Below are 107,837 nucleotides of genomic sequence, written 5' to 3'. Positions count from 1 at the left end.
GGGCGGAACGAATGATAAATTCGTTCCGTTCTTTTTTTTATGTTTTTTGACATAACCCTAATCCCGCCCTCATATATTGGTGTAATGGTGATCCCATTCAAAACCGTAAAGAGGGATAGCGTATGAAAATTTCGATAAAAAGTGTAAATGTTGATGCAATAACGATGAAGGGTTCTCTTAACATCGGAAAAACGCTCATCATCAAACGTTATTCCCTGCAAAAGGAAGCGAAGCAAAACAGCCCTAACAACAATGAATCCCAATCACAGAACCCTTCTTCAGCAACGAAAAAGCCAACGCCCACTCCCGTTTCCGTGCAGCAGGACATCGATAAACATAAAAAACAATCGGAAGAAATGGCAGCCGAGCTCATGGCTAACGCTTGCCTTCTTTATTACATGGCGATCATGCTGGCCTACACCCCTTAAAATGGTTTACTTAACAGCCACTACAGCGAAAAAAAGACCCAGAGGGCCATTACACACACGCCTCTGGGTCTTATTCGAAGTAATCATAGATATTTACTTTTTGATTTTCTTTTTCCTGTTTCAAACGCTGGAGGCGGACGTACAGCAATCCGCGGTAATAGCCGGCATCCAGTGGACGGTCTTCTACCGGATGCGGGAGAGGGATTTCCCGTTCGATGGGACCGGAGACAATCTCCTCGGTAACACACGAGAATTTTTTGATGGAAAAATCGATGTTCCCGGTAACCTTCAACGTGCGGTAATGCACGTACAAATTCACATCTTCAACATTTTTTACACCAGGGAGGTTAATTAAGCAGTAAATTTCTTCTTTGTTTTCATATATATTAACTAGAGGCCCTTGGTTTGCTAATCCAAATTCTTTAAAGTCTTCAAAGAAGTCCTTACCGAGTACCTGGTCGGCATACTTTTTCCATTCGTTTCCCTTGCCCCATGAAGGATTCATAAGCTCTCACTCCCTTGCCCTGACAGTATATGCAGCTTTCGCCCAGTAGGTGAAACGTTGGAGAGATGAAGGAGGTTCAATGAGATGGACCAAGACCTGTACCATATTTTACAGCAGCTTCAGCAGCAAATTATTGAACTGCAGCATGAAAATAAGTCTCTGAAAGAAGCGTTAAGCAACATCAAGCCTGTGAATATCGAAAACATTAATTATAAAATTCAGGAACTGCATGTCAAAGAACTCAAGGGGACCCTCAATATTGGACTAACCGGAGAGGCCCATCTGGAGGATATGGAAACCATCATTGATGAAATCCAGCAGGAGGGCGTTCACCAGCAGCATCAAGATCATGATGAACCTGAATAGGGTAAAGCTTAAGGATATCAACCTGTTCCTTAGGCTTTTTTATTTGCCCCCAAAAAAAGAGTGCCGAAGTTCGGCACTCTTAGATCATCGGGAATTCAGCAGAAAGCTGAACTTGGTCGCATGCTTGATTTCGTCTGAGAAAGGGCGGAAGAAGGTATCCCGAATGGTGGGATCCTGTGTCATCAAGTAAGCATTGCGGTATTTTTCATAATCAGCGAGTTCGTCTTCATACGCTTCAAACAGGCCCTGACGGAAGTTCTGGATTTTTACCGGGCGAATCTTATAGTTCGGCTGCTTGCCTGTTATAGATGTGTAAAGACGGGTAAACAACTGTAGATGTGTCTTTTCGTCTTTGGCCGCATCCAATAAAACCTTTCGGCTGTATTCGTTTGGCGCCTCTTTCGCCAGACGTGTATAGAAATCAACAGCGGTGGCTTCACCAATAATGCTCGACATCAGCACATTCAGAAGCTGCTGATACGATTGCTGCTGCTGGCTTTGCTGGGCCTGCTGCTGCTGCCGTTCTGCCTCGTAAGGGTCGTAATAATAATGGGTTTCTTCAAACGGTGGTTGAGGTGGTTGATAATAATAAGGGTACATGATATCAAATCCTTTCCCGAAAAAGCTTTTATAGCCTATGAAGAAACATTGAAATGGTGCCTATCCGACTTGATGCCCATGATAGAATTAGCTGGATAAATATTCATTTTTCAACCTTCGAAAAAAATGGTAAATTACTTTTATGGCATCATAATGGACAGGCAAAAGAAGGAGTGTAATTGATGTTGGATAACGGTCTCGTGATGATTGGGATTATTCTTCTGATTAATGTGGTATATGTCTCATTCTTCACAATTAGAATGATTTTGACGTTAAAAAATCAAAGATACCTCGCCGCATTTATCAGCGTGTTTGAGGTTGTTATTTATGTTATTGGTCTTGGACTCGTGCTGGACAACCTAGATAAGATCCAGAACCTGATTGCCTATGCACTCGGTTACGGTCTTGGTGTACTGGTCGGGATGAAGATTGAAGAAAAGCTGGCACTTGGGTATATTACCGTTAACGTTATCACTACAGATATTACTGCGGGGCTGCCGAATGCCATCCGGTCAAAAGGTTACGGGGTAACGGACTGGATGGCCTCAGGCCGTGAAGGACAGCGGCTGATGATGGAAATCCTGACATCACGAAAATCAGAATCCAACCTTTATGAAACGGTCAAAGCAATGGACCCGAAGGCCTTCATTATTTCACATGAACCGAAAGCCTTCCATGGCGGATTCTGGGTCAAAAGCATACGGAGGTAGGCATGGATAAAAAGCCAAATAAGAAAAAGTTTGAAGTACAGCCCGGTGAAACGATCTCTGATTGTTTGGACCGTATGGCCGGGGAAGGCTATTCCCCCGTACGCCGCATGGAAGAGCCGGTGTTTAAAGAAGTAAAGAAGAACGGAAAATTCGTTCAGGAATATCACGAACAACGTATCGTTTTTGAAGGGAAATTGCAGTAAAAACCGAACAATAAATTGTCAGAATATATTATTGTTCGATTTTTGGTTGACAGAGGCAAAGACCCTTCGTTACAATAAGGGTGACAAAACAATAGTACCTCATATAATCACGGGATTATGGCCCGTAAGTCTCTACCCGATGACCGTTATTCGTCGGACTATGAGGGGAAGCACACTGCTGTTTTTGGCATATCCGCAGTTGATGATTTATGTCCAGCGTAGTAGCTTTCTCTCATAGACGGAGAAAGTGAGTACACTGGACTTTTTTCATGCAAAAAATTCATTTCACATAGCATTTTCGATTGCGGGGAGGATACGATGCAAAACAAAGTTGGCGTAATTATGGGAAGTACATCCGATTGGGAAACAATGAAGCATGCCTGTGATATTCTTGAGGAGCTGGAGGTTCCTTATGAAAAACAGGTGGTATCCGCTCATCGGACGCCTGACCGCATGTTCCAGTATGCTGAAGAGGCAAAAAGCAGAAACATTGGCGTTATTATTGCAGGCGCTGGCGGTGCTGCCCATCTGCCGGGGATGGTAGCTGCTAAAACGGTGCTGCCGGTCATCGGGGTTCCGGTACAATCCAAAGCTCTAAACGGACTGGATTCCCTGCTGTCCATCGTACAGATGCCTGGCGGCGTTCCGGTTGCAACCGTTGCGATCGGGAAGGCGGGAGCGACCAACGCGGGTCTTCTGGCCGCGCAGATTCTTGCCATTACGGATCAGGATTTAAACGATCGTTTAACGAAGCGGCGTGAGAAGATTGAACAAGCCGTCATAGAAAGCAGTGATTCTCTTGGCTAAAAACAAAGCAATTTTGCCGGGCCAAACGATTGGCATCCTGGGCGGAGGCCAATTGGGACGCATGATGGCGATCAGCGCCCGCGAGATGGGCTACGGAATTGTAGTTTTGGATCCGGGTGAAAATTCACCGTGCGGCCAAATCAGCGACCAGCAGATTGTTGCTCCTTATGACGATGTGGCAGGCATTGAAGAACTGGCTCAAAAGAGTGACGTAATCACCTATGAGTTTGAAAACGTCGACAGCGAGAGAGCGCAATGGCTTGAGAACAACGCGTATATGCCTCAGGGCAGCGAGCTTCTCTATCTGACTCAGCATCGCATCCGTGAAAAGCAGGCGATCGAGAAAGCGGGCGTACGCGTTGCTCCCTATCTTCCTGTACAAAGCAAAGAAGAGCTTCAGTCGGCGGTCAGCCAGCTGGGTCTTCCGGCCGTTTTGAAAACGTGTCAGGGCGGCTATGATGGAAAAGGCCAGACGGTCATCCGCACCCAGGAAGATATGAAAAAAGCAGAGGAGCTTTTCGCAGGCGGCAGAGAATGCGTTCTGGAAAGCTGGGTACCCTTTGAAAAAGAAATGTCGGTGATTGTCACCCGAAGCACAAAAGGTGAGATGACCACCTTTCCAATTGCGGAGAATATCCACCTGGAAAACATTCTGCATCAGTCGATCGTACCAGCGAGAGTTTCAGAGAAAACAGCAGATAATGCGTATGAAATGGCGCAGAAAATTGCTCATGAGCTTAACCTGTACGGAACGCTTGCAGTAGAGATGTTCCTTGGAACCAACGGGGAGATTTACGTGAATGAACTCGCACCGCGGCCGCATAATTCCGGCCATTACAGCATCGAAGCCTGCGAGACCTCACAATTTCAGCAGCATGTACGGGCGGTTTGCGGACTTCCGCTTGGCCGAACGTCACTGGTCAGCCCGGTAGTCATGATCAATGTGCTCGGGGAGCATGTAAAGCCTCTCCTTGAAAACTTGGAACTTCTGAAAGACGCCAAGCTCCACCTTTACGGAAAAGAAGAAGCAAAAGTGAAACGAAAAATGGGACACATCACCGTGCTCGGAAACACAGTAAGCGAAGCACTAAATAAAGCAGAATACATTAAAGCTGCTGTACTCAAGATGGAAAAGCTGGAGGTAACGACATGATTGAACGGTATACACGCCCTGAAATGGGAGCGATTTGGACAGATGAAAACCGCTTTAAAGCCTGGCTGGAAGTCGAAATTTTAGCCTGTGAAGCATGGGCAGAGCTTGGCGAGATTCCGAAAGAGGACGTTAGAAAGCTGCGCGAGAATGCATCATTTGATATCAACCGAATTTTTGAAATTGAGCAGGAAACACGCCACGATGTAGTCGCTTTTACCCGCGCAGTATCCGAAACACTGGGCGAAGAGCGCAAATGGGTACACTACGGACTCACTTCCACCGACGTAGTGGATACAGCGTTGTCATACCTGCTGCTGCAGGCGAATGAAATCCTGATCAAAGACATCGAGAAGTTCATCGAGATCATCGGAAACAAAGCGAAAGAACATAAGTACACGGTCATGATGGGCCGTACCCACGGTGTTCACGCAGAACCGACTACCTTTGGTTTGAAGCTGGCACTCTGGTATGAAGAAATGAAGCGTAACCTTGAGCGTTTCAAGCAGGCAGCTGACTCGGTCCGCGTCGGAAAAATCAGCGGAGCGGTTGGTACATATGCCAACATCGATCCATTCGTTGAAAAATATGTTTGTGAAAAGCTGGGGCTAGAAGCATCGCCGATTTCAACCCAAACCCTTCAACGCGACCGCCATGCCCATTATTTGTCTGCATTGGCGCTAGTAGCAGCAAGCATCGAGAAGTTCTCAGTTGAGATCCGCGGGCTGCAAAAGAGTGAAACGCGTGAAGTGGAAGAGTTCTTTGCCAAAGGCCAAAAAGGATCTTCTGCGATGCCTCACAAACGCAACCCGATCGGTTCGGAAAACATGACCGGTATGGCACGCGTGATTCGCGGCTACATGGTGACAGCTTACGAAAACGTGGCACTATGGCATGAACGTGATATTTCCCACTCCTCCGCAGAACGTGTAATTTTGCCGGATGCAACGATTGCATTAAATTACATGCTTAACCGCTTTGGCAACATCGTGAAGAACCTGACGGTGTTCCCGGAAAACATGAAACGCAACATGACAAGAACATACGGATTAATCTATTCTCAGCGCGTGCTGTTGAAGCTCATCGATAAAGGAATGAGCCGTGAAGCCGCTTATGACATCGTTCAGCCCAAAGCAATGCAGGCCTGGGAAGAAGGCATCCAATTCAAGCAGCTCGTTCAGGAAGAGCCGCGCATTACGGAAAAACTTACACCAGAAGACATCGAAGACTGCTTCGACTACTCGTACCACCTGCAGCATGTGGATACGATTTTCGAAAGACTTGGTCTTTAGTAAATACTAAAGACTTGGTCTTTAAGCAAATAGTAATGGGGATTTGAGACGGAAACGCATCGCCGTTCCGTCTCACAAGCCTTAGCACTACTTATAATATTGCCAATATTCGTGATTTTTCTTATGGAATTCGACTTATGTCAGGGGGATTTTGAATGGAAAAGCAAACCTTGCTTTATGAAGGAAAGGCGAAGAGGATTTACAGCACAGAAGATCGAAACACAGTGTGGGTGGAATACAAGGATTCAGCGACAGCGTTCAACGGCGAGAAGAAAGCAACGATCGATGGAAAAGGCCGCCTGAACAATGAGATCACCAGCTTGATGTTTGCGCTTTTGCAGCAAAATAACATTACCACTCATTTTATCTCCAAACAATCTCCAACCGAACAGATTGTCCAGCATGTGGAGATCATTCCACTTGAGGTGGTTGTCCGCAACGTGGTGGCAGGAACACTGGCCAAACGTACGGGACTTCCGGAAGGACACGTTCTGCGTAAGCCGATCGTCGAATTTTATTACAAAAATGACGACCTTGGCGATCCTCTTTTTAACACAGACCATATCGCAGCTTTAGAGCTTGCAGTTCCACAGCAGCTTGAAGAAATGAAGGAGCTTGCGCTTCAGGTCAATACCGTTCTTGTTCAATTTTTTGCAGAGAAAAAAGTTAGATTAATAGATTTTAAGCTGGAGTTCGGCACAAATGGCAAGGGTGAACTGCTGGTGGCTGATGAAATTTCACCGGATACATGCCGTCTTTGGGACAGTGAGACGAATGAAAAACTCGATAAAGACGTATTTCGCCGTGATCTTGGCAGCTTAACAGATGCATATGAAAAAATCTTAGAACGCTTAGGGGGAAATCTTCATGTATAAAGTAAAAGTATTTGTCACGTTAAAAGAAAGCGTATTGGATCCTCAGGGGACAGCGGTTAAAGGCTCATTGCACCGAATGGAATATAACGAGGTGCAGGACGTCCGCATCGGTAAATATCTTGAGCTTACGATTGAAGACAGCGTAAAGGACCTTGATCAGGCTATCAGAGAAATGTGTGAGAAATTGCTTTCAAACCCGGTCATTGAAGATTACCGCTATGAGGTGGAGGAGGTTGTCGCACAGTGAGGTTTGCGGTCATTGTTTTTCCAGGATCCAACTGTGACATTGACATGTTTCACGCCGTAAAGGACGAGCTTGGTGCAGAAGCCGAGTACGTGTGGCATGACGAAGAAAGTCTTGACCGTTTTGACGGAATCCTGCTGCCGGGCGGATTCTCGTATGGCGACTACCTTCGTACAGGCGCCATCGCACAGTTTTCCCATGTAATGGATGGAGTGAAAAAAGCCGCCGAGGCGGGCAAACCCGTGCTTGGCGTCTGCAACGGATTTCAAATCCTTCAGGAAGCTGGATTGCTTCCGGGAGCCATGCGCCGAAATGAATCATTGAAATTCATCTGTAAGCAAGAAGCGCTGAAGGTCGTCAACAATGAAACCATGTTCAGCTCTTCCTACGGGAAGGACGAAGAAATTATTATTCCGATCGCCCACGGCGCAGGAAACTACTATTGTGATGAAGAGACACTGAAACAGCTGGAAGAGGAAAATCGCATCATCTTCCGCTATAAAAATAACCCGAACGGATCGGTTTCGGATATCGCCGGAATCATGAACGCCAAAGGCAACGTACTTGGCATGATGCCGCATCCCGAGCGAGCAGTCAGTGAGCTTTTGGGCAGTGCGGACGGACTGAAATTGTTTCAATCAATCGTAAAAAGCTGGAGGGAAAACCATGTCTTATCTTCATGAGCCGACTGCAGAACAAATTCAGGAGCAAAAATTATACCGTGAAATGGGTTTGAGCGATGAGGAGTTTGCTCTTGTTCAATCCATCATCGGACGCCTTCCGAACTGGACGGAGACCGGATTGTTCTCGGTCATGTGGAGTGAGCATTGTTCGTATAAAAACTCCAAGCCAGTCCTTCGCAAGTTCCCTGTGGATGGAGAACGCGTGCTTCAGGGTCCTGGAGAGGGAGCAGGAGTGGTAGACATTGGGGATGGCCAGGCGGTTGTTTTCAAAATTGAAAGCCACAACCACCCATCTGCCATTGAACCATATCAGGGTGCAGCCACAGGTGTTGGCGGCATCATTCGTGACATCTTTTCCATGGGTGCGCGCCCGGTTGCACTGTTGAACTCGCTTCGTTTTGGCGAATTGACGTCTTCCCGTGTGAAATATTTGTTTGAAGAAGTGGTTGCCGGTATCGCAGGTTACGGCAACTGTATCGGAATTCCGACGGTTGGCGGCGAAGTTCAGTTTGATGCTTCCTACGATGGCAATCCGCTTGTTAACGCAATGTGTGTTGGATTGATCGACCACAAGGACATTCAAAAAGGGCAGGCAAAAGGCGCAGGCAACTCGGTTATGTATGTCGGAGCTCGAACAGGGCGCGACGGAATCCACGGGGCGACTTTCGCTTCCGAGGAATTGACCGAAGCTTCTGAAGAGAAGCGCCCGGCTGTTCAAGTGGGCGACCCGTTCATGGAAAAGCTGCTGCTTGAAGCGTGCCTGGAACTTATCCAGAACTGTGATGCGCTTGTCGGTATTCAGGATATGGGAGCAGCCGGCCTTACGAGCTCATCTGCTGAGATGGCAAGTAAAGCGGGCATGGGAATCGAGATGAACCTTGATCTTGTACCGCAGCGTGAATTGAACATGACGGCATACGAAATGATGCTTTCTGAATCTCAGGAACGCATGCTGATCGTTATGCAAAAAGGCAGAGAGCAGGAAGCCATTGATATTTTTGAAAAATGGGGCCTTGAGGCTGTAGTCGTTGGAACGGTTATTGAAGACAAGCAGCTTCGCCTTCTTCAACACGGAGAAGTTGTCGCCGATGTTCCGGTTGATGCGCTTGCAGAAGAAGCGCCGGTATATCATAAGCCATCCAGAGAGCCTGAAATGTTTTCAAAGTTTCAAAACGAGGAACCTTTCGTTCCAGCAGTAGAAAGCAAAAAGGAAACACTGCTGCAGCTTTTAGCACAGCCAACGATCGCAAGCAAATCGTGGGTGTTTGACCAGTACGACTACATGGTACGCACCAACACAGTCGTGCCTCCGGGATCGGATGCTGCTGTTATCCGCATCCGTGAAACCGATAAGGCGCTTGCGATGACAACCGACTGCAACTCTCGCTATCTCTATCTTGATCCGGAAACGGGCGGACAGATCGCCGTGGCAGAAGCAGCAAGAAACCTCGTTTGTTCCGGTGCAGAACCGCTTGCCATTACCGACTGCCTGAACTACGGAAATCCGGAAAAGCCGGAAATCTTCTGGCAGCTCGAAAAGTCCACGGACGGAATGAGCGAAGCGTGCCGAACGCTGGGCACACCGGTAATCGGCGGTAACGTATCACTTTATAATGAAACAAACGGTGTGGCCGTGTATCCGACTCCTGTAATCGGGATGGTTGGACTCGTTCATCACCTTGACCATATTACAACTCAGTACTTCAAAGCACCGGGAGACCTGATCTATGTAATCGGTGAAACCCTTCAGGAATTTGGCGGAAGCGAGCTGCAAAAAATGCAGCTGGGCAAAATTTCAGGAAAAGCACCGGCGTTGAATCTGGAAACGGAAGTCAAACGCCAGAAGCAATTGCTTGAAGCCATTCAGAACGGACTTGTTGAATCTGCTCATGACGTGGCAGAGGGCGGATTGTCAGTCGCACTTGCCGAAAGCATGATGAACGGCAATACAGGGGCGTCAGTTGAGCTTGAGGGAGACCTTGTTTCTGCCCTTTACAGCGAAACCCAGTCACGCTTCCTAGTTTCAGTAAAACCGGAAAACGCCAAAGCGTTTGAAGCGATGAATGAAGACGCGAAACAGATCGGATTTGTAACGGACAACGCGGTTTTGCGCATCGACCATGAAAATCAAGAGGTGCTGGCCGCAGCGTATGATGAACTTCATTCGGCTTGGAAAGGAGCCATACCATGCTTGCTGACATCAAAGGCTTAAACGAAGAATGTGGGGTATTTGGCATCTGGGGACATCAGGATGCTGCCCAGCTCACGTATTACGGACTGCACAGCCTTCAGCACCGAGGACAGGAAGGTGCAGGAATTGTTGTAACAGACGGTGAAAAGCTGAAAATGCACAAAGGACACGGGCTTGTAACCGAGGTGTTCAGCCGCGGGGAACTTGAAGGCATGACCGGCCATGCTGCCATCGGCCATGTGCGCTATTCCACAGCAGGGGGCAATGAATATGCAAATGTTCAGCCCCTGCTTTTCCGCTCACAGACGTCCAGTCTTGCGGTTGCACACAACGGAAACCTAGTGAATGCGAATGCGCTGAAACACCAGCTTGAAGCACAGGGAAGTATTTTTCAGACAACATCCGATACCGAAGTATTGGCTCACTTGATTAAGCGCAGCGGATATGTGGATTTAAAGGACCAGGTAAGAAATGCCCTTACCATGCTAAAAGGGGCTTATGCTTTTGTGATCATGACGGAGGACAAGCTGATGGTCGCACTGGATCCCAACGGATTGCGTCCGCTTTCCATCGGCATGCTCGGAGATGCCTATGTGGTGGCTTCCGAGACCTGTGCCTTTGACGTAGTGGGTGCAGAGTATCTTCGCGATGTGAAACCGGGAGAACTTTTAATCATCGACAACAATGGAATGACTGCGGACCGTTTTTCTTCACCGACGAACCGCTCGATCTGTTCCATGGAATATATATACTTTTCACGTCCTGACAGCAACATCGACCAGGTGAACGTGCACAGTGCAAGAAAGAATCTAGGAAAAGAGCTGTACCGCGAAGCGCCAATCGAAGCGGATGTGGTTACAGGCGTTCCTGACTCCAGTATTTCAGCCGCGATCGGCTATGCCGAAGCATCAGGCATTCCTTACGAAATCGGCTTGATCAAAAACCGTTATGTAGGCCGTACGTTCATCCAGCCGTCACAGGAATTGCGGGAGCTTGGTGTGAAGATGAAGCTGTCTCCTGTACGGGGAATCGTGGAAGGCAAACGCGTGGTGATGGTTGATGACTCCATCGTCCGCGGAACAACGAGCCGCCGGATTGTGAAAATGCTGCGTGCAGCGGGAGCAACTGAAGTGCATGTGCGGATTACCGCTCCTCCGATTGCTCATCCGTGCTACTACGGCATTGATACATCAGAGCGTGCAGAACTGATCGCCTCCAATCATACAGTGGAGGAAATCAGAGACATTATCGGAGCAGATTCATTGTCTTTCTTATCGCCTGAGGGATTGCTGAGAGGCATCGGGCGCCCGGATGGGGACCCGAACAACGGACAGTGCCTGGCTTGCTTTACAGGGAAGTATCCAACAGAGATCTATCCGGATACCGTGCTTCCGTATGAAAAAGAAATGGTGTAAGCGCAAAAAAGGGAGGAAATACAATGGCAGAGGCATACAGACAGGCCGGAGTGGATATTGAAGCGGGTTACGAGGCGGTAGACAGAATCAAAAAGCACGCATTGCGTACACGCCGTCCCGAAGTCATGGCAGGCCTTGGCGGCTTTGGGGCAATGTTTGACTTGTCCAACCTGCCGTACAAGGAGCCGGTTCTGATTTCCGGTACGGACGGAGTGGGCACAAAGCTTATGGTGGCAATCATGATGGATAAACATGATACCATTGGAGTGGACGCTGTGGCGATGTGCGTGAATGACATCGTGGCACAGGGAGCCGAGCCGCTGTACTTCCTGGATTACATCGCATGCGGAAAGCTGGATCCAGCAAAGATTGAGGATATCGTCAAAGGAGTTGCCGATGGCTGTGAGCAGGCAGGCTGTTCCCTGATCGGCGGAGAAACGGCAGAAATGCCCGGTATGTACAGCAATGGAGATTATGACCTTGCCGGTTTTTCAGTCGGCGCTGCAGAAAAATCCAGACTCATTCACCCGGATCTTGTCAAAGAAGGAGATGTTCTCATCGGACTTGCTTCCAATGGCATCCACAGCAACGGCTATTCGCTCGTGCGCAAAGTCCTTCTTGAAACAGGCCAGCTGGATCTGGAGAGCAGCTTTGGAACGGACGGAAAAACATTGGGCGAAGAGCTGCTGGCTCCAACGCGCATTTATGTAAAACCGCTGCTTAACGCTTTTAAAAACTATCAAGTTCATGGGGCGGCTCATATTACGGGCGGCGGATTTGAGGAAAATATTCCGCGCATGCTTCCGGAAGGACTGGCAGCTGAAGTGGATTACGGCTCATGGCCCATTCCAGCTATCTTTGAAACCATCGAACAAACAGGGGGCATCGGAAGAAAAGAGATGTTCAACACGTTCAACATGGGTATCGGGATGGTGCTTGCTGTTGATTATGAGGAATCCTTTGATGTCATTAAATCGCTTGAAAATGACGGAGAAAAGGCGTTTGTCATCGGCCGCGTGAAAAAGGGCGAAGGTGTCCAGTTCGGCGGCGGTGAGCTTAAATGAAGAAAATCGCCATCTTTGCATCAGGAAGCGGCTCCAATTTCCAGGCGATCATCGATGCTATAAATGAAAAGAAGCTGGAAGCGGACGTTTCGCTTCTGGTTTGCGACAAGCCGGGTGCGCGGGTAGTAGAGCGCGCTGAACAATCGGGAACAGAAACGTTTGCGTTTTATCCAAAAGAGTTTGAATCAAAAACAGCGTTTGAGACGGAGATTTTAAAGCAGCTGAAAGAAAGAAACATTGAATTTATTGTGCTTGCGGGTTACATGCGCCTGATTGGCTCCACTTTGCTTTCTGAATATGAAGGGCGCATCGTCAACATCCATCCATCGCTCCTGCCGGCATTTCCGGGCAAGGATGCGGTCGGACAGGCATTGGACGCAAAAGCAGAAGTAACCGGTGTTACTGTACATTATGTGGACAGCGGAATGGACACAGGCCCGATCATCGCACAGAAAACCGTGCCGATCAATAAAGAGGACACACGGGATACACTGCAGGAGCGGATCCAGCAGGTCGAGCATCAATTGTTTCCAAGTGTGCTGCATCAGCTATTCAACCAAGAGAAAGTAGGAGGCGTATCATTTTGAGCATCAAACGAGCATTAGTATCAGTTTCCAATAAAGAAGGGTTGGTTCCTTTTGTTCAGGCGCTGGCCGAACAAGGCGTGGAAGTGATCTCCACTGGGGGAACAAGCAAAGCATTGCAGGAAGCTGGTGTAAAGGTAACCGGTATATCCGAAGTAACAGGCTTTCCGGAAATCATGGATGGACGCGTAAAAACTCTTCATCCGATGATTCACGGCGGCCTTCTTGCTGTTCGCGGCAATGAGAGCCACGTTCAGCAAATGGAGGAGAACGGCATCTCCCCGATCGATCTTGTTGTGGTTAACCTTTACCCGTTTAAAGAAACCATTGCCAAACCAAATGTAGCCTTTGAAGATGCCATTGAAAATATTGATATCGGCGGACCAAGCATGCTCCGCTCAGCTGCGAAAAACCATGCGTATGTAACGGTTGTCGTTGATCCTGCGGATTACTCCAAAGTGCTTGAAGAAGTTCAGCAAAACAACCAGGTGTCCGATGAAACACGGAAAAAGCTTGCGGCAAAAACATTCCGCCATACAGCGGCTTACGATGCGCTGATCGCAGAATACCTGACCAACATGGTGGAAGAGGAAAATCCGGAATCATACACAGTTACCTACGAAAAGAAACAAGACCTTCGCTATGGAGAGAACCCGCACCAAAAGGCGGCATTTTACAAAGCGCCGCTTGGCACGAAAACATCGATTGCCCAGGCGGAACAGCTTCACGGCAAAGAGCTTTCCTACAACAACATCAATGATGCGGATGCTGCGCTTCAAATCGTACGAGAATTCACCGATCCCGCTGTTGTAGCGGTAAAACACATGAATCCGTGCGGCGTTGGTACAGGAAGCTCTGTAGAAGAAGCGTTCTCTAGAGCATTTGCGGCTGACCCTGTTTCCATTTTTGGCGGCATTATCGCATCCAACGTGGAAATCAACGGTGCGGCAGCCCAAAAAATGAGCGAAATTTTCCTTGAAATCATCATTGCACCATCGTTCAGTGATGAAGCAAAAGAGATTTTAACCAAAAAGAAAAACATCCGTCTCCTTACATTGGAGCTCGGTGAAGATAAAAAGCAGGAGAAAAAGCTGACCACAGTACGCGGCGGTCTTCTCGTTCAGGACGAGGATGCGTACGGGCTTGATCAAGCCAACATCTCCGTTGCAACCAAGCGTGAGCCAACCGAAAAAGAGTGGGAAGACTTGAAGCTTGCGTGGAAAGTGGTTAAGCACATTAAATCCAATGCGATCGTTTTAACAAAGGATCAAATGACCATCGGTGTCGGCGCGGGCCAAATGAACCGTGTGGGCGCGGCAAAAATCGCGATTGAACAGGCCGGAGAAAAAGCGCAGGGAAGCGCTCTTGGATCAGATGCCTTCTTCCCGATGGACGATACCGTGGAAGCGGCAGCCAAAGCAGGAGTCACTGCCATCATCCAGCCGGGCGGATCGGTAAAAGATGAAGATTCCATCAAAAAAGCAGACGAATACGGCATCGCTATGGTCTTCACCGGCGTACGTCACTTCAAACATTAATATCTGTACCAAGGAGGAGACAAGCATGAACGTTTTGGTAATTGGAAAGGGCGGCCGTGAGCATGCCATCGTATGGCGGTTTGCGAATAGCCCGAGCGTAACAAACGTGTACGCCGCACCGGGCAATCCGGGAATGGCGGATATTGCGGAATGCGTGAATATCGAGGAAAGCGATCACGAAGCGCTTATTGCGTTTGCTAAGGAAAATGACATCGCGCTTACCTTCGTTGGTGCTGAAGTTCCTCTTTTAAACGGGATCGTCAATGACTTTCAAGAAGCAGGTCTTGTCGCTTTCGGTCCGTCAAAGGAAGCGGCACTGATCGAGGGAAGCAAATCATTTGCGAAGGATCTCATGGACAAGCATGGCATCCCGACAGCAAAATCAAAAACGTTTACTTCTTATGAAGAAGCAAGAGCATATTTGAAGGAGCAGGGAGCGCCCATCGTTTTAAAAGCGGACGGACTTGCGGCTGGTAAAGGCGTGATCGTGGCCATGACCGAAGAGGAAGCAGAAAATGGCCTTGATGAAATGCTCAACCAGGCCCGTTTTGGGGAAGCAAGTGCTTCTGTCGTGATGGAAGAGTACCTGGAAGGCGAAGAGTTTTCATTCATGGCGTTCGTGAACGAAGAGAAGGTTTATCCGATGGTGATTGCCCAGGACCACAAGCGTGCGTTTACTGACGACAAAGGCCCGAACACTGGAGGAATGGGTGCCTATTCACCGGTTCCGCAGATTCCGCAATCTGTAGTGGAGGAAGCTCGGAAAACCGTTCTTGACCCCGCTGCCCAGGCGATGATGAAGGAAGGCCGTCCGTTTACAGGAATCCTGTATGCCGGTCTTATGCTGACCGCTGACGGTCCGAAGGTGATTGAGTTCAACGCCCGCTTTGGCGACCCGGAAACACAGGTGGTTCTGCCGAGGCTTCAAGGTGATTTTGCAGAGATCCTGCTGGGCATTCTTCGAAAAGAGGAAGTGGAACTGAGCTGGAGTGACGAAGCAGTCATCGGTGTGGTTCTCGCCTCTGGCGGCTATCCTGATCAATACGACAAGGGCATTGCCATCAATGGACTTGAAAGCCTGAAAGAGACGACACTTTTGTTCCATGCCGGAACGAAACTGGCAGGAGACCAGCTTGTAACAGATGGCGGACGGATTCTTCTGGCGGCTGTAAAAGGAACAGACCTGGCCAGCGCCCAGGAAAACGTTTATGCCGAAATGCAGAAAATCAGCTGCAGCCAGTCCTTTTACCGGACGGACATCGGTTCAAAAGCTATTTCACGCGCCGCTTTTTAACCACAGCAAAGAGTATGGCGATGATGCCGCCGATGAGCGTGGCATACACGAAAATGGTATCCATAAGAAATTCTTTCATAGCTGTCCCTCCTTGCAGAAAACTCCCCTTGAGTGGGGAGTTTTTTTGTGCTTTGATTATTAGTTGCTCAGGAAAAGTTGTGCGGTAAATTCTTCATTGATCAGTTGGTTGGAGTGCAAGGTGCGAGACTCCTCGAAAATGAAAATACATTTTCTTCGTGCGATGTATCCCTGCCGAAGCCTTCCTTGTCCTCCAGGATGTGCGTGACAGGTGAGACTACGCAGGCGCTGGCGCCGAGTAGGCTCAGCGCACGCCCTGCGAAAGTAGGCGCTGGCGCCGGTAAAAGTTAGCGACCTGGAACGGAAATCAACTACCCTCAAAAGCAACAGGGATTAACTTAAACGAACTTTTTTAGCTTGGGTTAATCGGGTTGCCTTCTTTGGTGATGTCATTGAGGTCCATGTCCTTCAGCTCGGTGCCTTGTTTGACCATTTCGGTGACGGGGCAATAACGGAGAATCCCTTCAGCTACTTTCATGGCGGCAAGGATCATCATGAATACGTAGGAGCCCTTCCATGGTTTGCGGGTATATTTCGCGGTAAGCATGGCGAGCATGGTTAATCCGCACACGATGCGGATCATGGCGTTAAGGATGCCGATATTCTGTTTCATAGCGTAATTTTCCTTTCTGTAGTGAAATTTAAGTGTTTGGAGTTATGACACACATTCAGCGCAAATGTATGGTATCCTTGAGAAAATGTAACTTACAGAGAAAAAGGTGAAACAAGCACATGTCTAACCAGTTTTTAGTTTGGTCCAAGGTGGAATTGCGCCGCCATCAGGCCGTTATTCTCGGCGAATTGGCTCCCACCATGGTATTGAAGAATGCAACGTATTTAAATACTGCCCGGCATTGCTGGACTAAAGCGAATATATGGATCTACGATAACCGCATTGTATATGTGGGGGACAACATGCCCCAGGAGACTAACGGCACCGAAATGGTGGAGCTCGATGGGAAATACGTCGTACCCGGATACATTGAGCCGCATGCACACCCGTTTCAACTATATAATCCCCAGACGTTGGGCGATTATGCGTCATTTCGCGGTACAACTACATTCATATGCGACAACCTCAAACTTTTTTTATCAACGCCAATTACGAAAGCGCTTTCTCTTATGGAGGACATGAATAAGCTGCCATACACCTACTATTGGTGGTGCCGGTTTGATTCACAGTCCGAGCTGTTAAATGAAGATTCGCTGTTCTCATTAAGCAATGTGAAAAAAATGCTGTCCTCTCCGTATGTCATTCAGGGGGGAGAACTGACGAGCTGGCCAAAAGTGATTCAGGGGGATGATAACCTTCTGCATTACATGCGTGAGACCCGAAGAGCAGGAAAAAGGGTGGAAGGGCATTTGCCGGGAGCTTCTGAGAAAACCCTCACCCAAATGGCTCTTCTTGGGGTCGATTGCGACCATGAAGCAATGACCGGGGAAGAGGCGATGATGAGGCTGAATCTCGGATATACCACGTCACTCAGGTATTCATCCATTCGCCCTGACCTCCGTCAGATCTTAAGGGAAATGAAAGAGATCGGTGCGACTCATTTTGACCGAGTAATTTTTACAACCGATGGCTCCACACCTGCTTTTTATGAAGACGGTGTGACGGATACAATGATTTCCATTGCGCTTGAAGAAGGCATTGACCCGATTGATGCGTATAATATGGCCTCCTATAACATAGCAAGATATTACGGCAAGGAGCATATACTCGGAATGGTCGCGCCTGGAAGAGTGGCTCATCTTAACATTCTGGATTCTGTGCAGCATCCGAGCCCTGATTCCGTGCTCGCAAAAGGACAATGGATCAAGCGAAACGGGAAAGCTGTGAAGGAGAGCACTTCATTTCCATGGAATGATTATGGAATGGGTCCTCTTGATCTGAACTGGGATTTAACATTGAAGGATTTTCAGTTCAGCTCACTGGCCGGAATCGAAATGGTAAACTCCGTCATTACGAAGCCGTACCATATTAGTCTCAATCCAACAGCTGAAAAGCTCGATGAGGATCACGATGAGTGCTTTTTCATGCTGGTCGACAAAAAAGGCAAATGGAGAGTCAACACGCTTCTCAAAGGATTTGCCACCGGTGTATCCGGATTTGCCAGCTCGTACTCCAGCACAGGAGATATCCTTTTAATCGGGAAAAGCAAGCGCGACATGCTGGCCGCGTTTAACCGCATCAAAGAAATGAAAGGCGGCATCGCTCTTGTAGAAAATGGAAGCGTTGTCAGCGCGATCAGGCTTCCAATCTCAGGAGGAATGTCTCCACTTGCGGTCGAAGAACTTATAGAGGAAGAGAAGAAATTAACATCAGAACTCCGAAAACGCGGCTATGCGTTCGAGGACCCGATCTACAGTCTGCTGTTTTTTTCATCCACACATCTGCCGTATATCCGGATTACACAGCTGGGTCTATATGATGTGAAAAAGAAAGTCATACTCTTTCCTTCGATTATGCGTTAAACTAAAGAAGTAAAGTGTTTCAACCACTTCAGGCCGGGGGGCCATAAGGGGGCAGGGGTGCCTTATGAGAAAATGGATGCTTGGTATTTGTGCTGCGTTCTTGATTCTTGGAGGAACCGGGTGCCAAAAGGAAGAAAAACCAACGGCGCAGGAAACGAAGCCTGCGCAGCCGGCAAAAAAGCCGGAGAAAAAGGAAGAAAAAAAGGAACACTTAAATATTTTTCCGCTGACGGGGTTAAAAACAAAGAAACCGAACGATGCCAGAGTGTATTCAGTGATGGTAAACAATCATGAGCGTGCGCGGCCGCAGTCGGGGCTTCATAAGGCGGACCTTGTGTATGAAGTGCTCGCAGAAGGAAATATCACGCGGTTTCTTGCTGTTTTCCAGAGTGAGCAACCGAAAGTGATCGGTCCGGTACGAAGTGCACGTGATTATTTTATTGAGCTCAGCCAGGGATATCATTCGTTTTATGTGCATCATGGCTGGAGCCCTGATGCGAAGAGGATACTGTCTGGAAAGAATAGCAAGGTAGACTCGTTGAACGGACTTTATTATGATGGGACGCTTTTTCACCGGGCAACGTTCCGCCAGGCGCCTCACAATTCATACATCACCTACGAGGACCTGATGACAGGTTTAAAGAAGAAAGGGTATGACGATAAAGATAAAATAAAGCCGCTTCCTTTCTTAAAACCAAAGGAGATTAAAGGGCTTTCCGGTGACAAAGCGGATCAAGTTCTGATAACATACAGTCAAAATGAGACGGTTGGGTTCAACTACAACCCGTCGACGAAACGCTACGCCCGGTCCAGCGACGGAACACCGACAACCGATCTTGAAACAAAGACGCCAATTGAGGTCAATAATGTGTTTATTGTTGAGATGAAGCACAAGATTATCGACAGCTATGGACGCAGAGCCATCGATCTTACATCCGGCGGCAAGGGTCTTCTCATACAGCAGGGAAAAGTGAGGGAAGTTACCTGGAAAAACAAAGACGGCAGAATTATTCCGTCAGGCACCGGGTTTGTTCCCGGGAAAACCTGGATCAATATAATTCCGACGCAGCCAGGAATCAGCAAGAGTGTTTCTATTGAATAGAGCAGAAGGAGTGCTAAATCTATGCAAATTGATAAATTAAGGGGTAAAGCGCTGGATCAGCTGTTTGAAGCGGTCCTTTCGCTGAAAGACCTTGAAGAGTGCTACATGTTCTTTGATGACTTATGCACAATGAACGAAATCCAATCGCTGGCACAGCGTCTTGAAGTAGCTCGCATGCTGCGTGAAGGAAAAACTTATCACAAGATCGAATCCGAAACCGGTGCTAGCACAGCAACCATTTCACGTGTCAAACGCTGCCTCAACTTCGGCAACGATGCCTATCAAATGGCACTTGACCGCGTACACGGTCAGGAAGAAACAAAATAAATTCACAATCACCTTGTGATTGCGGCCCGAGTTATGGACTCCTTGCTAAGTCCGTTATTCGGGTTTTTTTATGTGCTTGTTTTTATTGACGAAAGGTTGGAAGGGTAGTATAGTTTATCTTGTTAAACTGTTTAAGTGGATAAACGAGGTGAAAGTAGTGGAGCAAGGTGATTATATTAAAGAGGCATACGACTTTTTTGATCAGGTGAATGCTCATTTATTGAAGAATTATTTCTCATCGTTAGATTATGAGATTACTCCCAAGCAATTTTTAATTCTGGACCGGGTACATAAGCATCAGCCGGTAAAGGTGCAGACGATCGCCGAACAGCTGAACTTTTCGATGAGCTCCACGAGCCAGCTCGTAAGCAAGCTCGAACAGGAAGGATATGTTGTTCGAAGCATAAACCCTCAAAATCGGAGGGAAATTTTTTTGACGCTTGGAGAAAAGGGAATTCAATATTATGATGAGTATGATCAGATCGATCAGTTTGTGATCGAGAGGTTCTTTTCCCAATTGACAGTAGAAGAAACAAAGCAATTAAGGGACATTGCCGGAAAGCTCCATAGCATTGTAACGGAGGAGAAAAAGGCTGTCACCCATGAATAAAAAGGGTCATGCCCGATGACGGCGTTAAAGGATATCGTCATCGATTGGCTTCTATCATACGGGCAGCTAGCAGTTATGATCAGCATTTTCATGAATGTTGTGATCAGCGTGCTAGGGGTTGTACCGAGTGTGTTTTTGACGGCCGCCAATCTGGCTGTTTTCGGTCTCTGGCCAGGAATGGCTGTATCCTTTATCGGAGAAGCCGTAGGTGCTGTCGTTTCTTTTGTTCTATACAGAAAAGGGTTTCGTAAAGCTGTGGAGTGGAAGGCAATGAATCATCCGAAAATAAAACAACTGCTCGAGGCAAGGGGGAAAGAGGCATTTTTACTGATTCTCGCGCTTCGTATTTTGCCCTTTATGCCATCGGGTGTAGTGACATTTGTGGCGGCTGTCGGTAAAGCCTCTCTATGGCTGTTTGTGCTCGCCAGCTCCATCGGAAAGATCCCGGCGATTTTGATCGAGGGATATTCAGTTTACCAGCTCATCCAATGGTCATGGGAAGGAAAGCTTGTGGCCACCATCATGGCAGTTTTTTTATTGCTTTGGTGCTGGAAAAAGCTAAGAACACCGTGACTGGACGATTTTTCAGTCGTGAAAGGATTGTAAAACAAACATGATAAACTACGTACTAAAGCATGTAATCAGGCTTTTGCCGCAAAATGCAATTTCCCGAACGGCGGGAAAATGGGGGCATTCGTCCTTCAGCCGGCACATCATTAAACCATATAGCGCAATTTATAAAATCAATAAAGATGAAGTCGAAAAACCGCTTGGTGAATATCCAACATTTACGGCGTTTTTTACCCGCAAACTGAAGGAGGAGGCGCGTCCGATTTCATCAGGCACCGATACACTGGTCAGCCCGGTGGATGGAAAAGTGGCCCAATTTGGCACCATTACAAAAGGGGCGCTTATTCAGGCCAAAGGCATCAACTATACGGTGGAGCAGCTTCTCGGATGCACGTCCGAGATTTCAGATCGTTTTGAAGGCGGCACGTTCCTCACCATCTATCTCAGTCCGCGTGATTATCACCGGATCCACATGCCGCTGCCAGGCAAGCTGACCAAGGCGACCTACCTGCCGGGACGGCTGTTTCCGGTAAACCGGATCGGTGTTGAACACGTCCAGGGTCTGTTTACCAAAAACGAGAGGCTGATCACATACGCCGATACACCGGCGGGTGAAATGGCGCTCGTCAAAGTCGGTGCATTTGTGGTTGGAAGCGTGCGTGTGCCGTATGGCGAGCACGCAACCAATGTAAAAAACGGCCGCGCCTACTCCACCGAGCTTCCGTATGTTCCGTTTAAAAAAGGAGAAGAAGTCGGATTGTTCGAATTTGGCTCCACCGTCGTCCTGTTGTTTGAAAAGGATCACATTTTATTAAGTGATAAAATACAGCCAGATGCTCATCTCAAATACGGAGAAGCCATCGGCACGTATCGTTAATAAAAGAACCTGTACTGCCTGAGTGCGGTGCAGGTTTTTATAATGCTATCTTTGGTTAATATTGAGGATAATTTTCCTGGAACGGAAATCAGCCACAATCAAGTGCCACATAAGATTACTAAATAAATCTTTTGTAAGCATCATCTTCGTTTTCGCTAGTGATAATATTTTCCAATCATGGTATCATTTCAATAGCATGTCCGAAAAGGACGTGAGACGGCCGAACACTATAGTCAAGGATTTGCCAGAAGGATTGTCAATCTGGCAGAAGAACGAACCAATTCAAAACGGGAAGTGAAAAACTTGAAGAAAAGTATTGTCGTTTTTGATTTGCTGTTTTATTTGATTATACCTTACCTGATCTGGAACCAGGGGAGAGACATGCTTGGGGATTATTATGCCATTCTTCTTTCGTCAGTTCCAGGTTTTATCTATACCATTTACCGGTTTGTGAAGGAAAAGCAGTTCAATGTCACCGGGATGTTTATCCTGTTTTCCCTGTTTGCCGGAACAACGATTGACCTTTTGTCGGGATCTGCAGGAAGAATGCTCTGGAACCAGGTGTTCTTCGGTGTCTTCATGGCACTGCTTATTTCCTCGACGATCTTCATCAAGCAGCCGCTCGGCATGCATTTTGCCGTGGACATTGCTTACCTTCAGGGAGAGCCGCGTAACGAAACTCAGGCACTGTACCGCAAGCCGGAGTTTTACAAGCTTTTTGTCTGGCTTACCGCCCTGTTCGCGTTTCGCAGTCTGTTCCAGGCCGGGTTGAAATCCTACCTGCTGATGGAATATGGCGTGAAAAAGTATGATTTTATTTTATTCGCAATGAAGATTTCGGGCTGGATTTTTGGCGCCCTGATTACCGCAGGATTTGTTTTCATTTCAGTCAAAATCTACAACTATCATGAGAAGAACAAAGGAACGGAGGAACCGGGCAGCAAGATTCAGACCGAACCCAAGATTTAAGTTTTGGGGAATGCCCAGTCCTCTGCCAGCATGCCGTACAGCGCGACATTCACGAAATGATCGTACAGCCACTCGGCCTGCCGGAGTTCTCCTTCCTGCTTAAAGCCAAGCCGTTCGGCCACCGAGCGGCTTCTTTTGTTTTCTAAGGCAGCCTTTAACTCCAGCCGGTTTAAACCAAGCGTGCCAAACGAATAGTCCACCATGGCGCCGCACGAGCGGGTCATAATTCCCTTCCCTTCAAAATCCTTGCCCAGCCAATATCCAATGTTTGCAGAATAATTATTCCACTTGATATCATACAGAGCCAGGGAACCCGCCGGAATGCCGCGGTACCAGATCATGGTTACAAGATCTGTAGAATCGGCGTATTTTTGATTGGCAAGCTTGATGAAAGCTTTCGTATCCTTGAGCGTTCTTGAATAATCCACCCAGCCCAGCCAGTTTCGAAGGTGATCCCTGGAATGCTCCGTAAGCTGAAAGAGAAGCTGGGCATCCCTTTTTTCGAGCAGCTTTATGGAAATTTCCTCATCGACTTGTAAAAAAAACATACACATTCTCCTGTTCATCACGTGTCGTAGCGAGGCATAAGATTTAATTTTTCGTGTAAGCGTTGTTTCACAGTGTGAAAGATGAGTAGCCCTATAATTTTTGATATAATGGCAAAAGGTATAAAGAGTGAAAACCAGCCCGGGGTGTCCCGGTCGAAAAATAGATAGGTTTTAGGCTTGGCATCATTCAGTTTCAAGAGCGTTTCAGCTTTAGTCATCATCCAGCTTCAACGCTCAAAAGCTCGGCCGTTTCACTCTCTCCCAAAATACAAAAAGCGTATTTGGGGTCGAGAGCTCCAACGTCTGCCGCTTTTAAACGAGCGTTTCAGCTTTAGTCATCATCCAGCTTCAGCAGCCAGTGCCTCGGTCGTTTCACTCTTACACCTCAACACAAAAAGCGTGTTGCTTTGTAAGAGTTCCAACGCCTTTCGGCCCTAAGCGGCTGCTTCAGCTTTAGTTAACTAGGAGGATTTATGAATTTTGATTATCGGGTTTGGAAGCATGTGTTTAAGCTGGATCCCAATAAGGAAATTTCCGATGCGGACCTTGAAGCGGTCTGTGAATCGGGTACTGATGCTATTATTGTGGGTGGGAGTGACGGAGTAACACTTGATAATACTCTTGATCTGATGTCCCGTGTGCGGAAGTATGCCGTTCCCTGTGTGCTGGAGGTGGCCACGATTGATGCCCTCACACCAGGCTTTGATCTGTATTACATTCCGACGGTGCTAAACAGCAAGGATGCGAGCTTTATTGTTGGCCTTCAGCATGAGGCCGTGAAGGAATACGGCGATCTGATGAACTGGGATGAAGTTATAACAGAAGGTTATTGCATTGCCAATCCCGATTGCAAAGCCGCCGAGTTTTCAAAAGCGGATGCAAGTCTTTCATTGGAAGATGTTGTAGCTTATGCGCGCATGGCGGAAAAAATGTTCCGGCTGCCTATCTTTTATCTGGAGTACAGCGGAACATACGGCGATATTGAAGTGGTAAAAGAGGTCAGAAAAGTTCTCGACCGTACGAGGTTTTATTATGGAGGCGGCATTAAGAGCGCCGAGCAGGCCAGGGAAATGGCGATGTTTGCCGACACGGTTGTGGTCGGAAACATCATTTATGAAAATGTACAGGCCGCACTAGAAACAGTAAAAGCTGCAAAAGGATAATTGAATACAGCTTGGGAATCCTTTATGATAGATGTAAGAACAAACGTTTGGGGCAGGTGAATGGTAAATGAGTATGAAACAGATGATTGAACAGTTGCTCACGGGGCTAAACCCTGAGCAAAAGGCAGCGGTAAAGCATACAGAAGGACCGCTTTTGATCATGGCGGGAGCGGGAAGCGGAAAGACGCGGGTGCTGACCCACCGCATCGCTTATTTAATGATGGAAAAAGAGGTGGCGCCATGGAACATCCTGGCGATCACCTTTACGAACAAGGCAGCACGGGAGATGAAGGACCGGGTGGCATCCATTACCGGACCGGTTGCGGAGGACATTTGGATTTCCACATTCCACTCGATGTGTGTGCGGATCTTGCGCCGTGATATCGACCGGATCGGCATCAGCCGGAACTTCTCGATTCTCGATTCTACCGATCAGCTTTCGGTTATCAAGAATATTTTAAAAGACAAGAACATTGATTCCAAAAAATTCGAGCCTCGAAGCATCCTGGGCTCCATCTCATCGCTGAAAAACGAGCTGAATACCAGCAGCGACTTTGCAAAAACGATGAACGGGCCGTATGACACAGTCGTGCATGAGGTATACCAGGAATATGAAAAACGTTTGAAAAAGAACTCTGCGCTCGATTTTGATGATTTAATCATGACAACGATCCATTTGTTTAAACGCGTGCCGGAAGTGCTGCAATTCTATCAGCGCAAGTTCCAGTACATTCATGTGGATGAGTATCAGGATACGAACCGTGCGCAGTATATGCTCGTCAATATGCTGGCGGACCGGTTCCGCAATCTTTGTGTGGTCGGGGACTCTGACCAGTCTATTTACGGCTGGCGCGGGGCAGACATCGCGAACATTCTTTCCTTTGAAAAGGATTATGATGATGCCATGGTGGTTCTTCTTGAACAAAACTACCGTTCGACCAAAACCATTCTTGATGCGGCGAACAAGGTGATCGAAAACAACTTTAACCGCAAGCCGAAAAACCTGTGGACCGACAAAACAGGAGGCCAGAATATCACCTATTACCAGGGGGATAATGAGCACGATGAAGGCCATTATATCGCTGGTAAAATCCGTGAAATGACAGCCGGGGGCCCGCGCAAGTGCTCGGACATTGCCATCCTTTACCGGACGAATGCACAGTCCCGTGTAATTGAGGAAATTTTGATCAAGTCGAACATTCCTTATAATATCGTCGGCGGCATCAAGTTCTATGACAGAAAAGAGATTAAGGATATTCTGGCGTACTTGAGACTGATCGCAAATCCTGACGATGACATCAGCATGATGCGTATTATAAATGTTCCAAAGCGCGGAATTGGCGCGTCCACCGTTGATAAAATTTTGCATTATGGTGCAGATAACGACCTTTCCATGTACCAGGCGCTTCAGGAAGTGGAGCAGATCGGCCTGCCAGCCCGCTTTACCAATGTACTGCGGGAGTTTTCCGAGCTGATCACGAACTGGACCCGGATGCAGGAATTCCTTTCGGTGACTGAACTTGTGGAAGAAGTGATTGATAAAACCGGCTACCGTGACATGCTGAAGGCGGATAAATCGCTTGAAGCAGAAAGCCGCCTGGAGAACATTGATGAATTTCTTTCCGTTACCCAGGACTTTGAAAAGAGCCAGGACGATAAAAGCCTTGTGGCCTTCCTGACGGACCTTGCACTGGTGGCTGACATTGACCGCCTCGATGAAGATGAAGGCGACAAGCCAAAGGAATCTGTCGTTTTAATGACCCTTCACTCTGCCAAAGGGCTTGAGTTTCCGGTTGTGTTCCTCATGGGTCTGGAAGAAGGCGTATTCCCGCACAGCCGCGCGCTGTTTGAAGAAAGTGAAATGGAAGAAGAGCGCCGTCTGGCTTACGTGGGAATCACCCGTGCTGAGGAGGAGCTGTTTATGACCAATGCACGGATGCGCACCCTCTTCGGCCGTACAAACATGAATCCGGTTTCCCGCTTTATCGGTGAAATTCCGGAAGAACTGCTTGAATCCGAGCAAAAGGAAAAAGAAGCGTCTCCAAGCTGGGGCAGAGCTTCACGCTCCAATGCAGCGCCGTCCTTTATGAGACAGCCGGGAGTGAAGAAAACGTCTCCGGTTTATGCATCTTCCGGCGGTGAAAACGCGGACTGGAAAGTCAGTGACAAGGTAAAACACCGTAAATGGGGAACCGGAGTCGTCGTCAGCATGAAGGGCGAAGGCGACTCTGTCGAGCTTGATATCGCATTCCCTCAGCCGGTGGGACTCAAGCGTCTGCTTGCCAAGTTCGCACCGATTGAAAAAATATAGAGTTTAACGCGAAAGATTGAAGGAGTTGAAAGATTTGAACGAAGAGCATGCCAGCCAACGGGTGAATGAATTACGTGAGCTCCTTGAAAAATACAGCTATGAATATTATGTCCTCGACAAGCCGACCGTTCCTGATTCGGAGTACGACACATTGCTGAAGGAACTGATTGAACTTGAAAACAACCATCCGGAACTGCGGGACGAGCATTCCCCGACAGTCCGGGTGGGGGGACAGGTTCTGGACTATTTCAGAAAAGTACAGCACAAGGTGCCGATGCTCAGCCTTGCCAACGCCTTTAATGAAGAAGATTTGCGTGACTTTGACCGAAGAGTGCGCAATGGCGTGGGTGACAATGTGACCTATGTTGCCGAACTGAAAATTGACGGCCTTGCCGTGTCCCTGACGTATGAAGAAGGACGCTTTGTGCTTGGTGCCACCCGCGGCGATGGAACAACCGGCGAAGACATCACGAATAACCTGAAAACCATCCGGTCCATTCCTCTTCGTATCAAGAACAAGGATTTGTCGCTTGAGGTGCGCGGAGAAGCCTATATGCCGAAACGCTCCTTTCAGAATCTGAACGAATCCCGCCAGGAAGAGGGGCAGGAGCTTTTCGCCAATCCGAGGAATGCGGCAGCCGGCTCTCTCCGACAGCTGGATCCCAACATTGCTGGCAAGCGGAATCTGTCCATTTTCGTCTATGGCATTGGCCAGCTTTCGGGCCATTCGGTTGACTCACACAGTGAGAGCCTGAAGTTTTTACAGAACCTTGGCTTCAAAACCAATCCGGAGTGGCATCATTGCCAAAATATCGATGAAGTTGTTGAGTTTGTCAGAGGCTGGGGAGAACGCCGGCCGAATCTAGACTATGAAATTGACGGCATCGTCATAAAGGTAGATTCTCTGCATCAGCAGGAGGAGCTTGGGTTTACGGCGAAAAGCCCCCGCTGGGCGATCGCCTACAAATTCCCGGCAGAAGAAGTGGTCACACAGCTGGAAGGAATCGAGCTGAACGTCGGACGCACAGGGGTGGTTACACCTACCGCTCTTTTAGCTCCCGTAACCGTGGCCGGAACGACCGTCAAACGGGCTTCACTGCATAATGAAGACTTGATCCGTGAGAAGGATATTAAGATCGGCGATTTTGTGGTGTTGAAAAAAGCGGGAGATATCATCCCGGAAGTGGTAAATGTGATTGTGGACCGGCGAACAGGCGAGGAAAAGGATTTTCACATGCCGACCGAATGTCCGGAGTGCGGCAGTGAACTGGAGAGGCTGGACGGAGAGGTGGCGCTTCGCTGTCTGAATCCGCAATGCCCTGCGCAGATTCGTGAAGGGCTGATTCACTTTGTTTCCCGTAATGCCATGAACATTGAGGGGCTTGGTGAGAAAGTGATTGCCCAGCTTTTCAGGGAAAATCTTATCCAGGATGTAGCCGATTTGTATACATTGAAGAAGGAAGAGCTGCTGAAGCTCGAGAGAATGGGTGAAAAGTCGGTTGACAACCTGCTTGAAGCTATAGAAAAATCGAAAGAGAATTCGCTCGAAAAGCTTTTGTTTGGACTTGGTGTCCGCCATGTCGGAGCGAAAGCTGCCAAGACGGTTGCCCAGGTATTTGAAAGTATGGATCGTTTAATGGCGGGCACGAAGGAAGAACTGGTGGCCATTGATGAGGTCGGCGAAAAAATGGCTGATTCGATTGAAACCTATTTTAACAAACCGGAAGTTGCTGAGCTCATCTCCGAGCTTAAGGAATATGGCGTGAATATGGAATACAAAGGGCCAAGGGTCATCCGTGCAGAAGATGTGGATTCTGTTTTCGCAGGAAAAACGATCGTTCTGACCGGAAAGCTTTCTATTTTAAATCGGAACGAAGCAAAAGAAAAACTGGAAGCGCTAGGTGGAAAAGTGACCGGAAGTGTTTCTAAAAGCACCGACCTGCTGATTGCAGGGGAAGATGCAGGCTCCAAATTGGACAAAGCGCAATCCCTGGGTGTAGAGGTTTGGACGGAACAGCAATTTATTGAGGAGCTTGAAAAATAAAGAATAGCTCTGTTCCATCAAGTTATATGGAGGAGTGTTTTACCATGATAAAACGGATCAGTCTGATCCTGTTAAGCTCCCTTTTACTCCTGACCGGCTGTCTGAACAGAGACAAGCTGCAAAAGGAAGAGGAAGTTGTTAAGAAAAAAGGGAAGACCGAAGAAAAAGCCATCATCACTGGGGAAATCAACACCGGGGAGAAGTACTACCGAAGCATCGTGCCTTTTGAGCCTGGCGGCGCCCGCGGCCTGATTAAGTATGGCGTGGACAACCGTCTGGATATCAATGAGTTTGAGCTGGGTCTTATGAGAATCGCCCAGGACGACTTCAGTACAGATAAGTATTACTACCAGGAAGGCCAGTATCTGTCTTCCACAACCGTCAACAACTGGCTGAAGCGTTCAGACGAAAAGGCGGAGAAAAACAGCAAGAGTGACATGGCGCAAAAAGGGCTCAACCCGGCTCTTGGCGTGAAAAAGGATGCTCCGTACAAGCAAGTAATGGATGCCGAAGACAAGCATCCCAAATACTTATCTTATGTTCTTGAACAGAATTACCTGACTCAAAGCGGAAACGACAAAGTGAAGCTTGGCGGCCTTGTGGTAGGTCTTTCGTTTAACTCTACGTACTATTACAAAGCAACCGACAGCGCCGGACTGATTTACAACGGATCCAAGAAACTGCAGGCAAGTGATGTGGCCCAGGAAGCAAGACAGATGGGGCAGCAGGTTGTGAAACGTCTGCGCCAAAATAATTCATTGAAGAATGTGCCGATCACAATCGCTCTTTATCAGGAAGCCGAAAAGGAATCGGTTACACCGGGGCACTTTTTTGCAAAAGCGGAAGCAGGATCAGGCAGCAACCAGCTCGGCAGCTGGGACAAGATTGATGAGAGGTACTACCTGTTTCCATCGAAAGAAGCCACAGCATCCAAAAGGGATGATGCGGAGAAGTTTAATAACTTCAAATCTAAAATCCAGGATTACTTTCCGAACTATGTAGGTGTCATTGGTAAAGCTCATTATCATGATGGCAGCCTCGACCGGATGGATATCGATATTCCGATGCAATTCCAGGGAAAAGCTGAGGTTATTTCGTTTACACAGTATGTAACCTCTTCCGTTATGAAGGAGCTTCCAAACGTGCCGGTTACGATTAACATCCAATCGGCTGTTAATGAACCGGAAGCTTTGATTGTCCGGGATGATGCGAGCGGAGATCCAAACGTGCATATTTATAGATAGCAATTGAGACAGACCTTTGATGCAGCGGGGTCTGCCTTTTTCTATCTGCATACTTATGAAAACCCTTGCAAATAAAGGACTTTTTAAATCTTTCAAACAATTGCGACTATTTACCATAGTTTGAACTGTGGCACGAGTTTAGGGTAGAATAGACATGTTGCATTATGAAAACGCTTAAGGGCATAGGAGGGGACAAAATGATTCGAGATTACAAACACGAACCATTTACGGATTTTTCAGTTAAAGAAAACAAGAAAGCTTTTGAGGAAGCTTTAGATCTTGTTAATTCTCAGCTAGGCAAAGAGTATCCTCTTGTCATTGGCGGAGAGCGCATCACAACAGATGAAAAGATTGTTTCTATCAATCCTGCCAATAAAACAGAAGTTATTGGTACGGTTTCTAAAGCAAATAAAGATTTGGCTGAACAAGCCATGCAAGCTGCGGTTTCCACTTTTGAAACATGGAAAAAGTGGTCTCCAGAATCACGTGCAGGCATTCTTTACCGCGCATCAGCCATCTTGCGCCGCCGCAAGCATGAATTCTCTGCTTATCTTGTAAAAGAAGGCGGAAAGCCATGGAAGGAAGCTGATGCAGATACTGCGGAAGCGATTGACTTCCTTGAATTCTATGCACGCCAGATGGAGCTTTTGAAAAATGGCGTACCGGTAAAAAGCCGTGAAGGCGAGATCAACCAGTTCAACTACATTCCACTGGGTGTGGGGATTGTGATCTCTCCATTCAACTTCCCGCTTGCCATCATGGCAGGTACAACAGTAGCTGCAATCGTAGGAGGAAACACTGTTCTTCTTAAGCCGGCTAACAACACACCGGTTGTTGCAGCGAAATTTGCAGAGGTTATGGAGCAAGCAGGACTTCCTGCAGGTGTCCTGAACTTCATCCCGGGAAGCGGAGCTGAAGTGGGCGACTATCTTGTTGACCATCCGAAAACTCGTTTCGTATCTTTCACAGGTTCTCGTGAAGTCGGCTGCCGCATTTATGAGCGCGCAGCAAAAGTACAGCCTGGCCAAATCTGGCTGAAGCGCGTCATCGCTGAAATGGGCGGAAAAGACACCATGGTCATCGACAACAATGTGGATACAGACATGGCAGCATCAGCAATCGTATACTCTGCATTTGGTTTCTCTGGACAAAAATGTTCTGCAGGTTCACGTGCGGTCGTTCACCAGGACGTATACGATGAAGTTCTTGAAAAAGCAGTTGCCCTGACCAGCAAACTAAGAATGGGTAACCCGGAAGATCTTGGCAACTACATGGGTCCTGTCATCGACCAGGCTGCTTTTGACAAAATCATGAGCTATATTGAAATCGGAAAAACAGAAGGAAGAATTGCAGCAGGCGGAGAAGGCGACGACTCTAAAGGCTTCTTCATTCAACCGACGATTGTAGCAGATGTTGAAGAGAAAGCACGTTTGATGCAGGAAGAAATCTTTGGCCCGGTTGTGGCTTTCTGCAAGGCGCGTGACTTTGACCACATGATGGAAATCGCAAACAACACAGAGTACGGCTTAACAGGCGCACTTGTTACGAATAACCGTGAGCACATTGAGCGTGCGAAGGAAGAGTTCCACGTTGGCAATCTTTACTTCAACCGAGGATGTACAGGCGCGATCGTTGGATACCAGCCGTTTGGCGGATTCAACATGTCTGGTACCGACTCCAAAGCGGGCGGTCCTGACTACCTTCTTCTTCACATGCAAGCTAAGACAACTTCAGAGTTGCTGTAACACAGAAAAATCCCCCTTTTGGCTTTGGCCGAAGGGGGTTTTTGTTTAGCTTTATGGATTACTGTGTACGCCGGCAGCTGACATCACAAAGCCCTTCCGGAGAACCGATTCAATATGCAGCCAGGGTGACAGCTTTTTCCGTACCCGGTAGATCAGAGAATTTAATTCATCCGTCCCTACATCAGGAACGCGGCCGTCAGTCCAGGCTCTTTCGCTCCAGACGTGCCGCTTCATTTCTTCCTTTGAAACAAACTGTCCGATAGAAGCGTAAAGGAGTTGAAAGCATTCAAATTCTTTATGAGAAAAATGAATGTCGGATTCCCTGATTCGCACCTTTTGCAGTATTTCAATCACTTCAATAAAATCAGCAGGAGGACGGCTGACAGGTGTAACAGGGTCATAATCGAGCGTCTCAAAGGAATTGGTCACCATGTACTTCATGGAGATCATACCGTTGACAAGTGTAATCTGGTCCCCGTGATTCAATGGATAGCTTTTGTTCGGACTGAGCGGAATGCCATTCAGGCAGGTTCCATGCTTGCTTCCAAGATCCATCAATTTGGGCGAAGAGCTTTCACATTCAATGACACAATGCTGTCTGGAGACGAGAGGAATATGAAAAGCGATGCCTGGAGCAGGATGTGCCCCGAACCGGCCGATGGATAATTTCCGTTTTAAATAGATAAATTCACTTTCGTAGGGCTGGCCCCGTTCAATCAATAAATGGCGCTTTTCCAAAACGTCCATTTTTTCACCTTCATTTAGTTGAATTTTCTGATTATTATTAGATAATTGTCAGTGTTGTTCCATTGATGAGTAGAGTAAGAAAGAATACCATCATTACCATAGCAGGAAAATTCAAGGAGTGAAAGGTAGGATGGTCATGAATAAAAAGAAAATGGGAAAAGCGTTGGTATGCGGAATGATGGCAGCGGGATTGCTCGCTGCACCAATTGTCACCGGAGCTCACGCTCAGGCTCCAAAAACAGAGTTTAACCATCATCAAAAAACCATTAAGAATGAAAGCGGGACAGTGACTCTCACCCAGATCAAGCCCCATGTGTGGGTACATACAACCATCGGAGAATTTAATGGAGTAGCTGTTCCATCCAATGGACTCCTTGTGGAAACATCAAAGGGTCTGTTGCTTGTGGACTCCTCATGGGATGATCCGAAAACCGCTGAACTGCTGGATACGATTGACCAGCATTTCAAAAAACCGATAAAGAATGCCATCATCACGCATTGGCACTCGGACCGGATGGGCGGGGTCAAAACGCTGAAGGAAAGAGGAATACGTGTCTATAGCACGGAGAAGACAGCGACACTCGGTATGCAAAATGGATATGAAGGTCCGGACCAGCTGCTCAATCCAGTTTTGACGGAATTGAAGTTTGGCAATGTAAAAGTGGAGACGTTCTATCCCGGAAAGGGGCACACCGAGGATAACATCACCGTTTATTTACCTCAGTATAAGCTCCTTGTCGGAGGCTGTCTCATCAAGGAACAGAAAGCGGAAGACCTCGGGAATACAGCGGATGGGGATGTACAGGCATGGCCAGTCTCCGTACAGCGCGTCATTGACCGTTATTCAAAAGCAAAAACCGTTGTACCGGGACATGGAGATGTCGGAGGGAAATCGCTTCTTTACCACACGATTGAGCTGCTCGAGGAAAACCAATAAAAGAAGGCAGGAACCTGTGCGGTTCCTGCCCTTCTTTCTGTATTGAATTAGAACCAAAGCGCATCAAGAGAGTAAGCACCTGCGCCTGTTAATGCCACACCAAGTGCGATGGCGATCAAAACAAGGTTATACTCATACCCGCCTGCAGTAGACCACAATCCGTTGGCACCATGAACTTTCACTATGGCGAACAGCATGGTGACAATAATGGCTGCAGCTCCAAGCCATGTGACAAGCCCTGCTGTGAACAACAGCCCGCCGCCGAATTCTGCAAGTGCGGCAAAAACAGCCATTGTATAGCCGGGTTTAACGCCAATGGACTCGAGCCAGCCGGCTGTTCCTTTCAAACCATGACCCCCAAACCAGCCAAACAATTTTTGTGCTCCGTGGCCGACGAACAACAGACCTACAACAATACGAATAATAAGAAGACCTAAATCTAACATAATGTTCAACACCCCTTATATAAAATTAGTTAATTACTTACTTTATGTTAGTATTATATAATGAGCTCTTACTTTTGTAAAGTACCTTTTAAAATATTTTATTCGGATGGTTTGTACCCTATTCCTGTATCCTGGTTATTTTTCAACATAAAAGCTGCATATCTGGAGAAAGTAGGAGTAAACGGTTTGAATTGGAGGACGTGCATCATGCCGGATAAGAAGAAAGAAGAGAAGCTGGATTCCCCCATTCTCGATGAAACCCTGCCGCATCAGGCAGATTCTCCATCTTTTAAAAATTCAGGTGTAAAAATGGAGGCTCCTTTCGTTAACGAGTATGGCGTTGTCATCGGAGACAGCCTGTACAACTCGGAAAACTCACCGCTCAACAACTGGAGTGAGGACACCGACCCGAGCACCATGGCTGGCGATCAGTGGGTGCATCCCACAAATGACATTGGCTGGAACACCGAGGAAAACCGGGAATTGATTGAAAAGAAGGTTAAGCCCAAGGGCGCTCCTTTTATGCATCCCAGTAAGGATGCAAGCTACAGGAAGGATTAATAGCAGATGACCGGCGATTTTGCCGGTCTTTTTTGCTTTAACGTAAAAAAACCCCCGCTTTGTTGCTCAGGGGCCTTGATGTTTGGTATCATCTATATATTGTGAAACGTACTGTTTTGGAGGTGGCAAGCTTGTCTCAAATTTCAAAAGATGAGGTAAAACACGTAGCGAATCTGGCTCGCCTTTCACTTAGTGAAGAGGAAGTGGACGTGTTCACGGAGCAGCTGGATGCGATTATCGGGTTTGCCGAGCAATTGAATGAACTGGATACAGAAAATATCGAACCAACAACCCACGTGCTGGAGCTTAGGAATGTGCTGCGCGAAGACCAGGCAAGAGAATCCGTTCCGCGTGAAGAAGCATTGAAGAATGCTCCTGACGAGCGCGATGGACAGTTTAAAGTACCGAAGACGTTTTAGAGTAGGAGGCAGCACATGTCATTATTAGAGAAGAAAGTCTCAGAACTGCACGACCTGTTACATAAGAAAGAAATCAATGTGACGGACCTGGTTGATGCATCGTTTGACCGAATTTCACAGGTGGAAGGCAAAGTCCAGGCGTTCCTCAGCCTGAATGAGGAGCACGCGCGCCGCATGGCAAAAGAATTGGACGATGTGCTCGCGGGATACCCGGGAGAGCGGATTCTGGCGGGACTTCCGATTGCCTTGAAAGATAACATTTCCACAAAAGGGATCCGCACCACAAGCGGAAGTAAGATCCTTGATAACTTTAACCCTATTTATGATGCCACGGTCGCCAACCGTCTATATGAAGCAGGGGCGATTACAATCGGAAAATTGAATATGGATGAATTTGCGATGGGGTCCTCCAACGAGAACTCAGGTTTTCATGTGACCAAAAACCCGTGGAATACCGATTATGTGCCTGGAGGATCAAGCGGTGGCTCAGCCGCATCCGTAGCAGCGAGCGAAGTGCTGTTTTCTTTAGGTTCGGATACCGGCGGATCCATTCGCCAGCCAGCCGCATACTGTGGCGTAGTTGGCCTGAAGCCTACGTACGGACTTGTTTCCCGCTTTGGCCTGATTGCGTTCGCGTCTTCTCTTGACCAGATCGGACCGATCACACGCACAGTTGAGGACAATGCCTATCTTTTACAGGCGATTGCCGGCCATGATGCGATGGATTCCACGTCAGCGAACGTTGAGATTCCTGATTATCTATCTTCCTTAACGGGAGACATCAAGGGCCTGCGCATTGCCGTGCCGAAGGAATATTTAGCAGAAGGCGTGGATCCCGAGGTAAAAGAAAAAGTGATGGAAGCCTTGAAGGTGCTTGAAGGACAGGGCGCTACCTGGGAGGAAGTATCCCTTCCGCATTCCAAGTACGCTTTGGCGACGTACTATCTGTTATCTTCATCTGAAGCATCCGCCAACCTTTCCCGTTTTGACGGCGTTCGTTACGGCGTACGCTCAGACAATGCGGAGAATCTTCTTGAGCTTTATAAAAACTCCAGAAGCGAAGGCTTTGGGGATGAAGTGAAGCGCCGTATTATGCTTGGGACGTTTGCGCTCAGCTCCGGTTACTATGATGCGTACTATAAAAAGGCGCAGAAGGTCCGCACGCTGATCAAGAACGATTTTGAACAAGTGTTTAATGACTTTGATGTAATCATCGGACCGACAACACCGACAACTGCTTTTAAAATTGGTGAAAAGACGGATGATCCGTTAACGATGTACGCCAACGATATTCTAACCATTCCTGTTAACCTGGCGGGTGTGCCAGCCATTTCCGTTCCTTGCGGATTCTCAAACGGCCTGCCGGTCGGATTGCAGATTATCGGAAAACACTTTGACGAATCCACGATTTACCGTGTGGCTTCGGTCTTTGAACAGGCAACGGAACACCATAAAGCGAAACCGCAATTGTAGGAGGTGCAGGGATGAGCAATTTTGAAACGATCATTGGATTAGAAGTCCACGTTGAACTGAAAACCAATTCTAAAATATTCTGCGGCTGCTCCACCGACTTTGGAGCACCGCCCAACAGCCAGACATGCCCGATCTGTCTTGGACATCCCGGAGTCCTTCCGGTATTGAACAAGCAGGCCGTGGAATTTTCCATGCGTGCGGCGATGGCGTTGAACTGTGAAATCAACCGCGAACAATATTTCGACCGTAAAAACTACTTTTATCCGGACAATCCGAAAGCTTACCAGATTTCCCAGCTGGACAAACCGATTGGTGAACACGGCTGGGTCGAAATCGAAGTGAACGGCGAAAAGAAAAAAATCGGCATAACACGCCTTCACTTGGAAGAGGATGCGGGGAAATTGACCCATGCGGCAGACGGATCGTCTCTTGTGGACTTGAACCGCCAGGGAACGCCTCTTATGGAGATCGTTTCCGAGCCGGACATCCGAACAGCGGAAGAAGCGTATGCTTATTTGGAAAAATTGAAAGCCATCATTCAATACACAGTTGTATCCGACTGTAAGATGGAAGAGGGATCGTTGCGCTGTGACGCCAACATCTCCATCCGTCCTGTCGGCCAGAAGGAATTCGGTACAAAAACCGAGCTGAAGAACCTGAACTCGTTTGCTTTTGTCCAAAAAGGAATCGAGTATGAGGAAAAGCGCCAGGAAGAGGAAATTCTGAACGGCGGCGAAATTCTTCAGGAAACACGCCGTTTTGATGAGAAATCAAACAAAACGATCCTTATGCGTGTTAAAGAAGGTTCCGACGATTACCGTTACTTCCCGGATCCGGACCTTGTGCAGCTCAGTGTGTCCGAAGAGTGGATCGAACGGGTGCGCGCCGAGATCCCTGAGCTTCCAGATGCCCGTAAGCAGCGCTATGTTTCTGAGTTCGGTCTTCCGGCTTATGATGCAGGTGTGCTGACCGCATCCATTAAGATGGCCGATTTCTTTGAAAAAGGTGTTCAGGAGAAAGCCGATCCAAAAATGCTTTCCAACTGGCTCATGGGCGAAGTGAGCGCCTACCTGAACAACGCGTCCAGAGAAATCGACGAAACGCCATTAACACCAGGTAACCTGGCAAAAATGATCAAGCTTATTGAAGACGGAACGATCTCTTCCAAGATCGCAAAGAAAGTCTTTAAGGAAATGATCGAAAATGGCGGAGATCCGGGAACGATCGTAAAAGAAAAAGGCCTTGTCCAGATTTCAGACGAAGGTGCGATCCGCGAGTTTGTAGTTGCTGTTCTTGACCGGAATCCGCAGTCCATCGAAGACTTCAAGAACGGAAAAGACAAAGCCATTGGATTCCTCGTCGGCCAGGTCATGAAAGAGACCAAAGGGAAAGCCAACCCACCATTGGTGAACAAACTGATTGCTGAAGAATTGAAAAATCGTTAATTTGTGGGCTGCCGGATTTAATTCGGCAGTTTTTTTTGCGGTAAAATGAGGTTGTTGCGGTGATAATTGAGCATAACTGATTTTTATTAAATAGTACCAAAAAATTTCTTTGTGTTTTCCTCCAGTTTGTGTTTATTGTAGAAAGCCTGTTGGGTTCTGGTCCGTTTTTTGATTTCCCCATGATAGGAATCCTACTGAAGTAAATAAATGCTTTTTTCGTCACTGCTACAATAATACCCAGTAAGTAAATATAGATGTCGGTTGTTTTTTCATAGGCTACCTCTTATGTAGTTTCGATTGAAGTATACTCTCTCCAGGAGTGCTTTGGGTGCCAATTCAATAATTTTTTTGCTTTACCATTCGATGAGAGGGCTTGATGTCCACTTAAATCAGCTCTTACATCTTTTGTGAGAGGATAATATTTTTTAACCAATTCTATAGACGTTTCAACCATACATGTGTCATCTGCCGTAATATTCATGGTAGAAAACCCTAAACCATCCGTTTCAATCGCTAATCTGCAGGCAACTGCTGCATCGCGCACATCAACATAGCTCCAGAGGAATTTATGTTTACTAGAATCTATACAAAGATACTCATAACCATGAGGAGGGACAGCAATGTGTGCAAAACGAAGGCATAGAATTTGATGTTTGTTCTCTCTGTAAAAAGTCTCTGCTGTGTTCTCCATAACGATTTTGGACAACCCATAGCATTCCTGGGGGAGCAAGGGGTGTTGTTCATCTATTGGAAAATAGTTTGGCGTGATCGTATGTTTAGCCCAGGCCCATCCATATATGGATTCACTTGAGGCACAAACCACTTTTGGAATGCGTAATCGAGCGGTTGCTTCAAGTATATTGAAAGTGGATAAAACATTGTTTTTGAAGACAACTTCGTTCGGATACCCTCCTGGGGAGTTGATGGCAGCTAAATGAATTACAGCATCAGCATTTTGTAATGCTCCATAAACTTCACCAAGATTGTTTAAGTCAACTATAATCGTCTTGCATTTTATACCTTCAGGCTGCTTCTGGTCGATATTAATTACTTCATACCCGCGGTCCATTAAATCCCTCAATACCCATCTCCCTAAGTTTCCGCTGCCTCCTGTTATGGCAACTCGCCTCATGCCACGCCTCCTCTCATGCTTCGTGATTAAGACTATTTATTGCGGCTCTCATATAACCTAATGCAAATGCCATACCTGCATGCCAGGGGGCATCGCAATCTGTAGATGGTGTATGGTCAGGAATAAGCACGCCTTGATAGTTGTGCTTTTTTAACAATTTCAGTGCTTTAATCATATCAATATCACCTTCATCCAAAAATACCTCTTCATATTGGGGAACTTTTCCTCTTACATTCCGAAAGTGGATATACCCAATTTTATTTGCATATTGTTCAATGGTGTCGTAAAGGTCGCCCTCTGTCATCTCTTGAATAGTACCCAGACAAAATTCAAGGCGGTTGTTTGGACTGGGGACAATATCTAGTAACTTTTGATAAAGCGAGGGTTTATAGACCAATCTTGCATGCCCCCTCAGAGTTTCCAGTGGAGGATCGTCAGGATGAGCGGCCATAATGACTCCGGCATCCTCCGCTACAGGTAACAATTCACTTAAAAAGTATTCCAGACGTTGCCACAATTGCTTATGAGTAATCGGCGGAAACTCACCTGCTTCTGCTAGCTGATCATAGGATATGTTCCAAATAGTTCCATTTGGGATTGGGGTTTCTTGTGGAGTATGAAAAACGGCAGTTTTTGCTTTTCCACGAGCAACATTTTTTTCGGTCAGTCCCCAGACGCCTGCAATGCTGAAGTTATACCCTAGAATTGGAATCCCAACCTCCCCCATGCTTTGAATAATCTTTTTTAAATACTCTAGCTGTTCCTGCTTTTTTGGACCATCCAAAAGGACATCATGCCAATGGGCGGGACAAAAGTTTTCTATCGCGTGAAATTCGAGACCTTCTTCATTCATTTCACTTTTAAGCTTTTTAAGATTTTCGTAGGAATACATTTTCCGATGCAATTCCAGATCCATTGGATGTGTATGGTAATCTGTTAAGTGGGCTACCACATGTGTAGCACCCATTTGCCTGGCAAAGCGGAAATTCTGCTTTGTTAGCAATTTTTGATGAAACCCCAGTCCTATTTTCAAAATAGTGCCTCCTAATTTCATCCTAGTGATCAGATAAATAATTTACGGTGTTTCGATGAACAATACTGGTACTCAACATTACCTGAACGGTACGTCTGTTTTCTTCCTGTAAACGTTTTAACAAAAGCTCGACGGCAGTTTTGCCGATCCCATTTTTGTCAACATCAACAGTAGTAAGTTCGTTCCATTTAGCCTTAGCGATATTATCAAAGCCGATTAACGAAAAATCTTCAGGGCATTTATAGTCATGTTCTTCTGCTGTTTTTAAGCAGTTTAATGCAATCGGATCATTTGCTGCGACCAGTCCAGGGTTAGAATCTTTTGAAAGGTATTTAATTAGCTCTTCTTCAAAACCCTCTGATACATAATCTCCGCCAATTCCTGTGAGAATCTGACTGGAAACCGTATTTGGATGCAAATTATTCCATTCTGTAATAGCCGCCTGATATCCTCGTAATCTTTCAGAAAAACTCCATGAGAAGGACTGATCTCCAACAAACGCCAGCCTTTTAAAGCCATTATTCAACATAAGTTTGGTTGCTTCATACGTTCCACCAAAATTTTGGGTTAATACATGATCAAATTGGGAGGACATGTTTAAGGAGTCTACCAAAATAATAGGAGTCCCGTACATTTGAACCCCAGAAACAACAGACGAAGGGATATTTCCAAGAATCAATGCACCATCTACTTTTCTATTTTCTATACAAGTGGGTAATTGGCCAACAGAAGATTCCTCAAGATCGATGGTTGAAACAATCATACTGTAGCCATATCGTTGCAGTTCAATTTCAATTCCTTGCAATACAATTCCCCAGTATTCCAGATCTTCATGAAATTTTCTGGGCAGCAGCACGGCAACATTATCAGTTTGAGACAGGGATACAGTTTGTTTAGCAGGTGTTAAGCTGTAACCCAATTCCATTGCAACCACTCTTATTTTCTCTTTGGTTTTTGCACTTACTCCTGGTTTATTGGATAGGGCTTTTGATACCAAAGCTTTTGAAACATTTAATTTGTTAGCGATATCTTGCATAGTAATTGTATCTTTCATCTTCATCCTCCCAAAATTTCTCAGAAAAAAGGTAACGTTGCAACCATCATAAATTGTTTCTAAACAAATATCAACTTTTTTCAAAAAATTTAAACAAGTTGATATTATATATTTGTCATAAAAATCTTTATTTATAAGGGATTTTTTGTGCTTGAAAGACTAGTTAACTATTTTTTTATTGTAGTTTTAACGAAAAAAATTAACCTGTTAACAAAAAAATATTAACAAATTTTCAGAAAATTATTGACATCTTTATAAAGAGTTGATTATGATTTTGCATGAAAGCGTTTTAATAAAAAGGAGGTATGGTTGTGAAGAAGGCGGGGTTTATCTTATTTCTAGTGTTAATTTTAGTTATTACGGGTTGCCAGCAGAGTTCAAAAACGAATGGGAGCAGCAAAAAACAAAAAGAGCTCAGGATTATTAACTACAGGGTAGAAGACAAGGCGTACTATGATGAATTGAATAAAAAATTCCAGGAGAAGTATCCAGATATCAAGATTAAATATGATTCGGTCCCTACAAAGGATTACCAAGTTTTGTTTAATTCCAGGACTGCTGCAGGTGAAGTTGATCTTGTTGCCGGTGCAAAGGATTACATCCGAACAGAAAAATCACGGGATATGTTCATGGATTTAACTGGAAAACCAGTTCTTTCAAAATATAAAAAAGAGGCCTTAAAGTTAGAAGAAGTAAAAGGAAAGAATTATCTGGTTCCATGGAATAACGTTGCAATGGTGACTTTCTACAACAAGAAAATATTGAAGGAACTAAATATTGAGATGCCTAAAACGTGGGACGAGTTTAAGTCAGCTGCCCAAAAAGCTAAGAAGAAAGGGTATATGCCCGTTGTGTTTGGAGGTAAAGACCAATGGCCGATCGCAATGCCGGTCAATGAGCTTGAAGCCACCATGGTAAGAAGCAAAGACTCTAAGTTTAATGACAAGTTAAGAGATGGCGAGACTAAATTTACTGATCCGGTATGGGTCGATATGCTATCTAGATTAAAAGAATTAGGTTCTTTGTTTCAACAAAATAGTGCCGGCTTAGCTTATGGACAAGCGCCGGGTATTTTTGCACAAGGAAAAGCTGCTTTTATGGTAGATGGTTCTTGGAGTGCCAGCCAGATCACAGCAGCTAATCCTAAATTGGACTATGGTGTAATGAACTTGCCCGGATCAAACAATGCTGACGACAATAAAAATTTGGGGGTAAAAAGCGGAGGAGGATGGATGGTTACCAAAGACTCACCAAATAAAGACGCTGCTATGAAGTACTTAGATTTTATTTCGGAAAAAGAGAATTACGAAAAATATATTAATTTTACAAAATCAATTCCGGTAATGGACGGTGTAAAAGTAGGCAAGGAAATTTCAATGGTGGAGGAATTAGTAAACGCTAACAATGTTATTCCAGTTTGGGAATCCACCTTTATTCCAGGTGCGAAATATGATTTTGTCAATCTCGGTATGAAGCTGATTTCTAACAACATTACCCCAGAAAAGGCTGCAGAGCAAATGCAAAAGGACTTAGAAGGCAGCAAAAAATACTGGAAGGAATAGTTTTTGGGGAGAAGGGAGGCTGGTTCTCAGACTCCCTTCTATAAAAAGGAGTGGTTTAGTTTGAACAGAGGAGCAAGCAATATTTGGCCGTGGTTATTATTGATGCCCGCTCTTATTTTGTTTTCTTTATTCGTTTTATTTCCAACGATCGGAAATGTTTATTTTTCACTAACAGACTATGCCGGAAACATCCATAATTTTGATTTTGTAGGATTGGAAAATTATAAAAGAGCTTTTACCGCTGATTATGATGGCGTATGGAATGCAATTAAAATCACTTTAATCTTCTGTATTACGGTTACCATTTTACAAAATGCAATATCGATTGTTCTTGCGGTCTTGGTTAACCAAAAACTAAAGTTAAGCAGTTTTTACCGTTCTACGATATTCATGCCAAACATCCTTGGAATTCTAGTTGTTGGTCTTATATGGACATTGGTATTTGACCCCTTTTCGGGCCCGGTTTCCCAGCTTCTAAATCACTTCAAAATCAATTCTGCTTTATTAGGTGATTCCAAAATAGCTCTTGCTCTGGTGATTTTTGTGCAGGTTTGGGCGCATATGGGCTACTCGATGGTTTTATATCTGGCTGGATTACAGAGTATCCCCAAAGAACTTTATGAAGCTGCCTATATCGATGGAGCGTCAGGGTGGAAATCATTTCGCCATGTAACTCTTCCGCTTTTGCAATCCATGGTGACTATAAATATCATTCTAATGATTATCGGCACGCTGGGCACGTTTGACATCATTTTTGTACTAACCAACGGGGGTCCAAATGAGTCTACCATGACACTCGGCATGTACATATTTACAAAGATTTTCTCTGGAGGATCAAGCCAAGGGTATGCTTCAGCGCTTGCAATGGTACAGTTCGTTATTATCTTTTGTGTAGTGTTCATTGCCCAATTCTATTCCCGCAGAAGGGAGACTGAGTTTTAATGAAAAGATTCTTGTCTAAGAGCCTTTTGCCAAATGCGGTACTGCTGGCTGTTGCATTAATTATGCTGATCCCTATGCTGCAGATTGTCAATGTGGCGTTAAAGTCCAATGCGGAATTTCTTGCAAACCCAATATCTATTGTAAAAAAACCTCAATGGAGTAATTTCATTGAAGCTTGGACCAGCGCGGAAATGAGCATATATTTCTTTAACAGTTTTATCTACACATTTTTTGTGGCAGCGGGTGTTTGTATTGTTGCAACTCTTGCAGCTTATCCTATTGCCAGAAAGCATGTAAAAGGATCCAACTTTCTCTATATGCTTTTTCTTTCTGCTTTGTTCCTGCCGGCAGGATTAGTACCGTTGCTCTTTATCATGAAGTACTTGAACCTGATGAATACGTATCACGGGTTTATATTAATGAAAATCGGTGGTGGCCTTTCCGTAGCCGTGTTTATCTTTACCGCTTTTATTAAAGGGATTCCTAAAGAACTGGATGAAGCAGCGGCCATCGATGGATGTGGGTATCTAAGATATGTACTTACTATCTTATTGCCATTAATGAAACCAGCCATTATGACCGTAGGTATGCTATCAGCTATTGGCACATGGAACGATTTTATTAGTCCGTATGTGTTCCTTATTGATAAAGAACTGCGTCCGCTTACTTCCGGATTATATATGTTCATGGGGGAATACACAGTCAATTGGCCAATTTTGGCTTCCGGTATATTAATTATTGCAGCTCCACTTCTCATTGCTTTTATTTTTTTGCAAAAGTTTATCGTATCCGGTATTACCGCCGGTTCCATAAAGGGTTAAACATAGTACACATTTGAAAGGATGAATGGAATTGCTATTAACAAAACATGCTCAAAACCCAATTTTAAAACCTAATCCTGACAACGACTGGGAAAGCTTGGTTGTCTGTAATCCAGGTGCTTATTATAAAGATGGGACATTCTATTTATTGTACAGAGCTGCAGGTGATGATAAAGACCACTACATTTATTTAGGACTGGCAGAAAGCAACGACGGCGTAAATTTCACGAGATCATCAAGTCAGCCGGTATTGAGTCCTAGTTCAGATGGGCCTGATCAGGGATGCGTGGAAGATCCCAGGATCGTGGAATTTGATGATACGTACTATATAACGTATGCGTACCGTCCATATCCTCCAGGAAGGTACTGGGACTTTGGGCCAGATGAGGTCCAAACCAATAACCTTCCAGAAAGCGCACCTTATCATTTGAAACACAACGTAACCAATACGGGGTTACTGATGTCTGATGATTTAAAGTCGTATAAACGGCTGGGAAGATTGACTGAACCTAGTCTGGATGACCGAGATGTTATCTTATTCCCCGAAAAAATTAATGGCAAATACTACATGCTGCAACGGCCGAAGGAATGGATTGGAGAGGATTATGGATGCGATTATCCGAGCATCTGGATTACGTCTTCAGATGATTTGCTTCAATGGGATGAAGAAAGAAAACTGCTGGCAAAAGGGGAGGTTGAATGGGAGCTGAAAATTGGCGGCAGTACTCCACCTCTTAAAACAGAGGAGGGCTGGTTGACACTCTATCACGGTGTAGATGATAAAGGAGTTTATCGGGTAGGAGCTTTATTACTCGATTTAAATGATCCTACAAAAATTATTGCACGTCCGCCAAACTACATCATGGAACCTGAACATGAGTATGAATGGGAAGGGTTTTATAAAGGGTGTGTTTTTCCTACAGGCAACGTTATCGTGGATGATACTTTGTATGTTTACTACGGAGGTGCCGATAAGTACTGCTGCCTTGCTACCTGTTCTGTAACCGAATTACTTTCCTTTATAAAAAAGTACCCGGTGAAGGCATAAAGAGGTCATCATGGAGGAAATAGGATGATTGAACTTAATGTTTGGACAAGCTTGGAACAAAAAGTTGAGAGAATGATAGAACAGCTCGGGTGTAAATGCCCGGGCTCTGCAAATGAAAAGGGGTAGCCGGCATATCAATGTATCACTGATTTATGGAGATTACTTTTATGTTGAAGCGTTAGCCAAGATAAATGGATGGAATCAGAAAGTGTATTAATATCATTACGGGTAGAAGGGAGGCAAAAAACGTATTTATATCTCTACCATCACAACAAAGATAAACAAAAAAGAAGAAGAATGCCTAACAAACTACCATTTTGTAGAAGGAGGATATCGTTATGACAAAAAAGGCTATTTTTAGTTTGTTTCTTTTAGTGATTTTGGTAAGTGCAAGTGTAAATACGTTAACAGAGGCTGCTCCCGGTTCAAGGAAAGTATTTAAAGCACAGAAGGATTCTAATGCCCAACCGGATACAACAACAGTGTTGGTGGATACGAACTCCACAATTGAATCTGATTATTTAGGAGTTGGTGTCCAGTGGGACAACTCAGATTCCTATGATTTCACAAATAAGCAATGGAAAATGATTTATGACCGGGTTTCCAATATGAATACGAAATTTGTCCGGACGATGCTCGAAGCAACAGATTATTTTCAAGGATATGATAAAAAGGGCAAGCCTATCTATAATTGGAATACGCCCGATATGAAGAGATTGTACAAGATACTCGATTATTGCCAGAAGCATAACGTAACTGTCATTATTGGCGAATGGGCAAAGCCGTATCAAGGGAAAGATGGTGATCCTGTGATCTCGGCCTCGGATGATCCTCGCTGGGCAGCAATCATTGGTGATTTTCTTCACGAAATGGTGAAGAAAAGAGGGTATGACGTTATCAAATACTATAACTATATCAACGAGCCTAACGGCAGCTGGGGCATTGGAGAAAGCGGAGACCGATTTCAAATCTGGAAACGCGGAGTCACCAATTTGCATCATATACTGATTGAGAAACATTTGGAGAAAAAGATAAAAATTGTAGGACCTGACTCTACAGGCCAGGATGAATGGGTCGACTATACAGTGGATCAATTATCCCCCATAGTAGATACGTATGACATTCACCGGTACGCAACGGATAAGGATGTTCTTGAAGGCAATATTGAATCGGTTGCACAATCTAAGCGAAACTATATTTTGGACCATGATCCAAAAGGATCTAAGAAAGATTTTTTTATGGGCGAAGCAGGTTTGATCGATGGGAAAAACGAGCATGACCAGCAAAAGAGAATTGGTTCCTATGAATACGGTGTACTTATGTCAGATTATATACTGCAAACCATAAGAGGAGGACAGGCTGGAGCCATACTTTGGATGCTCGATGATGCTATGCACAATGCCCCAGGATCAACAGAGGAAAGACCTTTATTGAAGGAATGGGGGTTCTGGAATACTGTTGGCTCGAAGGAAGAACAAAAATTAAGGCCTTGGTATTATTCCATGTCTCTACTGACACGATATTTTCCTCAAAGCAGCAAGACGGTTTATGCAAGTGAAACAGGTATAGAACAAGTTAGAGCAGCTGCAGCCATTAAACCAGTTAAGAATCAAAAGAAAAAAGGAAATACCTCTCAATCTGACTTGTCTGTGGCGCTTGTAAACAACAGCGACGAGGAAAGAAAGATGAATATTATCGTTCCCGGTGTCGCTGGCCATTCAGATTTAAATAAGTTCGTTTATACCGAAAAGGAACGTCCTGTTGATCGAAAAGGATATGCTGTTCCAAAAGAAAAACTAAAAAATGTATCACTGGAAAAAGGTCTGAAGATGACATTACCAGCTAAAAGTATGATAGTTCTTACCACGATGGACAGCAAGTCAAAAGTAAAACTGTCTAAAGACGGAAATAACCTTGCTATAAACAAAAATGTACAAGCCAGTTCTACAGAATATCCAACAATAAAACCGGAAAAGCATATTACCGATGGTGATAACCCGTCTGAATGGATATCACGCCGTGATTTAAAACAAAGCGTTAAATTGGATTTGGGTTCAATTAGAAAACTGAACCGGGTGAAATTGAACTGGGGAACATCTTACGCAAAGGCATACTCCATAGAAGTATCATCCAATGGCGAAAAGTGGTCCGGAGTATATCAAACCTATGGGAATGAGAAACAGCTCAACGACGTGGTATTTTCTCCGGTAAAAGCTAGATATATTCGGGTGACGGGAAAAGCCAAGTCATCAGAATATGGTTACTCGTTAAGAGAGGCCGAAGTATATAATGTTAAAAATGCACCCCTATCTGAACTTCCACCACCGCCTCCGACTTCAATAGAAGATCCGCTTAATGATTGGTCCAAGGCTATCATGCATTCTGAGTTCGTTTTTGATAATACGAACGCCGATGTCATCTTTGAAGGGGACACTTCCCGCCTTAAGAGACAGGATACGTCCACCCAGTCGGTTGTTTACCATGTTGAAAATATAAGTAGCTACGCACTCAGAGTCTATTTTGAGGAAAATCTGGACGGGATTCTAAATATTTACACATCCACCGATTTATCAGAATGGTCAAAGAGTGACTGGAAGATGGACCAGCCAGTGACGACCAAGGATGATTGGAAACGGACCGTTCTTAAACCATCTGGAACGATTCCCGAGGGAACAAACTATATGAAAATTGAAGTCACCGGAGGAACAATTCCTTGGGCACCTCAGATCTCAGAAGTGAAAATTAATTAGGCATAATGGCAAAGCAGCTCCCTTACACCTTAAGATCCATGGCAGGGAGCTGTACTTATGGAATTAAACAAAAAAAGAGTCTAATGAGGAGGAAAAAAGGTGAAACCAAGCTGGATACTTTGTTGGGCCGCCATTCTTTATCTGTTTTGTTCTACAGCCATCACTGCACGAGCTGAATCGGGAGACACCGCTGATTTTGAACGACTTCGCGATAAGTGGATCGTTTCTTTAACTGGAGGGAAGTCTTTTGACCCTGCGGACACGGATATCAATAAAAGGGTTGAGCGAATAACAGAGAAAGGGCAGAAAGCATGGAATTCGATGAATAAGGATCTCGATCGAACGTGCCTGTTTTCCGACTATCCAAGTTCTGTTCCCAACCAAAATATTACTGAGAGTTATGGCTATTTAAAAGATATGGCCCTTGCTTATTCAACGACGGGCTCTTCTTTGTACCAAAATGAAACACTTAAAGCAGATATTCTTGACGGTTTAGAGTGGCTCAACAAAAATTGGTATTATGAAGGGCTGGAAAAGAAGCCCCAGTCCCCAAGTAATAACTGGTTTGCTTGGGAATTGGGTGTTCCCCTGAATTTAACCGATGTACTGGGTTTAATGTATAAAGAAGTAAGCCATGAACAGATGGAAAGTAATTTAAAAGCCATCGACTATTTTTTGCCTGACCCTAAAAGGCTTGGAACTAGTGTGGGATGGAACCTTCCTTCAACAGGAGCAAATTTGGCCTGGGCCTCTACAGCTGTAGGAAAGAGAGGGATCTTAGGACAAAATAGCGATAAAATAAAGCTGGCCACTACTTCACTGGTTCCGCTCTTTCAATATGCAACCAATGGAGCGGATGGTTTTTATAGAGATGGATCCGTCCTTTTTCATGGTGGTTTTCCATATTCTACTGGATATGGATGGTCAAACCTGATTGAGCCTGCAAAAGCAATATCTCTTTATGAGGGTTCACCTTGGGCTATTAACCATCCGGATAAACAAAATTTAATTCAATGGGTCTTGAATTCCTATGAACCTCTTATTTACAAAAATCGAATTTTTGATAACCTGGATGGCCGTGAAATTACGAGAGAGTCAAATTCCGATAAGGCCGACCCGCTGCTTTCGGCTATATTAAACCTCCTTCCTTCAGCTGCTCCAGAACAGTCAGATCATCTAAAGAGCCTGGTACAATATTTGGTGGTGAATGACCCCACATTTGATTTTTACACGAGAGCGACCCTTCCCGAAATAGTGCAATTAAAGAATATTGTTAAAGATACATCGATCATGGCAAGAGGGCCATTGAACCTTTATCAACAATTTCCGTATATGGACCGAAACGTGATGCAGCGAAAGGATTATATGTTTGGAGTGTCTATGTTTTCATCCAGAACAGGCAATTATGAAAGCATTAACTTTGAAAATCTAGTTGGATGGCATACAGCAGACGGGCGCACCACTCTTTATAATAACGACCTGACTCAATTTTCAGATGGTTATTGGCCGACAGTTGATGCATCCCGGCTTCCGGGTATTACTGCTGAAAAGCATGTAAAGGAAGACGTGATTTCACCCCAGGTAGGTGAAGTTAATATTGTTGGGGCTTCCGAGTTACATGATCCGCTTAAAGATTTTTCAAATATCTTTTATAAATCGCCAATGTGGAAAATAGAGAATACCAACGCGAACCGGTTTAAAGGGGATGAGAACCGATTAACCCGGACACAAAATTCTTATGAGTATGTCATTTATAAGGTAGATAAGACTCAGGGATTTGACATTACGACGTATTTCTCTAATAAAAGTAATCTCAGCAGGTTAGAGATATACACATCAACAGATAACAACAGCTATGCCAAGATTCAAACAAACAGTAATCCTGTTCAAGTCCACAAAAATTGGTATGAAGCGCACATCACCCCAGCTAAGGACTTACCCACAGATACCAATTATATTAAAATTCAACTCATTCCGAGTGTAACATCCGGTTTAGGGAACCAGGACTGGGTCGGCGGAGTAGATATGGAAAATAAATACGGTGTAACAGGTATGCAGCTTCATACACATGGCCAATCCTTAATGGCAAAAAAGTCATGGTTTATGTTCGATAATGAAGTGGTTGCGTTAGGATCGGATATATCTGCAAACGATGGGAGAAAGGTTGAAACCATAGTAGAGAACCGGAAAGTGGCGGACAGCAAACATCAAAAACTTATTGTAGATGGTCTATCCCTATCTTTGAATAAACCTTGGAAGGGGAAGGTGCATTCCAGAAAATGGGCTCACCTGAAAGGAGCAGTCGATTCATCGGATATCGGCTATATGTTCCCTGATAGAGCAGATTTAGAATTGAAGAACGAGGATCGAACAGGAAGCTGGAGCCAGATTACCGGGACAGGTTCTTCTAATCCAATTACAAGGAAATACGTATCAATTGGGTTAAACCATGGCACCGATCCTGTTAACGGCAAGTATTCGTATATCTTGCTTCCCAATTTTTCTCTTGGTAAAACTGCATACTATTCCAAACGGCCGGATATCAAAATCCTGGAGCAATCCCCAAAAATTCATGCTGTAAAAGAAAAGAAACTGAACCTAATAGGTGCAAATTTTTGGGAAGATGGACAACAAACCCTAAAATTAAATGGGAAAGACTTTTTATCGGTAGACAAAAAAACCTCTGTGATGACAAAAGAAACAAAGAAAGATATCAGTCTGTCACTGACGGATCCCACATGGAAAAACAAAAAAGGTGGAATCCTTGAAGATGATGCACAAAGTTTTAATAATATCTATTCCCGATCGGAGGATTGGATGCTGGAAACCGGCGGCGGATATAAACGTCGATCGTCTACAAGCACACAACACTTGGTGTACCAGATGGACAATATTCAGAATTTTGAAGCCACCCTCCGATACAATTACACCAGTGATAATAATGAGGATGTTTTAAAACGTGCAAAATTTTACGTATCTAAAGATAATAAGGCATATACCGAAGTGAGCATGAGATTTAAAGAACCTCATACGCCAATTGATGCAGGGGGACTTGGAAGTTCAGCTGTTGTTATCTCAGATTCAGCGATTCCTGAAGGAAACCATTTCTTGAAGGTAGAATTTGTTGGTGGAACCGACAAACAGGTCTGGTCTCCACAGTTGCGGCACATGAAAATCATCGGAAAAGAAACAGGAGACGGTTATATAAATGTAGAGCTCAACCGCCAGGCAAAAAAAGTACTGTCCAAAGACATCAGAGTAGAAGTGCTCCAGCTTTCACCTACGATTAAATTAAAGGTGGATGTTGACGCTCTAGAGGGACGTGCAGTTAAAACGAAATTGGGTTATTAAATTGTATAGCGGACCTTCGTTAATCAGATGGAGGTCCGTTCTTTAATCGTGAAAGGAGTATAGAAATGCTTCAACCTTACGATCTGCCATTGGAAGAATTAAAAATATACAAACCTGACCTTACAAAGAGAGAAGATTTTATAAATTTTTGGACCCTTACGAAGGAAGAACTTGCAGAACATCCAGTTAACTGTACTATGGATAAAGTGGATTACCCCTCCGATCGGGTAGACGTTTATGAAGTTGTCTATCGAGGATTTAGGGGTGCCGAAATAAGAGGCTATTATGCACGACCAAAGAAAATGGGCATTTATCCAGGTCTGGTTTGGTACCATGGCTACAACTATAGTTTTGATGGGGGAATCCATGAAACGGTAAATTGGGCTCTGCATGGCTATGCGGTGTTTGGTATGCTAGCAAGAGGCCAACAAGGCAGCGAAGATAACATGGTATCTTCGCACGGTCATTCTTCGGGCTGGCTGACGAAAGGGGTATTGGATAAAGAAACCTACTATTACCGGGGGGTGTATATGGATGCTGTACGTGCTGTTGAAGTATTATCCCGGTTTGAGGAAGTGGATCACAAACGAATCGGTGTAATAGGGGGAAGCCAGGGAGGCGGGATTGCTTTAGCTGCAGCAGCCCTTTCTCCAATACCTGCAGTAGTTGTTTCAATCCATCCTTTTCTAAGCCATTTTCAGCGGTCCATTGATGTCGCAACACAAGGTCCGTATCTTGAAATTAATGATTTCTTCCGCCGGAATACAAGGCCTGAACTGGAGGAACAAACGATGGAGACACTCTCTTACTTTGATGTTATGAATCTGGCTCCGATGGTCACGTGTACAACCCTGATGTCAATCGGATTAATTGATGATATTACTCCACCATCGACCGTATTTGCGGTCTATAATCATCTGCAAACTGAAAAAGAGTTAAAAGTATACCGCTATTTTGGTCATGAGTATACCTCTCCCTTTCAAATGGAAAAGCTAAAGTTTCTCCAAAATCACTTAAAAGGACAGACGGCAAGTGTTGAGAACTGAATGAATGAGACTGCGTGATGTGCTCCGGCATTTTTTTCACCGTACAACCAAAGGTAACATCATTTATTTCATTGGCTTAATAAGAAGGTCGGAATCGCTGACCTACAGGGGGCATCAAACGCAGTATGCGTCCTCATGCTGATTACAGAATTTCCTCCAACTTCTTTGAAAAAAACAACGAGCCAGCTAAAGCCCTCTCCGCATAAAGCGGGAGAGGGCTTCTCTGTTTGGTTAATCCCACTGTGGTTTTCCACTGATGAAAGGAAGATCGATTTTTCTGATTAGAGGAAGAAGAATGGCTAACCAGCGGCTTGATTACATCTTCATCCAGGCTTTCCGGATCCACCATTCCATCAATATAGACAATTAAATATTGATGGCTGTCCAAATCGAGGACATGGCGAAAGACCACGTCGGAGCAGTTTGTAAACACATCCTTCAGCTCAGCCTCATTTTCAGATAGTTGAGAATGTAAAGGGGCTTCATGATTGCTGTTCTGTTTTTCAAGTTGTTTAAGCACCTTGCTTTGGGACGGTTTTACCTTTCGATGTTTTTTTGAAAACAACATAACGGCCTCCAAAATACTTGTTGGTTTAGTAATTCCCGGGTTCTCTTGAAACATACGGCCACAAAAAACGTCGAAACTTGCGTACGATTGCTTGTCCGGAAGGCACGAAAGAAATGGTATGATTTAGGTAACAGAATCGGGGGTGGGGCATTGAGAAAAGCAGGGGCAGTTGCAGCGGCATTGCTGGTAACCGTGTTAACGTCATGTCAGGGTTCCATGCTGGCGGATGGAGAAATGAAGCTGGACACGCATTCGAAAGGTCATTATCCACGGTCATACAAACCGGTTTCCCTTGAAAAAAGTGAGGATGTTCTCCCATTTAAAGCACACCTGCCACAATACATTCCATACAAATACAAGCCGCCAAAAGTGGTGATTACCGATTGGGGGAAAAAAGAAAAGCTTCAGCTGGAGACGCAGTACATACGAAAAGATGAAAATACGGAAAAAGGGTTTATTACAATTACAATTTTCAACCATAAAAATTTAGTGAATGATTTGATCAAGCAAAAAAAATACGTAAAAATGCTGGAGCTGGCTGATGGCACAAGTGCCTATTTCGCCTACTTTGGAAACTATGCCGAGCTTTTCTGGGTTCGGGATGGAGAAGAATACGATCTGCGACACATGTTTGCCTCGGAGTACACCCAAAAGCAGCTTGAAAAAGAGCTTCTGGGAATTGCGAATTCGATCAAGTAGAAGGGGACAGCAGCTTATGAAAATGCTAAAATGTATTTCATTCTTTTTTGCTTTACTTATCGCAGGGCAGATCTTTTCAGGCCATCATGCTTCAGCCAAGTGGGCCTATCCGTTTGTGGTCTGGGATCATTACACGTATTCGATTAGTGAGGAATACGTGGAACAAGTGGGGAAAGAGATTGGTAAGGTGACCAAGTATTCGGACCAGGAAGGGGACTACAACGGAAACTTTTCCAATCAATATAAAAAGGGAACGAAGTATTTTAAGATCAAAGGCATCAGCACCGATAAAGCGATTGCCGTTCAGGAGCCTGGCGGAAAATACATTAAAGCCATAAGGGAACATAAATATCAGGAATCCAACATGGTTGGAAGCTTCATGAGTGAAGTGGAAGCCAATCCATGGATTGGCTTTCTTGTCCTTGTTGGAGCAGCGGCTGTTTTGATTGTTGCCTGTAAATCAGTAAAGAGCAAATTTCATATAGAAGATTGAAAATAAGGCTGGCTCTCTTGGGGCGGCCTTTTACTGTTATAAACTGATACAATGAAATCGGATAGCAGAACACGTTTGAAGGAGCCGTAAAATATGAACAGTGAGGTAGTAAGAATATTCGATGAGCAGATGAAGTGTATCGGACAGAAAACAAGAGAAGATGTACATAGAGATGGCGTCTGGCATGAAACCTTTCATTGCTGGTTTACGCTGCTGGAAGGATCAGAGCGTTATATTCTGCTGCAAAAACGGGCAGAAGTGAAAAAGGATTATCCATGCTTGTTGGACATTACTTCAGCCGGACATTTAATGGCCGATGAACGGGTTCACGATGGGACCAGGGAGATCGAGGAGGAACTGGGTGTTTCCGTAACCTTTGAGGAGCTCATTCCACTCAGTATCATTAAAACCGAAATCAAACAGGACACGATGTGGGACCGGGAATTTTGCCATGTTTTTCTCTATCCATGTGACCAATTGCCCGCGTTTTCCCTTCAAAAGGAAGAAGTCGATGCGATTTATAAAATTAAGCTGCAGGATGGGATTGATCTGTTCAAAGGGAAGGCACAGGATATAGAAGTTCTTGAGGTGCACCCGGGCCAACAAACAAAACGGGTGAACAAAGCGGATTTTGTGGATCAAGTGGATTATTATAGAGATGTGTTTGAGCGGATACAGGAAACGGTTAAGTAAACAATTAAGGACTGAATTGTTATCAAGCCAATTCAGTCCTTTTATGTGGAAGGACGGCCTTTGATGGAATAGCTCGGCCCGTCCTTTTTTTGCTGAACTTTTTCTTTTTTCTCAGTCATTTTTTTCATTGCGCTGCTGGTGTTTTTGGCCAGATCACTGTCTGGTTCAAGGCTCATTCCCTGGCCATAGTTGGCCCCGATGTTCAATTTGCCGTGGAGGTCCTTGATGCCAAGGTTGGCGAAGTTATTGGTCAGGTCGTATTTATCAATCCTCAGGGTTTCAATATTGATATGTTCAATGACAACGGGCGGCGTGACGTCGTTGTCTTTTTTTAATTCCGAAAGCTCGGCCTGCAGCTGTTTAAGGTGCAGGTGAATTTCCTCCATGTTTTTATCATGATTTGTAATGGCGTTGAGTATGGTTTTAAAAAAAGGCATAGGCTATCCCGCGCTTCCGTTAGCTTAATAATCCGGCTTGTACTCTAGTCTATGAAATAAAAAAGAGAACATGTCTGATTGTTATCCAAAAAGAGAAAGGATGATCCTGAATGAAGTTTTCCTCATCCAAAGTGAATCTAGGTTTTCTTGATCTGAACAAAATGGGCACTAACTGCTTGCTTTCGTTTGGCCAGACGGTTCGGAGCCGGGTCTATAATACGACGAAAAAGAATTCGGCTTTTGGCGAGAGCAATGGTGATTTTCCTCACCATATGTCTGAAACATACAGAACAAATGATAATGATGTAAGCGATAGTGAAACAGAAAATAACCGCCGCTAATCAATCCGTATATTCCGCTCTGGGGTCAGGTTGCGCATGATTCTTACTTCGAGCACTCCATTAAAAAAGCGGGCAGCCGTCCGGGTCTCGTTAATCAGTTCAGGCAGCTGTATGGTCCGTTCGAAATGGCCAGTGGGCCGTTCGGCTTTGACGACGGTGGCATCTTTGTAGGGAGAGTGCAGTACGCCTTTGATTGTCAGGTTGTTGGCTGACATGGAGAGATTCACATCTTCCTTCCGGATGCCGGGAAGATCAATCACGATCATCCATTCCCGGTTGTTCGTGTAAATATCGACCTTAGGAAATTCCGCCTGGGGTGAAGGGGCGCTTTGGCTGGGCCCGTATTGGTTATACCGGTGCCGTGCATCCTGCTGGTTGTTGACCTGGCCGATTTGCCCGCCCGGAGGACCATCAAAAATACTGTTCCAGAAATCGTTTCCCTGTACCTTTTGCGCGAGCTCCAGCCACTGTTGCAATTTATCGACGTCCATTCAAGCACCTCCAGAATTCAAGCAAACATATTTACAGGGAACAAACATATATTTAGGGGAAAAGGAGGGAGAAATTAGTGGGTTCACCTTCTATTGTTATAAATATTTTTCTTTTTAAAATTAATTCCTTTGAAAATGCGTCGGCGGTGAATATCGGGGAGAATTACTTGTCTGACTGGCACAATTCAGATAAAAAAAATCAGGGCTTCGGCCAAAGTTTTGGAGATGATGCGAGGTTTATTGGCAACGACAATTCAGTGGATGACAGGGATGCTGTTGATTCACCGGTTACACAGTCATCGTACGGACGGGAAATCCCTTCACTGATTGAGAAGGTCTGACAAAAAAGCAGGAGGTTCACATGGTGCTGTTTTCACCCATGGTCGTTAACATGCTTGGGTTTAAAGTCAATACAATGGACCGTTCGGCCACTCTCGCTTTTGGGCCGGTCCAGCAGCTCGATCTGTTCAGCTCAAACAAAACCAACCAGGGATTCGGTGAGGACAACGGAGATCTTACCGTTGTCAACCTTCCGATCATCTGGGTGGCGGATCAGGATGTCATTGATTCAAACTCTGTTAAAAATAGTGTGCTGTAGCAAAAGGGCCGTCTTTGAACGGCTCTCTTTTATTTTGGCGGGAAGGTATCCAATCGAAGCTGTAGAAGATTTTAGCAGATCATTAAATAGAGGGAGGCAGCACATGAGTCATTTTAAACCATGCAGCATCGATAACGTAAAAGAGCTAACGGAGGAATACATAAAAGCGTTAAGCTCTCCCATCGACTCCTTTTTAGAGAATCATATTTTGAATTCAGCGTTTTACCAGATGTACGATGGTTCCACTTTGATCGGGTACTTCGCTATCCACAGTAACGAAAAGCTGACCCAGTTTTATATCGCACAGCCGTATCTGCACCTTGCTCAGGATACGTTTAAACACGTGCTGGAACACTATTCGATCCGTTCGTTATTTGTTCCCACATGTGATGAACTCTTTTTAAGCATGGCATTGGACCTGGATTTTAAGATTGAAAAGGAGGCCTATTTCTTTCAGGACAGTAAACGTCCACTGTTACCGGAAACTCTATATCCCGGCGGAACTTTTCACCCGGCGGGGCCAGAAGATGTTCATAGAATCATAGAGGTTTCGGGTGACTTTTTACAGCAGGCAGATAAAATGGCGGAAAAAGGAGAGCTGTTTACGTTCACGAAAGACGATGTCCTGCTCGGAATCGGTGTATTGGAGCGCAGCAAGCTCCTCAGCGGATATGCGAGTATTGGCATGTTCACCAACAAGGCTTACAGGCAGCAGGGAGTCGGCCAAACCGTCATTCATCATTTGAAACAGTGGTGCTACGAACATAACACGATTCCCATTTGCGGCTGCTGGTACTACAATACGAATTCTAAAAAGACACTGGAGCGGGCGGGCATGGTGAGTAAAACAAGATTATTAAACCTTGTGGCTGAATGACATTTTCATAGAAAAGTTCTCTCTATGAAAGTGAACAGTGGTTTACCTCCCCTCAGGATGTGGAAAAGTACATTGTTAAATTTTTCAATCAGACAGGGAGGATTCAGTATGGATCAAGACCAACAGCGTTATCCAACAGATACACCACCGGAACAGCAGAACCGGCTGCCGGGCATTGAAGAGGACATGTACTTGCGCCCTCAGTTCGACCGTGCGGAATACAAAGGAACAGGCAAATTAAAGGATAGAGTGGCACTGATTACCGGAGGCGACAGCGGGATCGGACGGGCTGTCGCTTCGTTATATGCGAAGGAAGGCGCCCATGTGGCGATCGTCTATTATGACGAACACAAGGATGCCGAGTTCACAAAAGAAGCAGTGGAAGAGGAAGGCGTACAATGTCTGCTTATTCCGGGAGATCTCAGGAAGGAAGCATTCGCCAAGGAAGCCGTCCAGAAGACGATTGAGAAATTCGGCAAGCTGGATATTCTCGTCAGCAATGCAGCTACAGCGATCCTGAAGGACCGCATCGAGGATGTTCACTGTGAGGATTTTGTCACCACATATGAAACGAATGTATTTGGGGCGTTCTATATCACCAAAGAGGCCGTTCCGCACATGAAAGAAGGAAGCACCATTATCTTTACAACCTCCGACTCTGCCTATAAGGGGCAAAAGAACGGATTGGATTATGCCTCTTCCAAGGCGGCTGTGCTTGGCTTTATGAGATCGCTTTCTCTTCAGCTCGTCGACCGGGGCATCCGGGTAAACGGTATTTCCCCGGGTCCGATCTGGACACCTCTCATCCCGGCGAGCCAGCCGAGATCGACAGTAGACAGCTTTGGCCAGGAAACCCCTATGAAACGGGTGGGGCAGCCGGAGGAACTGGCACCGGGTTATGTGCTGTTGGCTTCGGACGATTCTTCTTATATGTCGGGACAGGTTATTCATATTAATGGCGGCATGGTCGTCAACGGCTAAGTGATTTCAGACAGGCAGGCTGCAATGCCTGTCTTTTTTATGTACATAAAAAGGATTCCAAACAGCAGAAGAGAATGTATTGGATGGGGAAAGGTGACGCCCAGAGGAGGGATGTCTATGAAACTGATACTTGAAAAAGCAGCCTTGGAAAAAAAGAACGTGTTAACACAAATGCTGGAGCTGTACCGTTATGATTTCAGCGAATTTGACGGGTCGGATTTGAATGAAAACGGCCAGTACGGCTATGCCTATTTGGATGCCTACTGGCAAGAAGAAGGGCGTTATCCCTTTTTTATTAAAGCGGACAACCGGTTTGCGGGATTTGTGCTTGTCCACAAAACCAGAGGCACCCATATGATTGCTGAGTTTTTTGTTATGAAGAAGTACCGCAAAATGGGGATTGGCCGGCAGGCGGCTTTTCTTACGTTTGACCGGTTTCCGGGCAAATGGGATGTGGCACAGATTCCAAAGAACAAACCGGCACAATCCTTCTGGGTCCGGATCATTCGGGACTATACCAATGGAGAATTTACCGATCAGTTCTCTGAAACCGAACAGGTCCGGTATCAGACTTTTGTTACATCCAAATCAGTTACCAGGGAGGCAATACGATGAATGCAAAAGAAGTACTGCTCAATCAGCTCGATGCGCTTGAGGACAGTCACTGGTTTGTATCACTAAAAGAATCGCTTGTAGGACTGACCGATGATCAGGCCGCATGGAAGGAAACGCCTGAAAGTAATTCAATCCGCGAGATCACCAATCATCTCATTTATTGGAATGAACTTTACTTGAAGCGTTTTCAAAGCCCTGAATCTCAGGGAGGAAACAACGTGGAAAACGATGAAACCTTTCGTGACCAGGAAGAGCTGGACTGGAAGCAGACGATGGATAAACTGAATCATCTTACCGCCCAGTGGATTAAAGCGGTAGAAGAGGCAGACGAAGCACGGTTTGACGAGAATGCCTACAGCCACCGCGAAGAGGCATGGGGCAGTGTCATCGCCAACATGACCATTCATGTGGCCTACCATACCGGCCAGATTTTGTATGCCCGTAAAAAGCAGGGCAGCTGGAATCCGGAAAGCGGCGTCCACTAAATCATGAAACTTTTCAACATGTGATATCGTATATAGGGTAGACCGCAACAAGGAGAGGAAGATATCATGTTAAAGCGCCTGGCTTCAGATGCATTAGGATTAAGTGATGTCGGAAGTGTGATCAAGCCTGCCGATTATGATAAGGTGGACGCCGACGATTACGTCTTTCACGAAGACAATGAAAAAATTTATTTTTTGATCAAATCAAAAACAGATGAATACTGTTTTACGAACCGTGCGCTTATTCATCTGGACGGAACGAGCGCCGTCAGCAAAAAACGCATGCTCCACCGCTACAGCTATGGCGAGAACACGATTTCCAACGTAGCACTGGAGACCGCGGGTACAGTGGACCTCGACGTGGAGATCAAGTTTGTCATCGGTTCGGTTCCATTTTCCATCGATGTGCACAAAAGACACATTGAAGAGCTGAAGGATTTGTACAAATCCCTTAGTAAAATTGCAGAGATCGCTCACGAGAACGAGTTTGCCCTTCAATATGCCCAGCAGAGCATCAACGTGGCATCCACGACGCTCAGCCGGATCCAAAGCAAGGAAAATGAACTGGTCGACAGCTTCAACCAGTTGAATGACGCCGCTTTTACGTGGCTGATGGAAAGCCGTAAAGAGTACCATGTGAAGGATTACGGCTATGTGTTTGAGAAGTATATTAATAACTAGATGTATTAGTGAAGACAGGTTGCCATGTGCAGCCTGTCTTTTATTTGGAACTTTAAGCATGACAAAAAAGAGTTTCATATAAAGAACACCGGGTAAACAATAAGTGGTTACACAGTTAAACAGTTATTTAATAGTTGAGATATCATTCAAGAAGCTATTGGAGGCTGGTGGGTTGAATAAGATTTTATTGTTAATCCCCGCTCTGCTGCTCCTGGTGTTTAGTGCAGCTGTTTTGCCGATACTTGGAGAGGAAGCGGATGTAAGGGGAGTCGGAATGGGAGCTCTTCTGATGTGCACCTACTTGCTGATTGAACAGCATGATAAAGAAGGCGGGAGAGCGAGAAAGCGAAGGAAGGAACAAGACTAGCCCGGAAAAAGGAGCGAAGAAGGATGAGCAATACAAAAAACAGGCTTTTATTAAGCGGTGGTTTAGTTGTTCTCTTTTTTATCCTGGGATATCTTCTTTATCCTGCGGGGTTTGCGGAATTCATGTTTGTTCTGGGGGGAATAGGGATTTTTTATATCATTGATCAGCTTGTCTCCTTTCGCAGTAAAAGACAACGCAACATGATCTTTATTGTGTTCTTTTTACTCTTTTTCGGTCTGACGTTCTATTTTTCTTATATGAGCGGGCAATAATGGCTAAAACGAATAAAGCTTCCCGAACGTGCTACACTGCACGTCATCCCGACATCTATCATTTTACTAACCCGAAAAGGGTTCTTTTTTATAATAGCGCCTTTTAAAAGAGGAATTGGTTTAGCTAATGAAGAAGCATAGGAAATCACCAATGCATGGAGGACCAATGGATAAACTAAAAGCCTGGGCAAGAAAACTGAAACGACAGATCTATACTTTGTATTTTGCCTGCAGGGATAACAGGGTTCCCTGGTATGCGAAGGCGTTTACTGCTCTGGTGGTAGCCTATGCCTTCAGCCCGATTGATTTGATTCCTGACTTCATACCGGTTCTTGGGTATCTTGATGATATTATCCTTGTACCTGCCGGGGTCTGGCTGGCTTTAAAAATGATACCCCGCGATGTTCTGGCCGATTGTGAGAAAAAAGCAATCGATTTGCTGAAGGAGGGAAAGCCGAAGAACTGGGTGGCAGGCGGACTCGTTCTGTTGATCTGGGCTTTGATTTTTGCATGGATTATTTATAGGGCAGTTCGGTTTTATACATAAATGGAGGAGATAGAGTATGAAAATTGGAGTGATTGGAGCAAGCGGCAAAGCCGGCAGCTTGATCGTAAATGAAGCGGTGGAAAGAGGGCATGAAGTTACAGCGATTGTCCGGAATGCAGCAAAGGTTAAGAATGAGAAAGCGCATGTACTTGAAAAGGATATCTTTGACCTGAGAACGGAAGATTTGAAACCATTTGATGTGGTTGTTAATGCGTTTAACGCACCACGGGGCAAGGAAGAACAGCACATTGAAGCTGGCCGTGTGTTTATAGATGCGTTAAAAGGTGCGCCGCAAACCAGGCTGGTTGTGGTAGGTGGTGCCGGCAGCTTGTTTGTAGACGAATCACAATCCACTCGTTTGTTTGAGACACCGGATTTCCCCGAAGCCTTTTATCCAACGGCTTCAAACATGGGTGCAAATCTAAAGGAACTGCAGGAATCCAAAGGGATCAAATGGACGTATATCAGTCCCGCTGCATTCTTTAACCCGGAAGGCAAACGTACAGGTTCTTACCAAAAGGGTAAAGAGCAAATGATATTGAATGATAAAGGGGAAAGCTATATCAGTTTTGCTGACTACGCCATTGCCGTTTTGGATGAAATCGAAAACCCGCAGCATGAAAATCAGCGGTTTACAGTCGTTGGCGAAAAAGAATAACGATACAGTTGATGCCATTGGTGAAAACTAATGGTATTTTTATTTCGCGGAAAATTACTAAGTAATACTTTGGGGTACTTCTATTTACTCTGGTTCCATTTCCTCTGAGCCATCGTTTTGTTCGAAAGCAGGACCGCCGAACTGCTCGTTGATTTCCCTTGTGAGCTGATCAAGGAACTCATCAGATAAAAGGGGCTCTTTTTTCTCCGGCATGACACATCCTCCTATCAAAAATCCATTGATTTTCGAAGCATTTATAAATAAGATTTCCGATTAATAAAGGTTCTAATCTTTTTATTTACAATTGTTCAAAGCAGGAGTATGATATACGAAGTTTCAATTTCTTGAATCGCTGAAACCTTAGTGTGCGGGGGAACCATCCGGATGTATAAATCCATCCACGGGGTGAATCCTTTCAAAGGTAGGGCTACTCTTAAGGCCCGAATCCGACAGCTAACCTCGTAAGCGTTTTTGGAGAAAGAGGGTGGAGCTTGTGCGACAAAAATTATAATGTCCGCAGGTCTATTTACGTCGGCTTGTGGGCTTTTTTAATACCTTTTTTTAGTCATCAAGAGAACAATTATAAGTGGCGGTGAATTCAACATGTTAACTTCGCTGAAGAGGTTATTGATCGGAAGGCCACTCAAATCCAATGAGCTGGGTGAACAAAGGCTGAATAAAACGAAGGCTTTGGCCATTCTTTCTTCCGATGCGTTATCATCAGTAGCCTACGGGCCTGAGCAAATATTAATTGTACTATTTACCATAAGCGCAGCTGCCTTCTGGTATTCTATTCCGATTGCCGTCGGCGTACTTATTCTGCTTACTGCTCTCATCTTATCTTACCGGCAAATTATCTATGCCTACCCGCACGGCGGGGGAGCCTATGTGGTTTCCAGAGACAATCTTGGAAAAAATCCGGGATTGGTTGCCGGCGGGTCGCTGCTGGTCGATTACATTTTAACGGTAGCTGTTAGTGTGTCGGCAGGTGCGGATGCGATTACTTCCGCGTTTCCTGCGCTGCATCCTTATAACCTGCCAATCTCGATCGTGTTTGTCCTGTTTCTGACCACCCTGAACTTAAGGGGGGTCACCGAGTCGGCTTCTGTGCTGGCTTATCCGGTTTACTTATTTGTTGTAGCTTTGATCGTCATGATCGGAGTTGGCGCTTACAACATTGTTACCGGTCACGTTCCTGAAAACCTGCATACACCGGTCGGTACACCCGTTGCCGGTATCAGCCTTTTCCTGCTTCTGAAGGCCTTTGCTTCAGGAAGCTCAGCTCTTACCGGTGTAGAGGCAATTTCAAATGCCATACCTAACTTTAAGGATCCCGCTCCAAGGAATGCATCGAGAACACTTATGGCAATGGGCGGGTTATTGGCTATTTTGTTCACCGGGATTGTTTTTCTTGCCTATTATTACGGCATCACTCCGGAAGCCAAGGAAACCGTTGTCTCTCAGATTGCGGATGATACCTTTGGCAGAACATTTATGTATTTCTTTATTCAAGGTACAACCGCATTAATCCTTGTTTTGGCAGCAAATACTGGTTATTCTGCTTTTCCGCTGCTGGCGGTAAACCTGGCGAAGGATAAATTCATCCCGCGCATGTTTACGATCCGCGGTGACCGGCTTGGATACTCAAACGGGATTATTACCCTTGGAGTAGGTGCGATCCTTTTGCTGCTTGTGTTTAACGGGAAGACAGAGCATCTTATCCCGCTTTATGCGGTCGGTGTATTTATTCCGTTCACCTTGTCCCAGACGGGGATGATTTTGAAATGGATGCGGGAAAAGCCAAAAGGCTGGTTGCCAAAGCTGATCACCAATGCCACGGGAGCTCTTATCAGCTTTATCGTAACCATCATGTTCTTTTTAACCAAGTTTCCGCAGGTGTGGCCGGTGCTCGTTTTCTTGCCGCTTATCGTCCTGCTGTTTCACCGGATTAAATTGCACTATGATCATGTCGGTGAGCAGCTGCGGATCAACCCAAATCAGCCACCGAAGCTGGTGGAGGGAAATGTGATCATCGTTCCGGTAGCCGGTATTACAAAGGTCGTGGAAAACTCAATCAACTATGCAACTTCCCTTACGGATCAGGTGATTGCCGTTTATGTCGCGTTTGAACGGGAAGATGAACACGTGTTTGAAGAGAAATGGAAAAAGTGGCAGCCCAATGTGCGGCTCGTTACGCTGCATTCATCCTATCGAAGCATCATTATGCCGCTTACGAAATTTATTGATACGGTTCAAAACAAAGCAGAAGAAAATAATTACCGCGTAACGGTCTTGATTCCACAGTTCATCACCAAAAAGAACTGGCATAATATCCTGCATAACCAGTCGAGCCTGCTCATCCGCGCCTATCTGCTGTTCAAGCGGGATGTGGTAGTGGCAACTGTTCCGTTTCGATTTAAAAAATAATAAAGATTTCATGAAAATCAACTTTGATGAGTTGGTTTTTTTGTTTAGCAGGGAAAATAGGTTTTCTCTTGAAAATAGTAGCTAGCTATTCATTTATTTGGAGGAGGTTGATACGATGCAAAAAGTAACTCCGTTTTTGTTGTTTGAAGGGAAAGCAGAAGAGGCGATCCGTTTTTATACGTCCACATTCAAGGATGCAGAAGTGGGTAACATGCTGTATCAGGAAAATGGGATGGTGCTTCATGCGACATTTACCATTAAAGGACAAACGCTGATGGCCATTGACAGTGTGATTGAACACGGATTTACGTTTACACCTGCTCTATCACTATTCATCGAATGTGACTCGGGAGAAGAGCTGGAAGAACTGCACAATAAACTGGCGGACAACGGAAAGGTGCTCATGCCGATTACCGATACACCAATCAGTGAAAAGTTCTCCTGGGTCGAGGACCGCTTCGGGGTTTCCTGGCAGCTGAATATGATGAAGAAATAGGGAGAATGCTGAATATTCATACCTTGGAAGGGATGATGAATCATGCGAAAAATAACGGTGCTAAACAGAGTATCGGTGGACGGATATTTTGCGAGTTTGAATGAAGCCAACTTTGGGATGGATTGGTTTATTCAAGATCCGGAAGTGGACAAAGCGGTACACAATGGCGAGGAAGAAGTATCAGCCTTCATTTTCGGGGCAGATACGTACAGAGGGTTTGAACGAAGCTGGGTGCCCATGCTTAACAATCCCGATACGCCAAAGCACTTAAAGGATATGGCACAGGTACTCACGGACAATACCAAATATGTTTTTTCAACCACTATTAAAGAAGCCTCATGGGAGAATACCAGGCTATACAGCAGTGAACCGGTAGAGGTTATCACAAGAGTTAAGCACGAAGAAGGGGGGAATATCTTGATTTTTGGAAGCGGCTCAATTGTGCAGCAGCTTGGAAATGCCGGCTTGATTGATGAATACATGCTGATTATGACGCCCATCATTGCTGGCGAGGGGAAAGCGTTATTTCAAGGGATGAAACAAACGGGACTGACACTGGCAAAAACGCAGGCCTTTCAATCAGGCAATGTGTTATTGCATTATCTGACCGCTAATCAGAATAGATTTAGAGTGGAGTAGGAGTAATGGGAAATGATCATAAAAGTAGATGATTTAACAGGAACAGAAATCAAATCGCTGATTGGGGAACATCTTCAGGGAATGCAGCTTCATTCCCCGCCGGAAAGCATCCATGCCTTGAATTTGGATGGCTTGCGTAAACCGGAGATCACATGTTGGAGTGTATGGGGAGACGGTGAGCTGATGGGATGCGGTGCGTTAAAGGAATTGGATGCCACGCACGGTGAAATCAAGTCCATGCGCACGGCCTCCTCCCATTTGAGAAAGGGAGTGGCACAGAAGCTTCTCCAACATATCATTGAGGAAGCGAAACGGCGGGACTACGGGCGGCTGAGTCTTGAGACTGGCTCCATGGAAGCCTTTGAACCGGCGAGAAGGCTTTACGCCCGTTTCGGGTTTGAAGAATGCGGGCCATTCGCAGACTATACAAGCGATCCGAACAGTATTTTTATGACAAAGAAACTCTAACCATATATTTTCTTAACATTTGCTGTAAGAAGGATTAACAAATGCTCTTTATACTTGAAACGTATTCTACTATAGCGTTTAAGGGGAGAAAAGCAGATGGTGAAAAAGAAGGTTATAGGGACGGCTATTTCAGCAATCATGATAAGTTCAATGGCTGTGTTTGGATCGGGATCAACCGTTTCAGCGGCTGATAATGAGTATAAACAATTTGAGAAAAGGGATTTTGATCTGGAAGCCCACAGGGGAGGAATCGGGCTAACGGTAGAATCCACCATCGCATCCTTTTCGCGTGCCCTTGAGCTTGGGGTGAGCACGCTGGAGCTGGATGTGCAAATTACGGAGGACCACCAGGCGGTAGTCACGCATGACCGACAAATTTCCGGGACAAAATGCCGGGATACGAAGCCCGTTTTTACAGGCGATCCGGAATACCCGTATGTCGGAAAGTACATAAAAAATCTGACGCTGAAGCAAATTCGGACATTGGACTGCGGTTCGTCCACGCTGCCGCAGTTTCCGGGACAGGTGGCAAGCCCGGGTGCCAAAATGCCGCTGTTGACGGATATTTTTGATCTAGTAAAACACTATAAAGCAAAGAAAGTCTGGATGAACATCGAAACCAAAGTAGAAGCGGGGGCTCCGGAAGAGACGGCACCACGTGAGGAATTCGTACAAACCGTCGCCCGCCAGGTTCGTGAAGCCGGAATGCTTAACCGGGTTTCCATTCAAAGCTTTGACTGGGGATCTCTGATGAGAATGCGCGAAGTCGAGCCGCGCCTGCCGATTGTGGCGCTGACGAACGGCCCGCAATTCCTGCAACCGGGCCAGCCTGGTGCCTCCCCATGGCTTGGAGGCATTGACATCGACGATTTTAACGGTGATCTGGTTGCGGCAGCCCACTCGTTTGGGGCAAATGCCATCTCGCCTGTTCATGGTTTTCCGCAGGATGGAAAGATTACCGATGAAAACTACGAGCCGTATGTAAACAAGCAAATGGTGGACAAGGCTCACCGGGCTGGAATGAAGGTCATTCCATGGACCGTGGATGATAAGCCAACCATGAACAAGCTTATGAATGACGGAGTGGATGGCTTAATCACAGACTATCCCGACCGCTTGCGCCAGGTGATGGCTGAGCATGGACTCAAGCTTCCGAAAAGCTACAAAGCACCAAAACATAACTAAACTAACAAGACAAGACGGCCGGCCAAAGTGCCTGCCGTCTTGTTTTTTGTTCACTTATGAAACTTTGTGAGCGATTTTACGTAGTTAATACTGAGATCATACTGCAGAAATTGATATTGGGGAGATCAGATGTAGGAAACAATTTCATGAATTGGTATTGAGAACGGACAAATAGCGTAATTTAATACAAAGGAAAACGATCAATTATTTTTTACCTGGGAGGTGGAACCTCTTTATCCCCTTGGGATGATGAGGACCCTATTGGACATATTTAATTTATTTATGGTTGCTGTACTTATCCTTCTTACTGCATTTTTCGTAGCTGCAGAATTTTCGATTATCCGTGTGCGTATAACCCGGATTGACCAGCTGGTGGCAGAAGGGAACCGGAATGCACTTGCAGCCAAAAAAGTCATAACCAATCTGGACGGATCCCTCTCGGCTTGTCAGCTGGGGATTACGATTACGGCACTCGGACTCGGTTGGCTCGGAGAACCGACGGTGGAACATCTGCTTCACCCCTTGTTTGTAAATTTGGAGCTTTCAGCTGCTTTGGCGAAGACCATTTCGTTTATCGTTGCTTTTGCATCCATTACCTTCTTGCATGTTGTGCTGGGGGAGCTGGCGCCTAAGACCATCGCCATTCAAAAAGCGGAAAGTGTCAGCTTGCTGTTAGCCCGTCCGCTTCTCATCTTTTACCGTATCATGTATCCATTCATCTGGGCATTGAACGGAAGCGCCCAGCTGTTTGTGAAATTGTTTGGATTCCAATCCGCCTCTGAGCATGAAATGGCCCACTCGGAAGAAGAGCTTCGTTCGATTTTAAGTGAGAGCTACAAAAGCGGGGAAATCAATAAATCGGAATTCAGCTATGTGAACAACGTGTTTGAATTTGATAACCGGCTCGCCAAGGAAATCATGGTGCCCCGAACGGAAATTGTTACGCTGCAGGTGGACCAAACCCTTGATGAGGTCTTTGAAACGATTATTGAGGAGCAGTTCACCCGTTATCCTGTTGTTGGTGAGGATAAGGACGAAATACTGGGAATGATCAACTCCAAGGAACTGTTTCACGGCGTCATGAAAGGAAAACAGGCGGTTCCGCTTGAGAAATACACCCGTCCCATTTTGAGTGTGTTTGAGAACATTCCGATACAGGAGCTTTTAACCAAAATGCAGAAAAAACGTGCCCATATGGCCATCCTGATGGATGAATACGGCGGAACCTCCGGAATGGTCACGATTGAGGATATCCTGGAGGAACTGGTTGGAGAAATCAGGGATGAATTTGATCAGGACGAATCCCCAATGATCCTCAATGTGAACGCTAAAACAAGAGTCCTCGACGGCAAAGTGCTGATCGAAGACGTTAACGATATGTATGCTCTGGATATCGATGAAACAGATCTGGACACGATCGGCGGCTGGATGCTTTCCATGAACTCGGACATACAGAAGAATGATGTCGTGCGCCATGAAAAATACGAATTTAAAGTATCGGAAATGGAAGGCCACCAAATTAAAAAGATCCAGGTGAGGGAAGTCGAAGAACAGCCTTCAGAGGCGAATTCATAAATAAATGCGTCGAAATTAGTCGAAACTCACTGGCATTAATCCGTTTGAGAATAAAGGCCTCAAATTTGAGAATAAAATGGCTTGTTTCGAGAATAAAAAAGTTTTTTTGAGAATAAATGAGGGATTTTTGAGAGTAAGTTAAATTAGAGGAATGAAAAACTTAATTTAAACAGCAAAGTCAGGCGCTTGCCTGGCTTTTTAAATGCGGAAAATCTATTAAAACAGCAGGTGATGGGTCTGATGTAGCGAAGAGGTTTGGCAGAACACTCCCTGCCCGTTTGGGAAGAAAGCACACGACGTAAAATAATCAAAAGGAGATGATGGAGTTGGAAAACAAGCGTTTCGAAGTCATTGAGAAGCAAGGAAAGATGGAAGTGTATCAAGTTGTTCGTGATAATGAGACGGGTGTTTTATATGTGTCTTATGCTTCAGGCTTTGGAGTTGGTTTTAGCGTTATGGTTGGTCAAGATGGAAAACCTTTAGTGGATAACGACTATTTGGACTCCAAGAAGTCTATTCAAAAATAAGGTGAACTTTTTTGTTGCAAAAAAGGAAAAATCCCCCTTGTGAAGTATAACTAGAGTTGGATTACTTTTTAAGGGGGAAGTTGAATGTTTATCGTAAACGTTGAAGCCGCAGTATACAAAGAAGATAAGTGGCTGATCATTAAACGCAGCTTGAAGGAAGAGCATGCTGGGGGACTGCTTGCGTTTGTGGGCGGGAAGGTGGACCCGGCAGGAGAATCTGCCAATATTCTGGAGGAGAGCGTAAAAAGGGAGCTATTTGAAGAGGTGGGGGCAATGGTAAAAGACGAGCTGCAGTACGTTCTGAGCACATCATTTACCCTGGCCGATGGCCGAGAAGTTATCGATATTATTTTCTTATGTGAACTGGATGATTGTACCCCGTATGTGAAAAGTCCGGATGAGGTAGAGGCTTTGTACTGGCTATCGGAAGAGGAAATACTGAATCACCCTAAAACTCCGGTTTGGCTGGCCGAAAGTATTAAAGAAGCAGAAGCAATGCGCATACAAAAACAAGCCATTCCGGCAGCTGAGTAATGGAGCAATTCACGGTTAAACAAATTGATAGCCTAAACGAGTTGAATATCACCGATTTGGTTGAGGAGAGCAAAAAGGAAGGTTTTCGCTTTCTGGAATGGTTAGTGCGGGATTACATAGAGGGCAAGAATGCTTTTGACAAGCCGGGGGAATCGTTGTGGGGTATCATTGATCCGGGCGGTCAGTGTGTGGCCATCGGCGGACTGAATCAAGATCCTTTTGCTAACGATCCATCTATCGGCAGGATAAGAAGATTTTATGTGGCTCATGATTATCGAAGGATTGGGATTGGAACCCTTTTGCTAAAAAGCATCGTGAAGGAAGCTCACAAACATTTTCACACACTGGTGCTGCATACGGATACTGTGCGGGGAGACCACTTCTATACTTCATACGGTTTTGTTCAAGAAACAAGATATCCCCATTCTATCCATTGGCTGCGTTTGAAATAAATGAGCACTGAGGTGTAAGTATGCTCGAAAATAAAAATATTTACTGGCTGGGTGGGTCATCCTGTGCGGGTAAAAGCACATTGGCCCAAATGGTTGCCGAACAGTTCCATTTAAAACTTTATTCATGTGATGAACATTTTAATGGCCATCTAAAAGAGATAGACAAAACAAAGCAACCAGCCATGTACAAGGTTTCATCCATGACTGCGAATGAAGCATTTTTTAATCGGTCCGTTGATGAGCAGCTCAGGGTGTATGGCCAATCATTTAAGGAAGACTTTTTATTTGTTATTAACGACCTTGCGAGATTGGAAGATAAAGAAATTGTGGTAGAAGGAAATCAACTGCTCCCATCGCTGGTGCTGCCTTATCTAAAGGAAAATCATAAAGCGATTTGGGTGGTTCCGACTGAATATTTTCAAAGGAAACAATACCGAAAACGAAGCTGGATGAACGAGATTATAAGAGAGACAGATGAACCCGAAACAGCCTTTGAAAACTGGATGACCAGGGACGCGCTTTTTGCAAAGCATATCGTAAAAGAAGCAAAGCAACTAAAGCTCAATCTTCTGGAGGTTAACGGGGAAAAAGATATAAGAGAAAACTTCAATCTTGTATGCAAGTACCTTCGTATAGAAGGTAGGATGAGATATTAATATATTTTTAACAAAATTTGCAGGGGCTCAAAATTTCGCATACAAAGTTTTTACTCTGAGTGGGCCTTTTGTCTATTGCGTAATATTTTCATAGTAAGACTGTATATTGTCCGGTTTCGACAAATAACGACTATCTGCTCAATTCGTTCAATGACCCACTAAAAAATCCTTATGAACTCCAATATATATTATATCGTAATAATTTATGGGTTTAGGAGGATTTGATTTGGACTATTTGTGGTATTTTTTTATTTTTATATCAATCGCATTTCCTTTTCTGCACTCTATTCACTGTCTGCCCCTGTTCAGGCGGGCGGGTCTTGAGCGGAAAAGAAGAACATTAGAAGACAAAGGAGTCAGTATTCTGATTCCATGCTATAACGAAGAAGGGATTATTGAAACGTCAGTCAACAGTATGAAGACACTGTCCTATTCAAAGACAGAGATCCTTTATATCAATGACGGTTCTTCGGACGAGACGCTTGCCAAGCTCGATTCGTTGTTAATGTTAACACCGTGCATGAAGGCTCATACTCGCCATTTGCAGCACAGGAATGTGAAAGGTGTGTACCAGTCGGAATACTATCCACACGTTTTTGTTCTGGATAAAGTAAATGGCGGGAAGGCAGATGCATTGAACGCCGGCATCGAATATTCCAGCCAGCCACTGGTCATTACTCTTGATGCGGATACGGTCTTAACCGATGAGGCATTGCCGGCAGTAAACCAGGCGTTTTCGGATGAAAATGTCATTGCGGCGGGCGGTGTCGTGCATGTGCTTCAAACCATGGTTAAAAAGCCTATGGATGGCTTGTCTTTAAAGAGCGCGAATATGCTGGTACGGGCACAGGCGCTGGACTTTATGAAGGCTTTTTATGTCAATAAAGTTTCACTGGCACGTTTTAAAGCACTGGCTGTTATATCCGGTGCTTTTGGAATTTTTACAAAGAAAGCTTTACTCGATGTCGGCGGTTACCGGACGACTGTCGGTGAGGATATTGATATTACCCTGAAGATGCACAAATACATGACTAAGGATAAGAAACGTAAAATGGTCCTCATCCGTGATGCGGTTTGTTATACAGAGCTTCCGGAGAACGGGAAAGATCTTTTTAAGCAAAGAGTGCGGTGGCAAAAAGCATTTGTGGATTGTCTTTTTCACTTCGGGCCCTTTTTGCTTAAAACGTTGTTCACCAAACCGGTGTCTTTCTTCTATTTATTTGAAGGTTTTTTTGCCGGGACGCTTGCGGTCTATATCATGACCGGCGTATTGATCATGGATGGAATTGATGGGCAGTTGTTTTCTTGGACCTTCCTTTTCCTCTACGTTGGTTACATTTTTATCATCGGCCTGGTCTATGACATGGTGGCCATTGGCATGAGTGAAAGGCATGGCTATGCTTTTCAGGAAAAGGAGACGTATCCTTTGCTGATGGTCATTTTATTTGATGTTTTCCTGTACCGCTTTATCACCATGACTGCTGTTATTTATGGCACGGTGGACTTTTTCTTCAACCGCAAGGCGTGGAATAAAGTTGCCAGAACGGGAAGGCACTATGAGACTGGGGAAGAAACAGCAGCATAACGTAAAAACAGACTTTCAGGATTCCTGAAAGTCTGTTTTTTTTATTCTGCTCTGAAATCGCTGCCCGCTTGATTCGTCAAGATACCGCTCGCGATAATTCTGAAGAGATGCTCAGCTCGCGGCGCAGATGACGGCTGGTTGCTGATCCACGCAAGCGCAGCAGTCAGTGAAAACAGGTCATCGCCATCCATGTCTGTACGCGCAAGTCCCATTTACAGGCACTAAAAAGTACCATTAAACCCTTTTGGTGCCTACGATACAGAAAAGTGCGTACTTCTCAAAGGCTTCGTTATGGTGAATAATAGATGGTGTTTGATGAGCTCGAGTATGGGAGGAATTATTGTGGCCAATCATTTACAGGATACAACCACTTTGCATAACGGAGTTAAAATGCCCTGGTTTGGACTTGGGGTATTTAAAGTAGAAGAAGGACCTGAGCTTGTTGATGCTGTCAAGGCAGCGATCAAGAACGGATACCGCAGCATCGATACCGCGGCGATTTATGAAAATGAAGAAGGTGTAGGAACAGGGATCAAGGAAGGACTTGCAGAAGCTGGACTTTCCCGCGAAGACTTGTTCGTAACCTCAAAAGTCTGGAACTCCGAACTGGGATATGAGAAAACAATCGCAGCGTACGAGGAAAGCCTGAGAAAGCTTAACCTGGAATATCTCGACCTGTACCTCATTCACTGGCCGGTGGAAGGCAAGTTTAAAGACGCTTGGAGAGCGCTTGAAACGCTTTATAAAGAAGGAAAAGTAAAAGCAATCGGTGTAAGTAATTTTCAAATTCACCATTTGGAAGAACTAATGATGGATGCCGAGATCAAGCCAATGATCAACCAGGTAGAGTATCATCCGAAGCTTACACAAAAAGAGCTTCAAGAGTTCTGCAAATCTCAAGGCATTCAGCTCGAAGCATGGTCTCCGCTCATGCAGGGGCAATTGCTGGATCACCCTGTGCTGAAGGAAATTGCTGACGCCCACCAAAAGAGTGTGGCACAAGTGATTTTGCGCTGGGATCTGCAAAATGGTGTAGTGACCATTCCAAAGTCTACAAAAGAACACCGCATTATTCAAAACTCGCAAGTCTTTGATTTTGAATTGTCGCAAGAAGAAATGAAACAAATTGACGGATTAAACGAAAACCTTCGTGTAGGACCGGATCCGGACAACTTTGATTTTTAATAAAAAAAGTGGAAGCAGAACTCCTGTTAAAAGGGTTCTGCTTTTTTGTTATCGTTCATCTAAAAGATAAACCTCATTCCCCACACGAACGTTACCGGTTTTGATAACAGAAGCATAAACGCCAAAATTATTCTGGCGTTCTTTGGCTACGGTTTTTAGTAAAGAAGCATCCCATTCGGCACTTTCAGGGTGATAGGTAATAATGGAACATCGCTCACAATGCCCCAGTAATTGAATTTCCACTTCGTCTCCAATTTTCACTCGTTTGCCGAACCATGTTTCTTCGATAAAAGGAATCTTTTCTACTAAAGATATATACAGGTTGGGACGGAACCGCCGATGCTCTATTTCCTGTTTTCCTGCCAGTTCCTTCAATTTGTTCAGGGAAGCATCCGTCACCAATTGCAGGTGCGCCTCCTCAATCGGGCCAAAAGGAACATGTGTTGGACTGTAGGAAACGGGTGAAATTTTCCGTTGTGATTGATCTTCGAGTTCCTTTGTGAGCTCTTCATCTCCCCACGATACGATCTTACCCTCGGGAGTGGTGATCTCCACGCCAGGATAACTGTCCAAGGACTCAGCTCCTGAAAATCTCGCTTTATACCGTACCATCTCGGGGAATTGGGTGATGGTCAAAAACTTATCTTTTCGTGTTTCATCTAAAAAGGCATGGCTGCGGTCCCCGTATAGTCCATAATCCATAATCTGCGTCTCCTGCACACTTTCACCGAAGAACGACTTTACAGGATGACGAACGAGTTCTTTGATGTGGCCAACTAACATATTACCGTCTCCTTTTTTCTATAGGTTCGATAATCAGCATTACCACAGGTTGTCAGGGTGATATACTAATCATAGATCTTTTAACTCCACGATATTCCTTTTCTTACCCACCATTTTCGCCATCTATCAGTATTTTCGCTTTACCCATCAGCACATCAGGATTAACCCTCATGTAAAAAAAGTTTGAACAGGAGGATTAACAATGTTGCTGGAAAACAAAAATGCAGTGGTTTATGGGGAGGGCGGTTGCCATGCTGCGTGAAGTGGCCAATGCGGCCTGCTTAATGGCCTCTGACCATGCCAGTGCCGGAACAATCGCCAACTTGACCTGCGGATTTTATATGGACTAAGGAGAAGATAAACATGAAGAAAGTCAGAGTATATCATTACGAAGCGTTCAGCAGAGAGCCTCATAAAGGCAACCCGGCAGGCATTGTGCTGAACGGCGATGAATTGACAGAAATCGAGATGCAGGAAATTGCGCACAAGGTCGGGTTTAATGAATCCGCTTTTCCTGTCCGTTCAAATCGTGCAGACCTGAGGATGAGGTTCTTTACTCCTGGACATGAATCCGATCTATGCGGCCATGCGACGATGGCGACTCTCTTTGCGTTGAAAACCAAGGGACTGCTTGGTGAAAAGACAGAATTGACGATGGAAACGAATGTGGGTGTTTTACCGCTCCAAGTGGATTCAGACGGGCAGGATGTTACTATTACCATGCAGCAAGCGCCACCAGAGTTCAGGAATTTTAACGGCTCGATTGGGGATCTGGCCCATTCACTGGGGATTAAACGTAATGACATTGACTCCAATCTGCCAGTAACCTACGGAAGCACCGGAAACTGGACGCTTTTGGTACCGGTCAAAAGCTTAGACGCAATAAAGAGAATGAAACCGGACAATGATAGATTTCCTTCCATTTTAAAAGAAATGCCCCGTGCCTCGGTGCACCCGTTTTGTCTTGAGACGTTTGATGAAGAGGCTGACATGCATGGCCGACATTTTTCCTCTCCTTACTCGGGAACCATTGAGGACCCGGTGACCGGAACGGCTTCGGGTGTGATGGGAGCTTATTATGCCACGTTTATCGATCAAAAAGCGGAAAGCCCTTTGAATCTATTAGTGGAACAGGGACAGGAGGTTGAAAGGGACGGAAGAGTGAACGTGCAAGTCACGAAAACGGACAAGGGAATGAAGGTCCAAATCACCGGTACAGCTGTAAAAGTGGACGAATTTGAAGTCGCGATTTAAAAGCAGCAGGGAATCTGTGATGAACTAAGAATACGAAATAGGGAAGTTATTGTCTGAAGGGATGTGACGCTTATGGTACGCATGAATTGTGTTTATGACCAGGTCACCATTAGTAAAAAACGAATAAAAGGACGGGATGTTATTCATGATAACTGGAGAAAAGGTCCAACTGCGGCCGGTGTCACTCGACGATTATAAACGAACCTACCATTGGCGAAATGATGAGGAAACGGCCCGGTTAGAAGCAGGTACAGGGTTCTTTCATCTCAGCAATGTGCCCCTGGAAGAAATTGAAGAAGATTATGAGAAATCAATCATTAAATTGGATAAACGGGAAGCTGGCGAGTTTTCGATTTATATTTTGGAAGAAATCCCAGAATATATCGGAGGAATTGGCTACCGGGAACTGAACATGATTGCCAGGCGGTGCACGGTGGGAATCGGAATCGGCCACAAGGAGTATTGGGGCAAAGGATATGGAACGGATGCGATGAAGGTTCTGATCCGCTTTCTATACCGAACGATGAATTTAGAACGTATTCAACTAGATACCTGGAGCGGGAACACAAGAGCCATCCACTCTTATGAAAAGTGTGGTTTTGAAGTGGAAGGACGCTTAAGAAACCATTCCTATATTGATGGAAAGTATTACGATACGATCATTATGGGGTTGTTGAGAGAAGACTTTCAGTGTGAATAACCATAAGAAAAGGCAGCCACTTCAGCTGCCTTTTTTGTTATATAGATTTAATTACTCTTGCCGGGTTTCCAGCCACAACCGTATCTGGAGGAACATCTTTGGTCACAACAGATCCCGCTGCCACAACCGAATGGTCACCAATCGTCACCCCAGCCAGAATGACACAGCTTCCGCCAATCCATACATCATCCCCGATGGTAATAGGAATGGCATATCCGCTTTTATTCCGATCTTTCGGTGTAAGGGAATGACCTGCCGTATAAATCCCCACATTGGGGCCGATCATGCAGTTGTCACCGATTTGAACTTCTGCCATATCCAAAATCGTGCAGTTAAAGCCGGCATAAAAGTTGTCACCCACATGAATATTGTAGCCGAGGTCGCATTGGAAATTGGCTTCAAGGCTGGGTTTCTCGCCAACACTGCCAAACAGTTCCCTGATGATTTCGTCTTTCTTTTCCTCGTCCTCAAGGTCACAATGATTCAATTCCCGTGCCAGTTTTTGAGCAACTGTCGTTTTTAATTTCAGTTCCTCAGTTCCGCGTTCATAAACAATCTTTTCTTTTTCACTCAAATGCATTACCTCCCTAGATAAGGATTGAACCTTTTCGGCAATTTCCTTTGGTCGTATATCTAGCTTAGTCAAAGTATTTATATCAACCCATACAGGCTGATATGATCCTCGATTTCGGTCACTTTTGTACTCATTTCCAGTACCTTTTCCGAAAACCCCTCCAACAATACTTCCTAAGAAAAAGTACTGAATGCCGTTGTAAGGAATGGTTGCCAAACAGTTCTTTACATTCACGTTCAGGCCTAATTCCTCAAAGGCTTCCCTTTTCGCAGCGACTTGTGGTGTTTCGTTGTGTTCGATGCCGCCACCGGGGAAGACATAATAAGTTTTTCCGTTGAAGATCCTTTTAATCAACGCGACCTTATTGTTGTCGATCAAGACGATGGATCCCCTATCCCTCAAGTGAACCTCCTGAAATCAATTCTTTTGTCATTAAAAGGTGGGGGATGCCGTCTTCCATAAAGACATCAGAGGACGTCTGATAGCCGAGTTTGTGATAAAAGCCCTCCGCCTGAGTTTGGCCATGCAGCTTGACCCGGTTTGTTCCTTTGTCCGCTGCGATATCTTCCAATGCCATGATGATGATTTTTCCCAATCCAAATTTACGGTGGGACTCCAGAATACAGATTCTCTCGAGTTTTCCGACGCCCTCCACCCAGCGGATTCGTCCCGTTCCAACAGGCTGGCTTTCATAGTAAGCGAGAATGTGCTCACAGCGGCCGTCCAACTGGTCAAACTCATCAAATTCGTCCTCTAGCGGAACACCTTGTTCTTCAATAAACACCTTTTTTCGGATATAGAATGCCTGCTCTAACTCTTCATTTGAAGTAATTCGTTTCGCTTCCAATGACGCTACGCCCTTTCCTGTTATGTAAATAGCTATTCATAACGTATAGTATTTTCGCTACTTTTGCAAAAGGAGAAAATGGAAGAGAAACAGAATGTTAAGGGTTGGGAGGTGAATTCGTAAACGGCGGGTCACCAAAGACTTATAGGAAGCCCTCAGGGCAGCAGAAGGAATAAGAGGCAGGACATTGAAAAAGTTAATTAAATTTATAAGGGGATGAATCTATGACAGTGAGTATGGGTGTCGTTCAGGATGTTCTCGATAATTACAAATCGGCGGTTTATGAAAAAGATGTTGAGAAATTTCTATCGAGCTATTCTCCTGATGTTCATATCTATGATTGCTGGGGAAACTGGGAGAGCAGGGGAATTGCTCCATGGAAGGAAAGCGTCATCGATTGGTTTAATCATTTAAAAGAAGAGGGCGTTTTCCTCAACGTTCATTTTAATGATCTGGTTATAGAGGAAACTTCAAATCTGGCATTTATCCATTGTGCGGTTACATTTGCAGCTCACAAGGAAAAGTCTGGAGAAAAGCATCGCCAAATCACGAATCGCTTTACCTTCGGCTTACGAAAAGTAAACGACTCCTGGCTAATCACCCATGAACATTCCTCGCTGCCGATAGATATGAACAACGGAAAAGGAATGTTTAACCTAAGATAGCAGGACCTTTTAAGGATTGCGGATGCAATCCTTTATTTTTGGACGGTATTCTTTCTAGTAATGTTACGAATTCTTGCCATTTCAACTTCTTTATCTCTTACACTCTTAACGTTTTTTCTAATAGAAGAGAGAATACCTCTAGATCATCTCTTTAACCAATTGGTTGGAGACGAATGCCTCCATTTCCTATAAAGTTAAGGTAACCATAGTTTAGGAGGAGAGCAATGTACGAGGCAATACTTCATGGCTTTATTTTGGCATTCGGCCTCATCCTGCCGCTCGGCGTGCAAAATATATTTGTCTTTAATCAGGGAGCGGTTCAGCCCAGGTTCAGCCGGGCGTTGCCGGTGATTTTAACAGCATCCGTTTGTGATACCCTGCTGATTACGCTTGCTGTCGCCGGGGTTTCAGTTGTTGTACTGGCATCCTTTTGGATTAAAACGGTTCTGTTCATCCTTGGGATTCTTTTTTTACTCTATATGGGAGTTGTGACATGGCGAAGCAACCCGCGGCCGGTAAAGGAAGAGGAGATCAACGTACTATCGCCGAAAAAGCAGATGGCTTTTGCACTCTCGGTATCCCTGCTGAACCCGCATGCGATTTTAGATACGGTTGGCGTCATCGGAACGAGCTCCCTAAACTATGGAGGAAGCGCAAAAATTGCTTTCGGGCTGTCCTGTATCGTGGTTTCCTGGCTGTGGTTCCTTGGGCTGGGCATTGCAGGAAATATGCTCGGTAAGATCGATGAATCGGGGCGTATCATGGGATTGATGAACAAGATCTCTGCCCTCGTCATGTGGGGTACGGCTATTTATCTCGGTACATCATTAATCAATCACTAAAGGAGAAACATCATGAGCTGGAAACTAAACACATTTGATGAATTAACGACACGTGAACTGTACAGCATTTTAAAAGAGCGGACGGAAATCTTTGTTGTGGAGCAAAACTGCCCTTACCTTGAAGTGGACGGCAAAGATCTGACTTCCTATCATTTGTACAAAAAAACAGATGGCGAGGTTGTGGCCTATTTGCGGATTCTGCCGGCAGGCGTATCCTACGAACAAGCGTCACTCGGCCGGGTAATTGTCAAAAAGGAGTACAGAGGACAGGGGCTTGCACAGGAACTCTTAAGAAGAGGCATTGACTTTACATTAAACGAGTTGAAGGAAGATACCATCAAAATCCAGGGGCAGCACTACTTGGAGAAGTTTTATGGATCATTTGGTTTCAAGACGATTTCGGATGTGTACATGGAAGACGGGATCCCGCATGTGGATATGCTGCTGGAGAAGAACGCAAATATATAAGGAAAGAGAACTGCTTTTTTAAGAGCGGTTCTTTTTTATGGAACAGGAATTTATAAAACATGTAGAGAACTTTTTGATTTGGGGTGAATAATGAGATTCTGTTTCCCGCTTTAAGAGCGCTTGTAGGAAGGGAGAAATTCTAATGCAAATTCTATTAATTCGCCATGGAGAGTCTGAAGATGACTTTTTAGATGAGGGCTATGCGGGTTCCACGGATTTACCGTTAACCGAAAAGGGCGTCATGCAGGTACAGAAAATGGCCAAAAGGGTGCTGGACGATTTCCCTCCGCAATTCATCTGGAGCAGTACACTGATGCGAGCGCGACAAGCTGCCGAAATATTATCTCAGTCTACTCAATGTTCGGTAGAATACTCAGACAATCTAACTGAAATGCAGGATGCGGAGGATGATGCGACGTTTCGAAAACGCGCTCAAGAGGTTTTATCCTATATTAAAATAAATAGCGGGGATTTCAGCCGGATTGCGATTGTGACTCATGGCGGCATGATTACTAAACTTATCGAAAGCTTCATGGAATTGCCCGAAGCTAATGATATATGGTTTCATACAGACTATACGGGAATTCACTTTCTGGATTATTATCGTGATAAAAGGATTATTAAATTTGCAAACAGCACTTCCCATTTGCGGGGTTTGTAAATGGGGGCTTGCTTTCAACAGTAAGGAGATGAAAATTTAATGGACCAGCAAACCTACCCGGTTCAATCTTTAAACGCAGGAAAAATCGAAACACTAACCTATGGCGGCAAAACCTTTGAGTCGGCGATCAGGAAAGAGGCAGTTCAAGAGCGTATTTTTCTAAGCAAAATTGGATTAGTGGGTGATGAGCAGGCCTACAAACATCATGGGGGCGAGGATAAAGCGCTGTGTTTATATCCTCAGGACTACTATCCATACTGGAGTGATATTTTAAGCAACTTCAGCCAGACGGCCCTTTTCGGCGAAAACATTACCGTAAAAGGCTTAACCGAAGAGAATGCGCACATTGGAGATACATTTACTTACGGAGAAGCGGTAATCCAGGTTTCTGAACCCCGGAATCCGTGTTACAAGCTTGCGGCTAAGTATGATGTGCCGGATATGGTAGTTCGGATGAGAGATACAGGCTATACGGGTTTCCTGTTCCGCGTGCTGAAAGAGGGATTCGTATCACCAGGGGATGACTTAGTGTTACTTGAACCGCATCCAGCACAGGTCTCTGTCTCATTGGTGAACGATGTGAAGTTCTTTGACCGGTTTAACCAGGAAAAGCTTGAACGTGTATTATCCGTTGATGCGCTGTCCGAAGGGATCCGGGCAACGCTGCTCAAGCAATATCAATCCAAAACCAAAAATAGCTGGGGATGAAGATGTGTTTTTACGTAATCTGCTTGTGGATTTCACGGGTGATTGATTAAAGGATATAGATGACTGGCACTTGCGTGGTGATTTTGGATTGCTCCACGAATTATTGATTTCAATGGGAGAGAGACTCAATAATTTCAGATTGAGGAAAGCTGGAGATTGGTCAATAAGAAGGCGGTAGGATACGTTCCTGACCGTCTCTTTTTTTGGACAGGTTTAAATTCCGCTCGAGTGAATAGAATGATTAAAAAGGTTTCGAAAGTTGCTATTAGAATGTTTTGAAAGTTTCTATATTGTGGTAAGGTGGTGGTAAGGATGGTGATCAATATGAGTCGTGTACTGGACCTGGTACAGCTCGAAGAAAAGGAAAAGCAAATGGTCAAATCTGAAGCGGCAAGGGCTTATTTGAAAATGCTCAAGCTGAAACAGGAGCTGGACAAGGAAATTGAATTGTACTCTAAAAGACTTGAAAAAGATGAGATTCAGTCAATTTCCGAATACTTCAATGTTCCTAAGTACCTGAATGTAAGAGAGGTTGCAGATCTGACGGGTAAATCCCAGCAGATTGTAAGACGTCACTGCACCAATAAAAAATACAAAGGGTACCAAACCAGCGAAAATGGAACCTGGCATGTAGAGACAGAACAATTCAGTGATCTCCCCAACTTTATGGAATTCATTATTAAAAGACAAGAAAAATTCGGCAGAACAAAAGAAGTGGCTCGACTTGCTAAAGAAATGATTAATGAAGAAATCGTTGATGAAGAAATTTAAAGAATATTGAGGGAGAACCAGATGGTGGAGAAAAGCACACCAATTTATATGCCCGATACTAACTGTTTTAGGTACAGCTCATACATCATCAAGAAGATAGAAGACGGGGAAGTGAAAAATAATGAACAAGCTCTAAGGAGTGCGTACAAACAAGCGGCTAACCGATTTTGGAATAGAATAATTGAAGAAGCCGGCAACGCATGTTCAGAGATTTTGATCAGTTATGAAGTCGAACAAGAGCTAAAGATTCAATCCTATACATTAGATAAGAAAGAAAATAAACACATTAACAGACTCCTTGCAATCATTGAAAAAGAAGAAACAGAAATTCCAATCAAATTGGAGTATCAACTTAGAGATTTTAGCAATTATGCCCGAAGTAAATTTGGCAGATTAATTGTTCCCCAAGGACGAAAAATGGATTATCTGAGGTCATCAGACGCAAGGATATTCATCCATACCTATCTCAATGACGGTATTCTTGTGACCGGGAACGTTAAAGATTTTCTCCTATACACACTTTTTTTTGGTCATGAAGAGGAGAAATTATACGATATTATAACCCATGAGTTCGTGAAGATTCCTGAAAGCGGGCGAGAGAAAGTGGTTGAAGATGAAAGGTTTCAAGCGTTACTAACCAATATGAGAAAATTCAAAGGACAATGAGGGCGAATATGCCTTTTTTATATCTAAAACAAAAGACAGTTAGTAAAGAAAGCGAACCAATCCCCTTAATCTTTACATCCAGCCTTTTAATCCACCTCAGTTATAACAGAAAAACACTCCAAAACCTGCTTATGTAACTAAAATCCGCCTTCCAAGAATGATTGCTCCCACATCCAGCCTTTTTTTATGCATTAACGTAAACAAGCCTTCACCCCAACAAGTCCCCTCACATACTATAAACCAACTCTGTCACTCTCTAAAACAGTTTGACAGTTATTAAATTCACTATTCGAGGAGAAACGAGGTAAGATTTGATTGGCAATCATTCGAAATGGTTCATGTGTGGGTGTTCTATACAGAGCTTCCCAAGGTGCTGATTGTGCAGGAGGCTTCTGTGTTCATAATGGCCGGTTTATTGGCGGTGTGGTCAGCAGGACTGGGAATACGTTAAATGTAAGAAGAAATATTTCTAATACAAATTTAGGTGCCTTTGACGGAATCATTATTAGTCACTGGGCGATCAATCCGACTTCAGGACAGGCCACTCTGCAGCATCTTTGGTTCAGAAGAGCTCGTCTTGCGGATGTGAGGTTAATACCGAATGCTGGCCCTTGTCCAAGTACCCCGCCTTCTAACAATCCCCGGATCATTACTCCTGGAGAATGCGTAGGTATTAAGTACAGACAAGGAAACGTATGGATGATCAGGAATGGAAGATATCTTTTTTGGACAGGTCAAACAAGACATTGCATTCTTGACGAGCGTTCTTCGAGCACAAATCTCCAATTTCTGAGATCAATTACGTACTCGGATTATACAATTAATCCTGCAACTCTCCAATTGAGTCCAAGGCCATTCGTGACACGCGGGCTTCCTAATCAACGCATTAACTTTGTATTTAAAACCACAGTTCCTTCTAATGGACAAACCGTACGTGTTCAAAATGGTGCTACTCGGAATGTCATTGGAAATTTGACCATACGATATGTTTAATGAAAGGCTTGGCCAGTAAATGTTAAAAATCGGCAAGTAAGTTTCCGATTTTGGCTTGTATTTGAAAAAAGGGCGCTAAAGGCGCTCTTTTTTGTGACTTCAGGGGGAAGCGAGTGCCCAGAACTTCATTTACCCGCGGAAACTGGAGGATTACCCGCCATTTTGAACCGAATACCCGCCAGAATAAAAATTTACCCGCCATAATCAAAGAAATACCCGCCAAAACCTGATTACGTAAACTACACACTACACCTCCTTCATTGAAATGCCCAGGAAGTATCCTAGAGATATTATGACTATAATAAGCCTTTATGTATAATGGACATGACAAGGTAAATATAGACTCGCTGATTAAAGAAGGAGAACTATAGATGAAGATTATTGTGGGAATGTCTGGAGCAACAGGGGCCATTTTTGGAATTCGGCTGCTGGAGCTTCTCAAAGATACAGAGGTAGAGACGCATTTGGTCATGTCTTCTTGGGCCGCTGCGACAATTAAGGTAGAAACTTCGTATACACCGCAGGAAGTAGAGAAGCTGGCGGACTATACGTATTCTTATAAAGATCTGGGAGCCAGAATTTCCAGCGGTTCCTTTCAGGTGGACGGGATGATTGTGGCGCCGTGCAGTATGAAAACATTAGCGTCAATCCGTATGGGACTGGCAGATAACCTGGTGACGCGTGCGGCGGATGTCATTTTAAAAGAACGGAAAAAACTGATGCTGTTAACGCGCGAGATGCCTCTGAATGATATTCATCTGGAAAATATGCTGTCGCTCTCACGCATGGGGACGATCATTTTCCCTCCGATGCCTGCGTTTTATAACCATCCCGAAACCATTGATGATATTGTTAATCACATTGTATACCGGGCATTGGACCAGTTTGGCATACATATGTCGGACGCCAAAAGATGGGACGGCATCAAAAAATCACAACAGTAAACGAAAAAAATCCGGCCCTCGATAAGAGGAAGCCGGATTTTTTGTTTAACCAATAACGTTGTAAGCCAGCAGCAGAATAAGGGCCAGCAGGATGATGAGGACGATCCACATCGCCGCCATCGGATTGCCTTTGCGCTTGCGGGCTACCATCATTTCCATGACGCCGATCAGCACGATGGCGAGGATGCCTTTTAACACGTAATGAAGCGGGAAGTTCAACTGTACGAGCATGCCTACACCGGTCACGATCATGATGAGGTAAAAGAGGCGCTGCAGCATGAGAGTGATCTTTTGTCGGGTGAAGTATGTAATCAAAAATAAGATGACCAGAATCGCCCATGAGCCGGAATGCGATTGCAACAAAATATTGAACAACGAAATTTCCTCCTTTTCAAAAAAAAATAAGTGCCTTTTCACATATTAATAGTATCGGTAACCTATTGTTAAAACAAGGGAAAGCCTTCAACATCCCCAAATTGTTCACGATTGGAGAAGCAGGCTGTACAATCAGTTCTGCCCTAGTCCTCCAGCATCTTATACATCATGATGTCATCCACATACTGTCCGTTGATGAGAAATTCGTTGACCAAAGTCCCTTGGCGGACAAAACCGTATCTTACATAAAAGCGGATTGCCTTCGGATTTGTTGCCATCACACGGAGCGAAAGCTTGGTTTTCCCAAGGCGTTTCATCCATTCTTCGCCTGCCTTCATGAGGGCCCGGGCCACGCCCTGTCCCTGAAAGTCGGGGTGGATGGCAAGAGCCAGCTCGGCAACATGCCTGTTGCTTTCAAGGTGTGTGGGAATCCGGTAGGAAAAACACCCGCACACACGCCCATCGGATACAGCTAACATCTGGCTGCCTTCCGGGAAGTGCTGAGCATATTCCTCGGTGGAGGCGTACTGGATCTCCGCCGGGGAGTTCTCCTTATTCCATACTAAATTTTCAAGCTCTGTCAGCTGCGGATAGTCATGGCGGTTGGATAAGCGAAATGTTAGATCGACAGTGTTCATTCATATTCTCTCCTTTTGTAAGCTCCCTTCTTTATGTTCTCGTCTGGCCAGGTAAATCCCTTCCTGAAGCATTTGCTTTGACAGAGGTGACAGTTTGTGAGAAAATCCTACCTAACGAACGGTAGGTAGGTGTTGAATATGACAGCAGATAAAATTAAAGCCGTGGCGCTCACTCATTTTGCCAATCACGGATACAGCGGGGCATCGCTTGCCATGATTGCGGCCGATGTGGGGATCAAGAAGCCCTCCATCTATGCCCATTTTAAAAACAAGGATGAATTGTTTTTGGCTGTAACGGAAGAAGCGGTTCAGAACGAGTGGGAGCAGGCGATCGATTATATAAAAAATTGCGGCCAATCGTTTAAGAAAAAGCTGTATGGCTACCTGAAGCTGCAAAAGGAAAGCTACGAACAGGATGAACGGGCGAAGTTCTGGCTGCGGACATCTTTCTTTCCGCCGGAACATCTGCAGCAGCAGATCATTGAATACGTATACCGTTATCTCGATCAAATGGAAGAGCTGCTGCTTCAGGAATTTGAGGAAGCGAAAATGCGTCTTCCTGAAATGCAAAACCTGGATATTAAGCAGGCGGCCAAAGCGTATATTGCACTTTTGGACGGCGTGTTTGTCGAGATGCTGTATGGCGGAAACGACCGGGCAGAAGAACGGCTGCAGTCATCATGGTATATGTACGAACGTGCGTTATTTAATTAAGAGGTGAAGGGTAATGAATCGATATTGGTTTTTGGTTATCATGGGAGGATTGCTTGAAGTATTCTGGGTGAGCGGGCTGAAGCATGCAAGTACACCGCTTGAGTGGACGGCAACCGGTCTTGTGATCGTTGTGAGTTTCTTTCTATTAATACCGTGTTTAAATAAATTGCCGGTCGGAACCGTTTATGCGGTATTTACCGGTCTCGGGACAGCGGGAACCGTGCTTGCGGAAATGCTGTTCTTTGGGGTGCCGTTCAGCTGGGCAAAAGTCTCGCTGATCGCGCTGCTGCTTGTCGGCGTCATGGGATTGAAAGCCGTAACCGGAGAACCTGAAGCGAAAGGGAGTGAAGCGTAATGGGCTGGCTATATGTTGTGATTGCAGGATCGTTTGAAGTATTAGGCGTCATCGGGATGAACCGGATCTCCAGAAAGAAAAACTTCCTGTCCATTTTCGTTCTGATTCTCGGATTTGTGTGCAGCTTCTCGTTTCTTTCGATGGCCATGCAAAGCCTGTCCATGGGAACGGCCTATGCCGTCTGGACGGGTATCGGAACCGTGGGCGGAGTGCTTGTCGGCATGTTTTTTTACGGAGAATCAAGGGACTGGAAGCGGATTTTATTCATGTCCATGGTTGTGGCCGCAGGAATTGGATTGAAACTGATTTCATAAATATTTCCTATTTTCGGTTTTGCTTTTTTGAAGGGGAATCACTATAATAAGAGATGGTATTAGGCAGTCCAATTATGGGCTGTTTTTTCTGGTTACGGCATATCCTATTTATATAAAAACCATTAGAAAAGTAAATCAGGTGAAACTATGAAACGTGCTCGACTTATATACAATCCCACATCAGGAAGAGAAGCGATTAAAAAGCAGCTTCCGTATATTCTGGAACGCCTGGAAATCGCAGGCTATGAAACATCCACTCATGCCACAACACCGGAGGAAGGCTCTGCCACAAAAGCGGCTAAGCTTGCCGGTGAACGAGGATTTGACCTTGTCATAGCCGCTGGCGGTGACGGTACGATTTATGAAGTGGTCAACGGTCTGGCCGATCTGGAGGCGCGTCCTAAGCTTGGCATCATTCCGACCGGAACAACGAACGACTTCGCCCGTGCGCTGGGTGTTCCGCGTACGATTGAAGGCGCATGCGACGTGCTTTGTCAGGGTGCGGAGATTCCTGTGGATATCGGAAAAGTGAATGAAAAGTATTTTATCAACATTGCCGGCGGCGGCCGCATTACCGAGCTTACGTATGAAGTGCCAAGCAAGCTGAAAACGATGATTGGCCAGCTCGCGTATTTCCTGAAAGGCATCGAGATGCTGCCATCCATTCGTCCGACCTATGTTGAAATCGAATATGACGGCAAGCTGTTCCAGGGCGAAATCATGCTGTTTCTCGTGGCCAACACGAACTCCATCGGCGGTTTTGAAAAACTCGCGCCAACTTCCGAGTTTAACGATGGCATGTTTGACCTCATCATTTTGAAGAAAACGAACCTGGCTGAATTTGTCCGCATCGCAACACTTGCCCTGCGCGGCGAGCATGTGAATGATGACCATGTTGTCTACACGAAAGCCAACAGGGTCAAGGTACGTCCAACGGATAAAATGCAGCTCAACCTGGATGGCGAGTTCGGCGGACTTCTGCCGGGCGAATTTGTTAACCTTCGCCACCACTTCCAAATGCTTGTGCCAAAAGATCGCGTTCAAATTACAGGGGATGGGACTCTATAAGAGAGTCTCATCTTTTTTTGCCGTTAGGGGAATTGGCATAAGGGTATACTTGAGAGTAGGTTAAACAAGCGTTTCATTTAAACGATCGTTTAAGAAGTGCCAGGTATGCTACAATCAGGAAAGAACTGAAGATAAAGGAACGATGTACAATGGCAAAGGCGAATGCGCCGGTTTCAAAAAATGAAGTATATGAAGTGGAATTCTCCGACTTAACCCACGACGGATCCGGTGTGGCGAAGGTAGAGGGGTTTCCGCTGTTTGTTCCGAACGGCCTGCCGGGCGAGCGCGCCATGGTTAAGGTGGTCGGTGTGAAAAAAGGATACGGCTTCGGCCGGTTGATGGAAGTGATAGAAGAAAGCCCGGACAGGGTGGACCCGCCATGCCCGGTTTATAAAAAAGGCTGCGGAGGCTGCCAGATTCAGCACCTGTCTTATCCGGGACAGCTAGAGTTCAAACGCAAGCAGGTAAAAGACGTGCTCCAGCGTATCGGAAAGATCGAGAATGTTCCGGTGCTGCCGACTCTTGGCATGGGGGACGAGCCGTGGCGCTACCGAAACAAAGCCCAGGTGCCAGTCGGTGAACGAGAAGGCCGTCTAATTACAGGGTTCTATCAAAAGCGCAGCCATGAAATCGTGGAAATGGATACCTGCATAATTACAGGCGATACCGCGGATGAAGCGATCCAGGTGGTCAAAGAGATCCTGAATAAATATGGCATCACGCCGTATGATGAAGCGCGTCATAAAGGCATAGTCCGCCATGTGATTGTCCGCTTCGGCAAAACGACGAACGAGCTTATGATTGTACTGGTGACCAATGGCAAAGATCTGCCGAACCGCAAAAAAATTGTGGAAGACATCGTGAATTCCCTTCCGCAGCTCAAGTCGGTTGTGCAAAACGTTAACACGAAGAAAACCAACGTTATTTTTGGCGACGAAACAAAGGTCCTCTGGGGCTCTGAATACATTTATGATTATATCGGCGATATTAAATTCGCCATTTCCGCCCGTTCGTTCTACCAGATCAACCCGCAGCAAACAAAGGTCCTGTATAATCAGGCATTGAAATACGCAGAGCTGACAGGAGACGAAACGGTCATTGATGCGTATTGCGGCATCGGAACCATTTCATTATTTCTCGCGCAAAAAGCGAAAAAGGTGTACGGCGTCGAAATTGTGCCGGAAGCGATTGAAGACGCGAAACGAAACGCCGAACTGAACAACCTTGATAACGCCGAGTTCGCCGTCGGAGAATCTGAAGTTGTCATTCCAAAATGGAAAGAGCAAGGCATCACGCCGGACGTAATCGTTGTTGACCCGCCGCGCAAAGGCTGTGACGAAGCATTGCTTCAAACCATTATTGAAATGAAGCCTAAACGCGTGGTGTATGTTAGCTGTAATCCATCTACACTCGCAAGGGACTTAAGAATCTTGGAAGATGGCGGATTTAAGACACTGGAAGTACAGCCGGTTGATATGTTCCCGCAGACGACGCATGTGGAGTGTATCTCGCAACTCATTTTAAAAGAAGGCAACTAACCCTTATGGGTGTTGCCTTTTTTAAGTTTCTTGAAATGGATTAACAAAGCTGTATTGGATACAAATGCTGCCGTCTTGTTTACAGATAACTTTATCAACCAGTGAATGAAGAACCTGGGAGTGAGTTCCTTGAGTTTGAGAACCTTTGTTAGCTTATCACCAAGATTGTAAACAAAATTTTCATTTGAACATTCCTGGATCTGCTCTTCAAGTTGAATTTTATCTGCTTGCAGGTTCTTTAGTTTTTGTTCGGTCAGCTCCCGGTACTCGATACTACTTGGCTGGGAGTGGGAATGCCTTCTTTGGTTAAAGATTTGGCAATGGAATCCATGCCGTTTCCGCTTAAATAATCCTGAAAGATACGTCGGACAACAGCGGGAGTGTCATCTTCTTTGATTTTAAGGTAACCATCCTCGAAACGATAGTCATAGGGAGGATTGGATCTTATAAACAGCCCACGCTTTGCCTTGACCTTCTTGGCTTATTTGTTACGGCGGCTACTGTTTGTTGATTCAGTTTCGAATATCCAGGCGTATAAACCAAAGTTCTGTATGTTACCTTCAACACTATGGTTGTCTAAGCAAATAATATGAATATCATGGTTAATACAAATTTTTAGTTTCGCCCACATACATAATAACAAGCACTATTGGCCGTAACCAACCGAAACTCCAACCGAACTGTTACTGCACGGAGTCGTTCCCACTCTCTAAGGCTTGCAATCCAGTCAGAAAACAGCAGTAAGATAGACCTTGTCTCATGATTGCTACGCTGATTTTCTGCATCGGTTCAGCTCACTTGACCTATTGTTTATTGTGGTTTAAGGGCATTTCCACAGGCTATATTGTTAAAGTAGGTTTTTTATGTCACAACTACGATCGTTTTGACAGAGATTGCGGCTCTGACCTGTTAGGATTTCTGTGTAATTAACACAACCCTTTGATTAGTAAAATGCAAGCTTTTATCTGAAAGAATTATGATTTCTAAAAATGTTACGAAAAGATTTTTAAATTTATTTTTATTGTTTGTTTGAACAGATTTATCCTTCAGTCATAAACTAACCCATATATGAGTAGCTAGGAGGATTTATTTTGGATTCAATAAATAAAAACGACCTAGAGAAGATTAGAGATGATTTTTTACATGGATTAGAGGAAGAACTTTGCGAAATTAAGACCAAGTTTTTAAAAGAAATTGAACAATTAACTGACAAAAAAATGGAACAACTTAGAAACAGCACAAACCAAACCATAGTAAAAAATAATACCTCTTCTACAACACAAAGTAAGCATTTTATAAACGGTAAAGAAGTAAGTTCTAATGAGTTAACACCAGAGGCAGTTATTGATGGAAAAGCTTTAAGTGAGCAAATAATAAAAAATGTTAATGAGCACTTGAAAAAAATGAATGGTCACCTTCATGAAAAATAGGGTGCCAATTGGCACCTCATTTTCTTCTTTTCCTTCTTTTATGGCTACTTTCCGAGCAACAAGGGAGCAATGTAATTATGGGAGTTCCTGGCGGCGTTTGTGGAGGTTGTAAAGGGGTGCTAGTAGTGGTGGCAGGAGTAAATGCTTCGATAGAACACAAGGTAAATACATATATCGTAGAAGCAGCATCATCTATAAAAAAGGCTAAACAGTCACAAACTTTAAGGATCCTCACGCCATTGATGGCAGTCGGCACTCCTTCTATAATTAAATTAACTACCGCCCCAGTGAGCAAGCTTAATTGTGCCCCTATTCCGTTTGCGCAGGTATTACAGTTACAAAATTGATTCCCACAATCAAATTTTCCACAGCCACAGCCACATGTGTCTCCAGTATTATTGGTACAAGTATTTGCAAAATTAGTTAGGAATGCCACTAAGTTCGCTCCAGTTGTAGAAAAACCCGCAACTTTACATAATTGAGCAATTGTAGAAGGTGTAGTAACTACAGGACCTGTAGCAAATGATACAGTCGCACAATCATTTACATTAGTTATCGTTTGCCCAGGTATCGGGTTAGCGGGTAAAGCAAGACCATTTGTTAGATAAATATTTATGGTCTCTAAATTTGTAATTTGAATGGGTTGGATTTGTCTAAGCAAATTGCCCAATGCTCGTGCACAGCAGTCACAACAATCTTTATTATTCTTACTGCCAAATTTCTCTTTCTTTTCATTACAACCACAACTTACATCAACAGTAACAGGAACATTGACTGTCACCCCACTAACCGTTTGGGTAACATCGGCGGTTCCGTTATTCGTGGGATTTGCTTGTTGAGTTTGAGTGGCAGTACCCGTTTGAGTCTGGGTTGGGTTTTGTTCTTGTGTAACCGTTCCCCCTGTTTGAGTCGGATTTTGTGTTTGGGTTAGTGTAGACCCTGACTGACCTTGTGAATTGGTTTGGGTTTGGTCTCCCATAGTTTGACTTTGACTTTCTGTACCCGTTTGAGTTTGATCCCCCAATGTCTGGCCCTGGCTTTCTGTACCAGTCTGCGTCAGGTCTCCTTGTGTTAAACCTTGGCTTTCAGTAGCTGTTTGGTCTTGATTCCCTAAAGTTTGTGCTTGACCTTGGGTTAGTTCAATATCCTTTTGTATTAAATCTACCTCGGCCCCCAATTGTTTTTTACAGTTACATTTTTCTTTCTTACATTTCTCACAAGGGAAAAACAACGAATTTTTATTACAGATACAACTTTTATGTTTGCATTCTTCACACCTATCCCGTTTTTGCATTCTCACTCCTCAGTTCCTTTCACTGACTTCAAATATGCTTGTTTATTTTATGTATAAAAAACTGTATTGGTGAAACCAACATATTTGCTGTGAATGCTGACAGAAGAATTGATGTGTATAACTCACCAACATCTCATGTGTTGTCACATACAGTCCAGAGATGTGGAGTGTGTAGCGCAGATCATATTGAACGAAGGCAACTAACCCTTGTGGTAGTTGCCTTTTTTGTGTTTTTGCCATGTGTTTTCAAATTGAGAATTGAATCCATTTCCCCTTGACTCTAGCTACACCCTGATATAAACATTAAGATAGAACGTGCTTTTGCATACCCATCATATAAGTCAGAAGAATGAAAGACACACAAGAAAAAGGAGATGTGTTATGAAATTACTTCTTACATCTGGGGGCATTAGTAACAAAAGCATTCGTAATGCGCTGGTTGACATGCTGGACAAGCCGATTGAAGAGTCCAACGCTCTTTGTATACCGACGGCGGTACACGCCATACCCGGTGGTGCATGGAACGCATGGAAGTTCTTGAATGGAAAATCCGGCGCACCGATGTGTGAGGTGGGCTGGAAGTCTATGGGGGTGCTGGAACTCACTGCGCTGCCAAGCCTTCCTAAGGAGCATTGGGTTCCTATGGTTAAGGAGATTGATGTTCTGTTAGTGGATGGCGGTGACCCATTGTATCTGAATTACTGGATGAAGCAGTCGGGACTGGCAGAACTCTTGCCGTCGCTATCTTCAGTCTATGTGGGGTTGAGTGCCGGTAGCATGGTGATGGCACCGAACATCGGCGAATTCTTCGTTAACTGGACTCCACCCAATGATGATGGTGATAAAACGCTGAACCTGGTCGGTTTTGCCATGTTCCCGCATCTCGAGCATGAGATGCTGCCGTATAACACGATGGCTAATGCAGAAAAATGGGCAGCCAAGATGCAGGGGCCAGCGTATGCAATGGATGATCAAACCGCGATCAAAGTAATCGATGGAGAGGTTGAAGTTGTATCCGAAGGGCAATGGAAATTGTTTTCTCCTTGAAAAAATTGAATTAAAAAGGCAACTGACTGTTTTAGCCAGGTGCCTTTTTAATTGTTTACTTTTCTCCAAGAACAGCGATAGTATGGAAGCCTCTTGAATCTGGCCCTTTTACTATTTTGACTTCATTAAAACCCAATTGGATCATTGAGGGGATTAGTTGTCCTTCTATCATGTTTTGTACGCCTGTCCATGTTTCTCCATTCTTACCATTACAAAGGGTTATCGTTACTGTTCCGTTAGGTTTTAACACTCTATAAATTTCAGAAATAGTCTGCGGGTTAATATCCCAAAAATATATTGAATGTATACTAAATACTTTGGTGAACGAGTCATTACCTAAGGGGATGTTACTTACGTTACCCAGGAGTAGATTAGCTGTACCTTTCCTTACTGCTGATCTGTTTCTTAGCTTTGCCGACCGAAGCATGGATTTCGATAGGTCCAATCCTACTACAAGTTTGACAGCAGGCTGTGTAAGTATGGTTTTCATTGCATATCCAGCTCCGCACCCAATCTCCAGTACCCTTTCTTCCTTGCGTAATTTCAGTAAATCAATTGTCCATATGGTTTCAGGCTGATGTTGTAAAACCATCTTCTCTCCAAAATAGAATCCCACCAGGCCCTTTGGCGACTGGTATTGAAGATCAATAAATTCCTTCATTCTTTTTAGTAAAACCGTAATGACCCCCTTCATCGTTCTATGAAAAATTATAGTACAGTGGATACATTAAACAAGATAATATCAGTTATAGTTAGTATAAGTATTTTTTATGGATGAAGAGGAGGAATCACTTGGACATTAATCAGTTAAAGGCATTTGAACACGTGGTAAGATTGGGGAGTTTCAGTAAAGCAGCAAGATACTTAAATCTCTCTCAACCCACCATTAGCATAAGGATACAAGGATTAGAAAAAGAGGTGGGTGGCGGTCTTTTTTACCGTGTGGGGAAAAGGATAGAGCTAACTGAGGCGGGAAAGGGATTCCTGCCATATGCCAGACAGGCCATTGAAATTTTAACGAAAGGGATGGAAAGAGCTCAGTTAATGCAAGAGGGAAAGTCAGGTTTTGTTACCATTGGAACCTTGCCCTCCTATACGTCTGGAACGTTTAGTTCAGTAATTGCTTACCTTAATAAAAATTACTCTGAAATAAAACTAGAAATACATACGGGACATAATCAGCAGATCATTGAAATGCTTTATGATGGTTTTATAAAAATGGGGTTTATGACAAAACCTTATTTTAATACTGATATAAAGAGTATTTTTACGTTTAAGGAGCCGCTTGTACTGGTTGCTCATCCTTCTCATCACCTTGCATCAACGAATAGAACCCTAAGTTGTGCAGACATGATAAAAAACAGCCAACCCTATATCATTGTGGACTGGAGTGAGGAAAGCAAGCATTGGCAAAAATCGTTGCTTAGCCCCAGAATCGATCATTTAGAACTGCCTCCCGCAACAGCATTGGACTTAGTTTTCTCCAATAATGGAATAGCCCTTTTAACGGAATCGATGGTAACTGAACAGTTAAAAGATAAAAAGTTAGTTAAACTACAGCCAGCAGATCTGCCGGCTTTATACCGGGAAATGGCACTGGTAAGCTTAGAATCGGAACAGAGTTTGTCTCCAACAGCAATGAGATTTGTTGATGCTTTTAGGAAGCAATTTAATAAAGTAGATTGATTTTATTTACGATTAGCAGGAACCTCTAATTTTGCTGCAATATAGTCCGGCCCTGATCTTTTAAAGAATTTCTTGCGATATTGGAGTCTTTTCCTGAAACAGTGGAATAATGGTTGATAGGAATAGGTCGTTAGTTTGATATTAAGCGTTTAAGCATGGTATAAATGTAAAGGAAGCAGGGACATCTTGCTTTTTAATTTTGGGATAAGGGTTTGTTACGTTTCCCATCATGAGAGGATATGGATTACAACATGAAAGACAATTTTTGGCGTGAATTGCCACGACCATTTTTTATATTAGCACCAATGGAAGAAGTGACGGATGTTGTTTTCCGCCATGTAGTAAGTGAAGCGGCCAGGCCTGATGTGTTTTTTACAGAGTTCACAAACAGTGATAGCTATTGCCACCCACAGGGGATTCAGAGTGTGAAGGGGCGTTTGACATTTACTGAGGATGAGCAGCCGATGGTAGCTCACATTTGGGGAGACAGTCCTGAGAATTTCCGCAAAATGAGTATCGGTATGGCGGAAATGGGCTTTCAGGGAATTGACATTAATATGGGCTGTCCTGTACCAAATGTGACACAGAATGGGAAGGGAAGCGGCCTGATCCGTCGTCCGGACGTTGCGGCAGAGTTAATACAAGCAGCCAAAGCTGGAGGATTGCCTGTAAGTGTAAAGACCAGGCTTGGTTTCACGGAAGTGGACGAATGGAAAGAATGGCTAACACACATCTTGAAACAAGATATTGTTAACCTTTCTATCCATCTGCGAACAACAAAGGAAATGAGTAAAGTAGATGCACACTGGGAACTGATCCCCGAGATCAAGAAACTTCGTGACGAAGTGGCACCCGATACACTTTTAACAATCAATGGAGATATTCCTGACCGTCAAACAGGCTTGAAGCTGGTTGAGGAATATGGCGTGGATGGGGTTATGATTGGCCGTGGGATTTTTCATAATCCATTCGCTTTTGAAAAAGAGCCGAAAGAGCATAGCAGTAAAGATTTGCTGGATCTCTTAAGACTGCATCTGGATCTTCTTGATAAATACTCCGAATTGGAGCTGCGTCCGTTCACAGCTATTCACCGCTTTTTTAAGATCTATGTTAAAGGATTCCGGGGAGCGGGTGAATTAAGAAATCAATTGTTTCAAACCAAGTCAACGGGTGAAGTGCGTGTGTTGCTCGATAACTTTGTTTCAAGTAATCCTGATTTATTTTAGAAGTAAAAATACAACTGAAATGGTCTTAAAGTAAGCAGAAATCGTAATGGTTTCTGCTTCTTTTTTTCCATATTTAGCTTTTTATAAAAATGTTTTCTCTTTTTGAAACTTTTTGCAGTTGTAACTTCCACTAATTAGTAAAGGGGGGACAAAAAAGATGAAAATGGAAAGCCACAAGTTAGTAAAAAGAGCGATCAAGGGTAATAAGAGAGCCTTTGAAAAGCTGGTTCAACAGCATTATGAACGGATTTACCGAACGGCCTATCTTTATGTACATAACGAGGAAGATGCGCTGGATGTTGTCCAGGAGGCAACCTATCAGGCCTTTACATCCATCCAATCATTACAGCACCCGGAGTATTTTATGACCTGGCTTACCAAGATTGTCATTCGGTGTTCGGGACAATTGTTAAAAAAGAAAAGCAATGTTGTTCCGTTAAGTGATGAATTAATCTTAAATCTGCCAGATACCGCAAATCCAAACATTGAACAATCGATACAACTCCTGCACGCTATTCAACAGCTGAAAGAGAATTACCGTATCGTCATACTGCTCTTTTACTATTATGATTACTCGATTAAAAAGATCAGCAGTGTATTGGAGATCCCGGAGAATACCGTGAAAACATATTTAAGCAGGGGAAAAGCGGAATTAAAAAAGTCCTATAAAAATGAGGAGGACGAATGTCATGGATAAAAAGGAAATAAAGGGTGCCGTGGAGCGAATTCCAGTATCAAAGGATAAAGTATTTGATGCGATCAATAAAGGCTTAAATAAAAATAATGAACGGAGAAAGCCGAGGAAGAAAGCCATGACTGCAGCCGTGGCGGCCGCAGCCATCCTTGGAATCACTGTTACTTCAGGATTTGTTAACTCCGATATGAATAAAGTACTGGCTAAAGCTCCTGTAATCGGCGGGATTTTTCAAGAATTTAATGATGCAACAGGTGTACAGTTAGCTCAACAAAATGCAGTGATGCAATTGAATCAAGCAATGACAAAGAATGGTGTGACGGTAAAACTGACAAGTGCTTACTTTGATGGAAATGTGGTGTCCGTTACGGGATTTGTAGATGATGAGGTAGAAAAAGGGCATAACGAAAAAGGAGAAGTAAGCTTTGATGTGAACTTTGAGAACAATAAAGGAGACCATGACCCTTGGCTAAATGGAAAGTCAACAGATATTAAGAAAGTAGAAAATGGCTATAACTTTCAATGGAAAATGAATTATCCGTATCAAACATTTAAGGAAGACTCCACTCTTCCTATAACGATTCATAATATCAACGGGATCAAAGGTGAATGGAATTTCGAAATTCCCATCAAACAAGCAAAAAACAGTACCCTTGCCATAAATCAGGAATATGCGTATCAAGGTGAAGATGTTAAAGTTCGTATTAAAAAAATCCTTAACTCTAAAGCATCCTCTTCGCTCATTTATGAGACCGTCCAGAAGTACAAGGATGATGAGATTCATTTAACAAAAGCAAATGATGAAAAAGGAAAGGTCTACAGGTTTGGAAACGGAACAACCATTGAAGAATCCAAACAAAGAGACGGGTACCACAAGACGGTACGCACAGAAATGACCAAACTAAATCCAAAAATCGAATCCCTTACTTTTTATCCGCAGATCAGTGTTGCTGACCCGGAGACAGAACATCTTTTGGACAAAAGAACATTTACGTTGAAAAGCAAGCGGCTCGATTTAGGGCTTCATGTAAATGATATTAAGCAAAAGGACGAAAAGCTGGTAATCGATTACAATTTTACGGGATTCCCCAAAGAGTTAAGTAAAGATAAACTTGAACTGATTGAAAATAACTTGCAGTATGAATTTCTGCTGGTAGATAAAGCGTTTATCGGAAAAATGGATCCTGAAAACCCATTCCCTCCTAAAAATCACGGAATTCGATTGAATAAGGTAGAAACAATTAATCCAAACACGGCACACTTCCAATCAACGTTTTACTTAAACGGGGAAGAAAAAATAAAGAACTTTAACCTCGAAAACACGATTATGCAGTTTGATTTTTCAAGCTTTGTTCCGGCTAAAGATCTCAAACCTTTGACTATTGAAGTTCAATAAAAATAGATTTCTAATAAGCGGATATTTAAACCTGAGGAGCTGTGGCTTTCTCAGGTTTTTTACTGAACATAATCCTCTTGCTTTCATGGTAAAATAACCGAAGATGAAACAATGAGTGACGGAGGCGGACATGGATTTAAACTATTTTTACACGTTCAAGGAAGTGGCGAAATGGGGCAGCTATACACGGGCCGGCCAGGAGTTGGGGTACGCACAGTCAAGCGTCACCACACAGGTTAAAAAGCTGGAAGACCAATATAACGTTCGGCTCTTTGAACGTTCGGGTCAAAAAATGGTGCTTACCCAATCAGGGGAGGATCTTCTTTTTTATGTGGAAAAAATACTTGGTCTGCTAGAAGAAGCAAGCGAACGGCTGGCGGATGAAAGAAATCTCCGGGGAACGATCCGGATTGGGACGGTGGAGTCATTGGCTGCTTATTTTATTACCCCATACATTAAAGCGTTAAAGGATCAACATCCTTCATTAAAAATAATGCTGGAAGCCGGGCTATGTCCGAATCTTGTTCAAGGTATTCTTGAAGGGAAATTTGATATTGCTGTATTACTTGACCGGATTCATTCGTCCGCCGATCTGCAGGTGATTCCGATCCGAAAAGAGCCAATGGTCATGGTGGCTTCTCCAAAACACGGATGGCACAATAAGAGCGATGTTTCGGCTATTGATTTGAAACATGAGACCATCATACTGACCGAGGAAGGCTGCCCGTACCGTATTCTTCTTGAAGAGCTTATTGTTGAGCAAGGTATTCAGCCTCAATCTGTCATATCCTTCAGCAGTCTGGAAGCAATCAAGCAATGTGTTGCCGATGATCTGGGGGTAGCGCTTGTGCCGGCAATATCCGTGAAGGAAGAATTGAATTCTGGAAAGCTCCTGAGTATCCCATTTGAAGGAGATCGGATTCATCTGTATTCACAGGTCATCTACAGCAAGAAAAAATATCTTTCCACACCTATTCGGCAGTTGATAGAGATGATTAGCGAAACGGACTATCAAATAAATTGATGATCCCTATCGAAGATTATCAATAACCCTTAGTGGTTTTTATCTGATAGAGTGAGAAGGAAATCATTAAAATGAGGTGCAGTTCGAAATGAATACATTTGTTCAATATAATCCAACAAAACTATATTTTGGAAAAGGGCAAATCTGCCAGCTGTCTCAAGAGCTCAATAAATTAGGACATTCTGTAAACGTACTCGTTGTTTATGGAGGAGGCAGCATCAAGAAAAACGGTGTGTATGATGATGTGATGAAAGAATTAAAGAGTGCGGCTGCTCATATCGTTGAACTCTCTGGTGTGGAACCAAATCCAAGGCTATCAACCGTTCATAAAGGTGTTGAGATATGCAAACAGGAAAATATTGATCTTCTTCTTGCAGTAGGCGGCGGAAGTGTCATTGATTGCACAAAAGCCATTGCAATCGGCGCAAAGTATGAGGGGGATGCATGGGATTTGATCACCCGCAAAGCAGAGATAAAAGAAGCATTGCCGATTGGTACTGTTTTGACGCTCGCAGCAACCGGATCAGAAATGAACTCGACGTCCGTTATTACAAACTGGGAGACTAAGGACAAGCTGGGATGGTCTTCACCCCACGTTCATCCGCGCTTCTCTATTCTTGACCCGGAGTACACTTTTTCTGTTCCGCGTGATCAGACAGTTTATGGGATTGTGGACAGCATGTCGCATGCCCTGGAAAGCTATTTTCACCGTACAAAAAATACGCCCATGATCGACGGGTTCATCGAATCCTTCCTGCGTACGGCCATTCAGACGGGGCCCAGGCTTTTAGAGGACATGCAGTCGTTTGAATACCGGGAAACCATGATGTATGTAAGTACGACAGCATTCAACGATACACTGTTAAATGGTACGGATGGGGGAGACTGGGCGACACATCGGATCGAGCATGCGGTTTCCGCTCTTTATGACATTCCCCATGGCGGAGGCCTTGCCATTCTGTTCCCGAACTGGCTAGAGCATGTTCTGGAGGAAGATCCTTCACGTGTGAAGCAGCTTGCAGTGAATGTGTTTGGCATGGATCCAACCGGAAAAAGTGATACAGAGCTTGCCAAAGAAGGAGCTCAAGCACTCCGTGATTTCTGGAACTCTCTCGGTGCACCAAGCACACTTGGTGATTATGATATCGATGATAGTGAGTTCGGAAGCATCGTCGAAAAAACGTTCATCAAACCAGGAGTGGGCACATACAAAGAGCTTGATCCGGAATCAGTGATGGATATTTTGAAGAGATCATTATAATTAAAACCGGCTCTCATTAAAAAGGAATGAGAGCCGGTTTTTTTATTGCTCAATATTTGCTCAAGGACTTCTTAGGTGCAGAAAGAACGCATTCTTTTTTGTATAACATCTGAGACTTTCTCTGGCACTTCTCTAACCATAATATCCTCGCCCAAAAACAGCAGCCAATTAATAATTTCATTTAATTCTTCTTGCTTATTCTCATCAATAAAAGTCTTTAATAAAGCCGTTGTCTGATAAGGATTCGTATATGAGATTGACACTTTTAACGGATGGTACTTTTTGAACTGGGCAATGGCTCTTGGCCCCAGTTCAATGACAAGGTTTGTGGGCTCCTCTGATTTACGTAATTTCTCCAGGATCTTTTTCCTGCTTATTCTTTTTTTCGCCGGGAGGGCTTTAATCTCGGTAAGATGGTCCACAGGAATGATCTTCTTGTTTTCTTCTTTTAAGTCAAAGCCTTCAATCAGCCAGGTGCTTTTTTCACGGTAAAGGTGCAGGAGGTAAATCGTATAAGATGTCCTTTCATTAATGGTAATGGATAAATACCGATCAATAAGTAAAGTTTGTATGAGTGTTTCCAGCATGGGATGGGGAAGGTCAGAGAGATCAAGTAAATCAGGGTTATGCGGGTTGGTTCCTTCAAACAGCAAGATTTGATTTAAAAGAACGAGGTCATCCTGCTGGTTTTCGGAAATGAGGCCAATCAATTTTTCTGCCAAAGACTGGCGGCTCTTCAAATAGGGAAGTTGTTGGTTTCGTGTGGCCATAAAGGCGATAAAAAGGGCTTTGACTTCATGATTCGTAAAGCGGACTTCAGGAAGGACAGAGTTGTGCATGACAAAAAAACCTCCATCCCTTCCAACCTCAGCAACAAGGGGCATCCCCATGGCCTCAACTTCTCGTATGTCTCGAACGGCGGTCGAACGGGAGATGTTAAACTCCCGCATGATTTCAGAAATGGTAAAGTGGGCACGATTGTTGATGTACCGCATAATGACATTGATCCGCTCAACTTTTTTCATCGGGGCTCCTAAACAGTATCATTTTTTGACATGGTTTAAAGCTATGATATACCTATCAAGCAATGAATACAAATCATGAAAAAAATGGAGAAGAGAGGTATTGGATATGGCGAATTTTACCCTGGAAGAAAAAGAAGGCTTTACCGTGATCGGACTTGGAACAGAGCTTAAGAGCGATTATACAGACTATGCGGGCATTCACAAGGAAAAGGCAGACTTTTGGGAGGCCGTCGATCAAGATGGAAGGCTCGATACGCTAAAGGCCATGGCGTCAAATGACTACATTTTTGCGGTGAATGAAGCGGTAAACAACAAGATGATGCATTATGCCGGCGTGATGACAGAGGAACCAGCTCCGGAAGAAGCACGAGTGATCCAATTTCCTAAAGGGGAATACGTCGTGGTCAAAGGGGAAGGGGAATCGGCTGATGATCTTAAGCTGGCTGCGGTCGCCTTTGGGGAAGTACTGCCGGAAGCAATGAATGTTGCCTATGTTGGCGGACCCAATGCATCGGTTGAGATGGGGCAGCGCAACGGCCTGATTTATGGTGAAATGTGGATTCCTGTTATCCGAAAATAAGGAGGAAAAGTTATGTCCTACACTGTTGATTTTAAAAATGTATCTGAAGCAGGATTGGAGTCTTCACCTGCGTCAGTTGCACTTGCCGGATTACGTGCGAATGAAGCCCGCTACTTCATGAACAAATACAAACACGAATTTACGGTTGTACCGGCGAGCGAAAGCCAGGAGACACTGGATTACGTGAACCGGATCCTAAAAGAAGAACGTGATATTGAGTTTGCCGCCAAGCCGCTGGAAACATCAATGTTTCAAGTGGAGAACATTCAATTTGCCTACGTCTTTTATGAAGACGGTCTTGCGGTGAACGTCATGTATACAGTGGATAACCCCAAGAAGCGGGCAGTAGGTTTTAAGCTTTCGGAGGGAATGGATATACCCAAGGAGCTAGAAGGCAAGTTCAAGTTTGCCAGGCAGAAGTCAAAACTTGCTGGAACCATTCGGGGCTCGTTCTTTGTCATCAAGGGAGAATATTAAGAACTGAAACGGAAACCATTTTTGATTTCATATGTATTTAAAGCAAAAAAGGCTTCAGAGCTTAATGCGCTGAGCCTTTTATACATGGGTTTAGGTTGTGGATTCTTTTAGAGATTGAAAAAGAATGTGTTTGCTTGTTTGTTTATATGTTTCGATAGCTAATGCCATTCTGCATAGGTAGAAATATTAAGGATTGATTACAAGGGAGCATCACGGCATAGAAGATTTGAAAACAAATATATAAGTATTCCATGTTAAAAAGAATGAGCAATGGAATCACCCAGCTCATTCTCCTTTTTTGCTTTTTAGAACTGAGAACAATCACCAATAAATGTTTGGGGAGTGACTGCAGATGTGAAGGTGGTATTAAACGAATCTCCAACATCATTGGTGGCATTAATCGTCCAAATAATCGTACTACCACTTATCGTGGCGGTCAGGAATACATCAAATAAACCTTGTAGGGTTGAGGAACCAGTTGCTTGGGCAGTACCTTCCAGCTGTACACTGACGCTGTCATTACATGAGAATTTAATTCTCCGGCCCTGTGTCAGGTTGAACACAAAGCTGCCGCCGGAGAATGTAATACTAAAGTTATTAACTGCAGGATTACACCCTGGCCCCGCAATAAAACATTGAACAGCGGACACGTTAATGGTACCCGAAACTGTTGAAGAAACAGGTCCATTGATCACGTTCGCTGTTGCGGGAGCCCCAAATCCGCCTACGCCTAATCGAAATTTACAAGGACATTCTACAGGTGCTGGACAGCTGAGTACAGTACCTAATTCTGTAGAGATTGGTTGTCCTCCTGGACTTGCGGCGGCTGTAATTAATACGGACGTAATGGATGTTCCTGGGGGAACCGTAAACGTTTGTGAGTAAGTACCATCAGCAAGTGTGGTAGTTGACGGAATTGTCATGCCCATAGCCGGGAAGGTCGTGAAGTCAACAAGAACATTTGGTTGAGGTACTAACCCACATGTCACTAAACCAGAAATGGTGTAGGTACAAGTTGTACCTGGGGTTACCGTTGCTGTAATATCACAGGTTTCTGTACATGTTCCTGAAACCGCAATGGAATCACTGGCGAATCCATCTGCAGTAACCGTTATGATCGCTGTTCCTGATCCACCTGGCGCAAGATTGATACCTGCCTCAAAGTTCCCATCTGAATCAGTAAATGTTGAAGATGGATTAATAACAAATGTGCCTGCGGGGTTCTGTGTTATCGTGATTGGAACGCCTTCAACAGGTACTCCATCACAAACGAGCCGGCCATTTAATGGTCCATCGCAATCAAAGGTTCCTCCTTCTGGTCCGAAAATATCAAGAACACAAGCCGTGGTTGAACACGTTACAATGGAAGAGGCGACACCTGTTGCAGTACCATTTACTGCAACCGCAGAAATCGTTACTGGCGTCTCGGAAGTTGGTGCAGGAACACTCACATTTACCGTGAAATTACCATTAGCATCTGTAAATACAGGATTTTGAGCAAAATTAATCAAGCCTGGATTCGATGCTAAGAATACAGGCGTAAAAGGGACAGGTGAGCCATTACAAATAACTTCTCCAGTTATAAAGTCTTCACATTGAATTTCCGCTTCTACAAACAATGATACCTGACAGCCAGTAGGGGGAAGGGGAGGTGTAGGAGGGAAAAATATAGCCTCTAAATCATTACAATCAAACTCGACTAACGTGCCATTGGAAAGTTCCCCAATTACACAGAACCCCTTAATTTTTCTAAAGATAAAAGTAACTGAACCACCCTGGTCCGTTATAATCGTAATTGCTTGTCCGCGTTTCACACTTTTTAAAAACTGACAGATACAGGAATTGTTATTCTCCATAAAAATCCTTCCTTTATTATTGATAAGAGAATCTCCTATATCATATGTTGGTGTATTTCATAAGGTGTACAAGTTAGTCAAAAGGCACACTTTATAATACAAGTCATTTGCTGATTTTGCCTACCAAGGCATAACTCCGTTCCTATCGAGTATTTTCCCGTTATAATTGGTTTCGCTTAACGCATGTGTAAGAATAATTTCCGCACCTTCTGCCGCTGATTGGCCCCCTGGCGCATTTCCGTTGAGGTCAGTCGATGTAAAGCCGGGTGTGACACCGAAGATTTCAGGACCGCTCTCACCAAACTCTTTTCCAAACGCAAGGGTTAAGGAATTGATAGCTGTTTTTGATGAATTGTATGCCAAAAAATTCAGCTGATGCACTTCGCCATTGTCAAACTTCGTCTGGGAAGCCATGTCGGTTGTAAGATTTACGATTTTCCCGCGCGGCGCCTTTTGAACCAGCGGCAAAAACTCTTGAATCATATGAAAGGTACCGAAAAAGTTAACATCAAAAGCGGAACGTAAGGTTTCCACTTTTAGTTCACTGGGCTTAATATTAAAATCAGGAGCAATCCCAGCATTATTAATGAGTAAGTCCAAGTGATCGGTTACCTCAAGGATTCGATGTTTTGCATATTGGATAGAGTGAATATCCGAAATATCTACTAAAACTAATGAAACATTTGAAAAGCCCAGGGATTCCACGGCTTGCTGCCCGAGTTCTTCATCCCGTGCTCCCAAAAACACATGATACTCTTTTTCCAACAGCTGTCGTACCAGCTCATAGCCGATCCCTTTGTTCGCTCCTGTAACGAAGGCATATTTAGTCATAGGTTAAAACCTCCAATGGTTTTCTACATTAGATACCATTAAAAGTTACTGCCTAAACAAATAGTTTCATTTTTCTTAATTCAGCTTTAATTTGAATTGATTTGATTCGCTCTATATTAACGGTTACACTAACTCTATTACAAGTAAACGAAACAAGGAGAACACAATGACTAATTATAAATTAACCATTCAATATGATGGTGCTAGATACAAGGGCTGGCAGCGGCTCGGCAATACGGAAAATACTATTCAAGGTAAAATTGAAAAGGTATTAACTGAAATGGCCGGTGAAGAAATTGAAATCATTGGATCGGGAAGAACGGACGCTGGGGCGCATGCGCTTGCCCAAATCGCGAATTTCAAGATGCGTAAACATATGACAGAAGAGGAAGTCATGAAGTATATGAACCGATATCTTCCTCAGGATATCAGCGTTGTGGATGTTACGATTGCTCATGACCGTTTTCATGCGCGCTACAATGCCAAAGATAAAACTTATTCCTACAAAATCTGGAATAAGCCATTCCCACAGCCATTCATGAGAAAGTACAGCATGCATGTGGAAGAAAAGCTGGATCAGAAAAAGATGAAAGAAGCAGCTAAACACTTTTTAGGTGAGCATGACTTTACATCATACTCCAATGCCAAGGGGAAGAAAAAGTCGATGGATCGTGAAATCTATTCGCTCGATATCAAGGAAAAAGAAGGTTTCATCGAAATTAAGATCCGCGGCAACGGGTTCCTTTACAATATGGTAAGAAAAATTGTGGGAACGCTAATTGAAGTAGGATTAGGAGAAATAGACGCTGCCTCCATTCCATCTATTCTTAGATCAAAAGAAAGAATCCAAACCGGCCGAATGGCAGAAGCAGAAGGATTGTATTTGGAGAAGGTTGGGTTTTAAGTTTAATTAATCATATCTATCACTCAGGCTGCCATATCTGGCAGCTTGTTTTTTTACGTAAACGGAACAGTTGTCCAACCCGCCTTCCAATCAAAACATATATTGTTCATAGGGAAGGGACAAGTGGAAGAATGAGTGTTTCTATCATCCATTTATCGAATTCCCACTAGTAAGAGCATGTGGTAAAGGGGGATAACGATGGAAGATAACAAGGGTAAATCAAAACCGCAGGAGTTCAAAATTGAAAAGTCAGGCTGTGGCTGCGGAGATAAAGACAATGCCATAAAAGGATGGGTTGCTGGTTCTGTTCCCGTGGCGGGAGAGGCAGAAGTAAAAGAAACCAAGCAGCCAGTTTCAATAGACAGCTATCGGAAGAAAGGTTTTTTTGAGAGAGTTAAGACTTTTTTAAAATTCAGTAAGTAAAAAATAAAATCTCCTGGTTGGGAGATTTTTTCTTGTGTTAATCTGATGCAGGACAGTTAAAGACAGGTTGTCCTGTAACGGTCAGAGTGTGGGCTGCCGGATCAAAAGTGATGCTTAAGTTATTAATAGAAAGCACCGTACAGTAGTCGCCTGAACACGTTTGGGGACTACAGTAATAGCAGGTTTGGGTACCAATGTTCACATCAAACAGAAAAGTCATATATTCAGGAAGGTCACAGCCAACCTGATCGAAAACGGGCACCTGTAAAATAAACTCTTTAAATCCTGTAAAGGTGAGCGTATAAACGGTAATCGCACAGGTAACTTCTGAAGAAGCATCGCCTGGACAAACTTCAAAGGTTACGTTTTGCCCACAGGATCCCGGAGTACAGGTTACATTGGCACAGCCCACATTCAGAATGGGTGTCCCGATCTGCCGAACACAGGTAGGCATGGGGAACGTCAGATTTATAGGTGACAGTGGTGTGTTGACA

At 44.6% G+C, this 107,837-nt stretch carries 123 protein-coding genes, 1 pseudogene and 2 riboswitches (1 of these 126 only partly in view); of the genes and pseudogenes, 96 read left to right on the top strand and 28 right to left on the bottom strand.

Features of this window, described 5'->3' with window-relative positions; translation table 11 throughout:
* The first annotated feature begins 122 nt into the window (after positions 1-122).
* Complete coding sequence (locus QYB97_RS12070; protein ID WP_301166256.1) at positions 123-428, top strand: hypothetical protein; 306 nt, start codon at positions 123-125, stop codon at positions 426-428.
* A gap of 70 nt (positions 429-498) precedes the next feature.
* Here the strand turns inward: QYB97_RS12070 and QYB97_RS12065 are convergent, their stop codons facing one another.
* Positions 499-933 carry an Hsp20/alpha crystallin family protein gene (locus QYB97_RS12065; RefSeq protein ID WP_301166255.1) on the bottom strand — a complete coding sequence of 145 codons (435 nt, stop codon included), beginning with the start codon at positions 931-933 and terminating at the stop codon, positions 499-501.
* A gap of 84 nt (positions 934-1,017) precedes the next feature.
* Between QYB97_RS12065 and gerPC the strand changes: the two genes are divergently transcribed.
* On the top strand, positions 1,018-1,299 hold the full coding sequence (gene gerPC / locus QYB97_RS12060; protein ID WP_301166254.1) for a spore germination protein GerPC: 282 nt from the start codon (positions 1,018-1,020) through the stop codon (positions 1,297-1,299).
* A gap of 84 nt (positions 1,300-1,383) precedes the next feature.
* Here the strand turns inward: gerPC and QYB97_RS12055 are convergent, their stop codons facing one another.
* The gene (locus QYB97_RS12055; RefSeq protein ID WP_301166253.1) at positions 1,384-1,899 is read right to left on the bottom strand and encodes a ferritin-like domain-containing protein; all 516 of its coding nucleotides are present in this window, start codon (positions 1,897-1,899) and stop codon (positions 1,384-1,386) included.
* 182 nt (positions 1,900-2,081) lie between these two features.
* On the opposite strand from QYB97_RS12055, the gene QYB97_RS12050 reads away from it, so the two are divergent.
* The 14 genes from QYB97_RS12050 to purD all read left to right on the top strand — a co-directional run bounded on the left by QYB97_RS12050 (position 2,082) and on the right by purD (position 15,949).
* Complete coding sequence (locus tag QYB97_RS12050) at positions 2,082-2,609, top strand: DUF2179 domain-containing protein (RefSeq protein WP_301166252.1); 528 nt, start codon at positions 2,082-2,084, stop codon at positions 2,607-2,609.
* 2 nt (positions 2,610-2,611) lie between these two features.
* The gene (locus tag QYB97_RS12045) at positions 2,612-2,812 is read left to right on the top strand and encodes an NETI motif-containing protein (protein WP_301166251.1); all 201 of its coding nucleotides are present in this window, start codon (positions 2,612-2,614) and stop codon (positions 2,810-2,812) included.
* A 79-nt stretch (positions 2,813-2,891) separates the two neighbouring features.
* Positions 2,892-2,993, top strand: a riboswitch (purine riboswitch).
* Positions 2,994-3,130: 137 nt separating this feature from the next.
* On the top strand, positions 3,131-3,619 hold the full coding sequence (gene purE / locus QYB97_RS12040) for a 5-(carboxyamino)imidazole ribonucleotide mutase (RefSeq protein WP_301166250.1): 489 nt from the start codon (positions 3,131-3,133) through the stop codon (positions 3,617-3,619).
* Positions 3,612-4,772: a 5-(carboxyamino)imidazole ribonucleotide synthase gene (gene purK, locus QYB97_RS12035; RefSeq protein ID WP_301166249.1), complete on the top strand. Its 1,161-nt coding sequence runs from the start codon at positions 3,612-3,614 to the stop codon at positions 4,770-4,772. Before purE ends, purK begins: the two co-directional genes overlap by 8 nt.
* Positions 4,769-6,061, top strand: coding sequence for an adenylosuccinate lyase (gene purB / locus QYB97_RS12030; protein WP_301166248.1), 1,293 nt, complete (start codon positions 4,769-4,771; stop codon positions 6,059-6,061). The genes purK and purB overlap by 4 nt, the downstream gene beginning before the upstream one ends.
* 155 nt (positions 6,062-6,216) lie before the next feature.
* The gene (purC, locus tag QYB97_RS12025) at positions 6,217-6,936 is read left to right on the top strand and encodes a phosphoribosylaminoimidazolesuccinocarboxamide synthase (protein WP_301166247.1); all 720 of its coding nucleotides are present in this window, start codon (positions 6,217-6,219) and stop codon (positions 6,934-6,936) included.
* Positions 6,929-7,183: a phosphoribosylformylglycinamidine synthase subunit PurS gene (gene purS, locus QYB97_RS12020; protein ID WP_301166246.1), complete on the top strand. Its 255-nt coding sequence runs from the start codon at positions 6,929-6,931 to the stop codon at positions 7,181-7,183. Before purC ends, purS begins: the two co-directional genes overlap by 8 nt.
* Positions 7,180-7,863: a phosphoribosylformylglycinamidine synthase subunit PurQ gene (gene purQ / locus QYB97_RS12015; RefSeq protein ID WP_301166245.1), complete on the top strand. Its 684-nt coding sequence runs from the start codon at positions 7,180-7,182 to the stop codon at positions 7,861-7,863. Before purS ends, purQ begins: the two co-directional genes overlap by 4 nt.
* Positions 7,847-10,075, top strand: coding sequence for a phosphoribosylformylglycinamidine synthase subunit PurL (purL, locus tag QYB97_RS12010; protein WP_301166244.1), 2,229 nt, complete (start codon positions 7,847-7,849; stop codon positions 10,073-10,075). The genes purQ and purL overlap by 17 nt, the downstream gene beginning before the upstream one ends.
* Positions 10,051-11,469: an amidophosphoribosyltransferase gene (gene purF, locus QYB97_RS12005; RefSeq protein ID WP_301166243.1), complete on the top strand. Its 1,419-nt coding sequence runs from the start codon at positions 10,051-10,053 to the stop codon at positions 11,467-11,469. Before purL ends, purF begins: the two co-directional genes overlap by 25 nt.
* A 23-nt stretch (positions 11,470-11,492) precedes the next feature.
* Complete coding sequence (gene purM, locus QYB97_RS12000; RefSeq protein ID WP_301166242.1) at positions 11,493-12,533, top strand: phosphoribosylformylglycinamidine cyclo-ligase; 1,041 nt, start codon at positions 11,493-11,495, stop codon at positions 12,531-12,533.
* Positions 12,530-13,120 (top strand): phosphoribosylglycinamide formyltransferase, encoded by a 591-nt coding sequence (purN, locus tag QYB97_RS11995; RefSeq protein ID WP_301166241.1) that lies wholly within the window; start codon positions 12,530-12,532, stop codon positions 13,118-13,120. Before purM ends, purN begins: the two co-directional genes overlap by 4 nt.
* Positions 13,117-14,655, top strand: coding sequence for a bifunctional phosphoribosylaminoimidazolecarboxamide formyltransferase/IMP cyclohydrolase (purH, locus tag QYB97_RS11990; protein ID WP_301166240.1), 1,539 nt, complete (start codon positions 13,117-13,119; stop codon positions 14,653-14,655). Before purN ends, purH begins: the two co-directional genes overlap by 4 nt.
* A 25-nt stretch (positions 14,656-14,680) precedes the next feature.
* Positions 14,681-15,949 (top strand): phosphoribosylamine--glycine ligase, encoded by a 1,269-nt coding sequence (purD, locus tag QYB97_RS11985; RefSeq protein ID WP_301166239.1) that lies wholly within the window; start codon positions 14,681-14,683, stop codon positions 15,947-15,949.
* On the opposite strand, the gene QYB97_RS25210 is transcribed toward purD, so the two are convergent.
* A complete protein-coding gene (locus QYB97_RS25210) occupies positions 15,927-16,028 on the bottom strand; it encodes an EYxxD motif small membrane protein (RefSeq protein WP_338082342.1) in 102 nt (33 codons plus the stop codon). The genes purD and QYB97_RS25210 overlap by 23 nt on opposite strands.
* 351 nt (positions 16,029-16,379) lie before the next feature.
* Positions 16,380-16,640: a YgaP family membrane protein gene (locus QYB97_RS11980; protein ID WP_301166238.1), complete on the bottom strand. Its 261-nt coding sequence runs from the start codon at positions 16,638-16,640 to the stop codon at positions 16,380-16,382.
* 119 nt (positions 16,641-16,759) lie between these two features.
* Between QYB97_RS11980 and QYB97_RS11975 the strand changes: the two genes are divergently transcribed.
* The 7 genes from QYB97_RS11975 to QYB97_RS11945 all read left to right on the top strand — a co-directional run bounded on the left by QYB97_RS11975 (position 16,760) and on the right by QYB97_RS11945 (position 22,957).
* Complete coding sequence (locus QYB97_RS11975) at positions 16,760-18,502, top strand: adenine deaminase C-terminal domain-containing protein (RefSeq protein WP_301166237.1); 1,743 nt, start codon at positions 16,760-16,762, stop codon at positions 18,500-18,502.
* 64 nt (positions 18,503-18,566) lie between these two features.
* A complete protein-coding gene (locus QYB97_RS11970; protein WP_301166236.1) occupies positions 18,567-19,604 on the top strand; it encodes a DUF3048 domain-containing protein in 1,038 nt (345 codons plus the stop codon).
* A gap of 21 nt (positions 19,605-19,625) precedes the next feature.
* Entirely contained in the window at positions 19,626-19,931 is a 306-nt protein-coding gene (locus QYB97_RS11965; RefSeq protein WP_090239925.1) for a YerC/YecD family TrpR-related protein, read from the top strand.
* 157 nt (positions 19,932-20,088) lie between these two features.
* A complete protein-coding gene (locus QYB97_RS11960) occupies positions 20,089-20,541 on the top strand; it encodes a MarR family winged helix-turn-helix transcriptional regulator (RefSeq protein WP_301166235.1) in 453 nt (150 codons plus the stop codon).
* Positions 20,542-20,556: 15 nt separating this feature from the next.
* Entirely contained in the window at positions 20,557-21,114 is a 558-nt protein-coding gene (locus QYB97_RS11955; protein WP_301166234.1) for a TVP38/TMEM64 family protein, read from the top strand.
* A gap of 40 nt (positions 21,115-21,154) precedes the next feature.
* A complete protein-coding gene (asd, locus tag QYB97_RS11950; protein WP_301166233.1) occupies positions 21,155-21,988 on the top strand; it encodes an archaetidylserine decarboxylase in 834 nt (277 codons plus the stop codon).
* Between the two features lie 294 nt (positions 21,989-22,282).
* Positions 22,283-22,957 (top strand): VC0807 family protein, encoded by a 675-nt coding sequence (locus QYB97_RS11945; RefSeq protein ID WP_425589794.1) that lies wholly within the window; start codon positions 22,283-22,285, stop codon positions 22,955-22,957.
* Here the strand turns inward: QYB97_RS11945 and QYB97_RS11940 are convergent.
* Positions 22,954-23,505 (bottom strand): GNAT family N-acetyltransferase, encoded by a 552-nt coding sequence (locus QYB97_RS11940; RefSeq protein WP_301166231.1) that lies wholly within the window; start codon positions 23,503-23,505, stop codon positions 22,954-22,956. The genes QYB97_RS11945 and QYB97_RS11940 overlap by 4 nt on opposite strands.
* Positions 23,506-23,978: 473 nt before the next feature.
* Between QYB97_RS11940 and pcrB the strand changes: the two genes are divergently transcribed.
* The 5 genes from pcrB (at position 23,979) to pruA (ending at position 32,012) form a co-directional block, all read left to right on the top strand.
* Complete coding sequence (gene pcrB, locus QYB97_RS11935; protein WP_301166230.1) at positions 23,979-24,668, top strand: heptaprenylglyceryl phosphate synthase; 690 nt, start codon at positions 23,979-23,981, stop codon at positions 24,666-24,668.
* Between the two features lie 73 nt (positions 24,669-24,741).
* Entirely contained in the window at positions 24,742-26,979 is a 2,238-nt protein-coding gene (gene pcrA, locus QYB97_RS11930; RefSeq protein WP_301166266.1) for a DNA helicase PcrA, read from the top strand.
* Between the two features lie 34 nt (positions 26,980-27,013).
* Positions 27,014-29,023 (top strand): NAD-dependent DNA ligase LigA, encoded by a 2,010-nt coding sequence (gene ligA / locus QYB97_RS11925; RefSeq protein WP_301166229.1) that lies wholly within the window; start codon positions 27,014-27,016, stop codon positions 29,021-29,023.
* A gap of 44 nt (positions 29,024-29,067) precedes the next feature.
* Positions 29,068-30,267 carry a CamS family sex pheromone protein gene (locus tag QYB97_RS11920; protein WP_301166228.1) on the top strand — a complete coding sequence of 400 codons (1,200 nt, stop codon included), beginning with the start codon at positions 29,068-29,070 and terminating at the stop codon, positions 30,265-30,267.
* A 197-nt stretch (positions 30,268-30,464) separates the two neighbouring features.
* The gene (gene pruA, locus QYB97_RS11915; protein WP_301166227.1) at positions 30,465-32,012 is read left to right on the top strand and encodes an L-glutamate gamma-semialdehyde dehydrogenase; all 1,548 of its coding nucleotides are present in this window, start codon (positions 30,465-30,467) and stop codon (positions 32,010-32,012) included.
* Positions 32,013-32,063: 51 nt separating this feature from the next.
* Here pruA and QYB97_RS11910 read toward each other — a convergent pair whose 3' ends face one another.
* Positions 32,064-32,759 (bottom strand): FHA domain-containing protein, encoded by a 696-nt coding sequence (locus QYB97_RS11910; RefSeq protein WP_301166226.1) that lies wholly within the window; start codon positions 32,757-32,759, stop codon positions 32,064-32,066.
* A gap of 151 nt (positions 32,760-32,910) precedes the next feature.
* On the opposite strand from QYB97_RS11910, the gene bla reads away from it, so the two are divergent.
* Complete coding sequence (gene bla / locus QYB97_RS11905) at positions 32,911-33,696, top strand: subclass B1 metallo-beta-lactamase (RefSeq protein ID WP_425589797.1); 786 nt, start codon at positions 32,911-32,913, stop codon at positions 33,694-33,696.
* Between the two features lie 47 nt (positions 33,697-33,743).
* On the opposite strand, the gene QYB97_RS11900 is transcribed toward bla, so the two are convergent.
* Complete coding sequence (locus tag QYB97_RS11900) at positions 33,744-34,142, bottom strand: DoxX family protein (protein ID WP_301166224.1); 399 nt, start codon at positions 34,140-34,142, stop codon at positions 33,744-33,746.
* 207 nt (positions 34,143-34,349) lie between these two features.
* Here QYB97_RS11900 and QYB97_RS11895 point away from each other — a divergent pair, with 207 nt between their 5' ends.
* From QYB97_RS11895 to gatB, 4 genes are all read left to right on the top strand, one after another.
* The gene (locus tag QYB97_RS11895) at positions 34,350-34,703 is read left to right on the top strand and encodes a DUF3905 domain-containing protein (protein WP_301166265.1); all 354 of its coding nucleotides are present in this window, start codon (positions 34,350-34,352) and stop codon (positions 34,701-34,703) included.
* A gap of 131 nt (positions 34,704-34,834) precedes the next feature.
* On the top strand, positions 34,835-35,122 hold the full coding sequence (gene gatC, locus QYB97_RS11890) for an Asp-tRNA(Asn)/Glu-tRNA(Gln) amidotransferase subunit GatC (protein WP_301166223.1): 288 nt from the start codon (positions 34,835-34,837) through the stop codon (positions 35,120-35,122).
* A gap of 15 nt (positions 35,123-35,137) precedes the next feature.
* Entirely contained in the window at positions 35,138-36,595 is a 1,458-nt protein-coding gene (gatA, locus tag QYB97_RS11885; protein ID WP_301166222.1) for an Asp-tRNA(Asn)/Glu-tRNA(Gln) amidotransferase subunit GatA, read from the top strand.
* A gap of 11 nt (positions 36,596-36,606) precedes the next feature.
* Positions 36,607-38,040 (top strand): Asp-tRNA(Asn)/Glu-tRNA(Gln) amidotransferase subunit GatB, encoded by a 1,434-nt coding sequence (gene gatB, locus QYB97_RS11880; protein WP_301166221.1) that lies wholly within the window; start codon positions 36,607-36,609, stop codon positions 38,038-38,040.
* 283 nt (positions 38,041-38,323) lie between these two features.
* Here gatB and QYB97_RS11875 read toward each other — a convergent pair whose 3' ends face one another.
* From QYB97_RS11875 to QYB97_RS11865, 3 genes are read right to left on the bottom strand one after another with little or no spacing between them, the layout of a single operon-like run.
* Positions 38,324-39,172, bottom strand: coding sequence for an NAD-dependent epimerase/dehydratase family protein (locus QYB97_RS11875; RefSeq protein WP_301166220.1), 849 nt, complete (start codon positions 39,170-39,172; stop codon positions 38,324-38,326).
* A gap of 13 nt (positions 39,173-39,185) precedes the next feature.
* Positions 39,186-40,205: a mannonate dehydratase gene (locus tag QYB97_RS11870; protein ID WP_301166219.1), complete on the bottom strand. Its 1,020-nt coding sequence runs from the start codon at positions 40,203-40,205 to the stop codon at positions 39,186-39,188.
* A gap of 22 nt (positions 40,206-40,227) precedes the next feature.
* On the bottom strand, positions 40,228-41,259 hold the full coding sequence (locus QYB97_RS11865) for a LacI family DNA-binding transcriptional regulator (RefSeq protein ID WP_301166218.1): 1,032 nt from the start codon (positions 41,257-41,259) through the stop codon (positions 40,228-40,230).
* A gap of 311 nt (positions 41,260-41,570) precedes the next feature.
* On the opposite strand from QYB97_RS11865, the gene QYB97_RS11860 reads away from it, so the two are divergent.
* The 7 genes from QYB97_RS11860 (at position 41,571) to QYB97_RS11830 (ending at position 52,779) form a co-directional block, all read left to right on the top strand.
* A complete protein-coding gene (locus QYB97_RS11860; RefSeq protein WP_301166217.1) occupies positions 41,571-42,821 on the top strand; it encodes an ABC transporter substrate-binding protein in 1,251 nt (416 codons plus the stop codon).
* 60 nt (positions 42,822-42,881) lie between these two features.
* Positions 42,882-43,763 carry a carbohydrate ABC transporter permease gene (locus QYB97_RS11855; RefSeq protein WP_301166216.1) on the top strand — a complete coding sequence of 294 codons (882 nt, stop codon included), beginning with the start codon at positions 42,882-42,884 and terminating at the stop codon, positions 43,761-43,763.
* Positions 43,763-44,584, top strand: a complete 822-nt coding sequence (locus tag QYB97_RS11850) for a carbohydrate ABC transporter permease (protein ID WP_301166215.1) — start codon at positions 43,763-43,765, stop codon at positions 44,582-44,584. The genes QYB97_RS11855 and QYB97_RS11850 overlap by 1 nt, the downstream gene beginning before the upstream one ends.
* Before the next feature lie 31 nt (positions 44,585-44,615).
* Positions 44,616-45,632 carry a glycoside hydrolase family 130 protein gene (locus QYB97_RS11845; protein WP_301166214.1) on the top strand — a complete coding sequence of 339 codons (1,017 nt, stop codon included), beginning with the start codon at positions 44,616-44,618 and terminating at the stop codon, positions 45,630-45,632.
* Positions 45,633-45,970: 338 nt separating this feature from the next.
* A complete protein-coding gene (locus QYB97_RS11840) occupies positions 45,971-48,382 on the top strand; it encodes a discoidin domain-containing protein (protein ID WP_301166213.1) in 2,412 nt (803 codons plus the stop codon).
* Positions 48,383-48,481: 99 nt separating this feature from the next.
* Positions 48,482-51,733, top strand: coding sequence for a polysaccharide lyase 8 family protein (locus QYB97_RS11835; protein ID WP_301166212.1), 3,252 nt, complete (start codon positions 48,482-48,484; stop codon positions 51,731-51,733).
* A 65-nt stretch (positions 51,734-51,798) separates the two neighbouring features.
* Positions 51,799-52,779 carry an acetylxylan esterase gene (locus QYB97_RS11830; protein WP_301166211.1) on the top strand — a complete coding sequence of 327 codons (981 nt, stop codon included), beginning with the start codon at positions 51,799-51,801 and terminating at the stop codon, positions 52,777-52,779.
* A 142-nt stretch (positions 52,780-52,921) separates the two neighbouring features.
* Here QYB97_RS11830 and QYB97_RS11825 read toward each other — a convergent pair whose 3' ends face one another.
* Positions 52,922-53,347, bottom strand: coding sequence for a spore germination protein (locus QYB97_RS11825; protein ID WP_301166210.1), 426 nt, complete (start codon positions 53,345-53,347; stop codon positions 52,922-52,924).
* 150 nt (positions 53,348-53,497) lie between these two features.
* On the opposite strand from QYB97_RS11825, the gene QYB97_RS11820 reads away from it, so the two are divergent.
* From QYB97_RS11820 to QYB97_RS11810, 3 genes are all read left to right on the top strand, one after another.
* On the top strand, positions 53,498-54,046 hold the full coding sequence (locus QYB97_RS11820; RefSeq protein WP_301166209.1) for a hypothetical protein: 549 nt from the start codon (positions 53,498-53,500) through the stop codon (positions 54,044-54,046).
* 16 nt (positions 54,047-54,062) lie between these two features.
* Complete coding sequence (locus QYB97_RS11815) at positions 54,063-54,539, top strand: hypothetical protein (RefSeq protein WP_301166208.1); 477 nt, start codon at positions 54,063-54,065, stop codon at positions 54,537-54,539.
* A 93-nt stretch (positions 54,540-54,632) separates the two neighbouring features.
* The gene (locus QYB97_RS11810) at positions 54,633-55,232 is read left to right on the top strand and encodes an NUDIX hydrolase (RefSeq protein ID WP_301166207.1); all 600 of its coding nucleotides are present in this window, start codon (positions 54,633-54,635) and stop codon (positions 55,230-55,232) included.
* 41 nt (positions 55,233-55,273) lie between these two features.
* Here the strand turns inward: QYB97_RS11810 and QYB97_RS11805 are convergent, their stop codons facing one another.
* Complete coding sequence (locus QYB97_RS11805; RefSeq protein WP_301166206.1) at positions 55,274-55,669, bottom strand: hypothetical protein; 396 nt, start codon at positions 55,667-55,669, stop codon at positions 55,274-55,276.
* 110 nt (positions 55,670-55,779) lie between these two features.
* Here QYB97_RS11805 and QYB97_RS11800 point away from each other — a divergent pair, with 110 nt between their 5' ends.
* On the top strand, positions 55,780-56,010 hold the full coding sequence (locus QYB97_RS11800; protein ID WP_301166205.1) for a hypothetical protein: 231 nt from the start codon (positions 55,780-55,782) through the stop codon (positions 56,008-56,010).
* Here QYB97_RS11800 and QYB97_RS11795 read toward each other — a convergent pair.
* Positions 56,007-56,501, bottom strand: a complete 495-nt coding sequence (locus tag QYB97_RS11795; RefSeq protein ID WP_301166204.1) for an Hsp20/alpha crystallin family protein — start codon at positions 56,499-56,501, stop codon at positions 56,007-56,009. The two genes, QYB97_RS11800 and QYB97_RS11795, sit on opposite strands and share 4 nt — an antisense overlap.
* A gap of 77 nt (positions 56,502-56,578) precedes the next feature.
* Here QYB97_RS11795 and QYB97_RS11790 point away from each other — a divergent pair, with 77 nt between their 5' ends.
* From QYB97_RS11790 to QYB97_RS11740, 11 genes are all read left to right on the top strand, one after another.
* Positions 56,579-56,842, top strand: a complete 264-nt coding sequence (locus QYB97_RS11790; protein WP_061974938.1) for a hypothetical protein — start codon at positions 56,579-56,581, stop codon at positions 56,840-56,842.
* A 23-nt stretch (positions 56,843-56,865) separates the two neighbouring features.
* Complete coding sequence (locus tag QYB97_RS11785; protein ID WP_301166264.1) at positions 56,866-57,099, top strand: hypothetical protein; 234 nt, start codon at positions 56,866-56,868, stop codon at positions 57,097-57,099.
* Between the two features lie 103 nt (positions 57,100-57,202).
* A complete protein-coding gene (locus QYB97_RS11780) occupies positions 57,203-57,976 on the top strand; it encodes a GNAT family N-acetyltransferase (protein WP_301166203.1) in 774 nt (257 codons plus the stop codon).
* Positions 57,977-58,084: 108 nt separating this feature from the next.
* The gene (locus QYB97_RS11775; protein WP_301166202.1) at positions 58,085-58,957 is read left to right on the top strand and encodes an SDR family oxidoreductase; all 873 of its coding nucleotides are present in this window, start codon (positions 58,085-58,087) and stop codon (positions 58,955-58,957) included.
* 117 nt (positions 58,958-59,074) lie between these two features.
* Positions 59,075-59,572, top strand: a complete 498-nt coding sequence (locus QYB97_RS11770) for a GNAT family N-acetyltransferase (protein ID WP_301166201.1) — start codon at positions 59,075-59,077, stop codon at positions 59,570-59,572.
* Positions 59,569-60,057, top strand: coding sequence for a DinB family protein (locus QYB97_RS11765; protein WP_301166200.1), 489 nt, complete (start codon positions 59,569-59,571; stop codon positions 60,055-60,057). The genes QYB97_RS11770 and QYB97_RS11765 overlap by 4 nt, the downstream gene beginning before the upstream one ends.
* Before the next feature lie 66 nt (positions 60,058-60,123).
* Positions 60,124-60,738: a PH domain-containing protein gene (locus QYB97_RS11760; protein ID WP_301166199.1), complete on the top strand. Its 615-nt coding sequence runs from the start codon at positions 60,124-60,126 to the stop codon at positions 60,736-60,738.
* A 172-nt stretch (positions 60,739-60,910) separates the two neighbouring features.
* The gene (locus QYB97_RS11755; RefSeq protein ID WP_301166198.1) at positions 60,911-61,105 is read left to right on the top strand and encodes a hypothetical protein; all 195 of its coding nucleotides are present in this window, start codon (positions 60,911-60,913) and stop codon (positions 61,103-61,105) included.
* A gap of 23 nt (positions 61,106-61,128) precedes the next feature.
* Positions 61,129-61,377, top strand: a complete 249-nt coding sequence (locus QYB97_RS11750) for a hypothetical protein (RefSeq protein ID WP_301166197.1) — start codon at positions 61,129-61,131, stop codon at positions 61,375-61,377.
* Between the two features lie 166 nt (positions 61,378-61,543).
* Positions 61,544-61,924 (top strand): YkvA family protein, encoded by a 381-nt coding sequence (locus QYB97_RS11745; RefSeq protein WP_301166196.1) that lies wholly within the window; start codon positions 61,544-61,546, stop codon positions 61,922-61,924.
* Positions 61,925-61,940: 16 nt separating this feature from the next.
* Positions 61,941-62,582, top strand: a complete 642-nt coding sequence (locus QYB97_RS11740) for an NAD(P)-dependent oxidoreductase (protein WP_301166195.1) — start codon at positions 61,941-61,943, stop codon at positions 62,580-62,582.
* Positions 62,583-62,666: 84 nt separating this feature from the next.
* Here the strand turns inward: QYB97_RS11740 and QYB97_RS11735 are convergent, their stop codons facing one another.
* A complete protein-coding gene (locus tag QYB97_RS11735; RefSeq protein WP_301166194.1) occupies positions 62,667-62,795 on the bottom strand; it encodes a bacitracin ABC transporter ATP-binding protein in 129 nt (42 codons plus the stop codon).
* A gap of 127 nt (positions 62,796-62,922) precedes the next feature.
* Positions 62,923-63,065: riboswitch (cyclic di-AMP (ydaO/yuaA leader) on the top strand.
* 120 nt (positions 63,066-63,185) lie between these two features.
* Here QYB97_RS11735 and QYB97_RS11730 point away from each other — a divergent pair.
* The 11 genes from QYB97_RS11730 to QYB97_RS11680 all read left to right on the top strand — a co-directional run bounded on the left by QYB97_RS11730 (position 63,186) and on the right by QYB97_RS11680 (position 73,126).
* Positions 63,186-65,009: an APC family permease gene (locus QYB97_RS11730; protein WP_301166193.1), complete on the top strand. Its 1,824-nt coding sequence runs from the start codon at positions 63,186-63,188 to the stop codon at positions 65,007-65,009.
* A gap of 115 nt (positions 65,010-65,124) precedes the next feature.
* Positions 65,125-65,505: a VOC family protein gene (locus QYB97_RS11725; protein WP_301166192.1), complete on the top strand. Its 381-nt coding sequence runs from the start codon at positions 65,125-65,127 to the stop codon at positions 65,503-65,505.
* Between the two features lie 42 nt (positions 65,506-65,547).
* Positions 65,548-66,144, top strand: a complete 597-nt coding sequence (locus QYB97_RS11720) for a dihydrofolate reductase family protein (RefSeq protein ID WP_301166191.1) — start codon at positions 65,548-65,550, stop codon at positions 66,142-66,144.
* A gap of 12 nt (positions 66,145-66,156) precedes the next feature.
* Positions 66,157-66,612 carry a GNAT family N-acetyltransferase gene (locus tag QYB97_RS11715; protein WP_301166190.1) on the top strand — a complete coding sequence of 152 codons (456 nt, stop codon included), beginning with the start codon at positions 66,157-66,159 and terminating at the stop codon, positions 66,610-66,612.
* A gap of 96 nt (positions 66,613-66,708) precedes the next feature.
* Positions 66,709-67,797, top strand: a complete 1,089-nt coding sequence (locus QYB97_RS11710; protein ID WP_301166189.1) for a glycerophosphodiester phosphodiesterase family protein — start codon at positions 66,709-66,711, stop codon at positions 67,795-67,797.
* 261 nt (positions 67,798-68,058) lie between these two features.
* Positions 68,059-69,372 (top strand): hemolysin family protein, encoded by a 1,314-nt coding sequence (locus QYB97_RS11705; protein WP_301166188.1) that lies wholly within the window; start codon positions 68,059-68,061, stop codon positions 69,370-69,372.
* Positions 69,373-69,698: 326 nt separating this feature from the next.
* Positions 69,699-69,899, top strand: coding sequence for a DUF6440 family protein (locus tag QYB97_RS11700; protein ID WP_301166187.1), 201 nt, complete (start codon positions 69,699-69,701; stop codon positions 69,897-69,899).
* 84 nt (positions 69,900-69,983) lie between these two features.
* Positions 69,984-70,433, top strand: coding sequence for an NUDIX domain-containing protein (locus QYB97_RS11695; RefSeq protein WP_301166186.1), 450 nt, complete (start codon positions 69,984-69,986; stop codon positions 70,431-70,433).
* A complete protein-coding gene (locus QYB97_RS11690; protein ID WP_301166185.1) occupies positions 70,433-70,885 on the top strand; it encodes a GNAT family N-acetyltransferase in 453 nt (150 codons plus the stop codon). The genes QYB97_RS11695 and QYB97_RS11690 overlap by 1 nt, the downstream gene beginning before the upstream one ends.
* A 20-nt stretch (positions 70,886-70,905) precedes the next feature.
* Entirely contained in the window at positions 70,906-71,541 is a 636-nt protein-coding gene (locus QYB97_RS11685; protein WP_301166184.1) for a hypothetical protein, read from the top strand.
* 226 nt (positions 71,542-71,767) lie between these two features.
* Positions 71,768-73,126 (top strand): glycosyltransferase family 2 protein, encoded by a 1,359-nt coding sequence (locus QYB97_RS11680; RefSeq protein ID WP_301166183.1) that lies wholly within the window; start codon positions 71,768-71,770, stop codon positions 73,124-73,126.
* Positions 73,127-73,167: 41 nt separating this feature from the next.
* Here QYB97_RS11680 and QYB97_RS11675 read toward each other — a convergent pair whose 3' ends face one another.
* A complete protein-coding gene (locus tag QYB97_RS11675; protein ID WP_301166182.1) occupies positions 73,168-73,338 on the bottom strand; it encodes a hypothetical protein in 171 nt (56 codons plus the stop codon).
* A gap of 130 nt (positions 73,339-73,468) precedes the next feature.
* Here QYB97_RS11675 and QYB97_RS11670 point away from each other — a divergent pair, with 130 nt between their 5' ends.
* Positions 73,469-74,311 (top strand): aldo/keto reductase, encoded by an 843-nt coding sequence (locus QYB97_RS11670; protein WP_301166181.1) that lies wholly within the window; start codon positions 73,469-73,471, stop codon positions 74,309-74,311.
* A gap of 48 nt (positions 74,312-74,359) precedes the next feature.
* On the opposite strand, the gene QYB97_RS11665 is transcribed toward QYB97_RS11670, so the two are convergent.
* Positions 74,360-75,094, bottom strand: coding sequence for an MOSC domain-containing protein (locus tag QYB97_RS11665; protein WP_301166180.1), 735 nt, complete (start codon positions 75,092-75,094; stop codon positions 74,360-74,362).
* Between the two features lie 221 nt (positions 75,095-75,315).
* On the opposite strand from QYB97_RS11665, the gene QYB97_RS11660 reads away from it, so the two are divergent.
* From QYB97_RS11660 to QYB97_RS11650, 3 genes are all read left to right on the top strand, one after another.
* Positions 75,316-75,444: a hypothetical protein gene (locus QYB97_RS11660; RefSeq protein WP_301166179.1), complete on the top strand. Its 129-nt coding sequence runs from the start codon at positions 75,316-75,318 to the stop codon at positions 75,442-75,444.
* Positions 75,445-75,457: 13 nt separating this feature from the next.
* Positions 75,458-76,348: a PhzF family phenazine biosynthesis protein gene (locus QYB97_RS11655; RefSeq protein ID WP_301166178.1), complete on the top strand. Its 891-nt coding sequence runs from the start codon at positions 75,458-75,460 to the stop codon at positions 76,346-76,348.
* Positions 76,349-76,493: 145 nt separating this feature from the next.
* Positions 76,494-77,048 (top strand): GNAT family N-acetyltransferase, encoded by a 555-nt coding sequence (locus QYB97_RS11650; protein WP_301166177.1) that lies wholly within the window; start codon positions 76,494-76,496, stop codon positions 77,046-77,048.
* Positions 77,049-77,085: 37 nt separating this feature from the next.
* Here QYB97_RS11650 and QYB97_RS25285 read toward each other — a convergent pair whose 3' ends face one another.
* The 3 genes and pseudogenes from QYB97_RS25285 to QYB97_RS11640 all read right to left on the bottom strand — a co-directional run bounded on the left by QYB97_RS25285 (position 77,086) and on the right by QYB97_RS11640 (position 78,469).
* Positions 77,086-77,628, bottom strand: coding sequence for a sugar O-acetyltransferase (locus QYB97_RS25285; RefSeq protein ID WP_425589796.1), 543 nt, complete (start codon positions 77,626-77,628; stop codon positions 77,086-77,088).
* Between the two features lie 201 nt (positions 77,629-77,829).
* Positions 77,830-78,000 (bottom strand): annotated as a pseudogene (locus tag QYB97_RS25280) (NUDIX domain-containing protein); the annotation flags it as partial.
* Positions 78,001-78,013: 13 nt separating this feature from the next.
* Positions 78,014-78,469, bottom strand: coding sequence for a GNAT family N-acetyltransferase (locus QYB97_RS11640; RefSeq protein ID WP_301166175.1), 456 nt, complete (start codon positions 78,467-78,469; stop codon positions 78,014-78,016).
* Between the two features lie 224 nt (positions 78,470-78,693).
* Here QYB97_RS11640 and QYB97_RS11635 point away from each other — a divergent pair, with 224 nt between their 5' ends.
* From QYB97_RS11635 to QYB97_RS11595, 9 genes are all read left to right on the top strand, one after another.
* Positions 78,694-79,134: a YybH family protein gene (locus tag QYB97_RS11635; RefSeq protein ID WP_301166174.1), complete on the top strand. Its 441-nt coding sequence runs from the start codon at positions 78,694-78,696 to the stop codon at positions 79,132-79,134.
* Positions 79,135-79,358: 224 nt separating this feature from the next.
* Positions 79,359-79,976 (top strand): LysE/ArgO family amino acid transporter, encoded by a 618-nt coding sequence (locus tag QYB97_RS11630; RefSeq protein ID WP_301166173.1) that lies wholly within the window; start codon positions 79,359-79,361, stop codon positions 79,974-79,976.
* A 12-nt stretch (positions 79,977-79,988) separates the two neighbouring features.
* Positions 79,989-80,444 carry a GNAT family N-acetyltransferase gene (locus QYB97_RS11625; RefSeq protein WP_301166172.1) on the top strand — a complete coding sequence of 152 codons (456 nt, stop codon included), beginning with the start codon at positions 79,989-79,991 and terminating at the stop codon, positions 80,442-80,444.
* Positions 80,445-80,586: 142 nt separating this feature from the next.
* On the top strand, positions 80,587-81,105 hold the full coding sequence (locus QYB97_RS11620) for a histidine phosphatase family protein (protein WP_301166171.1): 519 nt from the start codon (positions 80,587-80,589) through the stop codon (positions 81,103-81,105).
* Positions 81,106-81,144: 39 nt separating this feature from the next.
* The gene (locus QYB97_RS11615) at positions 81,145-81,813 is read left to right on the top strand and encodes an MOSC domain-containing protein (RefSeq protein WP_301166170.1); all 669 of its coding nucleotides are present in this window, start codon (positions 81,145-81,147) and stop codon (positions 81,811-81,813) included.
* 312 nt (positions 81,814-82,125) lie between these two features.
* Complete coding sequence (locus tag QYB97_RS11610; protein ID WP_301166169.1) at positions 82,126-82,584, top strand: hypothetical protein; 459 nt, start codon at positions 82,126-82,128, stop codon at positions 82,582-82,584.
* A 21-nt stretch (positions 82,585-82,605) separates the two neighbouring features.
* Positions 82,606-83,250, top strand: a complete 645-nt coding sequence (locus tag QYB97_RS11605) for a PIN domain-containing protein (RefSeq protein WP_301166168.1) — start codon at positions 82,606-82,608, stop codon at positions 83,248-83,250.
* A 315-nt stretch (positions 83,251-83,565) separates the two neighbouring features.
* Positions 83,566-84,243, top strand: coding sequence for a hypothetical protein (locus QYB97_RS11600; protein ID WP_301166167.1), 678 nt, complete (start codon positions 83,566-83,568; stop codon positions 84,241-84,243).
* Between the two features lie 371 nt (positions 84,244-84,614).
* Positions 84,615-85,187, top strand: coding sequence for a non-oxidative hydroxyarylic acid decarboxylases subunit B (locus QYB97_RS11595; RefSeq protein ID WP_301166166.1), 573 nt, complete (start codon positions 84,615-84,617; stop codon positions 85,185-85,187).
* 45 nt (positions 85,188-85,232) lie between these two features.
* Here the strand turns inward: QYB97_RS11595 and QYB97_RS11590 are convergent, their stop codons facing one another.
* A complete protein-coding gene (locus QYB97_RS11590; RefSeq protein WP_301166165.1) occupies positions 85,233-85,562 on the bottom strand; it encodes a DUF1516 family protein in 330 nt (109 codons plus the stop codon).
* Between the two features lie 143 nt (positions 85,563-85,705).
* A complete protein-coding gene (locus QYB97_RS11585) occupies positions 85,706-86,200 on the bottom strand; it encodes a GNAT family N-acetyltransferase (protein ID WP_301166164.1) in 495 nt (164 codons plus the stop codon).
* 138 nt (positions 86,201-86,338) lie between these two features.
* Here QYB97_RS11585 and QYB97_RS11580 point away from each other — a divergent pair, with 138 nt between their 5' ends.
* The 5 genes from QYB97_RS11580 to rlmD all read left to right on the top strand — a co-directional run bounded on the left by QYB97_RS11580 (position 86,339) and on the right by rlmD (position 90,189).
* Positions 86,339-86,914: a TetR/AcrR family transcriptional regulator gene (locus QYB97_RS11580; RefSeq protein ID WP_301166163.1), complete on the top strand. Its 576-nt coding sequence runs from the start codon at positions 86,339-86,341 to the stop codon at positions 86,912-86,914.
* Between the two features lie 13 nt (positions 86,915-86,927).
* A complete protein-coding gene (locus QYB97_RS11575; RefSeq protein WP_301166162.1) occupies positions 86,928-87,269 on the top strand; it encodes a DMT family transporter in 342 nt (113 codons plus the stop codon).
* Positions 87,269-87,583, top strand: a complete 315-nt coding sequence (locus tag QYB97_RS11570; RefSeq protein ID WP_301166161.1) for a DMT family transporter — start codon at positions 87,269-87,271, stop codon at positions 87,581-87,583. The genes QYB97_RS11575 and QYB97_RS11570 overlap by 1 nt, the downstream gene beginning before the upstream one ends.
* A gap of 147 nt (positions 87,584-87,730) precedes the next feature.
* Positions 87,731-88,651: a diacylglycerol kinase gene (locus QYB97_RS11565; protein ID WP_301166160.1), complete on the top strand. Its 921-nt coding sequence runs from the start codon at positions 87,731-87,733 to the stop codon at positions 88,649-88,651.
* Positions 88,652-88,800: 149 nt separating this feature from the next.
* Positions 88,801-90,189 carry a 23S rRNA (uracil(1939)-C(5))-methyltransferase RlmD gene (gene rlmD, locus QYB97_RS11560; RefSeq protein WP_301166159.1) on the top strand — a complete coding sequence of 463 codons (1,389 nt, stop codon included), beginning with the start codon at positions 88,801-88,803 and terminating at the stop codon, positions 90,187-90,189.
* Between the two features lie 253 nt (positions 90,190-90,442).
* Here the strand turns inward: rlmD and QYB97_RS25205 are convergent, their stop codons facing one another.
* Positions 90,443-90,586 (bottom strand): recombinase family protein, encoded by a 144-nt coding sequence (locus tag QYB97_RS25205; RefSeq protein ID WP_356948179.1) that lies wholly within the window; start codon positions 90,584-90,586, stop codon positions 90,443-90,445.
* A gap of 694 nt (positions 90,587-91,280) precedes the next feature.
* Between QYB97_RS25205 and QYB97_RS11555 the strand changes: the two genes are divergently transcribed.
* The gene (locus tag QYB97_RS11555; RefSeq protein WP_301166158.1) at positions 91,281-91,619 is read left to right on the top strand and encodes a hypothetical protein; all 339 of its coding nucleotides are present in this window, start codon (positions 91,281-91,283) and stop codon (positions 91,617-91,619) included.
* A gap of 16 nt (positions 91,620-91,635) precedes the next feature.
* On the opposite strand, the gene QYB97_RS11550 is transcribed toward QYB97_RS11555, so the two are convergent.
* Entirely contained in the window at positions 91,636-92,913 is a 1,278-nt protein-coding gene (locus QYB97_RS11550; protein WP_301166157.1) for a hypothetical protein, read from the bottom strand.
* A 381-nt stretch (positions 92,914-93,294) separates the two neighbouring features.
* On the opposite strand from QYB97_RS11550, the gene QYB97_RS11545 reads away from it, so the two are divergent.
* Positions 93,295-93,960, top strand: a complete 666-nt coding sequence (locus QYB97_RS11545; RefSeq protein ID WP_301166156.1) for a Type 1 glutamine amidotransferase-like domain-containing protein — start codon at positions 93,295-93,297, stop codon at positions 93,958-93,960.
* Between the two features lie 55 nt (positions 93,961-94,015).
* On the opposite strand, the gene QYB97_RS11540 is transcribed toward QYB97_RS11545, so the two are convergent.
* Entirely contained in the window at positions 94,016-94,621 is a 606-nt protein-coding gene (locus QYB97_RS11540; protein ID WP_301166155.1) for a class I SAM-dependent methyltransferase, read from the bottom strand.
* A 131-nt stretch (positions 94,622-94,752) separates the two neighbouring features.
* Between QYB97_RS11540 and QYB97_RS11535 the strand changes: the two genes are divergently transcribed.
* The 6 genes from QYB97_RS11535 to QYB97_RS11510 all read left to right on the top strand — a co-directional run bounded on the left by QYB97_RS11535 (position 94,753) and on the right by QYB97_RS11510 (position 101,247).
* On the top strand, positions 94,753-95,646 hold the full coding sequence (locus tag QYB97_RS11535) for a LysR family transcriptional regulator (protein ID WP_301166154.1): 894 nt from the start codon (positions 94,753-94,755) through the stop codon (positions 95,644-95,646).
* A gap of 251 nt (positions 95,647-95,897) precedes the next feature.
* Entirely contained in the window at positions 95,898-96,872 is a 975-nt protein-coding gene (locus tag QYB97_RS11530; RefSeq protein WP_301166153.1) for a tRNA dihydrouridine synthase, read from the top strand.
* Between the two features lie 157 nt (positions 96,873-97,029).
* A complete protein-coding gene (locus QYB97_RS11525; RefSeq protein ID WP_301166152.1) occupies positions 97,030-97,569 on the top strand; it encodes a sigma-70 family RNA polymerase sigma factor in 540 nt (179 codons plus the stop codon).
* Positions 97,562-98,962, top strand: coding sequence for a DUF4179 domain-containing protein (locus QYB97_RS11520; protein ID WP_301166151.1), 1,401 nt, complete (start codon positions 97,562-97,564; stop codon positions 98,960-98,962). The genes QYB97_RS11525 and QYB97_RS11520 overlap by 8 nt, the downstream gene beginning before the upstream one ends.
* Positions 98,963-99,092: 130 nt before the next feature.
* Entirely contained in the window at positions 99,093-99,986 is an 894-nt protein-coding gene (locus tag QYB97_RS11515) for a LysR family transcriptional regulator (RefSeq protein WP_301166150.1), read from the top strand.
* 88 nt (positions 99,987-100,074) lie between these two features.
* On the top strand, positions 100,075-101,247 hold the full coding sequence (locus tag QYB97_RS11510) for an iron-containing alcohol dehydrogenase (protein ID WP_301166149.1): 1,173 nt from the start codon (positions 100,075-100,077) through the stop codon (positions 101,245-101,247).
* Between the two features lie 71 nt (positions 101,248-101,318).
* Here the strand turns inward: QYB97_RS11510 and QYB97_RS11505 are convergent, their stop codons facing one another.
* Positions 101,319-102,272 carry a helix-turn-helix transcriptional regulator gene (locus tag QYB97_RS11505; RefSeq protein ID WP_301166148.1) on the bottom strand — a complete coding sequence of 318 codons (954 nt, stop codon included), beginning with the start codon at positions 102,270-102,272 and terminating at the stop codon, positions 101,319-101,321.
* A 106-nt stretch (positions 102,273-102,378) separates the two neighbouring features.
* Between QYB97_RS11505 and QYB97_RS11500 the strand changes: the two genes are divergently transcribed.
* Complete coding sequence (locus QYB97_RS11500; protein ID WP_301166147.1) at positions 102,379-102,852, top strand: GyrI-like domain-containing protein; 474 nt, start codon at positions 102,379-102,381, stop codon at positions 102,850-102,852.
* Between the two features lie 12 nt (positions 102,853-102,864).
* Positions 102,865-103,329, top strand: a complete 465-nt coding sequence (locus tag QYB97_RS11495; RefSeq protein WP_301166146.1) for a phage tail protein — start codon at positions 102,865-102,867, stop codon at positions 103,327-103,329.
* A gap of 305 nt (positions 103,330-103,634) precedes the next feature.
* Here QYB97_RS11495 and QYB97_RS11490 read toward each other — a convergent pair whose 3' ends face one another.
* Complete coding sequence (locus QYB97_RS11490) at positions 103,635-105,185, bottom strand: hypothetical protein (protein WP_301166145.1); 1,551 nt, start codon at positions 105,183-105,185, stop codon at positions 103,635-103,637.
* 120 nt (positions 105,186-105,305) lie between these two features.
* A complete protein-coding gene (locus QYB97_RS11485) occupies positions 105,306-106,016 on the bottom strand; it encodes an SDR family NAD(P)-dependent oxidoreductase (protein ID WP_301166144.1) in 711 nt (236 codons plus the stop codon).
* Between the two features lie 166 nt (positions 106,017-106,182).
* Between QYB97_RS11485 and truA the strand changes: the two genes are divergently transcribed.
* On the top strand, positions 106,183-106,920 hold the full coding sequence (gene truA, locus QYB97_RS11480) for a tRNA pseudouridine(38-40) synthase TruA (protein ID WP_301166143.1): 738 nt from the start codon (positions 106,183-106,185) through the stop codon (positions 106,918-106,920).
* A gap of 198 nt (positions 106,921-107,118) precedes the next feature.
* On the top strand, positions 107,119-107,343 hold the full coding sequence (locus QYB97_RS11475; protein ID WP_301166142.1) for a hypothetical protein: 225 nt from the start codon (positions 107,119-107,121) through the stop codon (positions 107,341-107,343).
* Positions 107,344-107,380: 37 nt separating this feature from the next.
* Here QYB97_RS11475 and QYB97_RS11470 read toward each other — a convergent pair whose 3' ends face one another.
* A protein-coding gene (locus tag QYB97_RS11470) for a hypothetical protein (RefSeq protein WP_301166141.1) crosses the window boundary here: on the bottom strand, positions 107,381-107,837 show its 3' portion. Its footprint extends 26 nt past the window's final position; 457 of the gene's 483 nt are visible here — the last part of the coding sequence; its start codon lies off the right edge, out of view; its stop codon occupies positions 107,381-107,383.

Source organism: Fictibacillus fluitans (assembly GCF_030418125.1).
Classification (GTDB): domain Bacteria; phylum Bacillota; class Bacilli; order Bacillales; family Fictibacillaceae; genus Fictibacillus_C; species Fictibacillus_C fluitans.
The sequence above is the reverse complement of the archived record's forward strand: the minus strand, read 5'-3'. Positions and strand labels throughout refer to the sequence as shown.

Excerpts from the sequence above, each read along its gene's own strand:
- QYB97_RS11775 (WP_301166202.1), top strand. The coding sequence starts at position 58,085 with ATGGATCAAGACCAACAGCGTTATCCAACAGATACACCACCGGAACAG.
- QYB97_RS11540 (WP_301166155.1), bottom strand. The coding sequence starts at position 94,621 with ATGAAGGAATTTATTGATCTTCAATACCAGTCGCCAAAGGGCCTGGTG.
- gerPC (WP_301166254.1), top strand. The coding sequence starts at position 1,018 with ATGGACCAAGACCTGTACCATATTTTACAGCAGCTTCAGCAGCAAATT.
- QYB97_RS11650 (WP_301166177.1), top strand. The coding sequence starts at position 76,494 with ATGATAACTGGAGAAAAGGTCCAACTGCGGCCGGTGTCACTCGACGAT.
- QYB97_RS25210 (WP_338082342.1), bottom strand. The coding sequence starts at position 16,028 with ATGAAAGAATTTCTTATGGATACCATTTTCGTGTATGCCACGCTCATC.
- QYB97_RS12065 (WP_301166255.1), bottom strand. The coding sequence starts at position 933 with ATGAATCCTTCATGGGGCAAGGGAAACGAATGGAAAAAGTATGCCGAC.
- QYB97_RS11635 (WP_301166174.1), top strand. The coding sequence starts at position 78,694 with ATGACAGTGAGTATGGGTGTCGTTCAGGATGTTCTCGATAATTACAAA.
- QYB97_RS11655 (WP_301166178.1), top strand. The coding sequence starts at position 75,458 with ATGAAGAAAGTCAGAGTATATCATTACGAAGCGTTCAGCAGAGAGCCT.
- QYB97_RS11800 (WP_301166205.1), top strand. The coding sequence starts at position 55,780 with ATGAAGTTTTCCTCATCCAAAGTGAATCTAGGTTTTCTTGATCTGAAC.
- QYB97_RS11735 (WP_301166194.1), bottom strand. The coding sequence starts at position 62,795 with ATGCCGGAGAAAAAAGAGCCCCTTTTATCTGATGAGTTCCTTGATCAG.
- QYB97_RS11725 (WP_301166192.1), top strand. The coding sequence starts at position 65,125 with ATGCAAAAAGTAACTCCGTTTTTGTTGTTTGAAGGGAAAGCAGAAGAG.
- QYB97_RS11780 (WP_301166203.1), top strand. The coding sequence starts at position 57,203 with ATGAGTCATTTTAAACCATGCAGCATCGATAACGTAAAAGAGCTAACG.
- QYB97_RS11475 (WP_301166142.1), top strand. The coding sequence starts at position 107,119 with ATGGAAGATAACAAGGGTAAATCAAAACCGCAGGAGTTCAAAATTGAA.
- QYB97_RS11515 (WP_301166150.1), top strand. The coding sequence starts at position 99,093 with ATGGATTTAAACTATTTTTACACGTTCAAGGAAGTGGCGAAATGGGGC.
- QYB97_RS11840 (WP_301166213.1), top strand. The coding sequence starts at position 45,971 with ATGACAAAAAAGGCTATTTTTAGTTTGTTTCTTTTAGTGATTTTGGTA.
- QYB97_RS11955 (WP_301166234.1), top strand. The coding sequence starts at position 20,557 with ATGACGGCGTTAAAGGATATCGTCATCGATTGGCTTCTATCATACGGG.
- pcrB (WP_301166230.1), top strand. The coding sequence starts at position 23,979 with ATGAATTTTGATTATCGGGTTTGGAAGCATGTGTTTAAGCTGGATCCC.
- QYB97_RS12055 (WP_301166253.1), bottom strand. The coding sequence starts at position 1,899 with ATGTACCCTTATTATTATCAACCACCTCAACCACCGTTTGAAGAAACC.
- QYB97_RS12050 (WP_301166252.1), top strand. The coding sequence starts at position 2,082 with ATGTTGGATAACGGTCTCGTGATGATTGGGATTATTCTTCTGATTAAT.
- QYB97_RS11970 (WP_301166236.1), top strand. The coding sequence starts at position 18,567 with ATGAGAAAATGGATGCTTGGTATTTGTGCTGCGTTCTTGATTCTTGGA.
- QYB97_RS11720 (WP_301166191.1), top strand. The coding sequence starts at position 65,548 with ATGCGAAAAATAACGGTGCTAAACAGAGTATCGGTGGACGGATATTTT.
- QYB97_RS11830 (WP_301166211.1), top strand. The coding sequence starts at position 51,799 with ATGCTTCAACCTTACGATCTGCCATTGGAAGAATTAAAAATATACAAA.
- QYB97_RS11630 (WP_301166173.1), top strand. The coding sequence starts at position 79,359 with ATGTACGAGGCAATACTTCATGGCTTTATTTTGGCATTCGGCCTCATC.
- QYB97_RS11740 (WP_301166195.1), top strand. The coding sequence starts at position 61,941 with ATGAAAATTGGAGTGATTGGAGCAAGCGGCAAAGCCGGCAGCTTGATC.
- QYB97_RS11485 (WP_301166144.1), bottom strand. The coding sequence starts at position 106,016 with ATGACTAAATATGCCTTCGTTACAGGAGCGAACAAAGGGATCGGCTAT.
- QYB97_RS11850 (WP_301166215.1), top strand. The coding sequence starts at position 43,763 with ATGAAAAGATTCTTGTCTAAGAGCCTTTTGCCAAATGCGGTACTGCTG.
- QYB97_RS11610 (WP_301166169.1), top strand. The coding sequence starts at position 82,126 with ATGGTGATCAATATGAGTCGTGTACTGGACCTGGTACAGCTCGAAGAA.
- QYB97_RS11825 (WP_301166210.1), bottom strand. The coding sequence starts at position 53,347 with ATGTTGTTTTCAAAAAAACATCGAAAGGTAAAACCGTCCCAAAGCAAG.
- QYB97_RS11975 (WP_301166237.1), top strand. The coding sequence starts at position 16,760 with ATGTCTAACCAGTTTTTAGTTTGGTCCAAGGTGGAATTGCGCCGCCAT.
- QYB97_RS11530 (WP_301166153.1), top strand. The coding sequence starts at position 95,898 with ATGAAAGACAATTTTTGGCGTGAATTGCCACGACCATTTTTTATATTA.
- QYB97_RS11550 (WP_301166157.1), bottom strand. The coding sequence starts at position 92,913 with ATGCAAAAACGGGATAGGTGTGAAGAATGCAAACATAAAAGTTGTATC.
- QYB97_RS11875 (WP_301166220.1), bottom strand. The coding sequence starts at position 39,172 with ATGAGGCGAGTTGCCATAACAGGAGGCAGCGGAAACTTAGGGAGATGG.
- QYB97_RS11770 (WP_301166201.1), top strand. The coding sequence starts at position 59,075 with ATGAAACTGATACTTGAAAAAGCAGCCTTGGAAAAAAAGAACGTGTTA.
- purN (WP_301166241.1), top strand. The coding sequence starts at position 12,530 with ATGAAGAAAATCGCCATCTTTGCATCAGGAAGCGGCTCCAATTTCCAG.
- QYB97_RS11815 (WP_301166208.1), top strand. The coding sequence starts at position 54,063 with ATGAAAATGCTAAAATGTATTTCATTCTTTTTTGCTTTACTTATCGCA.
- QYB97_RS11980 (WP_301166238.1), bottom strand. The coding sequence starts at position 16,640 with ATGAAACAGAATATCGGCATCCTTAACGCCATGATCCGCATCGTGTGC.
- QYB97_RS25285 (WP_425589796.1), bottom strand. The coding sequence starts at position 77,628 with ATGCATTTGAGTGAAAAAGAAAAGATTGTTTATGAACGCGGAACTGAG.
- purL (WP_301166244.1), top strand. The coding sequence starts at position 7,847 with ATGTCTTATCTTCATGAGCCGACTGCAGAACAAATTCAGGAGCAAAAA.
- QYB97_RS11660 (WP_301166179.1), top strand. The coding sequence starts at position 75,316 with ATGCAGTGGTTTATGGGGAGGGCGGTTGCCATGCTGCGTGAAGTGGCC.
- QYB97_RS11580 (WP_301166163.1), top strand. The coding sequence starts at position 86,339 with ATGACAGCAGATAAAATTAAAGCCGTGGCGCTCACTCATTTTGCCAAT.
- truA (WP_301166143.1), top strand. The coding sequence starts at position 106,183 with ATGACTAATTATAAATTAACCATTCAATATGATGGTGCTAGATACAAG.
- QYB97_RS11900 (WP_301166224.1), bottom strand. The coding sequence starts at position 34,142 with ATGTTAGATTTAGGTCTTCTTATTATTCGTATTGTTGTAGGTCTGTTG.
- purF (WP_301166243.1), top strand. The coding sequence starts at position 10,051 with ATGCTTGCTGACATCAAAGGCTTAAACGAAGAATGTGGGGTATTTGGC.
- purD (WP_301166239.1), top strand. The coding sequence starts at position 14,681 with ATGAACGTTTTGGTAATTGGAAAGGGCGGCCGTGAGCATGCCATCGTA.
- QYB97_RS11895 (WP_301166265.1), top strand. The coding sequence starts at position 34,350 with ATGCCGGATAAGAAGAAAGAAGAGAAGCTGGATTCCCCCATTCTCGAT.
- QYB97_RS11715 (WP_301166190.1), top strand. The coding sequence starts at position 66,157 with ATGATCATAAAAGTAGATGATTTAACAGGAACAGAAATCAAATCGCTG.
- pcrA (WP_301166266.1), top strand. The coding sequence starts at position 24,742 with ATGAAACAGATGATTGAACAGTTGCTCACGGGGCTAAACCCTGAGCAA.
- QYB97_RS11730 (WP_301166193.1), top strand. The coding sequence starts at position 63,186 with ATGTTAACTTCGCTGAAGAGGTTATTGATCGGAAGGCCACTCAAATCC.
- QYB97_RS11620 (WP_301166171.1), top strand. The coding sequence starts at position 80,587 with ATGCAAATTCTATTAATTCGCCATGGAGAGTCTGAAGATGACTTTTTA.
- QYB97_RS12045 (WP_301166251.1), top strand. The coding sequence starts at position 2,612 with ATGGATAAAAAGCCAAATAAGAAAAAGTTTGAAGTACAGCCCGGTGAA.
- asd (WP_301166233.1), top strand. The coding sequence starts at position 21,155 with ATGATAAACTACGTACTAAAGCATGTAATCAGGCTTTTGCCGCAAAAT.
- gatB (WP_301166221.1), top strand. The coding sequence starts at position 36,607 with ATGAGCAATTTTGAAACGATCATTGGATTAGAAGTCCACGTTGAACTG.
- QYB97_RS11685 (WP_301166184.1), top strand. The coding sequence starts at position 70,906 with ATGCTCGAAAATAAAAATATTTACTGGCTGGGTGGGTCATCCTGTGCG.
- QYB97_RS11690 (WP_301166185.1), top strand. The coding sequence starts at position 70,433 with ATGGAGCAATTCACGGTTAAACAAATTGATAGCCTAAACGAGTTGAAT.
- bla (WP_425589797.1), top strand. The coding sequence starts at position 32,911 with ATGGGAAAAGCGTTGGTATGCGGAATGATGGCAGCGGGATTGCTCGCT.
- QYB97_RS11795 (WP_301166204.1), bottom strand. The coding sequence starts at position 56,501 with ATGGACGTCGATAAATTGCAACAGTGGCTGGAGCTCGCGCAAAAGGTA.
- QYB97_RS11595 (WP_301166166.1), top strand. The coding sequence starts at position 84,615 with ATGAAGATTATTGTGGGAATGTCTGGAGCAACAGGGGCCATTTTTGGA.
- purS (WP_301166246.1), top strand. The coding sequence starts at position 6,929 with ATGTATAAAGTAAAAGTATTTGTCACGTTAAAAGAAAGCGTATTGGAT.
- QYB97_RS11760 (WP_301166199.1), top strand. The coding sequence starts at position 60,124 with ATGTTAAAGCGCCTGGCTTCAGATGCATTAGGATTAAGTGATGTCGGA.
- purB (WP_301166248.1), top strand. The coding sequence starts at position 4,769 with ATGATTGAACGGTATACACGCCCTGAAATGGGAGCGATTTGGACAGAT.
- QYB97_RS11545 (WP_301166156.1), top strand. The coding sequence starts at position 93,295 with ATGAAATTACTTCTTACATCTGGGGGCATTAGTAACAAAAGCATTCGT.
- QYB97_RS11750 (WP_301166197.1), top strand. The coding sequence starts at position 61,129 with ATGAGCAATACAAAAAACAGGCTTTTATTAAGCGGTGGTTTAGTTGTT.
- QYB97_RS11490 (WP_301166145.1), bottom strand. The coding sequence starts at position 105,185 with ATGGAGAATAACAATTCCTGTATCTGTCAGTTTTTAAAAAGTGTGAAA.
- QYB97_RS11510 (WP_301166149.1), top strand. The coding sequence starts at position 100,075 with ATGAATACATTTGTTCAATATAATCCAACAAAACTATATTTTGGAAAA.
- rlmD (WP_301166159.1), top strand. The coding sequence starts at position 88,801 with ATGGCAAAGGCGAATGCGCCGGTTTCAAAAAATGAAGTATATGAAGTG.
- QYB97_RS11520 (WP_301166151.1), top strand. The coding sequence starts at position 97,562 with ATGGATAAAAAGGAAATAAAGGGTGCCGTGGAGCGAATTCCAGTATCA.
- QYB97_RS11625 (WP_301166172.1), top strand. The coding sequence starts at position 79,989 with ATGAGCTGGAAACTAAACACATTTGATGAATTAACGACACGTGAACTG.
- QYB97_RS11810 (WP_301166207.1), top strand. The coding sequence starts at position 54,633 with ATGAACAGTGAGGTAGTAAGAATATTCGATGAGCAGATGAAGTGTATC.
- QYB97_RS11940 (WP_301166231.1), bottom strand. The coding sequence starts at position 23,505 with ATGTTTTTTTTACAAGTCGATGAGGAAATTTCCATAAAGCTGCTCGAA.
- QYB97_RS11570 (WP_301166161.1), top strand. The coding sequence starts at position 87,269 with ATGGGCTGGCTATATGTTGTGATTGCAGGATCGTTTGAAGTATTAGGC.
- QYB97_RS11500 (WP_301166147.1), top strand. The coding sequence starts at position 102,379 with ATGGCGAATTTTACCCTGGAAGAAAAAGAAGGCTTTACCGTGATCGGA.
- QYB97_RS11615 (WP_301166170.1), top strand. The coding sequence starts at position 81,145 with ATGGACCAGCAAACCTACCCGGTTCAATCTTTAAACGCAGGAAAAATC.
- QYB97_RS12070 (WP_301166256.1), top strand. The coding sequence starts at position 123 with ATGAAAATTTCGATAAAAAGTGTAAATGTTGATGCAATAACGATGAAG.
- QYB97_RS11605 (WP_301166168.1), top strand. The coding sequence starts at position 82,606 with ATGGTGGAGAAAAGCACACCAATTTATATGCCCGATACTAACTGTTTT.
- QYB97_RS11525 (WP_301166152.1), top strand. The coding sequence starts at position 97,030 with ATGAAAATGGAAAGCCACAAGTTAGTAAAAAGAGCGATCAAGGGTAAT.
- purC (WP_301166247.1), top strand. The coding sequence starts at position 6,217 with ATGGAAAAGCAAACCTTGCTTTATGAAGGAAAGGCGAAGAGGATTTAC.
- QYB97_RS11575 (WP_301166162.1), top strand. The coding sequence starts at position 86,928 with ATGAATCGATATTGGTTTTTGGTTATCATGGGAGGATTGCTTGAAGTA.
- QYB97_RS11505 (WP_301166148.1), bottom strand. The coding sequence starts at position 102,272 with ATGAAAAAAGTTGAGCGGATCAATGTCATTATGCGGTACATCAACAAT.
- QYB97_RS11920 (WP_301166228.1), top strand. The coding sequence starts at position 29,068 with ATGATAAAACGGATCAGTCTGATCCTGTTAAGCTCCCTTTTACTCCTG.
- QYB97_RS11865 (WP_301166218.1), bottom strand. The coding sequence starts at position 41,259 with ATGAAAGATACAATTACTATGCAAGATATCGCTAACAAATTAAATGTT.
- QYB97_RS11495 (WP_301166146.1), top strand. The coding sequence starts at position 102,865 with ATGTCCTACACTGTTGATTTTAAAAATGTATCTGAAGCAGGATTGGAG.
- QYB97_RS11765 (WP_301166200.1), top strand. The coding sequence starts at position 59,569 with ATGAATGCAAAAGAAGTACTGCTCAATCAGCTCGATGCGCTTGAGGAC.
- purE (WP_301166250.1), top strand. The coding sequence starts at position 3,131 with ATGCAAAACAAAGTTGGCGTAATTATGGGAAGTACATCCGATTGGGAA.
- purM (WP_301166242.1), top strand. The coding sequence starts at position 11,493 with ATGGCAGAGGCATACAGACAGGCCGGAGTGGATATTGAAGCGGGTTAC.
- gatA (WP_301166222.1), top strand. The coding sequence starts at position 35,138 with ATGTCATTATTAGAGAAGAAAGTCTCAGAACTGCACGACCTGTTACAT.
- QYB97_RS11745 (WP_301166196.1), top strand. The coding sequence starts at position 61,544 with ATGGATAAACTAAAAGCCTGGGCAAGAAAACTGAAACGACAGATCTAT.
- QYB97_RS11585 (WP_301166164.1), bottom strand. The coding sequence starts at position 86,200 with ATGAACACTGTCGATCTAACATTTCGCTTATCCAACCGCCATGACTAT.
- QYB97_RS11965 (WP_090239925.1), top strand. The coding sequence starts at position 19,626 with ATGCAAATTGATAAATTAAGGGGTAAAGCGCTGGATCAGCTGTTTGAA.
- QYB97_RS11695 (WP_301166186.1), top strand. The coding sequence starts at position 69,984 with ATGTTTATCGTAAACGTTGAAGCCGCAGTATACAAAGAAGATAAGTGG.
- QYB97_RS11565 (WP_301166160.1), top strand. The coding sequence starts at position 87,731 with ATGAAACGTGCTCGACTTATATACAATCCCACATCAGGAAGAGAAGCG.
- pruA (WP_301166227.1), top strand. The coding sequence starts at position 30,465 with ATGATTCGAGATTACAAACACGAACCATTTACGGATTTTTCAGTTAAA.
- QYB97_RS11805 (WP_301166206.1), bottom strand. The coding sequence starts at position 55,669 with ATGCCTTTTTTTAAAACCATACTCAACGCCATTACAAATCATGATAAA.
- QYB97_RS11910 (WP_301166226.1), bottom strand. The coding sequence starts at position 32,759 with ATGGACGTTTTGGAAAAGCGCCATTTATTGATTGAACGGGGCCAGCCC.
- QYB97_RS11675 (WP_301166182.1), bottom strand. The coding sequence starts at position 73,338 with ATGGGACTTGCGCGTACAGACATGGATGGCGATGACCTGTTTTCACTG.
- QYB97_RS11665 (WP_301166180.1), bottom strand. The coding sequence starts at position 75,094 with ATGTTAGTTGGCCACATCAAAGAACTCGTTCGTCATCCTGTAAAGTCG.
- QYB97_RS11710 (WP_301166189.1), top strand. The coding sequence starts at position 66,709 with ATGGTGAAAAAGAAGGTTATAGGGACGGCTATTTCAGCAATCATGATA.